The 113,312-nt window shown below is 62.8% G+C and carries 105 protein-coding genes (2 of these 105 running past the window's edge); 42 read left to right on the plus strand and 63 right to left on the minus strand.

Annotated elements, in window-relative coordinates; translation table 11 throughout:
• The 7 genes from AB7Z56_RS28685 to AB7Z56_RS28715 all read left to right on the plus strand — a co-directional run.
• Positions 1–172, plus strand: the final stretch of a protein-coding gene (locus AB7Z56_RS28685; RefSeq protein WP_441256654.1) for a class I SAM-dependent methyltransferase. It extends 665 nt beyond the left edge of the window; only the last 172 of its 837 coding nucleotides appear in the window; its start codon lies off the left edge, out of view; its stop codon occupies positions 170–172.
• 36 nt (positions 173–208) lie between these two features.
• Complete coding sequence (locus tag AB7Z56_RS28690; RefSeq protein WP_441256655.1) at positions 209–1,552, plus strand: LLM class flavin-dependent oxidoreductase; 1,344 nt, start codon at positions 209–211, stop codon at positions 1,550–1,552.
• 45 nt (positions 1,553–1,597) lie between these two features.
• Positions 1,598–2,413: a MetQ/NlpA family ABC transporter substrate-binding protein gene (locus tag AB7Z56_RS28695; RefSeq protein WP_441256656.1), complete on the plus strand. Its 816-nt coding sequence runs from the start codon at positions 1,598–1,600 to the stop codon at positions 2,411–2,413.
• A gap of 9 nt (positions 2,414–2,422) precedes the next feature.
• A complete protein-coding gene (locus AB7Z56_RS28700; protein ID WP_441256657.1) occupies positions 2,423–2,749 on the plus strand; it encodes a hypothetical protein in 327 nt (108 codons plus the stop codon).
• Positions 2,750–2,962: 213 nt separating this feature from the next.
• Entirely contained in the window at positions 2,963–3,115 is a 153-nt protein-coding gene (locus tag AB7Z56_RS28705) for a hypothetical protein (RefSeq protein ID WP_155795282.1), read from the plus strand.
• Between the two features lie 45 nt (positions 3,116–3,160).
• Positions 3,161–3,673 carry an Lrp/AsnC family transcriptional regulator gene (locus tag AB7Z56_RS28710; protein WP_247315002.1) on the plus strand — a complete coding sequence of 171 codons (513 nt, stop codon included), beginning with the start codon at positions 3,161–3,163 and terminating at the stop codon, positions 3,671–3,673.
• 465 nt (positions 3,674–4,138) lie between these two features.
• Entirely contained in the window at positions 4,139–5,053 is a 915-nt protein-coding gene (locus AB7Z56_RS28715; protein ID WP_354177006.1) for a LysR family transcriptional regulator, read from the plus strand.
• Between the two features lie 25 nt (positions 5,054–5,078).
• On the opposite strand, the gene AB7Z56_RS28720 is transcribed toward AB7Z56_RS28715, so the two are convergent.
• From AB7Z56_RS28720 to AB7Z56_RS28780, 13 genes are all read right to left on the minus strand, one after another.
• The gene (locus AB7Z56_RS28720; protein ID WP_354177008.1) at positions 5,079–5,480 is read right to left on the minus strand and encodes a VOC family protein; all 402 of its coding nucleotides are present in this window, start codon (positions 5,478–5,480) and stop codon (positions 5,079–5,081) included.
• A 134-nt stretch (positions 5,481–5,614) separates the two neighbouring features.
• Positions 5,615–6,397 (minus strand): class II aldolase/adducin family protein, encoded by a 783-nt coding sequence (locus AB7Z56_RS28725; protein WP_354177009.1) that lies wholly within the window; start codon positions 6,395–6,397, stop codon positions 5,615–5,617.
• 16 nt (positions 6,398–6,413) lie between these two features.
• Entirely contained in the window at positions 6,414–7,406 is a 993-nt protein-coding gene (locus AB7Z56_RS28730) for an NAD(P)-dependent oxidoreductase (protein ID WP_441256658.1), read from the minus strand.
• 602 nt (positions 7,407–8,008) lie between these two features.
• A complete protein-coding gene (locus AB7Z56_RS28735; protein ID WP_063984192.1) occupies positions 8,009–9,706 on the minus strand; it encodes a GMC family oxidoreductase in 1,698 nt (565 codons plus the stop codon).
• 63 nt (positions 9,707–9,769) lie between these two features.
• Complete coding sequence (locus tag AB7Z56_RS28740; protein ID WP_063984193.1) at positions 9,770–11,101, minus strand: MFS transporter; 1,332 nt, start codon at positions 11,099–11,101, stop codon at positions 9,770–9,772.
• Positions 11,102–11,173: 72 nt separating this feature from the next.
• On the minus strand, positions 11,174–11,980 hold the full coding sequence (locus AB7Z56_RS28745; protein ID WP_063984194.1) for an enoyl-CoA hydratase/isomerase family protein: 807 nt from the start codon (positions 11,978–11,980) through the stop codon (positions 11,174–11,176).
• Positions 11,981–12,016: 36 nt separating this feature from the next.
• Positions 12,017–13,561: an AMP-binding protein gene (locus AB7Z56_RS28750; RefSeq protein ID WP_063984195.1), complete on the minus strand. Its 1,545-nt coding sequence runs from the start codon at positions 13,559–13,561 to the stop codon at positions 12,017–12,019.
• The gene (locus AB7Z56_RS28755) at positions 13,554–14,072 is read right to left on the minus strand and encodes a (2Fe-2S)-binding protein (RefSeq protein WP_063984196.1); all 519 of its coding nucleotides are present in this window, start codon (positions 14,070–14,072) and stop codon (positions 13,554–13,556) included. Before AB7Z56_RS28755 ends, AB7Z56_RS28750 begins: the two co-directional genes overlap by 8 nt.
• Entirely contained in the window at positions 14,069–14,884 is an 816-nt protein-coding gene (locus AB7Z56_RS28760) for an FAD binding domain-containing protein (protein ID WP_063984197.1), read from the minus strand. The genes AB7Z56_RS28755 and AB7Z56_RS28760 overlap by 4 nt, the downstream gene beginning before the upstream one ends.
• Entirely contained in the window at positions 14,881–17,880 is a 3,000-nt protein-coding gene (locus AB7Z56_RS28765; protein ID WP_063984198.1) for a xanthine dehydrogenase family protein molybdopterin-binding subunit, read from the minus strand. The genes AB7Z56_RS28760 and AB7Z56_RS28765 overlap by 4 nt, the downstream gene beginning before the upstream one ends.
• Positions 17,881–18,023: 143 nt before the next feature.
• Positions 18,024–18,863 (minus strand): helix-turn-helix transcriptional regulator, encoded by an 840-nt coding sequence (locus AB7Z56_RS28770; RefSeq protein WP_014496257.1) that lies wholly within the window; start codon positions 18,861–18,863, stop codon positions 18,024–18,026.
• A 127-nt stretch (positions 18,864–18,990) separates the two neighbouring features.
• Positions 18,991–20,412, minus strand: coding sequence for a UbiD family decarboxylase (locus AB7Z56_RS28775; RefSeq protein WP_063984199.1), 1,422 nt, complete (start codon positions 20,410–20,412; stop codon positions 18,991–18,993).
• 25 nt (positions 20,413–20,437) lie between these two features.
• Positions 20,438–21,058 (minus strand): UbiX family flavin prenyltransferase, encoded by a 621-nt coding sequence (locus AB7Z56_RS28780; protein WP_071915243.1) that lies wholly within the window; start codon positions 21,056–21,058, stop codon positions 20,438–20,440.
• 173 nt (positions 21,059–21,231) lie between these two features.
• Between AB7Z56_RS28780 and AB7Z56_RS28785 the strand changes: the two genes are divergently transcribed.
• Entirely contained in the window at positions 21,232–22,203 is a 972-nt protein-coding gene (locus AB7Z56_RS28785; protein WP_063986499.1) for a LysR family transcriptional regulator, read from the plus strand.
• A gap of 212 nt (positions 22,204–22,415) precedes the next feature.
• Complete coding sequence (locus AB7Z56_RS28790) at positions 22,416–23,456, plus strand: Bug family tripartite tricarboxylate transporter substrate binding protein (RefSeq protein WP_354177021.1); 1,041 nt, start codon at positions 22,416–22,418, stop codon at positions 23,454–23,456.
• A 75-nt stretch (positions 23,457–23,531) separates the two neighbouring features.
• Here the strand turns inward: AB7Z56_RS28790 and AB7Z56_RS28795 are convergent, their stop codons facing one another.
• From AB7Z56_RS28795 to AB7Z56_RS28805, 3 genes are all read right to left on the minus strand, one after another.
• On the minus strand, positions 23,532–24,368 hold the full coding sequence (locus AB7Z56_RS28795) for a bifunctional allantoicase/(S)-ureidoglycine aminohydrolase (RefSeq protein ID WP_063986500.1): 837 nt from the start codon (positions 24,366–24,368) through the stop codon (positions 23,532–23,534).
• Positions 24,369–24,430: 62 nt separating this feature from the next.
• Positions 24,431–24,940 carry an ureidoglycolate lyase gene (locus tag AB7Z56_RS28800; protein WP_063986501.1) on the minus strand — a complete coding sequence of 170 codons (510 nt, stop codon included), beginning with the start codon at positions 24,938–24,940 and terminating at the stop codon, positions 24,431–24,433.
• Between the two features lie 27 nt (positions 24,941–24,967).
• Positions 24,968–26,299 carry a C4-dicarboxylate transporter DctA gene (locus AB7Z56_RS28805; RefSeq protein WP_063984202.1) on the minus strand — a complete coding sequence of 444 codons (1,332 nt, stop codon included), beginning with the start codon at positions 26,297–26,299 and terminating at the stop codon, positions 24,968–24,970.
• Between the two features lie 225 nt (positions 26,300–26,524).
• On the opposite strand from AB7Z56_RS28805, the gene AB7Z56_RS28810 reads away from it, so the two are divergent.
• Positions 26,525–27,430: a LysR substrate-binding domain-containing protein gene (locus AB7Z56_RS28810; protein WP_063984203.1), complete on the plus strand. Its 906-nt coding sequence runs from the start codon at positions 26,525–26,527 to the stop codon at positions 27,428–27,430.
• A gap of 178 nt (positions 27,431–27,608) precedes the next feature.
• Here AB7Z56_RS28810 and AB7Z56_RS28815 read toward each other — a convergent pair whose 3' ends face one another.
• Positions 27,609–28,490 (minus strand): LysR substrate-binding domain-containing protein, encoded by an 882-nt coding sequence (locus AB7Z56_RS28815; protein ID WP_063984204.1) that lies wholly within the window; start codon positions 28,488–28,490, stop codon positions 27,609–27,611.
• A gap of 181 nt (positions 28,491–28,671) precedes the next feature.
• Between AB7Z56_RS28815 and AB7Z56_RS28820 the strand changes: the two genes are divergently transcribed.
• Together AB7Z56_RS28820 and AB7Z56_RS28825 are read left to right on the plus strand one after the other, a co-directional pair.
• A complete protein-coding gene (locus AB7Z56_RS28820; protein ID WP_063984205.1) occupies positions 28,672–29,040 on the plus strand; it encodes a nuclear transport factor 2 family protein in 369 nt (122 codons plus the stop codon).
• 51 nt (positions 29,041–29,091) lie between these two features.
• Complete coding sequence (locus AB7Z56_RS28825) at positions 29,092–29,901, plus strand: MBL fold metallo-hydrolase (RefSeq protein WP_441256850.1); 810 nt, start codon at positions 29,092–29,094, stop codon at positions 29,899–29,901.
• 50 nt (positions 29,902–29,951) lie between these two features.
• On the opposite strand, the gene AB7Z56_RS28830 is transcribed toward AB7Z56_RS28825, so the two are convergent.
• From AB7Z56_RS28830 to AB7Z56_RS28840, 3 genes are read right to left on the minus strand one after another with little or no spacing between them, the layout of a single operon-like run.
• Positions 29,952–30,383 (minus strand): RidA family protein, encoded by a 432-nt coding sequence (locus AB7Z56_RS28830; RefSeq protein ID WP_441256659.1) that lies wholly within the window; start codon positions 30,381–30,383, stop codon positions 29,952–29,954.
• An 18-nt stretch (positions 30,384–30,401) separates the two neighbouring features.
• The gene (locus AB7Z56_RS28835; protein ID WP_441256660.1) at positions 30,402–31,580 is read right to left on the minus strand and encodes an acyl-CoA dehydrogenase family protein; all 1,179 of its coding nucleotides are present in this window, start codon (positions 31,578–31,580) and stop codon (positions 30,402–30,404) included.
• A gap of 16 nt (positions 31,581–31,596) precedes the next feature.
• Positions 31,597–33,915 carry a bifunctional salicylyl-CoA 5-hydroxylase/oxidoreductase gene (locus tag AB7Z56_RS28840; protein WP_441256661.1) on the minus strand — a complete coding sequence of 773 codons (2,319 nt, stop codon included), beginning with the start codon at positions 33,913–33,915 and terminating at the stop codon, positions 31,597–31,599.
• A gap of 290 nt (positions 33,916–34,205) precedes the next feature.
• Between AB7Z56_RS28840 and AB7Z56_RS28845 the strand changes: the two genes are divergently transcribed.
• Positions 34,206–34,709 (plus strand): MarR family winged helix-turn-helix transcriptional regulator, encoded by a 504-nt coding sequence (locus AB7Z56_RS28845; RefSeq protein WP_028149405.1) that lies wholly within the window; start codon positions 34,206–34,208, stop codon positions 34,707–34,709.
• Between the two features lie 12 nt (positions 34,710–34,721).
• On the opposite strand, the gene AB7Z56_RS28850 is transcribed toward AB7Z56_RS28845, so the two are convergent.
• The 7 genes from AB7Z56_RS28850 to AB7Z56_RS28880 are packed head-to-tail and all read right to left on the minus strand — an operon-like array spanning position 34,722 to position 42,092.
• A complete protein-coding gene (locus tag AB7Z56_RS28850) occupies positions 34,722–36,383 on the minus strand; it encodes an ATP-dependent acyl-CoA ligase (RefSeq protein ID WP_441256662.1) in 1,662 nt (553 codons plus the stop codon).
• 9 nt (positions 36,384–36,392) lie between these two features.
• Entirely contained in the window at positions 36,393–37,550 is a 1,158-nt protein-coding gene (locus AB7Z56_RS28855; protein WP_441256663.1) for an ABC transporter substrate-binding protein, read from the minus strand.
• Between the two features lie 56 nt (positions 37,551–37,606).
• On the minus strand, positions 37,607–38,389 hold the full coding sequence (locus AB7Z56_RS28860) for a cyclase family protein (RefSeq protein ID WP_441256664.1): 783 nt from the start codon (positions 38,387–38,389) through the stop codon (positions 37,607–37,609).
• Between the two features lie 34 nt (positions 38,390–38,423).
• The gene (locus tag AB7Z56_RS28865; RefSeq protein ID WP_441256665.1) at positions 38,424–39,665 is read right to left on the minus strand and encodes an SDR family NAD(P)-dependent oxidoreductase; all 1,242 of its coding nucleotides are present in this window, start codon (positions 39,663–39,665) and stop codon (positions 38,424–38,426) included.
• A complete protein-coding gene (locus tag AB7Z56_RS28870) occupies positions 39,662–40,840 on the minus strand; it encodes a thiolase family protein (RefSeq protein WP_441256666.1) in 1,179 nt (392 codons plus the stop codon). Before AB7Z56_RS28870 ends, AB7Z56_RS28865 begins: the two co-directional genes overlap by 4 nt.
• A gap of 24 nt (positions 40,841–40,864) precedes the next feature.
• Positions 40,865–41,293: an organic hydroperoxide resistance protein gene (locus AB7Z56_RS28875; RefSeq protein WP_346016140.1), complete on the minus strand. Its 429-nt coding sequence runs from the start codon at positions 41,291–41,293 to the stop codon at positions 40,865–40,867.
• Between the two features lie 16 nt (positions 41,294–41,309).
• Positions 41,310–42,092, minus strand: coding sequence for an aspartate/glutamate racemase family protein (locus AB7Z56_RS28880; RefSeq protein WP_282518390.1), 783 nt, complete (start codon positions 42,090–42,092; stop codon positions 41,310–41,312).
• A 619-nt stretch (positions 42,093–42,711) separates the two neighbouring features.
• Here AB7Z56_RS28880 and AB7Z56_RS28885 point away from each other — a divergent pair.
• The 5 genes from AB7Z56_RS28885 to AB7Z56_RS28905 all read left to right on the plus strand — a co-directional run bounded on the left by AB7Z56_RS28885 (position 42,712) and on the right by AB7Z56_RS28905 (position 51,426).
• Positions 42,712–43,860: an ABC transporter substrate-binding protein gene (locus tag AB7Z56_RS28885; RefSeq protein ID WP_441256667.1), complete on the plus strand. Its 1,149-nt coding sequence runs from the start codon at positions 42,712–42,714 to the stop codon at positions 43,858–43,860.
• 43 nt (positions 43,861–43,903) lie between these two features.
• Entirely contained in the window at positions 43,904–44,947 is a 1,044-nt protein-coding gene (locus tag AB7Z56_RS28890) for a branched-chain amino acid ABC transporter permease (RefSeq protein WP_014496274.1), read from the plus strand.
• Positions 44,944–46,713 carry a branched-chain amino acid ABC transporter ATP-binding protein/permease gene (locus AB7Z56_RS28895; protein WP_441256668.1) on the plus strand — a complete coding sequence of 590 codons (1,770 nt, stop codon included), beginning with the start codon at positions 44,944–44,946 and terminating at the stop codon, positions 46,711–46,713. The genes AB7Z56_RS28890 and AB7Z56_RS28895 overlap by 4 nt, the downstream gene beginning before the upstream one ends.
• A complete protein-coding gene (locus tag AB7Z56_RS28900; RefSeq protein WP_014496276.1) occupies positions 46,710–47,423 on the plus strand; it encodes an ABC transporter ATP-binding protein in 714 nt (237 codons plus the stop codon). Before AB7Z56_RS28895 ends, AB7Z56_RS28900 begins: the two co-directional genes overlap by 4 nt.
• A 643-nt stretch (positions 47,424–48,066) precedes the next feature.
• Entirely contained in the window at positions 48,067–51,426 is a 3,360-nt protein-coding gene (locus AB7Z56_RS28905) for an adenylate/guanylate cyclase domain-containing protein (RefSeq protein ID WP_441256669.1), read from the plus strand.
• Positions 51,427–51,490: 64 nt separating this feature from the next.
• Here the strand turns inward: AB7Z56_RS28905 and AB7Z56_RS28910 are convergent, their stop codons facing one another.
• The 6 genes from AB7Z56_RS28910 to AB7Z56_RS28935 all read right to left on the minus strand — a co-directional run bounded on the left by AB7Z56_RS28910 (position 51,491) and on the right by AB7Z56_RS28935 (position 59,661).
• Positions 51,491–52,753: a patatin-like phospholipase family protein gene (locus AB7Z56_RS28910; RefSeq protein WP_441256670.1), complete on the minus strand. Its 1,263-nt coding sequence runs from the start codon at positions 52,751–52,753 to the stop codon at positions 51,491–51,493.
• Between the two features lie 424 nt (positions 52,754–53,177).
• Positions 53,178–54,254: a hypothetical protein gene (locus tag AB7Z56_RS28915; RefSeq protein WP_441256671.1), complete on the minus strand. Its 1,077-nt coding sequence runs from the start codon at positions 54,252–54,254 to the stop codon at positions 53,178–53,180.
• A gap of 995 nt (positions 54,255–55,249) precedes the next feature.
• A complete protein-coding gene (locus AB7Z56_RS28920) occupies positions 55,250–55,399 on the minus strand; it encodes a DUF1127 domain-containing protein (protein WP_231144533.1) in 150 nt (49 codons plus the stop codon).
• A 1,318-nt stretch (positions 55,400–56,717) separates the two neighbouring features.
• Positions 56,718–57,122 (minus strand): nuclear transport factor 2 family protein, encoded by a 405-nt coding sequence (locus AB7Z56_RS28925; protein ID WP_084795216.1) that lies wholly within the window; start codon positions 57,120–57,122, stop codon positions 56,718–56,720.
• 943 nt (positions 57,123–58,065) lie between these two features.
• On the minus strand, positions 58,066–59,196 hold the full coding sequence (locus AB7Z56_RS28930; RefSeq protein WP_231144531.1) for a L,D-transpeptidase family protein: 1,131 nt from the start codon (positions 59,194–59,196) through the stop codon (positions 58,066–58,068).
• 195 nt (positions 59,197–59,391) lie between these two features.
• Positions 59,392–59,661, minus strand: a complete 270-nt coding sequence (locus tag AB7Z56_RS28935; protein ID WP_063984220.1) for a hypothetical protein — start codon at positions 59,659–59,661, stop codon at positions 59,392–59,394.
• Positions 59,662–59,933: 272 nt separating this feature from the next.
• Here AB7Z56_RS28935 and AB7Z56_RS28940 point away from each other — a divergent pair, with 272 nt between their 5' ends.
• Complete coding sequence (locus AB7Z56_RS28940; protein ID WP_063984221.1) at positions 59,934–61,163, plus strand: cupin domain-containing protein; 1,230 nt, start codon at positions 59,934–59,936, stop codon at positions 61,161–61,163.
• A gap of 210 nt (positions 61,164–61,373) precedes the next feature.
• Here AB7Z56_RS28940 and AB7Z56_RS28945 read toward each other — a convergent pair whose 3' ends face one another.
• The 3 genes from AB7Z56_RS28945 to pdxR form a co-directional block, all read right to left on the minus strand.
• The gene (locus AB7Z56_RS28945) at positions 61,374–61,694 is read right to left on the minus strand and encodes a DMT family transporter (RefSeq protein WP_063984222.1); all 321 of its coding nucleotides are present in this window, start codon (positions 61,692–61,694) and stop codon (positions 61,374–61,376) included.
• A 108-nt stretch (positions 61,695–61,802) separates the two neighbouring features.
• Positions 61,803–62,258: a carboxymuconolactone decarboxylase family protein gene (locus tag AB7Z56_RS28950; protein WP_063984223.1), complete on the minus strand. Its 456-nt coding sequence runs from the start codon at positions 62,256–62,258 to the stop codon at positions 61,803–61,805.
• A gap of 127 nt (positions 62,259–62,385) precedes the next feature.
• The gene (gene pdxR / locus AB7Z56_RS28955) at positions 62,386–63,807 is read right to left on the minus strand and encodes a MocR-like pyridoxine biosynthesis transcription factor PdxR (protein ID WP_063986506.1); all 1,422 of its coding nucleotides are present in this window, start codon (positions 63,805–63,807) and stop codon (positions 62,386–62,388) included.
• Between the two features lie 203 nt (positions 63,808–64,010).
• Between pdxR and AB7Z56_RS28960 the strand changes: the two genes are divergently transcribed.
• Positions 64,011–64,661: an FMN-dependent NADH-azoreductase gene (locus AB7Z56_RS28960; protein ID WP_063986507.1), complete on the plus strand. Its 651-nt coding sequence runs from the start codon at positions 64,011–64,013 to the stop codon at positions 64,659–64,661.
• A 224-nt stretch (positions 64,662–64,885) separates the two neighbouring features.
• On the opposite strand, the gene AB7Z56_RS28965 is transcribed toward AB7Z56_RS28960, so the two are convergent.
• Positions 64,886–67,753 carry an ATP-binding protein gene (locus tag AB7Z56_RS28965; protein WP_063984224.1) on the minus strand — a complete coding sequence of 956 codons (2,868 nt, stop codon included), beginning with the start codon at positions 67,751–67,753 and terminating at the stop codon, positions 64,886–64,888.
• Between the two features lie 317 nt (positions 67,754–68,070).
• Between AB7Z56_RS28965 and AB7Z56_RS28970 the strand changes: the two genes are divergently transcribed.
• Positions 68,071–68,958: a haloalkane dehalogenase gene (locus AB7Z56_RS28970; RefSeq protein WP_441256672.1), complete on the plus strand. Its 888-nt coding sequence runs from the start codon at positions 68,071–68,073 to the stop codon at positions 68,956–68,958.
• 162 nt (positions 68,959–69,120) lie between these two features.
• Here the strand turns inward: AB7Z56_RS28970 and AB7Z56_RS28975 are convergent, their stop codons facing one another.
• Complete coding sequence (locus tag AB7Z56_RS28975; RefSeq protein ID WP_231144530.1) at positions 69,121–69,879, minus strand: ThuA domain-containing protein; 759 nt, start codon at positions 69,877–69,879, stop codon at positions 69,121–69,123.
• Positions 69,880–70,124: 245 nt separating this feature from the next.
• Here AB7Z56_RS28975 and AB7Z56_RS28980 point away from each other — a divergent pair, with 245 nt between their 5' ends.
• Positions 70,125–70,547 (plus strand): DUF805 domain-containing protein, encoded by a 423-nt coding sequence (locus AB7Z56_RS28980; RefSeq protein WP_231144529.1) that lies wholly within the window; start codon positions 70,125–70,127, stop codon positions 70,545–70,547.
• A 200-nt stretch (positions 70,548–70,747) separates the two neighbouring features.
• Here the strand turns inward: AB7Z56_RS28980 and AB7Z56_RS28985 are convergent, their stop codons facing one another.
• The 4 genes from AB7Z56_RS28985 to AB7Z56_RS29000 form a co-directional block, all read right to left on the minus strand.
• Entirely contained in the window at positions 70,748–71,827 is a 1,080-nt protein-coding gene (locus AB7Z56_RS28985; protein WP_441256851.1) for an NAD(P)H-dependent flavin oxidoreductase, read from the minus strand.
• A gap of 10 nt (positions 71,828–71,837) precedes the next feature.
• Positions 71,838–72,551, minus strand: a complete 714-nt coding sequence (locus AB7Z56_RS28990) for an SDR family NAD(P)-dependent oxidoreductase (protein ID WP_441256673.1) — start codon at positions 72,549–72,551, stop codon at positions 71,838–71,840.
• Positions 72,552–72,688: 137 nt separating this feature from the next.
• Positions 72,689–73,648 (minus strand): helix-turn-helix domain-containing protein, encoded by a 960-nt coding sequence (locus tag AB7Z56_RS28995; RefSeq protein ID WP_231144527.1) that lies wholly within the window; start codon positions 73,646–73,648, stop codon positions 72,689–72,691.
• 180 nt (positions 73,649–73,828) lie between these two features.
• Complete coding sequence (locus AB7Z56_RS29000; RefSeq protein WP_063984230.1) at positions 73,829–74,638, minus strand: LytTR family DNA-binding domain-containing protein; 810 nt, start codon at positions 74,636–74,638, stop codon at positions 73,829–73,831.
• 120 nt (positions 74,639–74,758) lie between these two features.
• Between AB7Z56_RS29000 and AB7Z56_RS29005 the strand changes: the two genes are divergently transcribed.
• The 3 genes from AB7Z56_RS29005 (at position 74,759) to AB7Z56_RS29015 (ending at position 76,858) form a co-directional block, all read left to right on the plus strand.
• A complete protein-coding gene (locus AB7Z56_RS29005) occupies positions 74,759–75,730 on the plus strand; it encodes an alpha/beta hydrolase family protein (protein ID WP_063984231.1) in 972 nt (323 codons plus the stop codon).
• Between the two features lie 165 nt (positions 75,731–75,895).
• Positions 75,896–76,264 carry a hypothetical protein gene (locus AB7Z56_RS29010; protein WP_231144526.1) on the plus strand — a complete coding sequence of 123 codons (369 nt, stop codon included), beginning with the start codon at positions 75,896–75,898 and terminating at the stop codon, positions 76,262–76,264.
• Between the two features lie 27 nt (positions 76,265–76,291).
• Entirely contained in the window at positions 76,292–76,858 is a 567-nt protein-coding gene (locus AB7Z56_RS29015) for a hypothetical protein (RefSeq protein WP_441256674.1), read from the plus strand.
• A gap of 403 nt (positions 76,859–77,261) precedes the next feature.
• Here AB7Z56_RS29015 and AB7Z56_RS29020 read toward each other — a convergent pair whose 3' ends face one another.
• From AB7Z56_RS29020 to AB7Z56_RS29050, 7 genes are all read right to left on the minus strand, one after another.
• The gene (locus tag AB7Z56_RS29020; protein WP_245328455.1) at positions 77,262–77,675 is read right to left on the minus strand and encodes a hypothetical protein; all 414 of its coding nucleotides are present in this window, start codon (positions 77,673–77,675) and stop codon (positions 77,262–77,264) included.
• A gap of 307 nt (positions 77,676–77,982) precedes the next feature.
• Positions 77,983–78,429 (minus strand): bleomycin resistance protein, encoded by a 447-nt coding sequence (locus AB7Z56_RS29025; RefSeq protein WP_231144524.1) that lies wholly within the window; start codon positions 78,427–78,429, stop codon positions 77,983–77,985.
• A 313-nt stretch (positions 78,430–78,742) separates the two neighbouring features.
• Positions 78,743–79,072, minus strand: coding sequence for a GcrA family cell cycle regulator (locus tag AB7Z56_RS29030; RefSeq protein ID WP_084795217.1), 330 nt, complete (start codon positions 79,070–79,072; stop codon positions 78,743–78,745).
• An 82-nt stretch (positions 79,073–79,154) separates the two neighbouring features.
• The gene (locus tag AB7Z56_RS29035; protein WP_063984235.1) at positions 79,155–79,796 is read right to left on the minus strand and encodes a glutathione S-transferase family protein; all 642 of its coding nucleotides are present in this window, start codon (positions 79,794–79,796) and stop codon (positions 79,155–79,157) included.
• Positions 79,797–79,947: 151 nt separating this feature from the next.
• Entirely contained in the window at positions 79,948–80,127 is a 180-nt protein-coding gene (locus AB7Z56_RS29040; RefSeq protein WP_063984236.1) for a hypothetical protein, read from the minus strand.
• A gap of 152 nt (positions 80,128–80,279) precedes the next feature.
• Complete coding sequence (locus AB7Z56_RS29045; protein ID WP_063984237.1) at positions 80,280–80,585, minus strand: hypothetical protein; 306 nt, start codon at positions 80,583–80,585, stop codon at positions 80,280–80,282.
• Positions 80,586–80,729: 144 nt separating this feature from the next.
• A complete protein-coding gene (locus AB7Z56_RS29050) occupies positions 80,730–80,945 on the minus strand; it encodes a dodecin family protein (protein ID WP_063986511.1) in 216 nt (71 codons plus the stop codon).
• Positions 80,946–81,217: 272 nt separating this feature from the next.
• On the opposite strand from AB7Z56_RS29050, the gene AB7Z56_RS29055 reads away from it, so the two are divergent.
• Positions 81,218–81,610, plus strand: a complete 393-nt coding sequence (locus tag AB7Z56_RS29055; protein ID WP_063984238.1) for a hypothetical protein — start codon at positions 81,218–81,220, stop codon at positions 81,608–81,610.
• Between the two features lie 886 nt (positions 81,611–82,496).
• Here AB7Z56_RS29055 and AB7Z56_RS29060 read toward each other — a convergent pair.
• From AB7Z56_RS29060 to AB7Z56_RS29080, 5 genes are read right to left on the minus strand one after another with little or no spacing between them, the layout of a single operon-like run.
• Positions 82,497–83,204, minus strand: a complete 708-nt coding sequence (locus tag AB7Z56_RS29060) for a hypothetical protein (protein ID WP_063984239.1) — start codon at positions 83,202–83,204, stop codon at positions 82,497–82,499.
• Complete coding sequence (locus AB7Z56_RS29065) at positions 83,201–83,638, minus strand: acyl-CoA thioesterase (RefSeq protein WP_231144522.1); 438 nt, start codon at positions 83,636–83,638, stop codon at positions 83,201–83,203. The genes AB7Z56_RS29060 and AB7Z56_RS29065 overlap by 4 nt, the downstream gene beginning before the upstream one ends.
• Entirely contained in the window at positions 83,638–84,546 is a 909-nt protein-coding gene (locus AB7Z56_RS29070; RefSeq protein ID WP_063984241.1) for a fumarylacetoacetate hydrolase family protein, read from the minus strand. Before AB7Z56_RS29070 ends, AB7Z56_RS29065 begins: the two co-directional genes overlap by 1 nt.
• Before the next feature lie 43 nt (positions 84,547–84,589).
• On the minus strand, positions 84,590–85,696 hold the full coding sequence (locus tag AB7Z56_RS29075) for a cupin domain-containing protein (RefSeq protein WP_063984242.1): 1,107 nt from the start codon (positions 85,694–85,696) through the stop codon (positions 84,590–84,592).
• A gap of 52 nt (positions 85,697–85,748) precedes the next feature.
• Entirely contained in the window at positions 85,749–86,765 is a 1,017-nt protein-coding gene (locus AB7Z56_RS29080; protein ID WP_441256675.1) for a carbon-nitrogen hydrolase family protein, read from the minus strand.
• A 127-nt stretch (positions 86,766–86,892) separates the two neighbouring features.
• Between AB7Z56_RS29080 and AB7Z56_RS29085 the strand changes: the two genes are divergently transcribed.
• From AB7Z56_RS29085 to AB7Z56_RS29100, 4 genes are all read left to right on the plus strand, one after another.
• Positions 86,893–89,052: a thiamine pyrophosphate-dependent enzyme gene (locus AB7Z56_RS29085; protein ID WP_441256676.1), complete on the plus strand. Its 2,160-nt coding sequence runs from the start codon at positions 86,893–86,895 to the stop codon at positions 89,050–89,052.
• The gene (locus AB7Z56_RS29090; RefSeq protein WP_063984245.1) at positions 89,049–90,614 is read left to right on the plus strand and encodes an indolepyruvate oxidoreductase subunit beta family protein; all 1,566 of its coding nucleotides are present in this window, start codon (positions 89,049–89,051) and stop codon (positions 90,612–90,614) included. Before AB7Z56_RS29085 ends, AB7Z56_RS29090 begins: the two co-directional genes overlap by 4 nt.
• Positions 90,615–90,769: 155 nt before the next feature.
• The gene (locus tag AB7Z56_RS29095; protein ID WP_063984246.1) at positions 90,770–91,264 is read left to right on the plus strand and encodes a MarR family winged helix-turn-helix transcriptional regulator; all 495 of its coding nucleotides are present in this window, start codon (positions 90,770–90,772) and stop codon (positions 91,262–91,264) included.
• Positions 91,264–91,746 carry a MarR family winged helix-turn-helix transcriptional regulator gene (locus AB7Z56_RS29100; RefSeq protein WP_441256677.1) on the plus strand — a complete coding sequence of 161 codons (483 nt, stop codon included), beginning with the start codon at positions 91,264–91,266 and terminating at the stop codon, positions 91,744–91,746. The genes AB7Z56_RS29095 and AB7Z56_RS29100 overlap by 1 nt, the downstream gene beginning before the upstream one ends.
• 81 nt (positions 91,747–91,827) lie before the next feature.
• On the opposite strand, the gene AB7Z56_RS29105 is transcribed toward AB7Z56_RS29100, so the two are convergent.
• From AB7Z56_RS29105 to AB7Z56_RS29125, 5 genes are read right to left on the minus strand one after another with little or no spacing between them, the layout of a single operon-like run.
• Complete coding sequence (locus tag AB7Z56_RS29105; RefSeq protein ID WP_028155855.1) at positions 91,828–92,556, minus strand: SDR family NAD(P)-dependent oxidoreductase; 729 nt, start codon at positions 92,554–92,556, stop codon at positions 91,828–91,830.
• A 2-nt stretch (positions 92,557–92,558) separates the two neighbouring features.
• On the minus strand, positions 92,559–94,175 hold the full coding sequence (locus tag AB7Z56_RS29110; protein ID WP_441256678.1) for an ATP-dependent acyl-CoA ligase: 1,617 nt from the start codon (positions 94,173–94,175) through the stop codon (positions 92,559–92,561).
• Between the two features lie 7 nt (positions 94,176–94,182).
• Entirely contained in the window at positions 94,183–94,659 is a 477-nt protein-coding gene (locus AB7Z56_RS29115; RefSeq protein ID WP_441256679.1) for an aromatic-ring-hydroxylating dioxygenase subunit beta, read from the minus strand.
• Positions 94,656–95,996: a Rieske 2Fe-2S domain-containing protein gene (locus AB7Z56_RS29120; RefSeq protein ID WP_441256680.1), complete on the minus strand. Its 1,341-nt coding sequence runs from the start codon at positions 95,994–95,996 to the stop codon at positions 94,656–94,658. The genes AB7Z56_RS29115 and AB7Z56_RS29120 overlap by 4 nt, the downstream gene beginning before the upstream one ends.
• Positions 95,997–96,013: 17 nt before the next feature.
• On the minus strand, positions 96,014–96,964 hold the full coding sequence (locus AB7Z56_RS29125) for a PDR/VanB family oxidoreductase (RefSeq protein ID WP_441256681.1): 951 nt from the start codon (positions 96,962–96,964) through the stop codon (positions 96,014–96,016).
• A 445-nt stretch (positions 96,965–97,409) separates the two neighbouring features.
• Between AB7Z56_RS29125 and AB7Z56_RS29130 the strand changes: the two genes are divergently transcribed.
• The gene (locus AB7Z56_RS29130; RefSeq protein ID WP_208086017.1) at positions 97,410–98,333 is read left to right on the plus strand and encodes a catalase; all 924 of its coding nucleotides are present in this window, start codon (positions 97,410–97,412) and stop codon (positions 98,331–98,333) included.
• Between the two features lie 8 nt (positions 98,334–98,341).
• Here AB7Z56_RS29130 and AB7Z56_RS29135 read toward each other — a convergent pair whose 3' ends face one another.
• Positions 98,342–99,271: a helix-turn-helix domain-containing protein gene (locus AB7Z56_RS29135; RefSeq protein WP_441256682.1), complete on the minus strand. Its 930-nt coding sequence runs from the start codon at positions 99,269–99,271 to the stop codon at positions 98,342–98,344.
• Positions 99,272–99,718: 447 nt separating this feature from the next.
• Between AB7Z56_RS29135 and AB7Z56_RS29140 the strand changes: the two genes are divergently transcribed.
• The 10 genes from AB7Z56_RS29140 (at position 99,719) to AB7Z56_RS29185 (ending at position 109,952) form a co-directional block, all read left to right on the plus strand.
• Positions 99,719–100,672: a helix-turn-helix domain-containing protein gene (locus tag AB7Z56_RS29140; RefSeq protein WP_225004978.1), complete on the plus strand. Its 954-nt coding sequence runs from the start codon at positions 99,719–99,721 to the stop codon at positions 100,670–100,672.
• A 52-nt stretch (positions 100,673–100,724) separates the two neighbouring features.
• Positions 100,725–101,675 (plus strand): helix-turn-helix transcriptional regulator, encoded by a 951-nt coding sequence (locus AB7Z56_RS29145; RefSeq protein WP_071915289.1) that lies wholly within the window; start codon positions 100,725–100,727, stop codon positions 101,673–101,675.
• Between the two features lie 101 nt (positions 101,676–101,776).
• Positions 101,777–102,070, plus strand: a complete 294-nt coding sequence (locus tag AB7Z56_RS29150) for a hypothetical protein (protein WP_208086015.1) — start codon at positions 101,777–101,779, stop codon at positions 102,068–102,070.
• 116 nt (positions 102,071–102,186) lie between these two features.
• Positions 102,187–103,392 carry an NAD(P)/FAD-dependent oxidoreductase gene (locus tag AB7Z56_RS29155; RefSeq protein WP_208086014.1) on the plus strand — a complete coding sequence of 402 codons (1,206 nt, stop codon included), beginning with the start codon at positions 102,187–102,189 and terminating at the stop codon, positions 103,390–103,392.
• Positions 103,393–103,471: 79 nt separating this feature from the next.
• Complete coding sequence (locus AB7Z56_RS29160) at positions 103,472–104,269, plus strand: acetoacetate decarboxylase (protein ID WP_208089360.1); 798 nt, start codon at positions 103,472–103,474, stop codon at positions 104,267–104,269.
• A 33-nt stretch (positions 104,270–104,302) separates the two neighbouring features.
• The gene (locus AB7Z56_RS29165) at positions 104,303–105,478 is read left to right on the plus strand and encodes a patatin-like phospholipase family protein (RefSeq protein ID WP_354117222.1); all 1,176 of its coding nucleotides are present in this window, start codon (positions 104,303–104,305) and stop codon (positions 105,476–105,478) included.
• Between the two features lie 32 nt (positions 105,479–105,510).
• Positions 105,511–106,659 carry an HlyD family secretion protein gene (locus AB7Z56_RS29170; RefSeq protein ID WP_208086012.1) on the plus strand — a complete coding sequence of 383 codons (1,149 nt, stop codon included), beginning with the start codon at positions 105,511–105,513 and terminating at the stop codon, positions 106,657–106,659.
• A gap of 79 nt (positions 106,660–106,738) precedes the next feature.
• Entirely contained in the window at positions 106,739–108,355 is a 1,617-nt protein-coding gene (locus AB7Z56_RS29175; protein ID WP_354177558.1) for an MDR family MFS transporter, read from the plus strand.
• A 34-nt stretch (positions 108,356–108,389) separates the two neighbouring features.
• Positions 108,390–109,172: a 3-hydroxybutyrate dehydrogenase gene (locus AB7Z56_RS29180; RefSeq protein WP_208086010.1), complete on the plus strand. Its 783-nt coding sequence runs from the start codon at positions 108,390–108,392 to the stop codon at positions 109,170–109,172.
• Positions 109,173–109,220: 48 nt separating this feature from the next.
• The gene (locus tag AB7Z56_RS29185; RefSeq protein ID WP_354177556.1) at positions 109,221–109,952 is read left to right on the plus strand and encodes a YoaK family protein; all 732 of its coding nucleotides are present in this window, start codon (positions 109,221–109,223) and stop codon (positions 109,950–109,952) included.
• Between the two features lie 63 nt (positions 109,953–110,015).
• On the opposite strand, the gene AB7Z56_RS29190 is transcribed toward AB7Z56_RS29185, so the two are convergent.
• The 3 genes from AB7Z56_RS29190 to AB7Z56_RS29200 form a co-directional block, all read right to left on the minus strand.
• The gene (locus AB7Z56_RS29190; protein WP_354177555.1) at positions 110,016–110,882 is read right to left on the minus strand and encodes a PhzF family phenazine biosynthesis protein; all 867 of its coding nucleotides are present in this window, start codon (positions 110,880–110,882) and stop codon (positions 110,016–110,018) included.
• A gap of 69 nt (positions 110,883–110,951) precedes the next feature.
• The gene (locus AB7Z56_RS29195; protein WP_063984263.1) at positions 110,952–111,161 is read right to left on the minus strand and encodes a hypothetical protein; all 210 of its coding nucleotides are present in this window, start codon (positions 111,159–111,161) and stop codon (positions 110,952–110,954) included.
• Positions 111,158–111,997, minus strand: coding sequence for a helix-turn-helix domain-containing protein (locus AB7Z56_RS29200; protein WP_231144518.1), 840 nt, complete (start codon positions 111,995–111,997; stop codon positions 111,158–111,160). Before AB7Z56_RS29200 ends, AB7Z56_RS29195 begins: the two co-directional genes overlap by 4 nt.
• 452 nt (positions 111,998–112,449) lie before the next feature.
• Between AB7Z56_RS29200 and AB7Z56_RS29205 the strand changes: the two genes are divergently transcribed.
• Positions 112,450–113,312 carry the beginning of a PAS domain-containing sensor histidine kinase gene (locus AB7Z56_RS29205; RefSeq protein ID WP_231144517.1) on the plus strand. The gene runs 1,015 nt beyond the window's last position, so 863 of the gene's 1,878 nt are visible here — the first part of the coding sequence; its start codon is at positions 112,450–112,452; its stop codon lies beyond the right edge, outside the window.

The following is a 113,312-nucleotide window of genomic DNA, read 5'->3' on the forward strand; positions in this document are numbered from 1 at the left end:
CTTCGGCAACTTCCTTGGCGGCTTTTCGCCGGCGGAGCGGGCAGCGATCGACGCGGCCTTTGCAGCGCTAGTCGAGGCGAGGCGTACCCCGGAGGGCCTTCGCCTGGAGCGATATCTGCGTTTCGCCTTCGCGCGAAAGCCGGGGTCACACACCGTCACTTCCGTCTCGTAGCCGCTCCGCCTCTTCTCGCATCTGGACATTCGAACCATGGGCAATCAACGGCAGCTTGTTCTCAACCTCTTCATCTATCCCGGCGGCCACCACGAAGCCGCGTGGCGCTACAAGGGATCTGAACCAGATCGCATTCTCGACATCACCCACTATCAAGAGCTCGCGCAGCGCGCCGAAGCCAGCAAGTTCGACGCCATCTTCTTTGCCGACGGACCGGCGCTGGCGGACAATGTCCGTTACGCCCAGCGCTTTCGCTTCGAGCCGATCACCTGGCTGGCTGCGATTGCCGCAGTGACGAAGCGCATCGGCCTCATCGCAACCGCGTCGACCACTTATACCGAGCCTTACAACCTTGCGCGCCTGTTCGCCTCGCTCGACCATCTGAGCCAGGGTCGCGCCGGCTGGAATATCGTGACGACCAGTGCGCCACAAGCAGCGCAGAACTTTGGCCTGCCCGAACACCCCCCGCATCACGAACGCTACGAGCGCGCCCGCGAATATCTCGACGTGATCTCGCGGCTCTGGGACAGCTGGGAGGATGACGCGCTCGTCAACGACCCCATCTCGGGCATTTTTGCCGATACCAACAAGATCCACACGCTCGACCATGTCGGCAAACACTTTCGCGTGCGCGGCCCGCTCAACATTTCGCGCGTGCCGCAAGGCCGGCCGGTCTATGTCCAGGCCGGCGCCTCCGACGACGGCCGTGCCTTCGCCGCCCACTTTGCGGAGGCGATCTTTACCGCGCATCAAACCGTGGACTCGGCGAAGGCGTTCTATACCGACATCAAGCGCCAGGCCCGCGCCTTCGACCGCGGTCCGGACGAGATCAAGATCCTGCCGGGCATTAGCCCTTTCATCGGCAGCACGCAGGCCGAGGCGGACCGGCTCCAGGACGAATTCAACGCGCTGATCCAACCGGAATATTCCCTGACCCAGCTGCGCCAAATGATCGGCGTCGATCTCACCGGATATGATCTCGACGGCCCCGTCCCGCGCCATCTCATCGACACCGCGAGCGCGCGCGGCGTTGCCAGCCGCTTCAAGCTGGTGGTCGACATCGTCGACCGCGAGAAGCCGACCATCCGCCAGCTGGTGCAGCGCCTCGCCGGCGCGCGCGGCCATTGGGTGATTGCGGGCACGCCGGAAAAGATCGCCGACAACATCCAGACCTGGTTCGAGGGCGGTGCGGCGGACGGATTCAACGTGATGCCACCCTGGCTGCCCGGCGGCTTCGACGTCTTCGCCGAGCAGGTCGTCCCGATCCTGCGCAAGCGCGGCCTGTTCCGCGAGGACTACACCGGTACGACGCTCCGCGAGCATTACGGCCTGGCGCGTCCCGCCAGCATCTACTCCAACGCGGTCAAGGCGATCGCCTGACACCGCTTCCGCACTGACATCCCAACTCGAGACCAGTAAGAAGACATGAAGACAGCGTTGTTTCTCCTCTCCGGCCTTTTGGCTCTTTCCCCTTTCGCCGCCGAAGACGCCTTGGCACAGCAGCCCGCGAAGCCGGAGCTCCGGGTCGGCTTCGTGCCGGGGCCGTATATCGACGAGTTCAAGGTCGGCGTCGAGCCAGAGCTGAAGAAGAAAGGCTACAAGATCCGCTATGTCGAGTTCTCGACCGGCCTTGAAGCCAACAATGCGGTATTCAAATCCGAGATCGACGCCAATGTGATGCAACACACGATCTTTCTCGATTCCTACAACGAGCGACAGAAGACCGATCTCGTCGGCATCGTCCACGTCCCCACCCCGCCGATGGGCCTCTATTCGAAGAAGCATCCGCTGGGCACGTCGATCAAGCCGGGCTCGAGTGTCGCCGTGCCGAACGATCCGGTCAATCTCCAGCGCGCCCTGTGGGTGTTGCGCGATCTCGGCCTGATCGAGATCCGCGACAGCAAACCGGTCGACGTCACCGAGCTCGACGTCATCAAAAATCCCGGCGGCATCAAGATCGTGCCGCTCGAGGCCGCACAGGCGCCACGGGCGCTCGACGACGTCGATTTCGCCGCCGTGCAGGGCAATTTCGCGATCTTCAGCGGGCTGAAGCTGACCAACGCCTTCGCGCTGGAGAAGATGACGACACCCTACATCAACGTGCTCGCGGTGAAGAGGGCCAACGCCAGTGCCGAATGGGCCCAGGACATCATCGCCGGTTACAAGTCGCCGACGTTCAAGACGGCACTCCAGGCCGACCGGTTCTATGACGGCTTCACTTTGCCTGACTACATGAAGTGAGCGAAGCGCATGTTCGATTTCACGCTTGAATGGGCCAGCCGCCGCTCCGCCGCCGAGCGCGCGATCGACGCGCGAGCGATGACCGATAAGCTTCGTTTCCAGGAGGCTTTCGTCCTCCCGCTGGTCTTGCTGATCATCTTCCTGTTCGCACTGGGCATCATGACAGGAGCTCATTTGAACGGACGAGCAAACCACGCTTTGCCGTATCTCGTGTCGGGGGGCATGGGTATGCCCATGCTCTATCCCGCATCGGAGTCCTGTCGCAGGCCATCGAACCTCGGTTCCCTGCCGCGGCTCCGGCAGGCTGAAGTGCTTGCGCTACTGACGGCCGACTAGCGGCAAGACTATGCCTTCCATGCTTTCGACGCGGCGATGGACATCAAAATCATCCATCTCAGCCGAGCATCGTGGAATTTTCCAGCCGCGCTCGCGACGACGCCAGCATGATTCAACCAAACTGATTCCGACGAGTGTGTAGCAATGTTCAATTCCACCCCTGCCGTGATAGCTTTTCCGGGTTCTCGTCCTACACCGTCGTCCGGAGTGAACATGAGCTACGTCATCTCGCTGCATTCAGGCTTCGCTCGTTTGATCGAACAGGCACGTGGATGGTTCCGGCGCTCGCTGCGGCCACGGACAGGCGGCTCGGACAACACGCAGGACGATCTCTACGAGATCTTCCTGTTCGGGCCCCACGGCTGACGCCCGGCAACGCGTCCAACTTTTCATCACACTGAGGTTTATGACATGACCGACGCTGCGTTGCAGCTCGCCGAGACTGGCCGCCGCCTCGACGCCATCGACCGCAAGATCCTGACGGTGCTTCAGGAGGATGCTTCGCTCTCGGTGGCCGAAATCGGCGACCGGGTCGGCCTGTCGTCCACGCCCTGCTGGAAGCGCATTCAGAGGTTGGAAGCGGACAGCGTGATCCTGAGACGGGTTGCACTAGTCGACCAGAACAAGATCGGGCTTGGTCTTTCGGTATTCGTCTCCGTCGAAAGCTCCGACCACTCGGATGCCTGGCTGAAACGCTTCGCCGAGGCCGTCAGCGCCATGCCCGAAGTGATGGAATTCTACCGGATGGCCGGCGACGTCGACTACATGCTGCGCGTCGTGATCCCCGACATGCAGAGCTACGACGTGTTCTACAAGAAGCTCATCCACGCCGTGCCGCTGAAGAACGTCACCTCACGCTTTGCGATGGAGAAGATCAAGTCGATCACGGCGCTGCCGATTCCAGCGGCTGTGACGGTGGAATAAATGCTGACGAACCGCGAGCCTATGTCACGCGACGAGTTTACCGATAGCGCACCAAAGCATCCCGACTGACGCTCCCCCCTTAGACTAGAGTTTTTTGGTGAGCCTACCAACGGACAGTTGCCATCGCCTGTCGCCACGCCACATATCCCGCTGCTCTCAGACATCGCGCGGCTTGCTCGAAGAGCGCTTAGTCCACTTTTCAATGTCTGCTCACAGTGGCCTTGATGGGATTTTTCTTGATCTCCCGGTGCACACCAGCCCCCGGCTTTCTGCAGAATGTCTTTTCAATTTGGTGATGCGCCACGCGACATAATGCGCCTGAGAGGACCGTTTCGACGCCGAACTCGGGTTGACGCGCGAATGAAGCGGCAATCGTTGCGCTGTTCGGTCACGGGCAAGCCTAGATCGGGCGCACACCCCGCATCATTCTTGAAATCGATTATTACTATATCTATCATCGTTCAAATGAATTTGGCTTCCGTCGACCTCAACCTCCTGGTCGCCTTCGAGGCGCTGATGGAGGAACGCCATGTGACCCGCGCCGGCCAGCGCATCGGCCTGGCGCAACCGTCCATGAGCAGCACGCTGACGCGGCTGCGTGCGCTGTTTGGCGATGAGCTCTTCGTGCGCTCGGCCTCCGGCATGCAGCCGACGGCCAAGGCGCTGGCGCTGGCGCGGCCGATCAGCGACGCTCTGGGGCAGATCCGGGGCGTGCTCGAACCCACATCAGCCTTCAATCCGGCAACAGCCCGCCATCGCCTGTCTATTGCGGCGACCGACTATGGCGACCTCGTCGTGGTGCCGCGACTGGTCGAGGCGTTGCGACGGGAGGCGCCTGGTATCGATCTCGTGGTGCGCCCCATCATTGATCCGGCCGCGAGTGTCGCGGGCCTGGAACACGGCGATGTAGACGCGCTGATAGGTGGCCATCTTCCCGCTTCCCCGCGCATCATCCGATCCACGCTTTTCGCGGAGAGATTCGTCTGCATTCGCGACGCCAAACGCGCCAAACTGAAAGCCCGTCTCACCAAGGACGATTACACGCGGCTTCCGCATGTGCTGTTCTCCTCCGCCGGCGGCGACGGGCTTCCCGGCGCAATCGACACGATGCTGAGCCGGCACGGACGCAAGCGCCGGACCGCGATCACGCTCGCCCATGTCGTCGCGGTGCCGTTTGCCGTCGCCGGCACCGATCTCGTGGCAACCATGGCCGAGCGCGTCGCGCGCCGCTTCGCGACAGCCGCCGGCGTGTCTGTCGTTCCGATTCCCTACGATGTGGAGCCATTCACCATCGACCTTCTCCACACGCGCCGCGCCATGGCCGATCCGGCGTTGCGCTGGTTCATCGAACTGGTCAATCGCGTCTGCGGGACGCTGTAGCGATCGGCGGGCCGGCAGCCGGCTGCTATTTCCGCTCAATCAGCTGCGCGATCTCCCAGACATGGCCTGAGGGGTCGGAAAAGGACGCAGTTCGTCGCCCCCACGGACGGTCGATCGGGCCATTGAGCAGATCGACGCCAATCTCCCGCATGGCTGAGCAGACCTGATCGACGTCGACGACCCTGATCGTCAGGAGTGCGCGCGCCCCTGCGGAGGACTGCGCGACACGCAACGGCTCGACAAGCGGCGGTGCCTGAGACGCGTCGAGAAGATTGACCAAGAGCCCACCAAATCGAAGCACGGATGAGACCGCATCTTCCCAGACCGTCTCGGACGCGAAAACCTTGGCATAAAACGCTTTCGACGACGCAATGTCATCGACGAACAATGTGATGACTTCAACTTCGCTTGGCAGACCATTGACCATGTCGCCCTGCTCCTCACCGTTGCTGCGGCTGCCTGCACAAGCGTGACAAGCCGCCTGCCGCTATATCTCACGATGTTAGAGCATGGCGCAATTCGGCGAGCCGGGTCATCGGCTCGGCTCGGAAGCCTCGATCCCTAATTGAATAGATCCGGTTCCGCCTCGGTGATCCAGTCCCACAACGGCTGGAAGCTGAAATAGCCGCCCTTGTGCGTTCCGACCTGCCGCGAGGTCCGGCTGGCGATCTCGTGCGGGATCGGCTTTGGCGTTCCGGCGGCTTCCGCAAGCAGCTGGGCGCGCGCAGCATTGTCCATGGCGATGTACCACCAGGCGGCAGCCTCGATGGTCGGTCCGACCGTGAGCAGGCCGTGGTTCTGCAAGATGGCCGCCTTCTTCGATCCCAGCGCCTGCGCGATCTTGCGGCCCTCTTCCGCCTCCAGCACGACGCCGGAGAACGGATCGAACAGCACGTGATCCTCGTAGAAGGCGCAGGAATCCTGCGTCAGCGGATCGAGCAGGCGGCCGAGCGCCGACCAGGCCTTGCCATACGTCGAATGGGTATGGGCGGCCGCGATCACTTCCGGATGCGCCGCATGGATCGCCGAATGAATGACAAAGCCGGCCTGGTTGATCGGCTTGTCGCCGATCAGGATGTTGCCGTCATGGTCGACGAGTTGAAGGTCGGAGACCTTGATCTGACTGAAATGCTTGGACAGCGGATTGATCCAGAACCGCTCGGGGAACTCCGGATCGCGCACGGTGACATGGCCAGCGAGCCCCTGATCGAAGCCGTAGCGCGAGAACAGGCGGAATGTTGCGGCAAGCCGCTGTTTGCGGTGCAGCCGCTCTTCCTCGAACGTCGCGGCCGGCGTGCGCTCGACCAGGGAGTACTTCTTGGGCTTCTCGACGACCTTGTTCATTATTGCCTTTCCTTTTTTAGTATTCGAGATTCTTGTCGAAGACGTCGGCCAGCGCCACGCCATGGGCGTAGGCGTCGAGGTTGACCAGCGTCTTGTCGGCCAGCCGCTTGGCATCCTCGCCACCCGTCCATGACACATGTGGGGTCAGGACGACCTTGGGATGGCGATAGATCGGGTCGCCCTCCGGCGGCGGCTCGGGATCGGTGACGTCGAGCGTCGCGCCGGCAATCCGCCCCTCGTCGAGCGCCTGCAACAGCGCACCCTGATCGACGATCCGCCCTCGCGCGACATTGATTAGGTGCAGCGACGTCTTGGCCCGCGCCAGCACATCGGCGTTGATCAGACGCGCGGTCTTGGTCGTCGCCGGCAGAGCAAGGACGAGATGATCGGAGACCGCGACCAGTTCCTCGATGCTATCAACCGGCTGGATGCCTGGAAGGACATATGGCCACGCCGAGCGCCTGAGAACCCTGATGTTGACACCGAACGGCTTGGCCCGTTCGGCGACTGCGCGGCCGATCGCGCCGAAGCCGGCAATCCCGATCGTCTTGCCGGTGAGCGAGCCCAGCGGGCTGATCTTCCACTGCTCGCGATTGCGCGGCCGGATGTCATGGATACGCTTCTCGAAGCCGAGAATCGCCGCAAGGACATATTCCGCGATCGGATCAGCCGAGATGCCGCGGCCGACCGTGACCACCGGACCGTCGAGCAGCCATGCCGGAAAGAAATCGACTCCCGTCGATGCGGTCTGGATCCAGTGCAGGCCGAACGGCCGGCCGGCCGGCTTCTCCGCAGGCGCCTTGTGCCAGCCCACTAGCGGCCGCGTCAGCAGCACGTCCGCTTCGGGAGCAACCTCCCAGGGCGCGCGATCGGCGGGATGATCGATGATCAGCGGGCGCGACCAGTGATCGACCAGCGCCGCACGAATGTCCGGGCCAAGCTGATTGACGATAATCGGCGATCGCACGCTGGTGGAGGCGCGCTGGCTTTCAATTCGGGGAGTGTTCATGTCACGCAGTCACGATGGCAACGATCCGGATATGCTAGGCGTTTGCGGCAAGATAGTCCTTTCAAAGATGACGGGTGTCTTGCAACAAGAGGACGACGCGCTTCGGCAAGACAAAAGGATTTGTCTCTGGAGCCCTGGCGCCTCTACGGGGGCTCGCGCCCGACGCGGCAAAGGCTCGAACCCGAGCCCCGCTGATTAAGAGCCAGTTGGTCTCATCCCAGGACGTCGCGTCATTGATCGAATAGGTCGCAGTTAGCTGCGTGAGTGCAAAGAAGCTGCGCTTTCCGCGACCAATCCGCCTGCTTCAAAAACGCCTGCTCACGTTGGCCTGCGCAAATTTTTTTCTCGATCTCCCGGTGCATACGTCATGCACACGCCGCCCTTTAACTGATTGAAGCAATCTAACCCTCGCTCCAATCCATCACGGGCCACTTTCGGCTAATAGCAGCGAAGACGATCGAGCCCGGTCTAACGTGAACCGCTCGATGCCGCAGTCGGTCGTCGCGGCGCTTCCTGTTCAGGAGTCGAATCCAACGGAGTGACCTCGTGGAACTCGAATACCTCACGCAGGAGGGCGTTTCCGCGCTGGCGCAGCACAAAGCTTAATTTCGCGACAGCAGGGCATCACTGATCTTCTCGGCCGCCATGATCACGGGAATGTTGGTATTGGCCGTCGGCAGCCGCGGCATGATCGAAGCATCCGCCACGAAGATATTGTCGCTGCCGATCACCAGCCCTTCCGGGGCGACCACCGCTTTCGGGTCGGATGGATCGCCCATGCGGCATGTCCCCACGGGGTGCCAGACGCCGAACACGCTCTGTCGCACGAAGGCTTCCAGCGCGCGGTCGTCCGCCAGCGTCGCCTGGAAGGCCGTGCCGTTGAGCAGCACAAGGCGGATCAAGAGCTGCCTGAGGCCCGCGGGCACGTCGAGCATCGGGCCGAGGATGGAGGCGACGATTCGGTTGGCCGTGCCATACCGGCTCAGCCGCTTGATGCGCGGGGAATAGGAGGCCGGGAAGAAATCGGCCGCCTCGGGGTTGAGCGCGGAATGAACGATAAGCTTCGCGAGCAGCCGGACCGACGCAACCATCCGCTCGAGATCGCGATCGTCGGACAAGAGGTTGAGATCCACGACCGGATAGGTTCTGGGATCGGGCGTCGCCAAGGTGAGCGAGCCGCTCGAATACGGCCGGTTGCACCAGAGGAAGTAGAGCCCGAGCCGCGTGCCCAGCGCGTGCCAGCCGCCACGGGCCGAGGCCGTGATGTACATGTCGGAAGCATCGCAGCCCTGATGTCCCGACGAGAAGCGCATCGCCGCGAAATTGGGACGCCGCCGGGCAAGCGGCAACCGCAACCGCCGCGGCAAATATTGACAGAAGGTCAGCGCGGGATGATCGCGCAGATTGCTGCCGACGCCGGGCAGATCGATCGCCACGGGAATGCCGAGCGCTTGCAGCGCCGCACCCGGGCCGATGCCCGCCCGCATCAGGATCGCCGGCGATTGCAGCGCGCCTGCGGTCAGGATCACGCGGCCGGCGGCGACGGCGAGCTTCTGCCCGCCCCGCGCGACCACGACGCCCGTCGCGCGGCGGCCATCGAGCTGGAGTTGTTCGACCTCGCTGTCCGCCCAAATGATCAGGTTCGGCCGCGCGCGCGTTGCTGCGTCGAGATATCCGGTTGCGGTCGAGACGCGCCGGTCATTGCGATTGGAGAAGGCCGGCGGAAAGATGCCGTCCTCGAACTCGCCATTCTGGTCCTTTCGGAACGGCAGGCCGGTCGCCGACAACGCTTCGCCGACGGCGTGGCCAAACGGCGGCATCGCCTCGCGCGCGATGCGGCGGATCGGGATCGGGCCGTGCTTGCCATGCAGCGGGCCGTCGAAATCCAGATCAGTCTCGAGCTTGAGGAAGTACGGCAACACATCCGCCCAGCCCCAGCCCCGGGCACCGAGATCGCGCCACTCGTCATAGTCGCGCGGCAGGCCGCGATTGGCCGATTGCACGTTGATGCTGGAGCCACCGCCCATCACCCGGCCCTGCTCGTAGGCGCGGACGACCGGCTTGCCCTCGGCATTGCGGCCGGCGGCCGCTGACAGGCCCGGCCAGATGTATTTGTCGCCGAAGAACAGCGTCATCGGATAGCTGTCGAGTATTTCCGGCGGCGTCGCCTCGGGCGGCGTGTCCATCCCGGCTTCGATCAGAAGCACGCGACGGCTTCCGTCTGCGGAAAGCCGATTGGCGAGCACGCAGCCCGCCGACCCGCCGCCGACGATCACGTCGTCGAAATGCAGCCCATCCATTCCCGTCTCATCGCGCAATTCGATGGATCGGCGCGGCCACGAATGCGGCCGCGCCGATTTGGCTCAGCGGAAGTTACCCTTGGTCTCGGGGATCACGACCGCCCCGATCAGGTAGATCACGAACACGCCGACCGCGAAATAAGCCAGCGACATCGGGATCTCCGCAGGGCTGCCGCTCACCAGCGAGACGAAGGTCGGCATCATGCCGCCCAGCGCGAAGCCGATGTTCCAGGACAGGCCCGTTCCGCTCGCGCGCAACGCGGTCGGAAAACGCTCGTTGAGGAAGATCAGCACCGGCGCATAGCCGGCATTGCCGATGAAAGCGATGGCGAGCGCATAGAGCGTGATTTGCGTCGTGTCCTTGGTCGCCGCGAGATTGAGATAGCACAGCGGCAGCAGCACCGCGGCCAAGACACCGATGATGAGGAACGTCTTCTTGCGGCCGATACGATCGCTCAGCGCGCCGACCAGCACCGCGGAGAAGAACGCCGACACGCTCGCACCCATCAGGATCAACGACGAGGTCTGGTTCGGGACCGCATTGATGACTTTCAGGAAGCTCGGCAGGTAGCCCGAGGTCAGGTAGTAGCCGGCGCCGCCACCGAAGGTGATGAGAAGGTTGACCAGCAGCACGCCGCGATATTCGCCGGAGAACACGTCCCTGACCGGCGCCTTCGAGACCTTCGCCTGCTTCTTACCCTGCTGGCGCTTGAGCTCCTTGAAGTAAGGCGACTCCTCGAGGTTGCGGAAGATGAACCAGCCGAGCAGCGAGCTCAGCAACCCCGAGAAGAACATGAAGCGCCAGCCCCATACCGCGAAGGCATCGCCGGGGAAGATCGAGGACGTGATCAGGAAGATGAAGGACGCGAGCAGCGCACCGATGCCGGCGCCACCGCCGCCGACCAGACCCGACATCGCGCCGCGCCATTGCGCCGGCACCGACTCGGTGCCGATGGTGTGGGTGGAGGCCACGACGCCGCCGACGAAGATGCCCTGCACCAGACGCAGGATCAGGAAGAGGATCGGCGCGATCACGCCGACCTGGGCGATGGTCGGCAGCAGGCCGAACGCCGCCGTGCTGATGCCGACGCCGATGATGGCGATCAGCATGGCCTGCTTGCGGCCGTGCACGTCGGCATAATGCCCGAACACCGCCGAGCCCAGCGGCCGCATCAGGAGCGTCACGGCGAAAGAGCCGTAGACCGCAGCCAGCGACAGCGCTGGGTTGCTCGACGGAAAGAACAGCGCGCCGACGACCGGCGCCACGTAGAGCAAAATGAACAAATCGAACAGATCCAGCGCCCATCCGAGCACCGATGCGATGATCGCATTGACCATCTGCTTGTTATCCGCCGACGCCTGTGCGCCCGCGGCCGGCATATCCATCTCAGCCATGCTGTTTTACCTCCCCCGTTTTGATAGAGCCGCGGTTCGCGTCATTGCGACCCGCGGCAGTTTTGTCGCGCATCAGCGCCCGGTGAACTTCGGCGGACGCTTGGCGTTAAAGGCTTCGACGCCTTCCTTGAAGTCTTCCGACTGCCGCAGGCGGCTGTAGCAATGGCCTTCGAGCTCGATGGCGATCGCGAGCGTCGAATCCTCGGTGTCGTTGAGCAGCTTCTTGGCGGTGCGCTGTGCCAGCGGCGAGAAAGTGCGGAGCTCGTCGACCAGCTTGTCGGTCGCCTTCTCCAGCTCGGCATCCGGCACACACTCCGTGGAGATGCCCCAGTCGAACGCCTGCTTGGCCGAGATACGCTTGGAGCGCATCACGATGTCCTTGGTGCGGGTGATGCCGACCATCTTCTGCAAGCGAGCCGAGCCGCCCGAGCCCGGGATCTGGCCGAGCTTCTGCTCCGGCAGCGCGTACTGCGTGGTCTCCGAGGCAATGCGGAAGTCGCAGGCGAGTGACAGCTCGAAGCCGACGCCGAAGCAATAACCGCGGTTGGCAACGATCACGGGCTTGGCGCAGCGCGCCGGCGCGGCGATGTTCCAGGCGAGCTTGGAGACGTGCTCGGGGCTCGCCTCCATGAAGCCGCCGATATTGCCGCCGCTGGAGAAATGCTCGCCCTCGCCGCGCACCACGATCACGCGGACGCGCGGATCCTCGTCCAGCGTCTCGAAGGTCAGGCGCAGCTGGTCACGCTGCGGCATCGCCACGACGTTGTAGGGCGGCCGGCCCAGGATGATATCGGCCCGCTCATGCGCCTCATCGATCTCGACCTTGAACCCGTCGAGTTTTGCGAGTCGAGGATCGGTAAAATTGTAGGCTGACGGCATGTTGGTTTCCTTCTGTTGATTGTAGATGAGTGATGATCAGGCGGCGTCTGATGGCGGCAGGCGCTCGGCTTCGTATTCACCGGCGACGAGCAGTCGCCGCAGCAGTTTGCCGACCGGCGATTTGGGAATGGCGTCGACGAAGACGTAGCGGCGCGGCCGCTTGAAATTGGCAAGGCCCGTGGTCCGGCAGAACTGCTCCAGCTCGACGTCCGACACAGGGCGATTGCGCTTGACGAAGGCGGCTACGACCTTGCCCCATTTCTCGTCGGCGACGCCGACCACTGCGACCTCGTCGACCGCCGGATGCAGCGACAGGCAGCTCTCGATCTCGACCGGCGAGACGTTCTCGCCGCCGGTGATGATCATGTCGTCGACGCGGCCGGTGACGAACAGGTCGCCGTCGGGATCAACGAAGCCGGTATCGCCCGTAAAATACCAGCCCTCGCGCAGCGACTTGGCGTCGGCTTCAGGGCGGCGCCAGTAGCCCTCGAAGGCCTCGTCGCCGGCCAGCGTCGCGATGATCTCGCCCTCCTCGCCGACCGCGGCAAGCTCCGCGACCGACTTCGCTCCGATGCGCACGACCTTGACGTGCTGGTTCAGCCCCGCCTTGCCGGCCGAGCCGGGCTTTGCGGCGGCGTTCTGGTCGATCGTAAAGGTGTAGATCTCGGAGCTGCCGTAGTGATTGACGAACAACTCTGGCTTGAACGCCTCGTTCAGCTTCTTGAGAAGGCCGTCGGTCATCGAGGCACCGGCGAAGCCGAGCTTGCGGACGCTGGAGACGTCGGTCCTGGCAAAGGCCTCGTGATGAACGAGGTCGTGATAGAGCGTCGGCACCAGATAGAGGTTGGTGATCTCCTCCTTCTCGATCAGGGCCAGGGCCTGGTGGCTGTCATAGCGCGGCAGGCAGATGAAAGTGCCGCCGATCAGCGACATCGCCAGCAGCGAGCGGACGCCCATGGTGTGGTAGAGCGGCATGACGCCGAGCGTGCGCTCGCCGCGGCCGTAGAGATTTTGCGCGACATGGGCGATCGCCGCGGCGCGTTCGGCGCGATGCCGCCGCGGCACGCCCTTCGGCCGCGAGGTTGTGCCTGACGTGTAGAGCATGATCGACCAGGCATCGGTGCCGACACGCGGCTCGGCGTCCGGCGCGCTGTCCTTGATCAGATCGGCAAAGCTGGTGGCCTCCCCCGTCCCGGGATCGACGGAAACACGCAGCAGCTTGCCTGCCAACCCCGAGCCCTGCACCGCCTCGGCAGAGATATCCTGATAGACGATCGCGCAGGCTTCGGCGTTCTCGATGCAGTAATCGAGCTCGTCGGCCTTGGCGCGCCAGTTGATCGGCGTGATCACGAGGCCTGCGAACTGGCAGGCCCAGTGCAGCGTCGCCGCTTCCCAGTGGTTTTGCAGCAGCGTGACGACGTGATCGCCGGGCTTGAGGCCAAGGCGGTCGAATGACGCCACGAGCGCAGAGATCTTGCCGTACCATTGGCGGTAGGTCAGGCGGAGATCGCCGTCGACAAGCGCAATCGCATGAGGATCGCGCGCGGCGCTGGCCATGAAGCTGCTGGCGAGATCAAGCATCGGACGTCTCTTTTTTGGATGAAGCGAGTTCGGCGGCGGCTTCGAGCGCCGCCTGGATGATCGGTGTGTAGCCGGTGCAGCGGCAGATATGTCCGCTAAGGAGGTCGCGGATCTCGGCCTCGGTCGGCGCCGGGTTCCTGGCGAGATAGTGGTCGAGCGACATCAAAATGCCGGCGGTGCAGAAGCCGCACTGGAGCGCGTGGTTGCGGCGGAACGCCTGCTGCAGCACGCCGAGCCGGTCCGCCGACGGCGCGAGGCCTTCGACAGTCTTGAGCTCGCAACCATCGACCTGCGCGGCGAGCGTGAGGCACGACCGCGTCAGCATGCCGTCGACGACAACAGTGCAGGCACCGCAGACGCCGTGCTCGCAGCCGACATGGGTGCCGGTCGCGCCCAACTGGTGACGCAGGAAATCGGACAGCAGCATGCGCGGCTCGGCCTCGCCCTCGACCGGCTTGCCGTTGAGCGCGAAACGGACGGCATGGCGCTGATCTGCCTTGAGACGGGTCATTGCAGCACCTCGCCGATCAGATCGCGACCGATCATGCGCACGAGGTCGCGGCGGTAGCGCGCGGTGGCGTGGACGTCGTCGCGGGCGCCAAGCTCGTAGGCAAAGTCATTGAGGGCATCGTCGAGCGCGCTGCCCTCCAGCCGCGGCCAGTCGCGCGCGGTCGGAACGTCGGCGACGCCGCCGACTGTGAGGCGCACGCCCGTCGGTGTCTTCATCGCGGCGCAGGCGACGATGGCGAAATCGCCATGGCGTCGCGCGACCTCGCGGAAGACGAAGCGCGATCCCTTGACGGCGGGCAGCGAGATTCCTTCGATCAGTTCGTCATCGGCGCGCGCGGTCAGCATCATGCCGGCGAAGAAGTCCTTGGCGGCAACGCGCCGCCGCCGCTTGGCGCTGCGCAGCAACACCTCGCCGCCGAGCGCAACCAGCGTCAGCGGCATCTCGGCGCTGGGATCGGCGTGCGCGAGCGAGCCGCAGATGGTGCCGCGGCTGCGGGTCTGCATGTGCCCAACCCATGGCAGCGCCAGCGCGACCAGCGGCAGCGCCTCGGCGAGGTCAGGCCATGCCAGGAGGTCAGCCTGGCGCACGCCGGCGCCGATAGTGACGGCATCGCCCTTCCGCTCGATCTCGCGCAGCTCCCTGATGCGCATGATGTCGATCAGCAGTTTTGGCTTGGCGAGGCGCATGTTGAGCATCGCCATCAGCGACTGCCCGCCCGCGAGCACGCGCGCATCGCCACCCTGCTGCGCGAGTCCTTCGAGGACATCGCCAAGGGTTTCGGCACGGAGATAGTCGAATGCGGACGGTTTCATCGGCGTCCCCCGAACAGGCTCGCCACCTTTGCCAGCAGCGCGAAGAGCGAGAAGCCGCCCTCCGCACCACCACCGCCGGCCTTGCGGGCGAGCGCAGTGAAGAACTGGCCGATGATGACGCGCGTCGCGCCGTCGAGCAGGCGACCGCCGATGCTCGCCACCTTGCCGCCGATCGCGGCGTCGTAGCTGTAGGTCAGCTTCGTTCCGCCATTGCCGTCGGGCGCGAGCGTGATGCGCCCCTCGGCATTGCCGAAACCGAGCGCGCCGGTGGCACCGCCGCGCAGGGTGACCGCGCGCGGCGGATCGAGATCGAACAGCTCGACGTCGGCGCGATAACGCCCGCTGACCGGGCCAATACCGAGCGTGACGTCGGCGCGGAAATGCGTGTCGGTGATCTTGTCGACGCGCTGGCAGCCGGGAATGACCGATTGCAGCGTTGCGGGATCGAGCAGCATCGCCCAGACCTGCTCGGGCGCCCCCTTTACCGAGGCCTGCCCCTCACCGCGCAGCCGCCGGTCGCCTTCGCGCACAGGCGCGGCAGTCGCGCCGCCAGCGGGAGGCGGCGGTTCGGCACCGCGCACCAGCTCTGCAAGCCGCGCCGGCACCAGCGGCAAGGTGATATCGGCAATGCCGAGCGCGTCCGCGACTGCATTGGCGAGGCAGACGGGTGTGGACATGCAATTGCCCTCACCGACGCCTTTTGCGCCGAGCGGCGTGAACGGCGACGGCGTCTCCATGTGGATGATCTGCGGCTCCGGCACCTCTGTCGTGGTCGGCAGCAGATAATCGGCGAGCGTTCCCGTCAGAAAGCTGCCGTCCTCGGCGTAGGCATATTCCTCGTAGAGCGCGGCGCCGAGCGCTTGCGTAAAGCCACCGCGGATCTGGCCGTTGACCATGGCGGGATGCAGGATGGTGCCGCAATCGTGCATGGTGACGTAGCGGTCGATTCGCGTCTCCAGCGTCGTCGGATCGATCTCGACGCCGCAGAAATCGAAGATGAAGCCGTGGCAGAGCGAAGAGTTGATGCGGTCGTCCTCGTCGGGCGGCGTCAGCTCCGGCGGCGTCCAGAACACGGTCTCGCGGATGGTCTGGCCGGCATCATCAGGCAGCGAGCCCGGCGACCAATGGCTGAGCGCCGCGACGCGCGAGAACGCGATCCGGTTCTCCGGATTGTGCCTGGAGGCAACGAAGCCTTTCGCAAACACGATGTCGGCGGCTTCGACGTTCAGCTGGCTGGCGGCGATGCGGGCGAGCCTGCCAGCAACGCGCTCGGCTGCGATCTTCGCGGTACCGGCCACGGCTGCGGCGAAGCGGCTGGCGTAATTCCCTGACGCAATCGACCAGGCATCCTTGGCGGTGTCTATCTCGGTGTTGACCCGGATGTCTTTCGGCTGGAGGCCGAAGACGTCGGCAACCACCTGAGACAGCACCGTGCGATGGCCCTGCCCCTGCGGCACGGAGGCGACGTGAACCGTGACGCTGCCGACCGGGTCGAGCCCGACGGTTGCGGTTGCCTGCGCGCCGTTCTTGGGACCTGCCTTGCGGCGCTCGGCCGCCGTCAGCACGGTGGTGATGTAGCCCATGTTGGAGACGCTGGGCTCGACCACCGCGGTGAAGCCGATCCCGTAGAGCCGCCCCTGCGCTCGCGCCTCGTCCCGCTTCGCCTTGAGCGCAGCGAGCCTGCCCTGCTCGACTGCGAGCGCGACGGCTTCCTGGTAGTTGCCGGAGTCGAGCAAGGCACCAGTCGCTGTGCGATAGGGAAACGCGCCGGCGTCGATCAGATTGCGCTTGATGACATCGAGCGGATCGAGGCCAAGGCCGATCGCGATCCGCTGCACCAGGCGCTCCAGTGCGAAATAGACCTGCGGGCCGCCAAAGCCCCGGTTGAGACCGGTCGGCGTCTTGTTGGTGACGACGACGCGGTTGCGGATCTTGACGTGACGGATGTCGTAGGCGCCGGTCAGATTGCCGTGCATGCGGTAGAGCGTGGCAGGCTCAGGCGCGCGCAGATGCGCGCCGCAATCCTCGACCTGGTCCCAGTCCAGCGCGAGGATCTTTCCGTCGGCTGCGACCGCCGCCGACAAAGTCGTCGCGCGGTTGGTCGCCGACACCGACGCGGTCAGATGCTCGAGCCGGTCCTCGATCCACTTGACGGGCCGGCCCGTGACACGCGCGGCCGCGGCGATCAGCACGATATAGGGAAACACGCCCTGCTTGACACCAAAGCTGCCGCCGGAATCCGGCGGCGTACGCAGCCGCAGCCGGTTGCCCGGCACTTTCAACGCGCGCGCAATCACGGTGTGGATGCTGAACGGGCCCTGGAAATTGGCGAGCACCTCATAGGCATCCTCGCCCGCATCGTGCGAGGCGACGACCCCGTAGGTCTCGATCGGCGTGCAGGAATTGCGGGGATAGCGTATGTCGATCGAGAAGCGATGCGGCGCGTCCGCGAAGGCCTTTTCAGGATCGCCGTACCGGAAATGGCGGTCACTGGCGAGATTGCCGGGAAAGCCTTCGTGCAGTACCGGCGCGCCTGATACGAGCGTCCCGAGCGGATCGACGACAGCAGCCCGCGGGCGATACTCGACGTTGATCAGCTCGGCCGCATCCTCGGCGCGCGCACGGTCAGTTGCGACGACCAAAGCGACCGGTTCGCCGACATAGCGCACGCGGTCCATCGCGATCGGCCAACACTCCACCGGCGCCTTCACGCCGACGACGAGGCTCGTGGTGACGGCCTTGACGTCGCTGCCGGTCAGAACGGCTGCAACGCCCGGCAGACGCTTGGCGGCTTCAACATCGATGGAGAGAATATCGGCATGCGCATGCGGCGAGCGCAGGATCGTCGCGTGCAGCGTGCCGGGCTGGACACCGAGATCGTCGATGAAGCGGCCGCGGCCAGAGAGCAGCGCGGCGTCTTCGACGCGCTCGATCGAACGCCCGACCCACGGCTCATCGCCACTTCCCGGATTTGCGGATTTGACCGCCTGCAACATGTCCCGGCATACCTCCCGACGCGTTCTTTGACGCGACGATGACGTTTGTCAGGACTGGGGGTGCGGGAGCCATACCGCCCGCTCTCACGACTTACCAAATCGTCTCATTCGAGAGCGTGCAGCGCAATATCGGCCCGCAAGACTCAACCCGCAAGACGCGAGACATTGCGAAACTCGCGCGGGCTGACGCCGGCGTGATCGCGGAAGAAGCGCGTGAAATGCGCAGGCTCCGGAAAGCCAAAACGCTCGCTGAGCTCGCCGAGCGGTGTGTCCTCGCGCATGACAGCATCGAGCGCGCGCTCCATGCGGACGACGTTGAGATAGAGCTTTGGCGAGACGCCGAGCGAGGTCTCGAACAGGCGGAAGAACTGCGCGCGCGAGAGGCCTGCGCCCTTCACGAACTGATCGACGTTGGCATAGGAATCATGCACGCGCATCGCGTCCATCGCGCGGCGGATCCGCCAGTCGCAGCTCACCGCGCTCATGCCGCGGATCGAGGTCGGGAAGCTGCGCCAGGGCGTGAAGCGCTCGATCACCGCGATCATGAGATCCGAGAGCGTCTGCTCGTGGGTCCGCACCGCATCCGGATTCGCCATCATTTCGGCCGCCAGATGCAGCGTGAGCTGACGGATGCGCGGCGACACCTCGCCCGACGGCCGCTCGAAAAAGCCCGGCGCACCGCTGGCCGCCCAGCCGGGACGGAACTCCTTCAGCCATTCCGGCTCGATATAGAGCGCCATGATCAGCGTGCGCGGACGGTTGGCGTCGTGCACATAGGCATGCGGCTTCCAACCGTCGACGAGCACGGCGGCGGTGTCTGTCAGCGGCGTGACCTGGTCGCCCACAAGAAACTGCGTGTCGGAGCCCTCGACCTTGAGCAGGACGTGGCAGTGATGATGAGCGTGGCGGACCAGCGAACGGTCCATGTCGAGCAGAGCGACCCTGCCGAAAGCGCCATGAGCGATGCGCAGGGCCGTCGACATCAGTTCCTTCCTCCCGGCAGCGTTGCGCTGCAAAATGATTGCTTCATTGGCGCGGCACTATAAGCAGCACCCGCTTCATATTCCAACGGCGCAAACCGACGCAAGTTGCTTCCGAGCGGTAATCCGCTCATGCGCGCGTCTCCGAAAGAAACCGCGCGACCGCAGCGCCGGGGTCGGCCTGCAAGGCAGTGGCGAGATCGACCTCCTCCTCGCCCTTGACGCGAATGCGCTTGAAAGCGAGCTCGGGCGCGTTGACCGGCGCGGTCGCATCGAGACCCATCTTGGCGCTGATGCCGTTGTCGGTGGTCGGATCGAGCTTCGAGCCGAGCGCGCCGGCGACGACCATGAGGTCGCGGTCGGCCTGGAAGCGCGTCGCCACCGCCCATTCGATTTCCTCGGACGAGGAGATGTCGACGTCCTTGTCCACCACGATCACCTGCTTGATGTCGTAATGGGCGCCGAAGGCGCACATCATGATGTTCTTGGGCTCCCCGTCGTTCGCCTTGTCGATCTTGATCGCGAGGTGGTAGCGGCAGGTGCCGCCGCGCGTGAGGCGGACGTCGATCACGCCCGGAAAACTGCGCCGCAGATGCTGGAGCAGCGTCGCTTCGCGCGGCACGCCGCCGAGGATCAGGTGCTCAAAACCGCCGCCCACGATGGTATGGAAGATCGGTTTCGCACGATGCGTGATCGCATCGACCTCGATCACCTCGCGATTGGCGCGCGGACCATAATATTGGGGGAATTCGCCGAACGGACCTTCCGGTTCGCGCACGCCCTGAAGAATGCGTCCCTCGATGACGATCTCCGCGTGGGCGGGCACGCGGACTGAATTGGTGCGACACTTCACGACGTCGACGGGCGCGCCGAGCAGCGCACCCGCAATCGCCATCTCGTCATCGTCAAGCGCGGCGATCGCCTGGGAGGCCAACATCAAGGCCGGATGCGCGCCGATCACGATCGCGATCTCCAGCGCCTGGCCCAGCTCCTCCGCGAGGCGGTAGTAGGAGAAGGTGTGCCGCGGCAGCAGCAGCACGCCGATGCGGTTCTTGCCAGAGATCTGGCAGCGGTGGATCGAGACGTTCTGTACACCGGTCTTCGGGTTGCGCGCGATCAGCAGGCCGGCCGTGATGTAGGGGCCGCTGTCGCGCTCATTGTGCTTGGGCACCGGGAGTTGGCGCAGCAGATCGACGTCCTCGTGGACGACGTCCTGCACCGGTCCGCTCGCGACCTCATGCGTCGGCAGTGGATGGTTTGCAGCAGCCAGGAACCGTGGCAGCAACTGGTCCTCGGTCACGCCGATGGAATCGGCGACCCAGTCGCGTCCGGCGAAGAGATTGGCGACGACGGGAATTTCATGCCCATCGGGGCGCGGGAAGAGCACCGCGCTGTCGCGCTCCAGCCGCTTCGCGACGGCGGCGAGCTCGTCAGCGAGCCCAATGCCCTCGCGGGCGATCGCGAGCTTGCCGCGCTCGGCGAGAAACGCGAGCCAGGCGCGCAGATCGGCGGGCGCGTTCGCGCCTCTCCTCGCAACATTTTCCATTGGCATACGGGTCATTCCTCAGGTCTTCAGGTCAGGGCGCGATCTTGCGCAGCGGCGGCGAGCGGCGCTTGAGCGCCTCGTCCTCGCCCCAGCGGCGCACAACGCCGATATCGATGTCGAACAGGTCGAGCACACGGCCGACGGTGTGCTCGACCATGTCGTCGAGGTTCTCGGGTTTTGCGTAGAAGGCCGGCACGGGCGGGGCGATGATCGCGCCCATCTCCGACAGGGCCGTCATCGTCCTGAGATGCCCGGTGTGCAGCGGCGTCTCGCGCACCATCAGCACCAGTCGCCGGCGCTCCTTGAGCACGACGTCGGCAGCGCGGGTCAAAAGCGTCGTGGTCACGCCGGAGGCGATCTCGGACATCGAGCGCATCGAGCACGGCGCCACGATCATGCCGGCGGTGCGGAACGAGCCGCTGGAGATCGCCGAGGCCATGTCGTCGATCGCATGGCAGACATTGGCGAGCTCCCTCACCTCCGCGATCTTCAGGTCGGTCTCGTAGGCAAAGGTCAGCTCAGCGGTCTTCGACATCACCAGATGCGTCTCGACGCCGGCATTGCGCAGGAGCTGCAGCAGGCGAACGCCATAGGTGACGCCGGAGGCGCCGGAAATGCCGATGATCATCCGTTTGGGTGTGGCGTCCTGCATATGTCTGATTTCGCTCCCAGACGGCGCGGCCCTCGAGGCCTCGCGGTCCGCCACGAGACTAGGCAATCCCACCCATCACTACAAATAATGATTGATTATATCATCCATCATCTGTGATGATGGCCGCGCACAAGCAACAGCGAACAAAGGACAGCTCCGTGGAACTCAGGCAGATGCAATATTTCCTTTGCCTGGCCGAGGAAAAGAACGTCACCCGCGCCGCGCGCCAGCTCAACATCGTGCAGCCGGCGCTGAGCATGCAGATCGCCAAGCTCGAGGCCGAACTCGGCCAAAAACTGTTCGACCGCAGCGTCCAGGGCATGACTCTGACCAGCGCCGGCGAGGCGCTGGTGCGGCTGACCGCGCCGATCGTGCGTGACGCCGAATATGCGCGGCAGGAGATGGCGCAGCTCGGCGGGCGCATTTCGGGGCGGGTCTCGGTCGGCCTCATCACGTCGGTGGCGCAGAGCACTATGGCCAGTTCGTCGGCGACGGTCGCCAGTCGTTATCCCGAGATCACGCTGTCCGCCTGCGAGGGCTATACCGAGACGCTCGTGGACTGGGTCAACACCGGTCAGCTCGATTTCGCGCTGATCAACGTGCCGCGCCGGAAGACGCCGCTGTCCGCGCATCACATCATGGACGAGGAGATGGTGTTCGCCTGCCGCAAGGACAGCCCGGTCAGGCCACCGGCAAAGCTGCGGTTCGACCACATCGCGAATTTCGACCTCGTGCTGCCGTCCAAGCGCCACGGCCTGCGGCTGATCCTGGATGAGCACGCCGCCGCCATCGGCATCGACCTGCGGCCGCGGCTCGAGCTCGACACCCTCCCCGCGCTCTGCGACGTGATCGCGACCACCGACTTTGCCACAGTGCTGCCGACCATCGCGCTCCGGCAATCGCTCGCGAGCGGCGCCATCCGGGCGCATCGTTTCGACCAGCAACGGATCGTGCGCTCGATTGCCTGGGTGCATCACCCGCGGCGAGCGGTGTCGGTCGCGGCCAAGGCGGTGCTCGACGTCATCAGCCACGATCTTGCGCAAGCGGCCGCCGTGGCGCGAGAGTTTGTGGAGCCTTTCATTGGCAGCACGACCTCATCGCCTCGCAAGGCGCGCAGCAAGACGCGGCGGAAAGCGATCTCTTGAGTGCAGAATTCCTGCTCGGACAAGATGTCGCGCCCACTGCAAAATGAGACGGGTTGGTAAGTTTTGAGACGTGCAGGCATGACGGTCGTAGCGGCCTGCTAACTACGGTCCAGGCGCAGAAAAACGCGACCTGGCGCTCATCCCCGACGACTCCCGTCCCGGACGCTCCCTGGGCTCGCAGAACAAGACACAGTCGGGAGATTCAGTCCGAGATGGCACGGTTCGGTCGCAGCAAGATCACAGATGGCGCTCACCAGGAGAGCGAGGGATTTCGTCCTGACCGGAGGTCGCTGCTCACGCTCGGTGGTGGCGCCCTGCTCGCAGCAACGGGAATGCGGCATGCAAACGCGCAAGACTATCCGACCCGCCCGGTCCAGGTGCTTGTGCCCTTCGCCGGCGGCAGCGCCAGCGACGTCATCACCCGCATCCTGCTCAACCGCATGTCCATGTCGCTAGGGCAGGCCTTCGTGGTTGACAATCGTCCCGGCGCCGGCGGCAATATCGGCACCGCTGCTGCGGCGCATGCAGCACCCGACGGCTACACGCTGCTTATGAGCACCTCCGGTCCGCTGGCCGCGAACAAATCGCTGTACAAGGAGCTGCCCTACGATCCGCAGAAGGATCTCGTCCCCATCGGCCTGTTCGCGACGCTGCCGAATGTCATCGTGATCAATTCGAGGCTGCCACCGAAATCACTGAACGAGCTGATCGACTATGCCAAGGCGCATCCGCGGGAGCTGAACTACGGAACGGTCGGCGTCGGCTCGTCGCAGCATCTGGCGGCCGCCTATTTCGAGCAGCTCACGGGCACCGAGATCACGCACGTTCCCTATCGCAATATCGCCGCCTACACGCCGGACTTCATCGCGGGCCAGGTCCCGCTTGGCTTCCAGCTCTTGCCGAACGTCATCAGCCTGATCAAGAGCGGCGATGCACGCCCGCTCGCGGTGGCCAGCGACAAGCGCATGACCGCGCTGCCGGATGTGCCGACCGCGGCGGAGGCGGGCCTCAAGAATTACGAGAGCGCCGCTTGGCTTGCTCTGCTCGCGCCCGCGAGCACAGGCAAGGCCGTGCTCAACAGGCTCTATGCGGCGATGGCGGAAGCCGTGAACGATCCGAAGGTGCGCGCCCTCTTCGTCGAGCAAGGCGCCGAGCCCATGGTGATGGACCCACAAGGCCTGAAGGATTTCATGACATCGGAAACGACGAAATGGGCTGCGGTCATCAAGAAGATCGGCATCGAGCCGATGTAACCCCGAGCTTTTGTGCAATTATCAGCATCGTCCGGATGATCCGTCCGCGATAGCTCGCCAAAAAGCGCCTCCAACTTACGCTGCCGTGAAGGGCCGCAGATCCATGTGCCGGTTGACATCCTTATAGAGGAGATAACGGAACCGACCTGGGCCCCCGGCGTAGCACGCCTGCGGACAGAACGCCCGCAGCCACATAAAATCTCCTGCCTCGACCTCGACCCAGTCCTGGTTGAGCCGGTAGACGGCCTTGCCCTCCAAAACGTAAAGACCGTGCTCCATGACATGGGTCTCTGTGAAGGGAATAGATGCGCCCGGCTCGAACGTGACAATATTGATGTGCATGTCATATCGGATATCGGCCGGATCGATGAAGCGTGTGGTCCTCCATCTCCCATCCGTATCTGGCATTAGCGTCGGTGCGACCGAGTCCTCGTTGGTCACGATGACGTCGGGGTGAGCAAGCCCCGGTACGCCCTGATATAGCTTGCGGATCCAATGAAAATGAGCGGGGCTCGAGCTGCGATTGCGAATGCTCCAGCCGCGGCCGGGTGGAAGATAGGCAAAGCCCCCGGGTCGCAGCTCCCGCTCCTTGTCCGCCACCTCGAGGCTCAATTTGCCACCCGCGACGAACAGCGCGCCTTCGGCATCCTTGTCCGGCTCCGGCAGCTCACTTCCCCCACCCGGTGCCACCTCCATAAGATAATGGGAAAATGTCTCGGCGAATCCGGAGAGCGGTCGCGCCAGCACCCAGACACGCGTGTTATCCCAATGCGGCAGATGGCTGACGACGATATCGCGCTGCACACCGCCGGGTATGACCGCATATGCGTTCGTGAAGACCGCCCGGCCGCTCAAGAGCTCCGTCTGGGCCGGATGGCCGCCCTGCGGCACGTGATAGGTTTGCGATCGCATGGTCATGGCCTCCGATAGGTTTCCCGTGTGGTATGTCATTGCGCGGCTCTGCTTGCCGCACGTCATTTCCCGAGAATGCTGTCCGGCGCAAAATCGAGCTGCACCATCTCTTCCAGCCAATATTCCTCAAGATTGTCGCCCCCGCCCTTCCGGTCGACGACGAAGAACGGACTGGAGTCTTCCAGAACAAGCAGCGGATGGTGCCAGCAGTTGCGGGCATAGTTTACGCCCTGGTATCCCGTTGCAGCGAAGGCCCGATAGGTCGAGGCGATATGCGGATCCGTGCAGACGACGATCAGCCAGTCCTTGCGGTTCAAGGGCATGAACAATTGACTTCCAAGCGGATGGCGCTCCATCAGCCGGATCGCGATCGGCGCAGGCCGGGTGGAGGCGACAAACCAACTGATGTTGATCTGTCCGCCTTCCGCGGTGACGTCGATCGTGGCGAGATCGTTGAAGCGCCGGGCAAAGCCTTCGTTGATCGGCAGGGGCGTCAACCCATCCGTATCGACGACCTCGCCAAACGGCGCAAATGCCTTCCTCGTTAGACGCTCAATCGAAAGCGTCAGCATCGCCATATTCCAACCAACACTCGCGTTTCACGCCGTCTGTGCACTCGGGACGGGCTCATCTCCGCCGACGGCATCGACCAGCCCCTCACTTGAGGGATCAATCTCGCCGTTCAGGATACGATGCGCCTTTGCCCTGTCGATGTCGCCTTCCCAGGACGCGACGACGACGGTGGCAACGCAGTTTCCGACATAATTGCCGAGGGCGCGGGCAATGCCGATGAACCAGTCGACCGACAGGATGAGCACAAGGCCAATCGCCGGAATGGCCGGGATAGCGGCAAGCGTCGCGGCGAGCACGACGATGGCCGAGCCCGGAACGCCGTGCGCGCCCTTCGAGGTGAGCAACGCGATGCCAAGGATGGCGAGGAGATCGCCTGTCGCAAGCGGCGTGTTGGTCGCCTGTGCGATGAAGACTGCGGCCAGCGTCAAGTAGATGGAGAACGCGTCCAGATTGAACGAGTATCCGGTCGGTATAACGAGACCAACCGTCGACCGCTTGATGCCGAGCTGCTCGAGCTTTCGCATGGTTTGCGGCAGAACGCTGTCACCTGCGGCGGTGCCGAGAACGATCATCAACTCTTCGCGCAAGTAGGCGAGCAACTTGAACAGGCTGAAGCCGGACAGTCGCATGATCGCGCCGAGCACCACGATCACAAACAGGACCACGGCCAGATAGAACAGGCCGACGAGCCCGCCGAGTTGCTTGAGCGAACCAACACCGTACTTCCCGACCGTGAAGGCGATGGCACCGAAGACGCCGATCGGCGCGAGCCGGACGACGAAATTCATCATCTTGAAGATGATCTCGTTCACGCGCTCGATGAACTCGACGACCGGCTTCGCTCGCTCGCCGCACAAGGACACGGCGCAGCCGAACATGATCGAGACGATCAGCACCTGCAGGACGTCGCCGGAGCTGAAGGCCCCCACAATCGTCGAGGGGATGAGCTTCATCAGGAATTCGGAGACGCCGCCTCCCGCGACCTGAGCCGCGGTTTGGCTGAACCCGCTAAGGGCCTTGGCGTCGAGCGTCTTCGGGTCGATGTTCATTCCTGCGCCCGGCTCGAAATAGTAGGCAAGCCCAATGCCGAACACCAGTGCGACGGTGGTGACGATCTCGAAATACAGGAGAGAGCGGATGCCGACCCTTCCAACCTTCGACAGGTCTCCCGCCGCGGCGATACCGTGCACGACGACGCAGAACACGATCACAGGCACCAGCATCTTGATCAGCTTGATGAAGCCGTCGCCGAGCGGCTTCATCTGAAGGGCGAGGTCGGGATTAGCCATGCCGAGGGCGATGCCCAGCATGAGCGCAATGACGACCTGGAAGAAGAGTGACTTGAAGATCTTGGGCACGGCTTTTCCTCGCTTGGCTGGTCTTCGACTGACGCGGCTTGGTGGGCCTTCAGGCCTCCGCCTATCTTGTTGTTTGATGGTGACGTGTCGTCGTACGCACAATGGAGCGCGCTTGCCCGTGATCGCGGACCGCGCCCGGCTCGCAGAGGGCTCCGTCGGGCATTCGTTGACCATCGCGGATCTCAAGTCCAATATATAGAACGACACGATTGATAGGTTTTCCAAATGGATCTCCGCCAGCTCCGATATTTCATCGCCGTCGCCGAAGAGCGCAGCTTCACCCTCGCCGCTCGGCGACTGAACCTTTCCCAACCACCGCTGAGCCAGCACATCCAGACGCTGGAGGCCGAGCTCAAGACGCAGCTTCTCCACAGGACCAGCCGAAGGGTCGAACTGACTAAGGCCGGTGAAGCCCTGCTGGGCAGAGGTCGTGCCATTCTCCAGCAGATCAAGCTCGCGGAAGACGAAGTTCAGTCGATCGGCGCCGGCCTTATCGGCACGCTTGACGTTGGTGCGACCGGCTCCATCTTGCGCGGTCGGCTGGCGGAACTGCTTGCCGCCTACCGAAAGGTTGCTCCATCGGTGAAAACCACGGTGCATGAGCAGGCGCCTGCATTGCAGATCGCAGCACTCCTCAACCGCACGACCAACATTTGTCTTATTCGCAGCGTTCCGACCGAACACGGCCTGACCAGCAAGCTTGCTTGGCGGGAAGAGGTGGTCCTCGCACTGCCGCACGCGCACCCGTTGGCCGGGCGCAAGCGCGTTGCGCTTAGCGAACTAGCATCGGAGGATCACATCGTCCTCGACCCCAATAGCTCGGAGTTCGCACGCTACATCCAGAAATGCTGTGTCGATGCCGGCTTTTTGCCGCGGGTATCCCAGCAGGTCGTCGACGCCCAGTCGATTCCGAGCCTGATCGTGGCGGGCTTCGGCGTGGCACTGGTGCCGCAGTCCATTGCGCGCTTCACGACAGCCGACATTGTATTCCGGCCCATCAGACCCTCACCACCCTCGGCCGATGTGTTTTTGGTGTTCCGAGAGGATGAGACGTCGATGGTCGTGCGCAATTTCATCAAATTGGCCGTTCGGTACCTAAGCCACCGCAAAAGCCCGAGGCAAGCCTCCTGAAAGAGCACGACGGTCGTCGTCGCCATCGGCGGTCGGGTCTGGGTGGCTTCCGGACATCCCGGCGTTGAACGCTCGACGGATTGTCGACTGCTGCATCGCGACCCACGCGGGCCCTGATGGCGTTCGGATTCGATTTCAGCGACGGTGCCACCATACAGTTCGTCGCGTCGAATTGTGGTTAAGAGGCTCGCAGCACGTTCGTCAATGCAGACAGCGCAGCCGGCTGATGCTGACGACTGGGGTAATACATGAAGAAGCCGGGAATTGGCGGCGTCCAATCTTCCAGCACACGGATAAGGCGACGTTTCGCAACATGCTCTGCGACCTGCTCTTCAAATGCGAGCCCCAGGCCGGCGCCAGCGAGTGCCGCCTGAATCACCAGGTGGGTATCATCGATGATGAGCGGGCCATTCACGCCGACCGTGACCGCCTTCCGTCCCTTCTCGAATTCCCACCTGTATGGACCGCCCGGAAGACGCAGGCTTATGCATCGATGGTCATTTAGATCCTTGGGTTTCCGGGGAATGCTTCGTGATGAAAAATAGCCGGGCGATCCGACCACCGCCAATCTCAACTCCTGGGTGACCCGCACCGCGATCATGTCTTTCTGAATGTACTCGCCAAGTTGAATACCGGCGTCGAACTCACCCGCAACGAGGTCGACGGGGCCAGTGACGGTAACAACGTCAAGAACGATGTCGGGGTAAGCTTCCGCGAATGCCGTGAGCCGCGGCAACAATACCATCACGGCAGCCGACCGGGACATGACAATCCGAAGGCGGCCTGCCGGCCGGTGCCGAACGTTTCGGGCCTCGTTGATGGCACGAGCAATCTGCTCAAGTGCCGGAGACAATTCTTTCAAAAGAGCTGCGCCTGCGGCGGTTGGTGCGACGCTCTTGGTCGTTCGAGCAAGAAGCTGCAGCTCGAGCCGTTGCTCAAGTCCCCGGATTGTGTGGCTCAGGGCAGACTGAGACACACCGATCTTTGCCGCAGCCCGCGTAAAGCTCCGTTCTCTGGCGACGATTGCAAACGTAGCGAGTTCGTTCAGTTCGTTTCTCATGGTTTATGAATATTCCTCATAAGCCCAAGTTGTCCAGCACGCCTATCCTCATAAGCTACTTTGTCCTAGGTTCGGTCAGCAAGGAAGACTTGAGGCAACCTTCTGCAGGTTTCGGCCGGAGACCACGCTTTCCAGCCACGCGCAGCTTCTTCCCATTCCCAAGCTGATGGATAACAGGCCTATGGATACCGATGCTCGTGCCTTGCGCTCCCTGGCGCAGACCTATTTCGACAGTGCCTATGAAATGGATGCTGACAAATTCGCGTCTATATTTCATCCCTCGAGTTCCGTGACCAAGGTCGGCGACGATGGCAACGTGAGCGTGACGCCAATTGCGACGTGGCTGGCAGCTGTCCGTAATTTGAAAGCTCCGAAGCAACAGGGCCTGGAGCGCCAGGATCAGATCCTCTCGATTGACGTTGAAGGAGAGCTCGCGCTTCTGAAGCTGAAATTGCAAATTCCGCCGCGCTACTTCACCGACATGCTGTCGTGCTTGAAGGTCGACGGAACCTGGAAGATCGCTCAGAAAGTGATGACTTCGAAACTCTGACGGTTTCGGTACCGTTTTGAGAAAGTGAATCAAACGCTTGTCAGGTTGTCCGTGAAAGCTCTGTCACAAAGCGCCAACACCTTGGGCTGCGCTTCGGGATCATGGAGGATTTGGTCACTCTCTGATGGATATGTCGACCTGCCCGCCGAATCCCTCAAGTATCCAAACGACAAAGTAGGCAGGCAGACCGAACCGCCTCAGCGGGACGCTTCGCTGGTTCGATTATCGGTCAACTGCTTCCTATTCGATCGCTCTGGCATGGATCGCGTCTTGATCGATTGTGGAGCGGGCGCGAGTTGGGACCCGTCCATGGGTCACCTCGCGGAGGCGATGGCGGAGGCAGGCATCGACACGTCATCGATCACGATGATCGCCCTCACTCATGCTCATGGCGACCACGTCAATGGTCTCCTGATGCCTGACGGTCGACGAGCATTTAATGGCCTGAGGAAGATCGTGATAGGGGCAGACGCCATCGAGGAGTTTCTTGCCGAGCCCGTGCTGGAGCAGTTTCGTTCGCTCCTTGCCCCCGTTAACGGTGGAGATCGGCTGGCCGATCATTTACTGGCGGTGGATATACCTGGGCACGCTCGGGGCCATATGGGTTATCTCCTCAACACTGACGAGAACGATGTCTTGTTCTGCGGCGACCTTATCCACGTTCCCGCCGCACAGTTTGCCCGTCCCGAGCTTACCTGGGCCTATGACGATGACGAAGCCGTGGCGAGTGCTACCCGGATCAGGTTGCTCCGGGACGCAGCAAATGCGCAGACGTGGCTGGCCGGCGCTCATTTAGGTCGACCAGGCATCGGCAGAGTGGTCGAAGAAGGGCAAGGATATGCGTTCATTCCGGTCGCGTAGCGGCCCATGAGCCCGCGCGACGGGCGTCAGCACCTTCGCGCACGCCCTCGTCAGCGCGGGACGACGGCAGTCGCTTCGATCTCGACGCGCGCCGATGGCTCGACGAGGCGCACCACCTGCACGAGCGCCATACTGGGGTAGTGGGTGCCGACCACCTCGCGATAGGCCTTGCCGAGCGCCTTCAGATTCGCGGTGTATTCATCCATGTCGACGACATACCATGTCAGGCGCACGAGATGGTCCGGCCGGGCGCCGCCTTCCGCCAGGATCGCAACGATGTTTTCGAGCGTCTGCCGAACCTGCGCGACAAACCCGTCGGCGAACCGACCTGCGATATCCCAGCCGACGACACCACCCGTCACAACGAGACATCCATCGGCCATGATGCCGTTGGCATATCCCTTCGGCTGCGGCCAGCCGCTGGGCTGAAGCACTTGCAGACCGCTCGTCGCGGGGGCCTCTGGCTTTTTCATCGTACTCATGCGGAGTTATCAATCCTCTCAGCGCGGCTTCAGGAGATCGCGCGCGACAATCAGTTTCTGGACCTCGGTCGCGCCCTCGTAGATGCGCAGCGCGCGGATTTCACGGTAGAGGCTTTCGACGATCTCACCCTTGCGCACGCCGCGGCCGCCGAACATCTGGACGGCGCGGTCGATGACGCGCTGCGCGGTCTCGGTTGCCGTCAGCTTCGCCATTGCAGCTTCGCGCGTCGTCGGAAGCTTCTGGACGTCGCGACGCCAGGCCGCGCGGTAGGTCAGCAGCGCGGCGGCGTCAGTCTCCGTCGCCATGTCGCCGAGCGCGGCCTGGGTCAGCTGGAGATCCCCCAGCGTCGCACCGAACATGTGCCGGTTGCGCGCATGCGACAGCGCTTCGTCCAGTGCGCGCCGCGCAAAGCCGAGGGCTGCGGCGGCGACCGATGCACGGAAGATATCGAGGGTCTGCATCGCGAGCTTGAACCCGCCGCCCGGCGCGCCGAGGCGACGGCTCGCCGGAATCCGGCAATTGGTGAAGCGCAGCGTCGCCAGCGGATGCGGCGCGATGACGTCGATGCGGTCGGCGATGCCGAAGCCGGGATCATCCGGGAAGACGACGAAGGCCGAGATGCCGCGGGCGCCCGGCGCCTCGCCCGTTCGCGCAAACAGCGTGTAGACGTCGGCAATACCGCCGTTGGAGATCCAGGTCTTCTCGCCATCGATAACGTAGTCGTTGCCGTCGGCTCGCGCCGTGCAGGACATCGCCGCGACGTCCGATCCTGCCTCCTTCTCGGACAGCGCGAAGGCCGCCAGCCATTCGCCGGCGCGAACTTTCGGCAGCACGGCCTTGCGCAGGTCCGCCGAGCCGCCGAGCGCGATCGCGCCGGAGCCCAGCCCCTGCATGGCGAAGGCGAAATCGGCGAGACCATCGGCATAGGCCAGTGACTCCCGCGACAGGCAGATCGAGCGGGAATCGATCGTCGTCGCATCGCCGTCAGGCGCGGCGACGGCGCAATCGAGCACCCCCGCCTCGCCCATCGCGCGCACCAGCTTGCGGCAGGCGCCATCGACATCATTGTGATCGATTGTGTCGAGAGCCCCCGACCGCACGAAGCTGTCGAGCGCCTCGCCGATCGCATGATGACGCGGCTCGAAAAACGGCCAGTCGAGCCATTCGCGCCGGATCACTTTCGCCGTGGAGTTCATCTGATCCCTCCTCCGCTCATTGCCCGGCCGTAGCCGCGGCGCGCGCCAGATTGGTTTCGTATTGTCCCTTGGCGGACAGATACTGCTTCGGCCACTCGACCTTGGTGATGCCGATGCGCGCGGCTTCGTGCAGCGTCCAGGCCGGGTCGGCAAGGTGCGGCCGCGCGATGGCGCAGAGATCGGCGCGGCCGGCCGCGAGAATCGAATTGGCGTGATCGGCCTCGGAGATCGCACCGACTGCGATGGTCTCAATGCCGACCTCGTTGCGGATCAGGTCGGCGAACGGCGTCTGGAACAGGCGTCCATAGATCGGCCGCTCGTCCTTCCAGACCTGCCCCGACGAACAATCGATCAGGTCCGCCCCGGCCTCCTTGAACATGGCGGCGAAGACCGCTGCATCGGCCGGCATGTTGCCGCCGTCGGTCCAGTCATGGCAGGACAGGCGCACCGACATCGGCCGGTCGGACGGCCACACCGCGCGCATCGCCTTGAACACCTCCAGCGGAAAGCGCGCGCGGTTTTCATGGCTGCCGCCGTATTCGTCCGTGCGCCGGTTGGTCAGCGGCGACAGGAAGCTCGACAGCAGATAACCGTGCGCGCAATGGAGCTCGAGCCACTCGACGCCGGCGGCAGCGGCACGATGTGTCGCGGCGACAAAATCGTCGCGCACGCGGTCCATGCCGCTGCGGTCCATCGCACGCGGCAACTGGCTGTTGGGCAGATAGGGCAGCGCCGAAGCCGAGATCAGCGGCCAGTCCCCCGACTCCAGCGGTTGATCGATCCCTTCCCAGGGTACCCTGGTCGCACCCTTGCGGCCGGCGTGGCCGAGCTGAATCCCCACCTTGGCATGCCCGACGCCATGGACGAGCTCGACCAAGCGGCGCCACTGCGCCGCCTGTGCATCGTTCCAGAGCCCGAGGCAGCCCGGCGTGATCCGCGCATCCGGCGAGACGCAGGTCATCTCGGCGAAGACCAGCGCGGCGCCGCCCATGGCGCGCGCGCCGAGATGGGCGATGTGGAAGTCGTCGATGAGTCCGTCCTGCGCCGAATACATCGCCATCGGCGAGACCATGATCCGGTTCGCAAGCGTCAGTCCCCGCACACGGTGCGGTGTCAGCATCGGTGGCGGCACTCGCTCGCCATCCTTGACCGCAATGCCCGACCGCGCGGCGAACCAGCGCTCGAAGCCTTCGAGCCAGGTACGATCCCGCAGCCGAAGGTTCTCGTGACTGATGCGCTGCGAGCGTGTCAGCATCGAATAGAAGAATTGCGGCGGCTCGAGCGTATCGGCATAGCGGTGGCCGACCACCTCGAACCATTCCATGGCGTTGCGCGCCGCATTCTGGATGCGCGCCACATCGACGCGGCGCACCTCCTCGTACGCGTCCAGCACGGTTTCAATGCCGGCGCGACCGTGACCATGGCGATCGAACTGGTTGGCGAGTTCGATGGCGTCGTCGAGCGCGAGCTTGGTGCCCGATCCGATGGCGAAATGCGCGGTGTGCGCGGCATCCCCCATCAGCACGACATGAGACTTGCCGTTGAACACGCTCCATTTGCCGCAGATCAGGCGGCTGAAATTGAGCCAGGCCGAGCCGCGCAGATGGCGCGCATTGGTCAGGAGCTTCGCGCCATCGAGCGTCTCGGCGAAGATTTTTTCGCAGAACTCGACCGAGGCCTGCTGATCGAGCTCGCCAAGCCCGTGGGCGTTGTAGGCTTCTTCCGTGGTCTCGACGATGAAGGTCGAGGTCTCCGCATCAAACTTGTAGATGTGCGCCTGGAACCAGCCGTGCTCGGTCTTCTGAAAATCAAATGTAAAGGCGTCGAACGCCTTCTTGGTGCCGAGCCAGATGAAGCGGTTGGGCCGGATCACCATGTCGGGCTGGAATTGCTCGGCATAGCGAGCGCGGATCCTGGAATTGACGCCGTCACAGGCGACGATCAGGTCGGCGTCGGGGTATTCGAGATCGGATTCGACCTCGCGCTCGAAGACGAGCTCGACACCCAGCGCTTCACAGCGCCGCTGAAGAATATTGAGCAGATGCTTGCGCCCGATACCGATGAAGCCATGGCCCGTCGTGCGCTGGCGCGTCCCCTTGAAGACGAGCTCGATGTCGTCCCAGTGATTGAAGGCGTCCTCGATCTCGGCCGCGCTCTCGGGGTCGGCAAGGCGCATCGCGGACATCATGGCATCCGAGAACACGACGCCCCAGCCGAACGTGTCGTAGGGCTTGTTGCGCTCGACGACCGTGATGACATGCTCCGGGTGCCGGCGCTTCATCAGCAGGCCCAGATAGAGACCGGCCGGGCCGCCGCCGATACAGACTATGCGCATGATCCCTCGCTTTCGAGCGTCGCGCCGTGTGCCGAGCTTTCACCCAAATTATTTTAAGCATAAAATATTTCCTCGGCGCGCGTCTTGTCAAGGCGGTTCTGCAAAGACCCGGCCCACGGGCTGGTCTCCGCGGCGTCGATCTGGAGATTCAGTGTAAATTGGACACACGACAGCGCCGATTCCGAGCCGTTCGGGCGCAGCCTTGAATTTACTTTTGGCACGAACTATCTTGCCAGTGACCACGACAGCTGCGCCGGCTTTCGTCAGGCCACCAAGCCCGGGAGATTCGATTGGCACTCGCGAAGGAGTCCACGCCTGTTTCAAAGAATGGGGCGGATCAGGACGCCGAGTACAGGGCTCAAACGCGGGTCTGGCTCCGGCTGCTCGCCTGCACGACCCTGATCGAAGGCGAGTTGCGGCGCCGGTTTCGCGAAGAGTTCGATTTCACGATGCCCCGCTTCGATGTTCTGGCCCAGCTCGACCGCGAACCGAGCGGGCTTGTGCTGGGAGAATTGCCCAAGCGCCTGATGGTCTCGGCCGGGAACCTCACGCCGATCGTGGACCGCCTGGTCGAGGACGGATACATCACGCGCACGCCCTCGAACCTCGACCGCCGCGTGCAGATTGTCTGCATGACGGTCGAGGGCCGCAAGACCTTCAGGCGAATGGCCAAGAGCCACGGCGCGTGGCTTGCCGAGCTGCTGGCGGATTTCCCGGCCGACCGGTTCGACGGATTGATCGGCGAGCTCGACGACCTCAAGGGGGCCGTCAGGGACGCCCTGCAAAAACCTTGAGCGGACCGACAGTCAGCGCCGCACCTTCACTCCGGCCGCCTCGCGATCCCAGGTATCCGTGGTGATGCCCGCCTCGCGCAGCACGCCCTTCTTGATCTTGCCGTTCTCAGTCAACGGCATCTGGCTCAGAATGCGCACATAGCGCGGGATGGCGAAATAGGCGATCTGCCCTTCGCAATGCCTGACGATGTCGATGGGCTCCAGCGATTGGCCCGGCTCGAGCAGGATCGCAGCCGCAACCTCGTCCTCGCCCAGCTCCGACGGCAGCGGGTAGATCGCGCAGGCGGCGACCGCGGGATGGGACTGGATGGTCTGCTCGACCTCCCATGAGGATACGTTCTCGCCACGCCTGCGGATCGAATCCTTCATGCGATCGATGAAGCGATAGTGTCCGTCAGCATCCCGAACGACCCGATCGCCCGAATGGAACCACAGATTTCGCCAGGCCTCGACCGTCTTCTCCGGCATGCCGAAATAGCCGGTGGCGAAAGCAAAGGGTTCTCCGGCGCGAAGCACGAGTTCGCCGGCCTGCCCGTCAGGAAGCGCTGAATCGTTTTCATCGACGATCCGCGCCTCGATTCCGTCGGCCAGATAGCCCATCGTTCCCGGACGATCCGACGGGATCGTACCCGCGAACACGAAATTGGTCTCGGTCGACCCGTAGCCGTCGACCAGCGGCACGCCAAACCGCTGAAGGAACGGACCGTGGATTTGCGGCGGCACGCCGCCTCCAAGCGCAACGCGAAGACGATGCGCCTTGTCGTTCGCATTCTTCGGCTGCGCCAGCAGCATCGACGCCATCGCGCCGAGCAGATAGCCGACCGTCGCCTTGTGCCGTTGCGCTGCGGCCCAGAAGCCGGACGCGGAGAATTTCGGCTCCAGGACGTAGGTGCAGCCGTTCAGGAGCGCCTGATAGAACGCATTGAGCGCGTTGGTGTGAAACAGCGGCAGTGTCGTGAACAGCACATCGTCCTCGCGGATGCCAAGCGCCCGCGCCGAATAAATGCCCCACCAGAACAGCTGCGCCTGCGGACAGCACACACCCTTCGCTGGCCCCGTCGTGCCCGAGGTGTAGAGGATCGCAACGGTGTCGCCGGGACGCACGGCACCCGCCGGGGCCGCGGCTCCGAGTGCCGGCAACGGTACCGCGGAAAGCCGGGCATCGACTGCACCGGCGGCAGCTCCGACGATCCAGGTGCGAGGTGGCCGTTCAACACCCGCCTCGATGCTATCGATCGCGTCGAGGAACTGAGCCTCGACGACAAGGAGCGCGGGACGCGAATTGCGGAAGATGTGGGAGAGCTGGAAGCCGCGCAGCGCGGTATTGATCGGGACTGCGATGGCGCCAAGCCATGCGCAGCCGAGATAGACCTGCAGGAACTCCGGACGGTTCGAACACATCAGCGCAACCCGATCGCCCGGCTTGATCCCGGCATCGACAAGCGCCTGGGCCGACGCGGCCGCGATCGCCGCGGTCTGCGCAAAGCTCCAGCGCGTCTCACCGGCGACAAGCAGCACGCGCTCGCCATAGCGCTCGGCCTGCCGCCTGAGGATCGTTGAGAGGATGCGGTCCGACGGCGGAAACGACGTCACTGCACACGCCCAGGCCGGCGTCACGTTCTCCCGGCCGACCGCGTCGCTGACGTTCACCGGCGCGTTCTCTGTCACGGTCATGCTCCCGTCTCAGGGCAACAGCTTGTACTTGCCGTTCTCGATCTGGACCAGGACGCGCGAGCGATCGTCGACGCCATGCCGATCCGCCGGTGTATAGGTGTAGACGCCCTGCGTCCCGACGACCTCCTTGGTCGCGAACAGCGCCTGACGAAGCGCGGTGCGGAATTCCGGCGAACCGGGCTTGGCACCGGTTGCCATCGCGCGCTTGGCGGCATCGGCGAAGACGAGCCAGCCGTCGAAGGAATAGGACGAGAATGAATCCGTCGGCGCCTCGCCGTTCGCCTTCTCGAAGGCAGCGCGGAAATCCAGCGCCACCTTCTGGATCGGATTGCTGGACGGAAGCTGCTCCGCCGCGGTCACGGGTCCGGTCGGGCAGATGATGCCGTTGGCGGCCTTGCCGGCGAGACGCAGGAAATCGGCGCTGATCAGTCCATGATTGCCGTATAGCGGCCCTTTATATCCGCGCTCGGACAAGGCGATGACCGGCAGCGCGCCGGGCGTTCCAGTGCCGCCGAGCATGATGGCGTCGGGACGTGCGGCGAGTGCGCGCAGCACCTGAGCCGTGACCGAAGAATCCGATCTGGCGTAGCGTTCGTTGGCAATGATTTTGATGTCGGTCGTCTTCACACTCTGCTCGAGCGAGTTGTACATGAGGTCGCCGAACGCATCGGAGAATCCGATGAACGCGACGGTCTTCAGGCCCTTCGCCTTCATGTGATCGACGATGCCTTGCACGAGAAGCGGCGTCGGTTGCGGCGTCTGGACGACCCAGGGGCCGCCGTCGCCCGGCGGCACCGGCGCGATCGGCGATACCGCGATCATCGGCACTTTCATCTCGATCGCGGCGGTCGCCATCGCCAGGGTCTGCGGCGCGCCCGACGTTCCGATCAGGATATCGACCTTCTCCTGCTCGACGAGCTTGCGCGCGTTGCGCGCCGAGGCGGTGGCATCGGAAGCATCGTCGAGTTGGATGACGCGGACCTTCTCGCCGCCGATCTCACCGACATAGGCCTCTCCCGCGGCGATGCCCTTCGCATTCGGGATGCCGATCGAGGATACCGGCCCGCTGAGGCCGGTGACGAAGCCGACGAGGGTCTCGGCCTGCGCAAGTTGCGGGACGGCGAGAAGCAATGCGGTGGAAGCCAGCAGGCTCTTGATCAAGTTCATGGCACCTGTCTTTCGTGAGGATGTCTGTTCCGATTGGCAAGCGCCATGGATTGGACTCAGGTTGACGCAGCCAGCGCGATGACGCGAAGCGGACTGCCGGAGCCGTTCTGGATCTTCAGCGGCGAGGCCACGATGACCGCCCCGGTGGGTGGAAGCTGATCCAGGTTGCACAGGCATTGCAGGCCGTAGCGTCCGGCGCCGTGCAGGAAATGATGCGCTGGATAAGGCGGCTCGAAATGACCGGCCTGGCCCGCATCCGTACCGATGGTCTCGGTGCCGAACCCGATGACGCCGCGCTCCTCCACCAGCCACTTCATGACGGCCGCGTTGGGGCCGGGCGTATGTGCGCCGTCATCCCTGAGATTGGAGTAGTCGCGCCAGCCCTTCTTCGACCAGTCGGTCCTGAGCAGCACCCAGTTCCGCTCGGGGATCCGGCCGTGCTTTGCTTCCCAGGCCTCGACGAGCGGGACCGTCAGCAGGAAATCGGAATCCTGCGCCGCCTGCGCGGAGCAGTCGATCACGCAGGCCGGCGCGATCATGTCCTTGGTCGGCATCGTGTCGACGGCATTGTTCGGCAGGTTCTTGCCCGTGAACCAGTGGATCGGTGCGTCGAAATGCGTGCCGGTGTGTTCGCCGAACGTGACGTTGTTCCAGTACCAGGCCGGGCCGCGACCATCGTATCGCGAGATTTCCTGGATACGGACCGGCGCGGCCTGGCCGAACTCGGGCGGCAGCACGATGACCGGAAAATCCGGACTAAGCGTAAATGTCAGATCGACGACGCGCACCGCGCCGGCAGAAACCGCACCCGCCAGCTCCAGGAGATTGTTGCTCTGCATCGTCACGTCCTCCGGCTTGGTTGAAATCCCGATGTCACCTGTCGAGCTCGCGCTCGAGCGCTTTCGGATTAGCCGCGAGACGTTGCCGGATTTCTTCGGCGACATCTCCGACATACATCTCCTCGAGCCCGCCTTTGAGACCCGACACGATCGCCTGCGCGATTGCGCGCGGCGCGACCTTCGGCGGCGGTACGGTCTGGAACCACTCGGTGTCGACCGGCCCGGTGAACAGATTCATCACCCTGACGCCGCCGGGCCTGAGCTCGGCGCGAAGGCAGTGCGAGAGCGACAGGCACGCCGCTTGCGAGGCCGAGTAGGCGCCAAAGGCAGGCCAGTTCGCCAGCGCATGGACCGAGAGAATGTTGACCCACGCGGCACTGTTGTTGAGGCCATCGGCACCCCGCATCCGCATGGCGGGGCCGAAGGCCTGTGCGAGGTTGATGAAGCCGAGATAGGCCTGGTCGATCTCGTCGCGCGCGATGCTCGTGCCCCTGCGGTCGAGCAGGCCGCCTGGCCGCACATATTCCGTCGTGTTGACGAGGATATCGACCTTGCCGCCGATGTCGGCCGCGAGATCGGCCGCAGATTTTTCGTCGGCCGCGTCAAGGGTCACGATCTCGACTCCGTCCTGGCCGCGCAGCAGCTGCTCGCCGGCGAAAGGCCGCCACGGTTCGGCAATCCCGACGAACACCGTCTTGGCGCCTGCGGCCTTCAAGGCGGCAACGGCCTCCTGACCGATCACGCTCCGACCGTTGGTGACCAGCACCCGCCGGAATTTCGGATCGGCCGTCATTTCCCGCCATTGCTTGTCGTCTGCCATGTTGGGAGTCTCCCCCTCAGGATGGGCAAAGGCCACTGCCTGGCCGCTCTTGTCGAGTTGAAACGACATGCGGACGGGCGCGCCCTCCACGCAGTCGGCATGGAGGTGCGTCACAATCGTCGGACCGCAATCCATCTTCACGAGGCCGATGCGCCAGGGCGCTCGCTCGCGGAAATAGACATCGCTCGGCACGCGCGCAGTGGTTTCGGCAAGAAGAATACCTCGTCGTGGCGTATCGACGAATGCAAGGCCGGCCGACAGGCAAGACGGACAGGCCTCCCGCGCCGGATAAGCAAAAGAACCGCAGGCCTCACAGCGTTGCAGCATGAAGCGGCCCTCGGCGGCTGCCCGCGTAAACCCATGCGACGTTCTGCTGCGCGGTCGCGGCGGCGAAGCAGGCAACCGCGTCCGCAACAGCGGGTTCTTGCGCCGGGGCGGCTTGATCGGCTCTATCATCGCGACGGCCCTGCAAAGATCGCGGCGCCCGAGGCGAGACCACGGTCATAGTTGATCATACCGAACCCCGAGGCCAAGGCGAGGCTCGCATTCGTGACCTGGGTGGGGCCTGCAGTCCCCAGAACCTGCCGAAGTCCCTCGACGAGACCGAGATAGGCGCCGGCGGCGCCGGCCTGCCCAGCCGAGAGCTGTCCGCCCGAAGTATTGTGCGGAAAGTCGCCGTCGATGGTGAGATCGTGCTGGCGCACGAACTCGGCCCCCTCCCCCTTGTTGCAGAAGCCGAGATCCTCGAACTGCATCATCGTGATGACGGGGTAATCGTCATAGGTCTGCACGACATCGAGATCGTCGGGCTTCACGCCGGCCATCGCATAGAGCTCGCCGACGTCCATTGCCCAGCCGCCGCGGACCTGCATCGGATCATCAGCAAAGGCGTTGTGCCGCTCGATCGTCGAAAGCAGCCGTGCTGCCGTCAGCCCGAGCGAAGCCGCGGTCTCGTCTCGCATCACCAGGAAGGCCTCGGCGCCGGCGCATGGCATCACGCAGTCGAAGAGATGGATGGGATCGGAGATCGGCCGTGCCGCCAGATACTGCTCCATCGTCAGGGGCGTCTTCATCAGCGCATGCGGGTTGCGCAGGGCATTGGCGCGCTGGGCGACGGCGATCCTGCCGACATCTTCACGCGTGACGCCGAAGCTCCGCATATAGTTGCGCGCAATCAGCGCGAAGCTCGCATTGGCGCCACCGGCGCCGTAGGGATAGACGGCATCCTGGTTGAAGCGCGAGAAGTTCTCCAGCGTCAGCCGGAAGGAATCGACGTGGTTGGTATCGCCGGCGATGCACGCCACGATGTCGGCGTCGCGCGCCTGAACCGCGCGCGCCGCTTTTCGCAAGCCTGCGATGGCGCTGGCGCCACCGAGCGGAATCGTATCCAGCCATCGCACGCAGAGCCCGAAATGCTGCGTCAGCCCGATCCCGCTGTCGGTGCCCATGGTGAAGCTGGAGACGCACAGACCGTCGATGTCGGAAGCCTTGATGCCGGCCTGCGCAACGAGCGTACTCAGTGCCCGGCCGATCCACCACTGTGCACTCTCGATGGAGTAGCGCACATAGGGAATCGTGACGGGCGCCGCAATCACGACCCCGTCGTACGGTGTGCGCAAGGTATTGGTCACCAACCGCCCGCCTCGTTCATTGTCTCAGATGACCGTCAGCTTCACGGCAATATTGCCGCGGGTTGCATTCGAATAGGGACAGCGCTCGTGCGCGCCCGCGACGACCTCCTCGGCCACCGACCTCTCGACACCGGGCAGATTGACCTTCAGTTCGACGGCGAGCGCATATCCGACGGGAACCGGACCCATCGCAACCTTCGCGGTCACTGACGGCTCAGCGGACGGGACGACCTTCCGGGTGCGCGCGACGAGCTTGACCGCACCGAGAAAGCACGCGGCGTAGCCGGCCGCAAAGAGCTGTTCGGGGTTGGTGCCTTCGCCCCCGGGACCGCCCAGCGATTTCGGCACGGACAGCGATACCGACAACAGGCCGTCGGCGCTGGCGGCCTTGCCGTCCCGGCCGCCGATCGCCGTCACCTCGGTCTCGTACAGGATCTTTTCGGGAGTCATCATCATTCACTCTCCAGTCCTAGCGGCTGTTGCGAGCAAGCAGTGCGCGGAAATCGTCGCGCGCCTGGGCGCTGGCCCGCTTGAAGCTCGGCCCGCGGCTGGGCTCGGTGCCATTGAGCTGCCGGAGCTGCACCCACATCTCGGCACTTTTCAGCGCCACCGCCGCGCAATTGACCACCGGCGCGTGCCCGACTTTCAGGCCATGCTCCCTTCCGATCAGAAGGCCCGGCAGTACACCGGCGGGGATCACGACGTCGGCGCCGTGCTCGACCAGAGGGCGTGCGCAGGCGACGAAGTCCTTGATCATGCGGGCTTGCGCGGCCTGATCTCCGTCAAAGGCATCGGCGAAATCCGCCGGCTTGCAGCCAAGGCCGGTCACATGGACCACACGATCGCCAAGGCCATAACGCTCGGCCTGCTCGTAGTGCCAGACCTCGAAGACGGGATCGAGCGTCACAAGGCCGAGCCTCCGGCCGAGCTGAGAGGCCGCCAACAACGTCGCCTCGCCGGTCCCGATCACGGGAATGTCGAGCGTCGAACGCAGCTCGTAGAGTCCGGGATCCTGGAAATGTCCCATCACGAAGGCGTCGAACCCGCCCTCCTCGGCCGCGATGCCGTTGTCGATCGCCTGGACGGCGCAGCGCAATTCCGCGAGCCGTCCGAACTCCCGGTCGGGCGGCGAAATGCCCTCGACGTGAACTGTCGTGCCCGATGCAGCGATGTTGTTGAGGTATTCCGACAGCCGCGCCATGTAGGGCGCGTTCACGCTCGCATCAACGAAGCTCTGCCAGAAGATGCGCATCGTCCTTCTCCTCAGGCGGTGATCGGAGGATCGGTCGTCGACGGCCGATAAATATATTTCAATCATAAACTAATTCACGCGTCAAATGCGCTCGGCGTCGCCGCCGACGGCCACCGCCACCGCAAGGGAAGCCCGGCCTTTTCGTACGCTCGATCGGCATTGAAGCGCCGCACTCTGGCGAAATTGTATGCAACAACATTTTTTCTGACAGAGCCGTGACACGTGTTGACGGCTCCACCAACAATACTTTAGGCTTTAAGTAATTCCTCGCCGGCCAGGGACCGGTGGACGTTGCAGGGCACCGATTTTGAGAGACTCGATCGTGTGGACAGTCGCCGTGCTCGAACAGCCGGCAGCAACAGCGTCGCCGACCGCGCATCGCGGCCGGGCCAACGGCCTTTCGTTGCTTCAGGAAATTCCCGCCCACATCTGCCGATGGGCTTGTCGTTCGAGCGGCAACCAGCGCCATGGCCGCTGAGATCCGGCCGAGCAAACCCTCTTCGGTCGCGCCCGGATTTCGGCGCTGCAGCAATGCTTTCAATCGGTTCATTCGTCGTTCGGGGTCCCCGCACGGCAGCTTCGAGGCATTCCTATCCAGCACCAACGGAGGAGAACGCGTATGCGCAAGACTCTGAGCCTACTCGCACTTGTCGCCGGACTCTTCGCAGCGCCGGCTGCGCAGGCCGACATCACCATCGGCTTCGTCACCTCGCTGAGCGGCAACGGCTCGTCGATCGGCATCCCCTATGGGCGCGGCATCAACGCCGCCTATGAATACAAGAAGACCATCAACGGCGAGACCATTCGCCTGATCCAGCTCGACGACGGCTCCGACCCGTCGGCCGCGACCCGCAATGCGCGCAAGCTGGTGGAAGAAGAGAAGGTGGACCTCCTGATCGGCACGGCCACGGCGCCCTCGACCATAGCCATGGCGGCGGTGGCGAGCGAGCTGAAAGTGCCGATGATCGCGGTCTCGCCGATCGGCAAGCTGCCGGATACGCCGGAGCAGTGGGTGGTGTCGGTGCCGCAGCCGGCCTCTCTCCTCGTCAAGATCGTCGCCGACCGCATGAAGCGCGACGGCATGAAGAACATCGGCTATGTCGGCTTCTCTGACGCCTGGGGCGACCTCGTCTACAACGGCGCCAAGGCCGCCGAAGCCGCCGGCGACATCAAGATTCAGACCAACGAGCGCTATGCCCGCACCGACACCTCGGTCACCGCGCAGATTCTCAAGGTGATGGCCGCGCGTCCCGACGCCGTGCTGGACGGCGGCTCGGGTACGCAAGGCGCGCTGCCGCTCCTCACGCTCGCCGAGCGGGGCTTCAAGGGCAACACCTACGGCACGGTGGCACTCGTCAATCCGGACTTCGTCAACGTCGGCGGCAAGGCGGCCGACGGCATTCAGGTCTCCGCGGGTCCCGTGATCGTCGCCGAGCAGCTTCCCGACGAGCACTTTGCCAAGAAGATCGCGCTGGATTTCCGCAGCGTCTACCAGAAGACCCATAACATCCCGACCACCGACGGCTTCTCCGCCTATTCCTTCGACGCCTGGCTGATTTTCGCCAACGCCGCCGAGCGCGCGCTGAAGACCGCCAAGCCCGGAACGGCGGAATTCCGCACGGCGCTGCGGGACGCGATCCTCGGCACCAAGGAGCTGCCGGGCGTGCATGCCGTCTACAATTTCAAGCCCGGTGCGGTCACCGGCGTCGACGAGCGCTCGCTCGTCGTGGTGCGCCTGACCGGCGGCGCCTGGAAGTACGCGCCATAACCGGATCAATGGCCCCGGCATCACAGGGAGCAACGACGTCTCAATGACGAGCGACATTGCAGCCATTCTCGCGATCGACGGGATCGCCACCGGGGCCGTCTACGCCCTGGTGGCGATCGGGACCGTCCTGATCTTCACGGTGACGCGAGTCATCTTCATTCCCTTCGGTGACATCGCGGCCTTCACCGCGCTGACGCTGGCTGCCCTCGACGCGAAGCGCTTTCCGGGTACGGGAGCGCTGGTCGTGATCCTGGCCTGTCTTGCGACCCTGATCGAGATCATCTCGCTGGTGCGCTCCGGCGAACTCCGGCTGCTGCCCCGCGCGCTGTCCTTCTATCTCCTGCTTCCGCTCGCCGTGGTCGGTGCAGCCTGGCTTGTCATGCGCCTGGACCCGCCGCTTGCCGTCAGGCTCGTGCTGGCGCTGATGCTGATCACGCCGATCTCCCCGCTTCTGGATCGGATCGTCTTCCGTCCAATTGCTGACGGCACCGTGCTGCTGTTGCTGACGGTGTCCGTGGCACTGCATTTCGCGCTGGTCGGCCTTGGCCTGTTGTTCTTCGGGCCCGAAGGGGTTCGAACCGAGCCGCTGACCTCGCTCTCGACCGAGTTCGCGGGCGTGCTGATCTCGGGCCAGACCATGCTGATCGTGATCGCGGCACTCGTTTTCAGCGGCCTCCTCTACCTCTTCTTCGACTTCACGCTGGTCGGAAAATCGCTGCGCGCCACGGCCGTGAACCGGACCGGCTCCCGGCTCATGGGAATACGCCCCGCCCGCGCCGGCACGATCGCCTATCTGCTGGGATCGCTGATGGCCGGCGTATCCGGCATCCTGATCGCGCCGGTGAACACCGTCTTCTACGATTCCGGCTTCCTGATCGGCCTCAAGGCCTTCGTCGGCGCCATCGTCGGCGGCATGACCAGCTATCCCGGTGCGGCGATCGGCGCCGTCGGCGTCGGCATCCTCGAAAGCTTCGCCTCCTTCGAGAGCAGCGCGCTCAAGGACGTCATCGTCTTTTCGCTGCTGATCCCGATCCTGATCTGGCGATCCCTCGCCTCGCTGCATTCCGAGGAGGAGATCGAGGAATGACGCGCCTCCACATCCAGCTTGCCGCCGTCCTCGCCGTGCTGTGTCTCGCGGTGGCTCCCTTCGTGCTCAGTCCGTTCAGCATCACGCTGATGAATTATATCGGCATCTATTCGCTGGTCGCCATTGGTCTTGCACTCCTCACCGGCGTCGGCGGCATCGTGTCGTTCGGACAGGCCGCGTTCGTGGGTGTCGCCGCCTATGCAACCGCGTGGGTCTCCGCGCTGAACGGATACTCCCCGTGGCTCGGCCTCGTGTTCGGCGTGGTGCTGACCTGCGGCGTCGCAACTGTTCTCGGCGTCGTCACCCTGCGGCTTCAAGGCCATTTCCTGTCGCTCTCGACCGTCGCCTGGGGCCTTGCGATCGGCTTCCTGTTCGGCAATGTCGAGGGGCTCGGCCGCTTCAACGGCATCTCGTCGATCCCGCCGATCAGCTTCGGTTCGATTGCGCTGGTCACGAGCGCCCAGATCTATTTCCTGATCTGGGGCATCGTCGCCGCGGTGCTTTTCCTCGGCTACAACCTGCTGGACTCCCGGCTCGGCCGCGCCATGCGCGTGCTCCGCGGCGGCAATACGCTGGTCGAGAGCCTCGGCATCAACGCTTTCCGCATCAAGCTCGTGACCTTCGTGATCGCGGCCTTCCTCGCCTCGCTCTCCGGCTGGCTCTATGCGCATATGAGCCGCTTCATCAGCCCGGGTCCGTTCGATGCCGGCATGGGCATCGAATATCTGATGATGTCGATGGTCGGCGGCGCCGGCAGCCTGCTCGGCGGCGTCGTGGGGGCCGCGGTCGTCACGCTGCTCAAGAACAGCGTGCAGGATTATCTGCCGCTGATCGCCAAGGGTGCCTCCGGCCAGCTCGAGATCGTCGCCTTCTCCGCACTGTTCATCCTGTTCCTGCAATGGGCCCGGCAGGGCATCGTTCCCTTCGTCGCGCGCTATCTGCCCAAGGCCAGGCGCGAGCGACCTCAACCGGCGCCGCCCCTGCCCCGTCGCGCGCAACCGACGCCCGGGGAGCTGCTTCTGAAAGTGGATGGCGCCGAGCGCCGGTTCGGCGGCCTGGTCGCCGTCAACAATGTCAGCTTCGAAGTCCGCGCCGGCGAAATCCTTGCCGTCATCGGCCCCAACGGCGCCGGCAAGAGCACGATGTTCAACTGCCTGACCGGGGCGCTCCGGGTCAACAAGGGTGAGATCGTCTTTGCGGGACGCCCGATCACGCATGACGCGCAGTCCCGCATCGCCAAGGCCGGCGTCGCCAGGACCTTCCAGCATGTGAAGCTGAGGCCGCGCATGAGCCTTTTGGAAAACGTGATGCTCGGCACCTATGCGCGCACAAGCACCGGCCTGTTAGCCGGCGCCTTCCGCCTCAACGGGCGTGAGGAAGCCAGTACCCGGCACGAGGCGCTGATGCAGCTCGAACGTGTCGGGCTCGGCGACAAGCCGTTCGAGCTCGCGGGCAATCTGCCGCTCGGCAACCAGCGCATTCTGGAGATTGCGCGTGCGCTCGCCGCCGACCCTGCGCTGCTGGTGCTGGACGAGCCCGCCGCCGGCCTTCGCCGCCAGGAGAAGCTGCGGCTCGCGGAGCTGCTCAGGTCGCTGCGGGCAGACCATCTGACCATCCTGATCGTCGAGCATGACATGGAGTTCGTGATGTCGCTGGTCGACCGCATCGTGGTGCTCGATTTCGGCTCAAAACTCTGCGAAGGCGAGCCAGCCGCGATCCGCAGCGACGAACGGGTCCAGGAAGCCTATCTCGGAGGCGTCGCGTGAGCGAGATGCTGTCCATGACGGATGTGACGGTCTGCTACGACAATGTCGAAGCGGTCCGCAACGTGTCGCTGTCGGTCGAGGAAGGTCAGATCGTCACCGTCATCGGCCCGAACGGTGCCGGCAAGACCACGCTGCTGATGGCGGCCATCGGCCTGCTGGCCTCGCGTGGCCGCATGGTCTTCCAGGGTCACGACATCGGCAGGATGTCGGTCGAAGATCGCGTCGAGCGCCGGCTGTGCCTGGTGCCGGAGAAGCGCGAGCTGTTCTCCGACATGACGGTCGCGGACAACCTCCTGCTCGGCTCCTACAGCCTGCGCGACCGCTCGGGCGTCCAGAAGACACTGGACGAGGTCTATGATCGCTTCCCCCGGCTGAAGGAACGGCAGCGCCAGGCGGCAGGCACGCTCTCCGGCGGCGAGCGCCAGATGCTCGCGCTCGGCCGCGCGCTGATGGCCAAGCCGAAACTGCTCATGCTGGACGAGCCGAGCCTCGGCCTCGCGCCGCTGATCGTGCGCGAGATCTTTCGCACCATCGCGTCCCTGCGCGATCTCGGCGTGTCGATCCTGCTGGTCGAGCAGAACGCCCGCGCCGCGCTTGAGACAGCCGACTACGGCTATGTGCTCGAGACCGGCGAGGTCGTGCAGTCAGGTCCGGCCAAGGATCTCATCCACGACCCCCGGCTGATCACGGCCTATCTAGGTGGACACTAGCGCCGGCCGGGATCAGGCTCGGCGAGCCGCACAACAAAGATATCGAAAAACAACCCCATGCACAGTAGCTGGCGGCAGCGATATCAATGGCTTGATACCCAGCAACTGCGGATTTCGCGAAATCGACTTGATGCGTCGGGCAAAACAGTGGCACAATGCCATCATCGCTGCCCATGGATAGCCGATGGCTTCCATCGCCAACTCGGACATCCCAGTTACTAGGGGATCAGCAAGCTAAAGCCCGCCCGCGACAATTGGGAACGGTGGAGCATACCATCACCCGATGAAATGGCGCCGCTCGCGCGCCCACATCTTGGGCGACAGCAAAGGCAAATCAATGATGCTCTAATCAGCGCGATAAATCGAACATCAGTTGCGCTCCATCTTGAATCCGCATCTTGGCACAAAGTGCATATTACGTCCGGCCTCGCCGAGGACCGCTGTTGGCTCATGGCAGACCTATCATGGCCGTCTGCTTGATGTCGGCTTTTGACCCAACTGCGACATCGCTTGGCAGCATCCAGTTTTCGCTGGAGCCCTTTCAATTGGGCGAGAGGTCCGGCGATCTGCGCTTCCGGCGATAGATGCGCCTTCGCTGGCTATTCCAATGTGCTATTCTTATCGCATAGGCCATAGGTATCCCATGACAGGTACTGCAGAGTGGCTCGCATCGATCGGTTTGGGGGAGTACGCCCAGCGTTTCGCCGAGAACGCCATCGATTTCTCGGTCGTTAGCGATCTCACGGAGCAAGACCTCAAGGACCTTGGCGTCCTGCTTGGGCACCGGCGCAAACTTCTGCGCGCAATTGCAGAACTCAAGAGTGAAGTCCTCGTATCAGTCCGAACGGCCGCCAAACCGGCGCCGCGGGACAGCGCCGAGCGGCGCCAACTGACGGTCATGTTTTGCGATCTGGTGGACTCGTCGGCACTTGCGGCCCGACTGGATCCAGAGGACTTGCGCTCGGTCATCGGTGCCTATCACGACTGCATCGCGGGTGTTATCGCCCGGAATGAGGGCGTCATCGCGCGGTACATGGGGGATGGCGTGCTTGCCTATTTCGGCTATCCCCAGGCGCACGAGGACGATGCCGAGCAGGCGACACGCGCGGGACTGACACTGGTCGATGCCGTGGCCAACCTCCAGACAGATATCGGTACGAGGCTACAGGTCCGCGTTGGCATCGCCACCGGAATGGTCGTCGTGGGTGATCTGACCGGCGAAGGCGCCGCCAAGGAGCACGCGGTCATTGGTGAGACACCGAACCTGGCCGCTCGCCTGCAGCAGTTCGCCGAGCCCGGCATGGTGCTGATTTCCGAGAGCACACACCAGCTCACCGATGGACATTTCGAGTACCGCGATCTCGGCCCTGTCGCGCTCAAAGGATGGGCGGAACCAATACCTGCCTGGCAGGTGCTCGGGGTCAGTGGAGCGGAAAGCCGCTTCGAGGCGCAGCACAAGACGCGGTTGACATCGCTAATCGGGCGTGACGAGGAGATCGAACTGCTGTTGCGGCGCTGGCGGCATGCCGCGTCAGGCGAAGGCTGCGTCGTGGTTCTAACTGGGGAGCCTGGTATCGGTAAGTCGCATATCGCGCTGGCGCTTCAAGAGCGGCTCCAGGCCGAACCACACATTACGGTACGGCACTTCTGCTCGGCGCACCACGCCAACAGTGCGCTGTATCCATTCATCGTCAACCTCGAACGTGCCGCCCGGTTCGAACGAGGCGAGACGGCGACGGAGAAGTTTGCCAAGCTTGAAGCTCTGCTCTTGCGGTTTGGCGCCGATGCAGACCGCGTGGTGCCGGCCCTGGCCAATCTTCTGTCGCTTCCGCTCTGCGACCGCTATCGCCTTCCCGAAATGACTCCGCAGACCCGCAAGGACATGACGCTGGCGGCGTTCCTGGCCCAACTCGAAGCATTGGCGGCGCGTCAGCCGGTGTTCGTCATATTCGAGGATGCCCATTGGGCGGATCCGACGTCGCTGGAACTGCTCGCGGTTACACTGGAAAAGCTGCCGCGGCTTCGCGTGCTGCTGCTGATCACGGCGAGACCGGAGTTCACGCCGCCCTGGCCTGGTCATGCCCATGTGACGACGATCTCGCTCACGCGGCTCAGTCGGCGCAACGGGGCAGCATTGGTCGAGCGCGTCACCGCCGGCAAGACGCTCCCCGAGGAGGTCATGCACCAAATCCTCGCCCGTACCGATGGCGTGCCCTTGTTCGTCGAGGAACTGACGAAGGCCGTGCTCGAAACCGGGCTGTTGCAGGAGCGGGACGACCATTACACGCTCAGCCGTCCGCTACCATCGATGGCGATTCCGACGACGTTGAGCGCATCGCTGATGGCCAGGCTCGACCGATTGGCTCCGGTGAAATACGTGGCTCAGATCGGCGCCGTCGTGGGGCGCGAGTTCTCCTACGAACTGCTGAGCGCCGTTGCCGAGTTGCCAAGGCAGACGCTGGAGGAGGCGCTTGCCCAGCTTGTCCGGGCGGAGCTGATATTCTGCCGGGGCGAGATCCCCCGGGCTGTCTATACTTTCAAGCATGCGCTCGTACGCGACGCTGCCGAATCCGGACTTCTGAAGAGCCGACGCGCTACGCTGCACGCCACCATCGCGGACGTGTTCGAGCAACAGTTCCCGGAAATCGTAGAGGCTCAACCCGAGACTCTCGCGCTCCACCTCACGGAGGCGGGACTGTTCGAAAAGGCAGGAGAATATTGGCTTCAGGCGGGAAGGAAGGCGGCCATGCGCTCCGCCAACCTCGAAGCTATCGCACACCTGCGGAAGGGCATCGAGGTGTTGACCCATTTGGCCGACGGTGCTCGGAAGGACAGACGAGAGCTTGATTTCCAGTTCGCGCTGGGACCATGCCTGATCGCTACCCAGGGACCGGCATCGCCACATGCGGTGGCGATCTTCGCTCGCGCGCGCGAGCTGTGCCAGCGCCTCGAAGATCCCCCCGAGCAACTACAAATCATGTTCTGGTTGACCACCGCGAGCGTCATTCGTGGTGAGTTGCCGGTCGCCGAGGAAATGATCTCGGCGCTGCTCGAACTCGCGGAGGCGCGCGGCGATCGACCAACGTTGCTCAACGCGATGCGTGGACAAGGCATGATTCGACTTTTCATGGGACATCTCGAAGGAGCCCACGAAGTGATCGTACAGGCCTTCGAAGCGTTCGAGGCAAGCAACGAGCAGGACAGATTGGCGGCGCGTGCCGCCGGCCAGGATGCGGGCGTGGCCGACCTTGCCCTGATGTCATGGGTGCTCTGGCTGCTGGGCCGCCCCGATACCGCGCTCGCACGACTGGATACCGCCATTCGGCGTGCCGACGCCATTGGTCATCCGCATTCGCAGGCCTATGGATGTTACTATGCGTCCATTCTCCACGCTCTTCGGGGCGAGTTCCTGACTGCGCACGGCTATGCGGAACGCTGTCTTGCCTTATCGGAGGAGCACGGATTCCGGCAATGGAGAGGATTGGCGCGCGCCGTTCGGGGGATAAGTGCCACCTTTCTTGATCCTTCGTCCGCCGCGCTCGCGGAAATCCAGGGTGCGATGAACGAATATCGCAACGCGGGCTATCAGCTCGGCATCACGGCCCTATACGTGCTCCTGAGCCCGGCCCTATTGTCGAGCCGTCAGCGCGAAGCCACGCTCGAGCTGATCGAACAGGGTCTTGCCACAACCAGCCGCAATAGCGAGCGGATATTTGAGGCCGAACTGTACCGACTGAAGGCGCGCGCGCTGCTCTTCGATGACGTACCGGGAGCCGGCACCGAGGCGCAATCACTGTTCGAGCGCGCACTGACAACTGCAAGAAGCCAACACGCCAAGGCCCTTGAACTTCGAGTTGCAGTGGACCTCGGCGCCTTGTGGGTCGATCAGGGCAGACGCAAGGACGCGCTCAATCTGCTCGCGCCCATCTACGCCGGCTTCGCCGAGGGTTTTGAAACGCAGGATCTAAAGCAAGCGAAGGCACTGCTCGATCGACTGCAGTAATTTTTGCCTGGATCACAGATATTGGAGTCTGGTTCAGCGGTCGCAGAGCTACTTGCCTTTGGCACTAGGCATCCGCTCGCTCTTGGCATCTACGATACGTATCTTTCACCTTTTGCCATCCCTCCTTGTCGTTCTTCTCTGGATGCTCATTTATGAAGTGTGGCCCTTCATGCGGGTCGAGGTCTGCATGTGCGTGATACCTCTTGATTGCTTGTTCCGCAGCGGCTCTTCCCAACACTCGCCCGTTATAGAGGTTGCTGTGATTCCATTTGAAATTGATGTGCCCCGGCACCTGGATTTCGACGATTATGCCTTCCCATTTGGGTTCGTCGTACTGCACGTGATATTTGAAGATCCTGACGTCGTCTTCGCCAACGGTCGCTGCGAATAATTGGCAAAGATTCGCCAGGGCATCATGAAGGTCTTTCGGTTTGCGGACCTGCTTCGAATCGACGATCCTGCTCACCCATATTTCGTCCAGATCACGGTGCTCCTCGAGCAAGCTCTCGAAGTTGACCGTGTCGATCAGCGCTCCTTCGCAGTACGTAACTCCGTCGATCTCAACTGTTTCTTCGATGAAGGGAAGAGCTGAGCACGCACATAGGCTGGACGCGCTGATTGGCCCTTTGTACTCTTTCTTGTCGACTTGCTGGATCATTGGTCGGTTGGAAAACAACGCGAGCTTATGGTCATCAAGATTCCAGGCGTTGTGAAATATGACGGGCTTTCCAGGCTCTTTGAGCGCTTCGAACTTTATGCTCTTCATGAACTGGCTATTCGGATAGTTGATCTTGGAGAGGCCCGTGACATGGGACAAGTACATCATTGACGTGAGATAGCGAACGAAGGGATTGGGTGCCAGGACCTGATTAAGGATCCATCTGTTGATGTCTCCGTCGTCCGGGATCGTGAACTTCTGTTGAGGGAACCAGAGCGACATAGAATCCCTGAAGGCATTCACCATGGTCGATGGGTCCCATAAATGCAGATAGTTCTTGGGATCCATGACGAAGCTGGTCAGAGCCCTGCTCATGCTTCCTGCCCAATCCGGACCAAACACGGTGTTTATGGGGAAGCGCTTATAGCCTTCGTCGTCTCGAAACACGCCATTCTTGAAGAATTGATAGGTCTTTTCCGCCCTGGCTTTGTTTTCAACTCCATCAAACTGATTGTAGACGATCCCAACCCAAGCGCCGATGCAGGACAAAGCCCACACGTCAAACCTTATATCTTCGTTGGCAAGGGCTTCCAGAACCCCGATGTGCAATCCTGCTGCCGGACCGCCTCCGCCGAGCGCAATCGCTCTCTTTACCATCGGATCCTCCATCTGATTTTTCGTGTGGCTTATTCTCCAATCAACTTTCTGAATTGCGTGAAGAGATTGGTCATTCTTGGGCTCTCGGCCGCACAGAATGCCATCGAACCAAACTTGACAGTTCATAGAGCCAGCATTGCGAAATACGATACGTGCGACGGAGCGGTGGACGTCGATATTCGATCTCGAATCCGCTGATCCCACTGGCGCACGAAGAACCTGCTTAGCCTATCGCGGTCTGAACCGTCCATTTGTGAACCACTTCACGTACGATACTTATTGCCGCCCATGGCCGCGGACCTGTTGTCCAATCGCGACTTCCGTTATTGGCCCAAAGCGGACGCTTTGTAGTCTTTGCTCAGATGTCGGCTTGTGACCCGGAACGGACATATCGAAATCAAAACAGACCGAACGGACGAGAAGCACCGCGACTCAACTACGGGAGTCCTTTTGTCACCGTAAAGGGATTGAACCCACGTTCCGCGAGGGCAGCCCACGAAGCTGCGCCAAGATGTGACAATCGGAAATAGAGCCGCGGTTTGGTCGGATCGGTGTCCAACACGAACCCGGTCGGCAACTCGCGGGCAGTTGTGGCATAGAACCCACCATCCGGCGACCTCTGGGATTCGACTACAGCGATCAACGAGTCTGCTCTCCCAGTCCTGCCGAGCAATTTCATCAAGAGAGCCATTTGGCCCGTTCCTTCGGTCCACACACCGTCTCGGTCTTCACCGTAAGAAAAGCCCTCATCGACACTCATTCGCTGTTCGGCGGTCGTAATTGCCGATGCAAATTTCTCGACCGCTCCGTGGAGCGCTATTAAAGGCCAGACCTGAGCATCGAGAGCCAAAATCGGATTGTGCGTGACACCGTCTTCAGCGGTACCTGCGGCGAAACAGGCGCATGCCGGATCCCACATCGTATTTACGAAGTACTCAGCGACCGTTGCCTTATCGCGCCAGCGCGAATCCCCTGTACGGATCGCAAGAAGGCCAAACGCGGCGGCGAGGTCAGTATTATGTTCAGTCGATTTCCACGTCCGCACTTCCGGCGTCGGTTCGTGCCCAAACGTACCACCCGTGAAACCGCCAGTACCGCGCGTATCGGCCCATTGCGCGACCCAGGCGCCAAGCCGTGCTGCACCATCGCGGAACCGAGAGCCGGCGTTCACACCATCAAGCGACAGCAACGCCAACATGGCCCATGCCATGTTACCAACATCGCTGCCCACCTGATATCGATCCTCTAACCATTTGTTCTGAGTATTGTCCCACCCCCCCGGAAGTTTGACGGGGCCATTCCCCACCACGCCCGCGGCGTAAGCGTTCCGGAGCCGTCCATCATGCCAGGTGCGGTCGTTGTCGATGGCCCAGAGAAGCGCCGAGCCAATCCGATACGCTTTGTCTTGCTCACCGCAACCGACCAACGCGATGGCGGCTACCGCATTGTCATAGAGGTAGGCGGCGCCATGCAGAGGCCCCGATTCGACGGTCGGATAGCTGGGCAGGAACAACGGCCCTGATGGCGGTGCCTTATCAATTAGACCAGCGAGGTATCCGCACGCTGACGTTTTTGGTGCTGTTGAGGCTTGCAGTGGAGCGGAGGCCATCATGATTGCGAAAGTCGCGACGATCCAAGTCTGAAGGCAGAGTCCGCGACAACGGTAGAAGCAACAAGTGATTGGTGCCGGTAGCATTTCGCTGCCTCTCGTGTCTTTTCAAGCAAGATAGACTTTAGGACATCGGGAAGAATGCCGGTCAGGATCGAGAAAAAAATGTGCCTTCGTCTTCAATGGCAGCTTATGGCACTTTTCGGACCTGCGGCGGCAGTGTTCCGATGTCCGCTGTTGAGGGTTGAACGGACCTAAATCAGCCGCGCCCGAAGGTCGCCTTTTGACCCAGACCGGACCACCCGTTCGCCGCGCAGGCATTGGGCTTAGGCTCGACCGGTCCTCGCGCTAGTTTGAAGGACCTCGTGTTGCCAGACAGAGCGGTCGTCCCCATCGTATAGTGATCAGAAATCGCCAGCCACGAAAAGACCAGACTACTGGCGATTGCCGCGCTTGCGCCGCCTGCTTGGGCGGAAGGGCGCGGGTACGGGTGCCAGGGCGAGCCCCTGGTACGGTATGGCAATCATCCCTCGACCATGGCCGATGAGTGCCGGTCATGCCAGTCCCGTGGATTATCGAAGAGCTGATCTATGGCCAAAAGCATTCTTGTCATCGTTGCTATTCTCGCAATTTCTACTTCTGGCGCTTTGGCCGCACAGAGGACCCATCATGGCCGCGCGTCGCCTGCGCCGTCGCCGAGCGAGGGGTCGAGGGGGCTGAGCCCATATGCTGTGGGCCCAGGTAATTCCAACGACCGCGACATGTACATCAAGAACCTGCGCGACTCCGGGTATAATCCGGAGAACAACTTCAACAGGTTCGGGAACGTGCAGGCAGCACCTTATGGGGGCGGCTAAACCTCGAATCCCCTTAACCCGGTACCGGCGCGGCTGCAGTCGCTAGGCCCGCCAAAACGGCTTTTCGAGTTCGTGCGCGATGTCGCTCCGGGAGACGCCGATATCGTGCAGGTCGGGCTCGGTCCAGCGTGCGAGCTCCCGGCGATCGCGATAACGCTGCCGCCAGAGATCAGAGATGAAGGGTCGCGCCAACGCTGGCCCAAACCTCGTAGAGGTTGAGGAGAGCCTTGATATCAGCGGAGATCAGGCGTGTTGAAGCAAACTTCACAGCTTTATCTCCCCCTATAAGTTCGGGAGGACTGTATCGCTGTGCTACTGACAGCATACTGTCAGCAGCAGGTAGCATCTCTGGCCCAAGGAACGGAGATGCCCCGGCTTCGGCTGGCAATCACTTTGCGTCATGTATTCTTGGGAAGTCCGATGTTGGCCCATCAGCGAAGTGACGACACCGCTCAAGGAGGTCCGCTTAGCGAGGCGGTGCGGACTGGATTTGCTCGCTCTGAGTTCTTCGCATTTTGACCCGAAGTCGACCTTAAACTCGTAACCAGCGAGAGGCTGATCGCAGCTTAGCAGAGTCCTTGGTGGGACTTAGCACAAGCGGCACGCTCCCCAGGATCCGCAGCAACCCGCGCAACCACCGAACCCCCAGCCACCATACCCCCAGTCATCGAACCCGATGTCGTCATAGAATCCGATGCTGAACCCGCAGCCGCCGCAACCGCAACCACGGAAGCCACGGCAACCACGGAAGCCACCGCAACCTCGGATGCCAACGAACCCGCTACCACCGCAACCTCGAATGCCAACGAGCCCGCCACCACCGCAACCTCGGATGCCAACAAACCCACCACCACCGCAACCTCGGCCGCCAACAAACCCGCCGCCACCGCAACCTCGGCCGCCAACAAACCCGCCGCCGCAACCTCGGCCGCCGCCGCACCCCCCGCCACCATGGCCGCACCCGCAACCACCGCACCCCCGCGCTAGCTGCACGCCGCCGCCAAAGTTTTCTCTATCGAAAAGATGGAACGTGGCCAGACTGACGTCGGCCATTTCCTCTTCGCCAAGAAAGAAGCGCTGATTTGGCGAGGTGTTGGATTGCGGGATACCGGTAGCGGGCATCGTGGATGCGGATGCGCTACTCGCCAGCGAAAGACCCAGTCCGGCCGCACCTAGCACCTTCACGGTGGCGGCTTTGGCTGTGCGCTTCTGCTTCGAAGCTTGCTTGACCCGTGGCATGATCGCACCCTCCGTAGTTCTTGTGAAAGCGCTCTGCAAGAGTGCGCTCGGCGAAACCGGCGCGCAAGGGTTACCTGTGCCATAAAATGCGAAACATCTCATCGAGCTCCATTCATCTTCAGAACCGAGATCGACACATGACCGCTTTTGGTTGAGCAGAATCACGCCAGCTGACCAGCGCAAGAGGCGTCGCGATGTCGGCTGTCTACGGGAAAGCGGAAGTCACACGATGGTTGGGCTGACCGCAGCTTTTGACCCAAAGCGGAAATCACTAGCTCGGTACCCCGCTTAGGTGAAATGTCGTAGCAAGGATGCGCCAGCCGTCGGGGGAGCGAACAAGGTTGTACGACTGCCGCCATTGCCTTGTGACGCTTCCATCCGGTCGGAGGTTTTTCCACGTTACAGTTCCGAGAGCACTGCGTTCGCCTATAGGAACAGCCACTACATCGTGCAGAGTTCCACTTTCGGCCCCTTCGCGTCGGTAGGTGTCGGCCACTCCTTGGAAAAACCGCGCAATCTCGTCACGTGACTGAAAACAATGTATCGACCCGTCACCCCGCATGGTGATGCAGGGAGCGCAGTAGAGTTTGGCGATTTGATCACCATCCCAGGTGGTGAATGTCTGCATGTATTTGTTGAAGAAGGCAGATATCTCGACTTCAAGCGCTTCCGGCATGATTTGTCTCCAGAGCTTTCATGTTCTGCGACGAGCAAGCCAACCCGAATTGTCTTGGGTTGCGATACAGCGCACGCGGAATTCGGATGGCGACATGCCGTTCAGCCGATCCGCTGCTGGGTCCAACTCCGCGCAACTGGCCTGCTCTACAGTTACGATCTGATCCGCGGCCAACCAAGCTACGATTGGAACTGAAGGGCCAATGATTACAAGATAGGCCAAGCCGAGAGCGGGAGACCAACGTTCAATACCAAGCCCCGTCCGGAAGACCACGGCCATTCCTAAGCCGAAGCACGCGATCCAAACGGCAAGCCAACAAGCAGAGATCATTCGTCTCTCCCCGCTCCAACAGTGTGCGCAATGTTACCGTTGACGCCCATCTCTCGCCAGAAGACAGTTTGCACCGAAGGGGCAATGCACTTGACCGATTCTGGGTGGTTAAGCTCACCTGCCCGTCAGGTGTTGATGGAAACGACGAGGTCATTGAATGCAAAAGGCTGATCGGCGATGTCGCCTATTGGCCCCAAGCAGCGGTTGGTGGATGTGTGCCATTCCGCTGCTGTCAGGGGAGAAGCAGACATCCGGCAAACAGGCCAAAAATGACGCGAATGACCTATAGCAGACCTGCACCCGAGCATTCGCCGAGTGGCCGCCTTAACCTCGCAGTGGCAGCGGGATGGAAAGCAGTTAACGCGCGAGTGCACTTCGTAATCTTAATTTACGCGAAGGCGTCCCACCGAAATTGCTCACCCGCGCCGACGAGTTGATCGAATAACTCGCTCTTAGCTGAGACGCATGGGTCCACACCTAGCCCGAGCCGACTCGCGCAGCGCTTCATCGCACTCCGCTTCCGGGCGTATTCAGACCTTGAGAAAGCATTGGCGAGGTCTGGCAGTGACCCGGCAGCTGACTCTGGATGCAAGCCTGAAGTAGACCGGGCGCTCTAGCACCCGTCGTCTCCTTCCACGACGGTCGACAGGAAGCTGGAACGAGCCAGATCACATGCAATCGGCTTCGAGAACGAGGTGCCAAACCATCTACTCGTCAACGACCCATCGTTGGTGACCCAGGGGATTGGCGGCAGTTGCGGCAGATAAGATGCATACGGCATCACTTTCGCAAGCGTCACTCTGACCAGATACTTTGCTAGAAAAGCCTCGTTCATTCCGCCGTCCAGTCCGCTATAGATCGGGGCTGCCGGCACGTTGTCATTGAGCAATCGCGCGAATTCGAGTTCGTCGGTACGTTGCTTCTCAAGCGCCCGCCGCGCAATTTTGGAATCCACGACAAACGCGGGGCATTTATCGGTGGGACTGAACACGAGAGGATACGGCGAATTTGGTGGAGCTTGCGCATCGAACACATAGCGTCGATTGCACACGTCCACCTTAGGTTCGAGATGCGTCGTCTCGAAGTGATCGTTGCCGACTTTGAGCATTTTCCAGAAGGAGAGGTTCGGGCTATTTCGATGCTGCGCCAGGTTTGCCGGCGTCAGGCGGAATGGATAAGCCTGGACCTGAAAGGACGGTCGGCCGCCGAGGGAGTCCCGCGCTAGCGAATAGATCTCGCTTATCTGTTCGTCGGTCATGGCATAGCAACCGCTCGATGAGCAGTCGCCATGGATCATGAGTAAGCTGCCGTCGCGATTGTTTGCCTTGTCGAAGCTGTTGGGAAAGCCGACGTTGATCGCGAGATGGTAATCGGAGTTGGGATTCATCAGCTCGGGAGTAATCGTATAGAACCCCTCTGGAGCCTGACGGTCACCCTCCTTCAGTTTCGGCCCGAGATCCCCCGACCACCGACAGATCGGGTACACCTTGAGGATTTTGAAGAGGCCGGTGGTGTCCTGTTTCCAGACTTCGAGCTCCGCCTCTTGCTTGAAGACGCGCACAAGGATAGGCGAGTATTTTGGCATCTTCTTTTGTCGGAGCAGCGAGAGCAACTCGGGTGGTAGCTCCTTTGTAGCCTTGGCCGGCAAGCGGTTGCTGTTTTCGCCAAGGCAGGTGGCCGGCGACAACGCCGCGAAAAAAGCTGCAGTCAGCACAAGCGCACGGAGTGCCGTGGCGCCGATCATGACCTTACCTCGGGCGTGGAATCTGCTCATTTGGGTAGCGTGTAGTCAGTGGGTTCGTAAGGCAAGCCCAGATGGACGCAGCCACCGGAGAAGTTCGAGCTTATCGTTGGCCTTGGGGATGCCAAGACGCTCGGTCTCGTCGTCCGCTTCTGGCCCATAGCTGACCTGCCCGATCGGTTCAGCCGAGGACTTCTTTTAACCCAAAGCTGACCTCAAGCAGTTCCGGAGACAATTAGGCAAAAAGCCCGCATTGGTTATGACAGCATTCTTGGCGGCGCTCGCGACATCGGCCAAGTCGGAGTTCATCAATGTGCCGACGGAGTGATCGCCACCGATAGCCAAGACCGGCATCGGCAATTTTCCGGTCTTTGCGAACAGCGTTTTGTTGTCCTCGCCGTCCTTAGTGAAGTCAGCAAACTGTCCGCTAAAGGCATCGTGGATGGCACCCGCACGAGCATAGAGCACCGCATCGTGATCCCGGGTCTTTCGTCGATCGCAGCGGGGGTATGGGTTCACGGCCTGGTTCGAAAACCGATACGGTTATCGAAGCATCGAGGCCGACAGTGCCAATGTTAGCGCTCGCCCTGCCGGAAGCCACTGGAACTCGTGCTAACGAGAAATATCGAAGTGTACTGCTTTGATAGTGTGAATCGCTTCCAACGGACGACGCTCGGAGACGTCAGGCGCAGGTGTCGTGCGCAGAAGCATTGTAGCCTGGAATCATGGGAGAGCCGAGCATGGATTCCATTTCTCGTCGCCATATGTTGGCAGCGACCGCTACCGGAGGTCTTCTAACGAGCGTTGGGCTGGCGCACGCGCAAACCGCGGACGGCGCGATTCCTCAGCCACAGCGACCGGGTCACGGCGGCACCGATCCCGGTCCGCGCAATCTCATGCGGGATCGGCAGAACCCGGATCTGCTGGTTCCGCCGTCGACCGATCATGGTACCTTGCCGAACCTGCGCTTCTCGTTCTCGGACGCCCATATGCGGCTTGAGCCGGGCGGCTGGACCCGCCAGGTCACGCAGCGTGAGCTGGGCATTGCCAAGTCCATGGCCGGCGTGAATATGCGCCTGAACGCGGGCGGTGTGCGTGAGCTGCATTGGCATAAGGCGTCAGAATGGGCCTACATGCTCTATGGCAAGGCTCGCGTGACGGCGGTCGATTCCGAGGGGCGCTATTTCGTCGATGACGTCGGCGTCGGAGATCTCTGGTTCTTCCCGGGCGGAACCCCGCACTCGATCCAGGGCCTCGGCCCCGACGGCTGCGAATTCCTTCTCGTGTTCGACGATGGCGATTTCGACGAAGACAACACCTTCCTGCTCAACGACTGGTTCAAGCACATACCGGCCGATGTGCTGGGCAAGAATTTCGGAGTGCCTGCCTCGCTGTTCGGCCACACCCCCGATGAAAGCGAGCGCTATATTTTCCTGGCTCCGTTGCCGGGGCCGCTCGGATCGGAAGCCATATCGGGCGCAAAGGCGTCGGAGACGAGCTACACGTGGCGGATGATGGAGCAGGTGCCCATCAAGACGAAGGGCGGAACGGTGCGGATCACCGATTCCCGTTTGTTTCCAATCAGCACCACGACCGCAGCGGCCCTGGTTGAACTCGAACCTGGCGGATTGCGCGAGGTGCACTGGCACCCTAACGGAGACGAGTGGCTTTACGTCATCGAGGGACAGGCGCGCATGGGTGTGTTTGCCGGCCAGGGGCAGGCGCGCACATTTGATCTGCAGGCCGGCGACGTTGGTTACGTCCCGGTGGCGATGGGCCACTATCTCGAGAATACCGGCTCGACCAACTTTCGATTTCTCGAGACGTTCAAGAGTGACCGCTTTATCGATTTCTCTCTCGATACCTGGATGGCGGCAACACCGCCGGGACTGGTGCAAGCCCATCTCAAACTCGATCCGAAGGTGATGAGCGCGCTGCGCACGAACAAGGCTCTGGTCGTGCCGGAATAACCGCCCAAGTCGGAGTGAATCGCGGCGCACTCGTCCGGCGCCCGGTGGGCAGGCCGCTGGCGGACCGCCGGCAAGATTGCGCCATCTCCGGCTGCAGAAGGAGAACGCCATGAACGTTCTGACCTGGGCCGCCCTGCGTTGGTGGTCGCCGGATCCGCCTTAGCATCAAACGGTCAGGCCGAAACGGGCACCCGAGCGTCAGTGGCATCCTCAGTTTGCAGAGACAAGCTTTAGTCCAATCACGCCGGCCACAATCAAAGCAATGCAAAGTATCCGCGCAGGCGACGCAGAGTCGCCCAGCACTGCGATACCCAGAACGGCGGTACCCGCGGCACCGATACCGGTCCAGACCGCGTACCCCGTTCCTACGGGAAGTGTGCGGAGCGCCAGCGAGAGAAGAAAGACACTCGACAAACCGGTGGCAGCCGTAAACAGCGCGGGTATCAGCAGCGTGAAGCCTGCGGACCACTTCATACCGAAGGCGAATCCGATCTCGAGAAGGCCGGCGGAGGCCAATATCATCCATGCCATGTGGGTCAATCCATTCGCTGGTCACCGGGCGTTACGGCCGGGCTGCTTGTAAGGGGCTGGACGCGCATGGACCAATTTCCATGCGCGCCGCGTTTGCTGATGAGCGCCTCAAGCCTTACTGGCGGCAGCGGGAATCGAGCGGAACGAAATTCCCAATCGATTGAACGCGCTCATCAGGCCGATGGCATAGGTGAGGTCAGCGAGTTCCTTGTCGCTGAATTCGCCGGCGGCGGCCTCGTAGTCGGCATCGGGAACGCCGGTTTCGGCCACCCTCGTCACGGTTTCGGTCCAGGCCAGCGCAGAGCGTTCGCGCTCACTAAAGACTTCCCCCGCGTCTCGCCACACAGGCACCAGCACGAGCTTGTCCGCGGCGACACCAGACTTGAGCAGGTCGCGGGAGTGCATATCGATGCAGTAGGCACAGCCGTTGATCTGCGAAACCCGCAGATAGACGAGATCGACAAGTTGCTTTGAAAGGCCGCTTTTTTGAAGATAGACGTAGACCCCTCCAAAGGCCTTGAAGCCTTCCGGTGAAGCCTTGGCGTAATCGATGCGCTTGTTCATGATTGAATCCTCATCTGGTTGAAGGATTCCATCGTTTCGCATCTTGGCCTATTCAAGAAGGTCCATGATACGCGTTTGTAGCTGGACCATGATTTCCATAATCCGGCAGATCACGCTCGAGCTTCAGTCACATCAATCCCAAAATGCGCCGTCCGAAATTTTCGGCCGTGCGCCGCGAGGCGATATTCGTGAAGTTTAAAAGAAGGGCGGAAGCCCCATCATTGCGCCTCGTCCAATCCGTAAGTGCCTCCGCGTACAGGCCTTGTTCCCGCATGCTCGCAGCGAGCCGGCGATCTGAACGGTTGCCTCGCAGACGCAAGATCAGGTGCATGCCCCCCGGCTGTAAATCTATTCGCACATTTTTTCCCAGCACGCTTTCCAGCCCCGCCGCGGTTGCCGCGCGGCGCTCGGCATAGAGCCTCCGCATCCGCTGGATATGGCGCGCAAAATGTCCTTCGGCGATGAATGAAGTGACGATAGTTTGCGTAAGCCCCGGAGAGCCAGTTGAAAGGCTTTCGGTGACCTCCTCAAACCGCTCGACCTGCGCTTCCGGCACGACGAGATAGGCCAGCCGCATGCCTGGAAAAAGTACCTTGCTGAAGGTACCCGCATAGAGCACCCGCCCGTCACGATCGAGGCTTTTCAATGCAGGGAGGGGGCGGCTGACATAGCGGTATTCGCCATCGTAGTCGTCTTCGATGATCCATGCCTTGTTTCGCGCGGCCCAGTCCAACAGCGCCAGACGCCGAGGTAACGACAGGGACATGCAGAGCGGGCTCTGATGCGCAGGCGTGACCACCGCTGCGCGCGCCCGGGACGCGAGCTTGATGGCATCAGAAACGACCATGCCTTCCGCATCGACCGGCACCGAGATGCCTTCGATATGCATATATTCGAAAATTTCTCGCGTGGGCGGATATCCCGGGTCTTCGAGCCAGACGCGATCACCCGCCTTCAGCAGGGCATGACCGATTAGCTCCACGGTTTGGCGGTATCCCGAGGTCACGAACACCTGAGATGGGGAGCAGTTTATCCCACGCGAAACCTGGAGATATCTCGCGATTTCAGCACGCAGCGAAGGCAAGCCGGACACAGGGGGATGGATCATATCGGAAGGCTGCATGGCCCGCGCACTGCGCGCGCCAAGGCGTGCCCAGATCTTCCGGGGAAACGCATCCAGGGCGGGCAAACCCATCTGGAATGGCAGGATGGAATCCGGACGAAAACTGACTGCATCCATCCGGGGATCCGCTCGCGGCGTCGGGTTCGCAATGGATATTCGCGGCGTAAGGTCTGGGCTTACAATGGTTCCTGCCTGCCCGCGCGCCTCGACATACCCTTCAGCGGCCAGCAAGGAATAAGCCGTGTCGATGGTACCTCTGGCCAGCCCCAATTCCTTGGTCAACGCCCGTGCCGACGGAATGCGGTCACCAGGCTTCAACATTCCAGTGGCGATAGCGTCGCGAAACCGATCGTAAATCTGCCGGTAGAACGGTGCTGCCGCCTTCGGATCAAGCGGCGGGAGCTTTCGGGGATTCGCGGCAGGCATGGCCCGATCCGATCTTTCGATGAACGAAAAACCCACTATGCCATAACGGTTCGGATTGGTCTCCACTCCTCGCACGCTGCAGCGGTCAAGCCTGCGCCGGCAAATCATGGACCAGTCGCAAAGCTCATTCATGGTCCTTGGATGCAGGCCGAAATTGCTCTTTGCTGATGATCAGAGTTCGGACAGCAGAGATTGGAAAGCAGATGACGAAAATACTGCATTTGACTTGCAGCCCCCGCGGGCAAGCCTCGGAGAGTTACAGGCTATCTCAGAAAATCGTCGGCTACTTGCTGGATAGCGAGCCGACGGCAACCGTCATAATCCGACCGATCAGCGGCGTCCCCGATATCGATGAAAGCTACGCAACTGCTCTTGGCGCGACCGAGCGATCGTACCTGGAAATGTTTGTCGAGGGTTCCATGTCCCGGTCCGAAGAACTGATCCAGGAACTGGAGAGCGCGGACTTCGTCGTCATCGCAACTCCAATGCACAACTTCACCGTGCCTGCCGCTCTCAAAGCGTGGATAGATCACGTCGTTCGAGTCCGTCGAACGTTCGACGTGACTGCCCAAGGAAAACTGGGGGCGTTGCGCGACCGCCCGGTTTTTGTCGCAGTGTCCTCGGGCGGAAGATTTTCCGGCGATCGCGCGCATCAGCCCGATTTTCTCACGCCGTATCTAAAAGCTATCCTCGGCACCATCGGGCTGCATGATTTGACGTTCTTCTCCGTTGAAGGATCGGCGCTTGGTCCTGATGCATTGGTCGCAGCCCGAACCAAGGCGGATCAGGCAATGCAGAGGTTCTTCCTCCGTTTCGCGCCCAATTCAACGGGGGTGTTTCAGCAAGCTGTATGAACGCGCAACGGCCTTCCCGCGCTCAGTTCGGCCACCGATACGTCCGTTCCTGGCCCTGAGCAGACGCTGCCGCTTCGCGCGGAAGCTGGGGGACGCCTGCACCTCGCGGGATTCCCTACCAGCGAGACCAGTACAGCGCCCGGGAAGCTGAGGTACTTGCCTCCTCAATTGAGCAAGCAAAAATTCCCCCAAACATCAGAGCCTCGCTAAGAACGGAGATTGACTTAACCGAGATCACGCAAGAGACCTTTTGCTCGCTTAAGGTCGGCGGTGTTGAGACCTTCGGTAAACCGGTCGTAAATCGGTTGTAGCAGCGCCTTCGCTTCGGCCGGTCGGTCCTGATCGCGAAACAACTGTCCCAAGCTTGTGGCGGCGCGTAGTTCCCAGGACAGAGCGCCCTGCAGGCTCGCCCACTTCATCGCCCGGAAAAACTGATCCTCGGCCGTTGCCGCAGCGCCGGGCGCACCTTGCAACAGCAGCAGTTCGCCCTTGATGCGCAGCAGCTCGGCGATACTCAAGCGTTCTTCGCTCTCCTCTGCGCGCGCGATCGCATCGTGTACCACCGAAAGTCCTTCGCCCACTTGCCCGACGCGCCCCAAGCCTTCCGCCATCTCACCAACGAACAGGAAATAGCGATGCGATGCGTTGACTTCGTCGCCGAGTTCGTCGATGCCTGACCGCAGCAGCGGCAATCCGCCGGCGGTATCTCCGCGCTTGATCGCTAGCAGTCCTTGATGGCTGCGGGCAAAGGCAACATAGCGCATCAGCGAATGCCTGGTCGAAAGGTCGATCAGCCTTGTCACGTAATGGTCTGCGACATCCATATCGCCGCTCCACAGCGCGATCGGGCATGCTGCGTTGGCGACGATGTAGCACACCGAGTTGACGTGTCTGCTGGCAGATGCCTCATGCAGGTATGTTTCGGTGACGTGCATTGCGCGATCCGGAAATCCCTGCAGCCATAGGGTCCGGCCCAGAAAGGCGCCGGCGGTCACCCGCTGGTTGCTCCGGAAACGGCTGATCCGCGACTTTTGGACTGGAGGAACATAGTGCGCGAGCATGCGTTCGAGGTGATACCTCGCGCTCGCTTGATCGCCGAGGCATTGCTGCGAGATGCCGATCAATCGCTCTCCGATCAGCCGATCGTTGGAATTTGACCGGCTTGCCGCAAGAGCGCTGAATCGTTGCGCGGCGGTCAAGGAGGCGCGAAGGCGGCCGGCGACCCGGTGAAAGAACCACAGGCCTAGCAGCGACCGCAATTGGTGCTCGACATCGTCAAGCCTCTCTGCAAGCTCCAGCGCCTTCGTCCAGGCTTCGCCGAGCGCGGGAATTTTCGCGTCGGTGACAAATATCAGGGTCGTGCCGAGCGCGGTATACAGCTTCATCTCGAGGCGCGCGTCGCCATTGACGGCAGCCCCAAGGGCGCCGATCGCCCGCTCCACGCGGCCGCGGCATTCCTCCAGCAACGACGAATGGACGCATAGGGGCACTGCGGCCGCGGTCAGCCCCGCGCCAATCTGCACGTCACCGCTGGGTGAAAAGGCCCAACCCAGCGCCGCGCGCAGGTTGTCGATGTGCCGTCCATAGTCGCCCATCCAGTCGACCGTGGGGCGCATCTCCAGCTCCGCTTCAGCCCGCTCGAACAAGTCCCGGTAATATTCGGCATGGCGACGTGCGAGCCGTTCCCGTTCCCCGCTCTCGCCGAGCTTTTCGAGGGCATACGTATGGGTCGTATCCAATAAGCGGTAGCGCGCCGTGGTGGCATCGATTTCCGCCACAACCAGCGACTTCGAAACCAGGCTGGAAATTCCATCGACCACGTCCGGCAAAGCGATCCCGGCGCCCGTTACCACCGCGCAGATCGCCTCCAGGTCGATGGCGCCGGCGAAGACCGCGAGCCGGCGGAGGAGCACCAACTCAGGCTCAGTCAGTAGCTCGTAGCTCCAATCGAAGGTCGCCCGCAGAGTTTGGTGCCGCGGCAGCGCCGTCCGCCCTCCGGTCAGCAGCTGAAAGCGATCGTCAAGGTGAGCGGCGAGTTCTTCGACACCGAGTGCCGTGACACGTGCCGCCGCCATTTCAATCGCGAGCGGTATGCCATCAAGACGCCGGCAGATCGCCGCGATCGTCTTTGCCTGATAGCCATCCAGAACCGCCCCTGCCTCGGTTGCTCGTGCACGTTCGATGAATAGTCTGACGGCGCCGTATTCCAGGAGATCGTCCGCGCCCTCCGTCGGAATCGAGAGCGGCTGCACCCAGTAGACCTGCTCCCCCTCGGCCCGGAGCGGCTCGCGGCTGGTTGCGATGATCTGAGCCGAGGATCCGGCTCGCAGCACGCCCTCAGCCATCCTCGCCGCGGCGTCGATCACATGCTCGCAGGTGTCCAACACCACCAACAAGCGCCGCGCTGCCAGTGCCAGCGCCACGCGCTGCGTCGAAATTTCACCGCCGCCGAACTTGAGTCCGATCGCGGCAGCGAGCGCTATGGGAACCAGACTGGGATCCGCGAGCGGCGAGAACTCGGCCAGCCACACCCCCTCTGGAAAATGCGGCAGCAGTTCACGGGCGACCGCGAGCGCGAGCCGTGTCTTGCCGATGCCCCCCGCCCCGGTCAGGGTGACGAGCCGGCCGGCACGGACAAGCTTCGAGATTTCCTCGACCTCGGCGGTGCGGCCGATCAACGCTGAAACCGGCTGCGGCAGGTTGGTCGACGCTAATGGCTGCGCCGACGCACTTTCCTTTAGGTAGAGTGGATGTCCCGGTCCGGTTGCTGGCCGCATGGTCCAGATGCCGCGCAGGTGATAGCCGCGGCCGGACACCGTCTTCAACAACTCGCGATCTGCGCCGAGCGCCTTGCGAATGGCGGATATATGAATCTGGAGCGTGTTTTCTTCGACCGTCGCAACCGGCCACACCCGATCTATAAGATCGCGCTTGGTGACAAGCTCGCCGCCCGACTGAACCAAAATCTCCAGAATCTCGAATGCGCGGTTCCCGATCGGAACGGAAACACCTCGGGACCGCAGCTCACGCTGGGTAAGATCGATCTCCCACCCGTTCGACTCATAGACGGCTCGTAGGCCTTGCTCGGCCATCACGGCCTGCCCCGTCGGTTGAGTAATCCTAAGAAAATCTCAGCATCAGATCAGGGAACCGCTCCAGGAAATCAGCTTAAACGTTGATCTGGGCAGTGGGCAAGGGCCGTCGAACTATCCGCTTAACGCGCGGCATATCAATGGCTTGATACCCAGTATCTGCTTGGGTGATCTTCTGAGCAAGATTAGCAAAACAGCATCAATGGCGGGCAAGCGATTGATGCAGGGCCCGAGTAAGATCACTCTCTAACCCAGCGGCGCGCTGTTGCGCAGGCTTCGCGGTGTCGCTGCGCCCAAATGTAAACGGGAGAGCGAACATGATCTCTGCGGCATTTCCCTACAAGAAGCAGCGGCGGCGGGTCCTCGGCCGCGAGATGGCGTATGTCGAGGTGGGAAAGGGCGACCCCATCGTACTGCTGCACGGCAATCCCACTTCGTCGTATCTCTGGCGCAATGTGTTGCCGCACCTGAAGCCGCTGGGTCGCTGCATCGCCCCCGACCTGATCGGCATGGGCGATTCCGACAAGCTGCCTGACAGCGGTCCCAACTCGTATCGCTTCGTCGAGCACCGCCGCTATCTCGACGCCCTGCTCGAGTCCCTGGACGTGCGCGAACGGGTCACCCTCGTCATCCATGACTGGGGTTCGGCGCTCGGCTTCGACTGGGCCAACCGCCACCGCGAGGCCGTGAAGGGTATCGCGTACATGGAGGCGATCATGGGGCCACAATACTGGGACCACTGGGACAAGTTCGAAATGCGTCACGCCTTGCAAGGGCTGCGTTCCGAGCAAGGCGAGGAAATGGTCTTGCGAGACAATTTCTTCATCGAGAAGATCCTGCCGGGAGCCATCCTTCGCAAAATGCCCGACGAAGATATGGCGGAGTACCGACGGCCCTTCGCCGAGCCCGGCGAGGGCCGGCGTCCGACGCTGACGTGGCCAAGGCAAATCCCCATCGAGGGCGAGCCCGCCGACGTGACTGCGATCGTGACCGCCTACGCTGACTGGCTTAAGACGAGCCATATACCCAAGTTGTTCCTGAGGGCGGAGCCCGGTGGGATCCTCGCCCATGGCCCGGTTCTCGATTTGGCCCGCAGCCTCCCGGCACAGACCGAGGTGACGATCTCGGGACTCCATTTTGTTCAGGAAGATTCGCCGGACGAGATCGGACGGGCCGTCGCCGGCTGGATGGAGGCGTTGGGCTGACGGCGGCCATGCAGGGCTGCGATATCAGGATCATCAAGGCTCACTCTGAGTTCTTCGCATTTTGACCCGGAGCGGAAGTCGCAGACCAAGACGGTCCGAACCTCAGGCATGGACACCAGCCAACGAATCCGGCGGTGGCGCAAATGCGAAGTGCCGCGGCGTCTACCAGGGCGACCTCCGCATAGACCACAGGATAGCGTTCGTGAGAATTCGCTGGTAGCGGGCGTCCCGCCAAACTGACGGCTCGTGGCCTAGCGCCGAGTAAAATACTCGTCCCTCGCCATAGAATCGGGTCCAGGTGAGAGGCCAGCCATAGAATCGTTGATGTACGCCGGTCTTGCCAAGGTCCACCGAGCTTGGGTCGAGGCGCAGGAGCACGCGTGAACCACGATAGTCGAAGTCGCCGATTTGGTAGATCTCGTCCTCGACTTGCACCGAATTCCCGAGAAAAGCCACCAGGGGATCGCCGGGATCAACCACCTCGATCTTCACGGCCTGATGCCAAGGATGACCATTAAAGTAGCCGCCGACCAGATCGAGATAGTCCGGCCAAGTGTAGAATGTGTCCGTCGCCGAATGAACGCCGAGGAACCCGCGGCCCGAGCGCACAAAGTTGAGAAGAGCTCTCTTTTGCGCGTCGCTCATCGGAAGTTCTCCTGACGTATAGAACATCACCGCTGCGTAGCGCTCGAGGTTTTCGGTAGAAAATTCAGACGTGTCTTCCGTTGCAGTGACTTCAAAAACACCCGAATGGCTTCCGAGCTGGGTCAGGATAACCTTAGAAAGCGGTATGACATCATGCCGGTAGCCGGCGGAGTATGTGAAATAGAGGATGCGCTCTCGCGGACGCTCCGCATGCGCGCCGAGTGGTCGGATTGCCGCCGCGCCGCCGAGGAGCGCGATGAACTCACGTCGCCTCACAATCGCCTCCGCCAAAACCAACCATGTGTTGAAGAAGCCTAGCACAGATCAGCCCAGCGCCGACCGGGGGGCATCGCCCTCTCGCGTCCTATGCGACGCTGCTGGCCTGATCCTATTGTGACCGTCGGCGATTGTCCGCCCGTGCGCACAATTTTAGGTTATCTATTCGGATAGTGTTGGGCTGAATAGCCTATGCTGCTTAAGCGTTGCACTACAGCTATCGGACAGGATGATCTCGGAGGCGCATGCATTCAGCTTTCATTTGGTATTTTTTATCCATGAAAGGCCGCATCGGTCCGCAGGAATTTCGATTGGGACTTTTGGGACTTGTGCTAGTCGACATGCTCGTCGTGCGCATCGCGAGGAAGCTCACTGATTCAGGACCCCAATACTATAGCGTCAACCCTCCGCTCGACTGGCCCATCGTCCCGGCTGTCCTCTTTATCTCGCTCTGGCCGCTCGCTGCAATCTTTGTGAAGCGACTACATGACTTCAACATCTCGGGTTGGTGGGCGCTCACAATCCTCGCAATTCCTCTCCTCGTCGACGTGCTCAGCATTCCGTATTGGCTTCCTTATCTTTTATTGGCGGCAATCCTGAGTGCATTTCCCGGACGGCCTGGCGACAATCGGTTCGGCTCGACCTCGCTACCGCGCACGCGCGTCTAGCGCGCCCCCAAAGCAGACCGGCCGGGCGTTTGAACGGTGGCGCGAAAGTCAGCCGCAATGTCTGCCGATGGCCCATCCCTGCCGACAGCGCTCCTCAACGACAGGTCAGCTTCGCAGGGTAAACCCGGCGCGCCGATCCGCAGCGAACCACGCCGGACTTCGACCCAATTCGGACTTTGGTTGGTATCCCAGGCCGGACATCAGCTGCCTCCAGACTTGGTGGCTTCCCGCACGAGGACGTCCATCAACATTTTGGCGGGTATCTCGCGGGCAAGCGCCGCCGCCTGACCTGACCAGAGTGGCGTGAAATCGGAGCTTCCATTCTGCTCAGCCGCAGCACGCAGCGGCGACAGTTCGCCGATGGGCAGCGGAAAGTCCGGCGCCGCGTCCGACCAGGGACCGATCTCGGCGGCAAGGCGATTGACCAGAACCCTCGCGGGTCGCCCGGAGAACACGTTGGTCACGACAGTCCGGTTCAACCGCGCGTTTCGCAGGGCCTCGCGATGGAGCGGGGGCGTTGCCGACTCGGCACAAAGCAGAAAGGCGGTTCCAACCTGCACGCCGGCGGCCCCGAGTGCGAACGCCTCTGCGATCCCTCGCCCATCCCCGATCCCGCCGGCTGCGATCACGGGCACGCTGACGGCGTCAGCGACTTGTGGCACAAGGGCGAACGTGCCGGCCTGTGAGGCGATCGCGCGCTCGCTGTTAGAATCGAGGAATGAGCCTCGATGTCCTCCGGCTTCGTACCCCTGAGCGATGATCGCATCGGCACCATGCTTTTCGAGCCAGCATGCTTCGTCGACTGTCGTCGCCGATGAGATCACCTTGCAGCCGGCTGCCTTGACCCGATCGACCAATCCGGGCTCGGGCAAACCGAAATGAAAGCTTACCACCTCCGGCCGGACCTGTTCGACTACGGCGGACGCGGCATCGCCGAACGGAGCGAGATCGAGGCGCGGTGCAGCCGTTGCGGGGGCGATGCCCAGTTCGCGATAATACGACGAAAGCTTCTCATGCCAGGCACGCTCGCGAGCGGCGTCCGCCTTTGCCGCATCGTGGCAGAAGAAGTTGAGATTGATTGGTTTCTTCGTCAGTCGCCGTAGCTCGGCAACGGTCTTTGCAATGAGTTCAGGCGTCAAGACAGCGCAGCCGATCGAGCCCATGCCGCCGGCATTCGAGACCGCGGCTGCAAGGTCTACCGTGCCCAATCCGGCCATCGGTGCCAGCACAATCGGATGCTCGATCTTGAACAATTCAACAAGACGTCGGTTAGACCACATCGCACGCCTCCTACCAGTGGCCGGCGGACGCGCCGCCATCGACATGCATGATCTCGCCGGTGACGAAAGCCGCTCGCTCAAGATACATCACGGCGTCGACGACCTCCTGTATCTCGCCCATGCGGCCCATCGGCTGCAAGCTTGCTAGGAAGCCATGCGCCTCCGGCGCATGCATAGGGGTCGCGATCGCACCAGGCGATATGGCATTCACGCGGATATTCCGGCTTGCGTACTCGATCGCGAGCGAGCGGGTGATCGCGTTGAGACCGCCTTTGGTTAGCGCCGCGAGCGCCGCCGCCAGGGACGCCATCGGCTGCTCGGCGATCGTGGCCGTGATATTGACGATGTGACCCGAGCCCGCGAGCAGCATCCTCGCCGCCACCCGCTGCGTCAGATTGAAAAAGCCCGCGAGATTGCCCCCGACCATCTTGGCGAAGTCGGCCTCAGAATACTCGGTAAAGGGCTTCGCAATGAACAGGCCGGCATTGTTGACGAGCGTATCGATCCGTCCGAAGCGCTCGATGGCCAGTTCCACGATGCGATCGGCCGTCTTTGCGCTGGCGATATCGCCATCGACCGCGGGCATCGACGGATCGTCGTTCCTGCCGATCGAACGAGAACTGGCAACGACGTGATAGCCGATATCCCGGTAGGCCTCGAGCAATCCTGCGCCAATGCCGCGCGATGCTCCGGTGATGATGGCAACCTTCCGTTCGGACGTCATATTCGCTTCTCCTTCACGCAAAGTGCATGGATGGGCGAACAGTTACCCTGATCGAGGCAATGCCGCTTTGCATCGCCTGCTCAGCTATTGTCATTTCCTGCCGTCGGTGGATGCAGATCGTTACATCGGTAACAAAGTCAAGCCAGCCGGTTTCGCCGATATTGCGCCGGTGTCTGGCCCGTGGCTCGCCGGAATGCGCGGGTGAAATTGGCCTGGCACGAAAACCTGAGCCCGAGGGCGATATCGACCAAGGCCCGGTCCGCATCGCAGAGCAGATCCTTGGCGCGTTCGAGGCGCCTTGCACTGACATGCCGATGCGGCGATTTGCCGATGGCGGCCTTGAACGCGCGCGCGAAATAAAACTCGCTCAGGCAGGCAACCGAGGCCAGCCGCGCTACCGTCAGATCGCCCTCCAAATTGGCTTCGATATAGTCGAGCACCCGCGCCAATCTGCGTCGGTCGAGCCCTTCCCCTGCGGCCGGCATGACCAGGCCGGACCGCGGCGCAGCATGATTCTGGATCAATCTTGCCACCAGACTCAATGCCAGGGTTTCGGCGAGCAGCCTGCCCGCGGACGTCTCGTGTTCCAGTTCGAGCATGATGGCAAAGGCCATCTCGGCAAGCAGTGGATCGCGGAAGCCGCCCTTGTGGCGGAGTGAATCGATCGCCGTCGCGTCGAACCCTTCACCCAGATCATGCGACAAGAACAAACCGGTCGGTAGGTAAAGATGCAAAATCGCGGGCACCGGCTCGGACATGTCGATCAGGCCTTGCTGCACGCCGGCCGGACGAAACCAGATGGTTCCACGTTCGGAGATGGTCGAGTCGATGGCCCCGTCCAGCCGACGCGTGACAACGGACCGACTACCGCGCACATCAACGCAGATCTCGGCATCAGGCTGGGGGTTATTCCAGGCAACCGTACCGCGGTGGCTGCGAAGCTCTGCCGTGAGATTTGACCAACCTCGCGTGGCGGATGAGGCCAGCAGCCCGGCGACGCCGTATTTATTGGAGCTGCGTTCGCCTGACGGCGTCGGCCGAGATGTCAATTCCTGATTTCGGCCAAATAAATCCACGCCGGCGTCACCTTTGGACATGCTGCGGGCTCGACGGCGTTAATGTGGTCGGACTCGTGGCTGACCGCAACTCTCGCCCCCGCCCTATCACGCATCTGCGATCAGGCAGTGTAGCCGCTCACTTCCGTTATTGGCCCCCAACCGACGTTGCCACGCTGCTGCCGACCGCCAGCTTTTGACCCACAACGGACATGGCCTCCGTCATAGGGGCAATATTTCTGTTTCAGTGCTGCGGCCCCCCGTCGAGCTCTCGTTCGTCAACCAGCCCGCCTCCCGCACGATGGCGACGGCTGACCGGGCGACCGGGGCCGTGATTCCATTGACGAGCTGCAGTCGCAGATTGCGACCCTCGGTAACGGCCCGCACGACCGCCTTCCTCGCGACCCACCAGGAGCGATGTACCTGCAGGCCATCGGCATTTTCGAGCGCCATCATTGCCTGGTTAAGCGTTGCCAGTACAAGGCGAGAGTTGCCGGCGGTATGGACGCGTACGTAGTGGTCCTCCATCTGCAGGCAAAGCACCGCGGAAGGTGGCGCACCGAGTAGCCCGAAAGCGGTTGGCGGCGCTTCGCCGGCTTCCTTGGCCTGTTGCCGGCGATGTAACCGGGCCTGCATAAGAAGGGTGAAACCGAGCACAATCGGCAAGGCGGTGATCAGCCCCTGCAAGTACCAATCGAGTGGTCGTAAGATTTTCAGGAAGGGCCATATCGATACGGCGATCGACACGACCCAGATCTGGAATGGCGCGTTCAGGATGACGACGCCGAGGAAGATCGACATCCAGGTCATCGCCGGGTTCAGGCGGAGCCGCAGCACCACCCGGATGAGCGATCCGAAAAGGAGGATTCCGGGTAAGAAGCAGGCGAGTTGAAACACCACGCGCTGCCAGGTCGGTCCGTTCAGATAGCTACCAAACGGTCCGATCAGGCCGAAAAAGATGGCGCAGACGCTCGCGATCGCGAGGTCAACGGCCCAATCCCGCAGAAAGTCACTCCGGCGCGCTTCGCTCATAAGGCCATTATAGTGGCGGTTTGCCCGCCGGCGAACCCATTTGCCCGTTGGCGAACAATTGCTGGCGCAGGCCTGTGCCGTTTGCTGGATCCTTGGCGTCCCACTCGCCGAGAGGTTCCCATGCGCTACACGATTGCATATTTTTTCGCCGTACTCATCGCAGTCACCGCCGGCCAGGCCGACGCCGCGGTCGGGTTCCGGCATTTCAGCATCGACGATCCGCAAGGCCCACCTATCGAGGTGGGCGTCTGGTATCCGACCACGATGCCCCCGAAGCTGGAGGCGGTCGAGACCGATCAACAGATGGTCGCCCGCGACGCGCCGCTTGAGGGCACCGGTCTTCCGCTGGTGGTCATATCGCACGGTCACGGAGGCTCCTATGCCGGGCACCTCGACACCGCCACGGCCCTGGCCAATGCAGGATTCGTCGTCGCCGCTCTTACGCATAATGGCGATAGCTGGCGCGACCAAAGCCGTCCGACCGCAATCTGGGAACGGCCACGGCAATTGAAGCTGCTCACGGACTACATGCTGGGCGCATGGGGCGACCACGGGCGCCTCGATGCCAATCGCGTTGGCGCGTTCGGCTTCTCGGCTGGCGGCTTGACGGTGCTAGCGGCCGCCGGCGGCGAGCCGGACCTTCGGACCCTTCCGAGCCACTGCAAGGCGCATCCCGCCTTCGAAGACTGTCAGATCATGGAAGAGCACCCGTTGCTGCCGGATACCGATATCGTCTGGACCCACGATCCGCGACTCAAGGCGGTGGTCTCCGCCGCGCCCGCTCTCGGTTTTACCTTCGGGACCAACGGTCTGGCGGCGGTGCTCCAGCCGGTGCAGCTCTGGCGGGCCGAGGATGATCAAGTGCTACCACACCCCTATTATGCGGAAGCCGTTCGGCTCGCGTTGCCGACGCCACCCGAGACGCACGTCGTGGCTGACGCCGGGCACTACGACTTTCTGAAGCCGTGCTCTGCGGACCTGGCAACCCGCATGCCGGCAATCTGCACAAGCAAGCCGGGCTTCGACCGCGCTGCGTTTCATGAGCGCTTCGACCACGACATCGTCGCCTTCTTCAAGCGGACGCTGCAGTAGCAGGTTTTGAAGTGGGATGTCCGTTCCTGGCCGTTAGTTGACATTCCCGCGCTCAGAGCGAACGTCCCCTCATGACCCGAAGCGGACATTACGGATATTGGTGGCTGTGGAAATCGACGTGACTCAATGCTCACCTCCTGAGTTGCAAGCGGAACGACGCAAAGCATGAAGAGCGGCACAGGGTCACTGCACCCATGTGCCCCGTGCTTCATCCGAACAACAGGAGAATTGCATTTTTCACAGCGCATTCGGTCAGGACAGCTGACGGTGCGCGCTGCGTATTCCGGGCATGACGCTGACGTTCGCCGCGTTCCATGCTATTATGCCAATATTCCAGGTCGTTCGGTCGAGCCTTGTATTGAGGTCAAAACCGATGATTGGAGCCACCATCCCCACATACTTCGTCAGTCCAAGGCGAAGCATCAAGAAAGCATGATCACGTTGACGCTCGGCGCCGGCGTGCAAACTCGATTTGACAGGAGAAAGCATACGCAGGTCGATTTCAACTCGCGGCAGTTCACGGCGGAGACCTGAACCGCCGCTTGATCTAAGGAGGCACTCATGAACTCCATCAACGTGCGCATAGTCCCCACAGTCACCGCAGCGATGAGACTCACCAAAGCAACGGCTTTTGCTGCTGCGCTCGTGTCCTTTGCCCCCGCGGCTGTCGCGGGAGAGCCGATTGAAAAGAAGGGGACTACTCCTTATGTGACGCACTTTATTTTTCGGCCCTTGATGAGCATTGACACCGCCGAACTCGGCAAGGCCACTACGCTGGAGGCGGTCGGCACCACTCAAAACATGAAGGGAGAGAAGATGCTGGACAAGATGTCAGCACGCTGCGTGGCGCTGAACGTCGCGTCCGGAGACAAGAAATACATTGACGGCGCTGGCGTGCTCGCCGACAGCGACGGCGACAAGATTTTCTCGACCTTCGATACTCGAGACCTCGACAAGGCCCAGCCGAAGATGGATTGTGGAACGCATATCATCACCGGCGGCACCGGTAAGTATAAGGGCATCACCGGAAGCGAACCATTTGCGTGCATAGCTATGCCTGCGCTGGCTGGCTCTGGCGATTATTTTGCGATGGACATCCCGCACAACACGTCCTGGGAAATCAAATGATCCTGAACCCGATGTCGCCGTAAAGATGGTTGTTGAGGCGGCCATCAATCGCTGAACGAGAGCCCAGCCACCACAGCTGGGCTCTTCTTCTGTTCGTAATTTGGGTCAGATGGTCCGCTTGTGGCCCCAAGCGGTCGACCCGGCATGTCCGCTAGATGTCCGCTCCTTGGGGGTGAAGCAGACTTGATATGCTCAGCCCGAGTTCTTCCGGGTGTGACCCGAAGGCGAAGTCGCCGCTGTCCGTATGCATGTCCGTTAATGGGGGGCTGAGCCGACTCGTTCTGCTCGCGGCGAGTCTTTCCGTTGATGAGTCGGCCCATCGCCTAGGTTGCTGCATCCAATATGTCGCTGAGCGACGCGACCGATCATACGTCCGACGGCAGTGGATAGCATTGTTGCCTGATCAGTCATTCGCGCCGACGTCCGTAAAAAGGAACCCCGCCGGCGTCTTGGTAAAGACGAAGATGAGCTCGCCGCAGAAGACGAAGTAATTGTCATTGTTCTCTTGATCGCGATCGTAGACGGCCTTGCCGCGCTGGACACACGCGCGATTTTTCGGCGTGAACGAGGTCGGATAGGTCTTGGCGCGAAATTGCGCGGCGTCGCGAATTGCGCTGTCGTTCATGAACGGCAATCGTGTCATACCGGCGACGGCGGCGGAATCGTTTGTCCTCAGCGCCGCGCGAAACTTCTCGATGAAGCCATCGAATTCCTTCTGCAAGGCAGGAGAAGCGACGGCTTTCTTCGGCGCCTGGGCGACGGCTGGAGCAAGGTTCACGAGAGCGGTTACGAGCATAATTCTCAGCAAAAATCCCACGGGTCGGCTCCGTCCATCGTCCAATCAAGGTCTTCCGACCGATCCAAATCCGTGGTGTTCTGTTGCGTCAAGGACTTTCTGGCTCGCCGGCGCAGCGTTAACCCCGCCCAGGCATGGACCAATAGCATTTGCCGGAGCATGCGCTGGCATGTTTTGCCGCGCTCGCTTATGGCCCTCAGCCGAAGGTCAATTGAGCGCGTGTCATGTCGGCTGTCAGGGGCAAACCGGACGCCGATACAGCTTGGCGCCCACTGCTGCTTTTGACCCTTAGCGGACAATCTCCAAGTGGGATTGGTGGGTCGAAAAGCTATCTTTTTCCCAAGTCTTGCGCGAAACGCAGAAGGTAGCCGTCGGGGTCCTGCACCAAAAACTGCCTGTTGCCTCGCTCCTCACCGGCGATCCGATACCAAGCATCGTGACATTCCCCGAAGAGCGGCCATTGTGCCTTTTCCAAAGCATCGAGAAGTGGCGCGACGGAGCCGACAAAGATTTGGAAGTTGATACCGCGCCCCAGTGGTCGTTCTAAAGCACCAGTTTGCCAATGGCCGCTGTGCTGTCTGAGCATGACCTGCGCACCCTGAAACTCCAGGTACACAAATCGACTTTCAGGCCGCTGATAGGCGATACGGAAACCAAGGAGGTCGCACCAAAAGGTCGTGCTCTGTTTGAGGTCGAACACATCCATTTCAGGGACCAAGTGAGCAAAACCGCCAGTCGGTAATCTGTCTTCTGACACAGCCATAGCCTGCAACATCCTCACTCGTGTCGTGCTCGCAAAAGATCGACCCAATTCTGATGATGGGCAATTCTAACATATCTTCCCGTGTTGGGACTGTCTGATAGACAAGCGGCTGTCGAGGCGATGTCTGCTTTTGGCCCGTTTGAGACCTGGCGAGGGGTACTAAAGATGTTCGCTCACTGGGGCTGACCGGAAGTCGTCTCGGGAGAACCAAACCGACGCGATTGACCCGAAGCAGACCTAGGCTTGGGGAATGGTCACGACAGCCGAGCCGTTCGAGCTGGACCAGGGCACGGACGCGGAGCGTAACGCCCGTCGTGGTTAGCGCTTAGCCAGTGTTCCTGACCGCCTCAGCTAGAATGGCGTACAGCTGCTGCTTGCTGAATTCCTTGGGCTGCTGTTTCTCTGCGGTGCTCCGCGACACCTTCTTTTCTACTCGACGTACCAGGGCGGCCGACGACGCCGGCCTTGGCTTCGGGGGCGGCCTTATCTTGGGTCTTGCTGTTGGCGGCTTGTGGCCACGCTTCAAGCCCGAACGGGTTAACATCCCGCAGACCGCGTTACGGCTACACCCGAGACGGCGCGCAATCTGTGCCGCGCTCTGTCCTGCGGACCAGAGCCTTTTGAGCAGCGCTACGTCTTTCGCATCCCAGCCCATAAGAGATTATAGCGCGGACTGGCCGACACTGGCTAGTCCAAGCCGCTCGTGGGAATCCCTTCTATGGATTCACGACTTGGCTCTACAACGCCGGTGATCGCTCCGCCCAAGCCTTGGTGGCTTGGCAGATTTCCATCGCCCGGGCGTAGGCGGGGCGTGCCGTCGTGCGGGCGAGATAGGCACGCTCGACTGAACCCGGGGTATAGTTGCTGGTTCGCAGACCAAGCAGGAGAGCGTAGCTCACTGAAATGTCAGCAGCAGTGAAGCGGTCTCCGGCGAGAAATGGACGATTTGCGAGACGCTGGATGACCAATCCCAGCCGGCTATGAAAGGTCTCCAGTGCCCAGATTGTGACCCGGGCGTTTCGCTCTGCTGCGGGGGCGAATGCGCGACCGACGATGACGGCGTTCATTGGTCCAGCGAGCCCGGCCTCTCCCAAATGGAGGAATTGCAGATAGGCGGCGAAGGCCGGATCATCCGGGGCGACGGCGAGCGGGCTCGGGCCGTGGCGGGCGAGCAGGTATTCGAGGATCGCGATCGACTCGACCATGATCATCTCGCCGTCCTGCAGCGCCGGGATAAAGCCGGCGGGGTTGATCGCAAGAAAATCGGGATCATTCTCGACAGCGAACAGATCGACCGGGCGCAGCCGATAAGCCACCCCCAATTCCTCGAGCAGCCAAACGACACGGAACCCACGACCTTCGCCATAGACAGTGAGCATACTTGAGCGTCCTTACGTTGGCTTAAGTGCCTTAATTCGCAGGAGCGAGATTTCCACACCTGCTGCTATCGCTCCGACACGATATGCACAAGGTTCGTCGAATACACGGCATCATGCAGCGCCGGTCCTCCCTACTTTATGGGTTCACGGCCTAGTCTTCATCCGGCTCGCGTACGACTGCCGGTTCGTCGGCTTCATCCTCCTCTTCGTCGCCCTCTTCGTCCTCCTCGTCTTCATCAGGATCTCGGGGCGGCATCGCGGTGCCCATAGCTACGAGCGGCGTCCAGACGGTCGCCGTGATGAAAAATGCTTCGAAATCGTGTTGCCTCATGTTGTTACTCCTCGAAAAGCATGAGCAGTCGAATATTCCTGACCGACGACATCCGGATGTCCAGGGCGCGATCGCTCCTGCGCGACGGCGACCAGATCGACGGCAGCGGCAGGGGCCGGCACCCCACACAACTGGCGGCGTTTACGAGTACTTCATGCCGAGGACGCATCAGGTTCTATATTTACCAACACTTCGCCGGCAGTGATTTCGGGATCCCCAAGATCGAGGTCGTGCAGACTTGCTTGAATAAACTCCATTATCCTGGCGTTCGCTGCATTGGCGCTTTCGCGGTCCTCGAATATCATCACGGCGACACCAACGCCGTCGCCCCCATCCAGCACGTAGTAAGATCTGAATCCGTGCGATTGCTTCAGGATCTGACCGACGCCGCTCTTGGCGCGGCGGGCAGCGTCCGCGACCGAACGAACCCTGGTGTACTTGCGAATGACGATGTACATGAGGCCACCACGCGTTGCAGTTCCCGTCCCACGCATCAAAGCATACCGGCTCCCGGTCGGACCAGGGCGCTGCTTCCCGAATGGCCGCGCGCCTTTCTCCAGCGAGCCAACCTCGCCCCGCAAGCGGGGGCGAGGTGCCGAGGCTCAGGACCCCTCGAACTTGAACGAGACGTTGAGCTTGGCGCGATAGGACTCGACGTTTCCCTTCTCATCCAGTTGCATATCGAGCTTGACGACCTCTGCAATGCGAAGATCCCGGAGAGTTTTTGCAGCTTGCCCGACCGCATTGGCGGCCGCCTTCTCCCATGAGTCACTGCTGGTACCGATCAGTTCAATGACCTTGTAGACGCTATCAGGCATATCGTCCTCCTGTTCGGTCTGAAGCAGGAAGCAGGTGCTCCCCACCGTTGTGAAATCTAGCATCAGGATGTCGGCGCTGATACGACGCGATACGGTCCCGGACGCCGCCCGGGGGCCCGATAAGGACAAACCGCATTTGGCGGGGATGGCGGCTTTTGGCCCGAAGCAGGCCGTCGCCCGTAGCGGACCATCCCATCAGAGCCGTGATCACCCTCGCCGCGGTCATGGTAGGGTGGTCTTGTTCTTGCTGGCGAGCCAAAAGGTGACAGCCGATGAAGTGTCTTCGGATATACGCAACCCCGGACGGTGAATCTCACTTCGGTGAGGTGGAAATCCCCATGACGGCAAAGCTGACCGTTGCTCCCGGTGCCAAGCCGTTTCAGGTGTCCCAGCGCTATCCCGCGTCAAGCATGGAGGTTACTCAAATTCCTGCCGGTATGCGACAGGTCGATTGGCACACCGTTCCCGCGCGGGTATTGACTGTGAGACTGACTGGCGCGGTCGAATACGAGACGAGCGACGGCGAGGTGCGGCACGTCTCTGCGGGCGAGTTCGTGTTGGTGGAGGACACACACGGAAAGGGCCATCTGTCTCGTCATTCCCCAGACGAGCAAACCGTTCTTTGGATCAGGCTACCCAACGGCCTCGATTTGCCGTCCCCATAGTTTGCAGGGATCGCCATCGCCCACGACGCCGAAAATCTGCAAATGGGCTCATCGCCGACAAGGCGGGCCGCGGCTGTTGTCAGCATCTGCCCCAAAGCGGACGTCAACCGTCGATGCCGGCAAACCCGCTCGGTGACCACGGTCGCTATGCCTCTGTTGGTGACGGCTGCAATCCTAAGGGCTCGCGTGGCGCTGAGCGGGAGGCGATGGCAAGACTCGGAATCGCGCCCCATCGTGTCGAATAGAGGCCGTGCCGAAACCGGCGTCGCTTGCGCCAAGATGTAGGATGGGTAGAGCTCTTGCGAAACCCATCGCCCCCGGCACGCCGATGCAGCGCCCGTGTCATTCTTTAGCTCGATGCCGTTGCGAGGATCAGGTTTGATGGGTTTCGCTTCGCTCTACCCATCCTACGAACTACGTCAGTGTCAGCACGCCTTAAAGGTGGGACGGCACCCCTGCCGCCATGAATAGCGGCCGTCACAACGGTTGCACTTCCATAGAAAGCCGTTGTTACACTTGATCCTGGTGATGCAGTAGTTCTTGTATGCTGCAGGCGATTGCGCTGAGGCAGAGGCGATGCTGAGCGCAAGTGCTCCGACACTCATGGTCGCAACCAGGGCGACGAGAGCAAATGGTTTCGCTATCGTAGTCATGGTCGGTCCCTCCCTGGAGGCATGACAATCCCCGCATCAGAGTCGCCCCACGTTGCGATGATAGCAGAATTCACACGAGCAGGCGCTAAGATTGCTGGGTAATTTCGTCGCAACCTTGGGGTGTTTACAAAGGCTACCGGCATAGCGAGTCCGGCGCGATCTGACGGCCAAAGCGGACATCTGGCGATCCATCTCAATTCACGGCTCACGCCATCGTTTTCACGCTCTCGGCTCTAGCGCTTCGGCCGCACCACCCGCGTCAGCATCGGAAAATGCTTGTTGCGGCCTGCGAATGGCGGGAATTGGACGAAGTCCGCGCGCATGCGCTTGATCACGTCGGAGCCGAGCGCGTGCGCGAGGGCTTGCGGGCTGTCGAACACCAGCTTGTTGCGCTGCATGTGCTCGACGCGCTGCGACGGCAGCCGATCGATCCAATCGATCCGGGTGTAGATCTCGATCTGGCGAACATCAGGGAAGGTTCGCATGATCGATGGATGATGCTCGAGATAGTGCAGGTTCCAGGCGTTCATGTCCTCCGCCGGTCCGGGATAGTGCACGAGGTAGCTGCACGGAGTGGTCGTGCCGGCCGGATGTTCGGCGACGTCGACGGCAAACGCGCGTGTCAGCATGACCTGGTGCGTGACGTCCAAGCCGGTGAGGCTCGCTAGTCCGCCCCCCGTCGCGAGACCGGCAAGGATACCGCCGCGATCCATCGCCGCCTCGCAGGCGAACAGGTCGGGAAACCGGAGTTGAAGCGCAAACACCGGGCCGGAGCCATCGGCCTTGTAGGGATGATCGACCGACTGTTCGAGCGGCGTGAACAGCAAGCCCTCGGTCATGTCAGGGATCGATCCGACCAGCTCCGCCACGGCGTCAACCTCGTCGGGATGAATTCGTCGTTCGCCTGCCGGATCGGAGAATGTCATGAAGAGCGAGATCATGCGGGCGTTGCCTCGGTGCCCTCGCCCACGCTCACATGCGCCATCAGCGCGGCGCGAATGTCATCCGGCCACGGGATCGCATGGTGATCCACCAGCGACGTCGCGGCCAGGATCTGGCGCGCGCGCCAGCGCATGCCGTTCGCGCCGGAGACGACATGCTCCAGATGGAGCGACGATCCGCCGACCCGGCTGATATGCAAGTTGAACGTCAGGCGATCGCCGAACATCGACGGCCGGGAAAAGTCGCAGGACAGATGCACCGTGGGTGTCCCGATCTTCCGGACCGTGATCAGCTCCGGCCATGGAAATCCAATTCTCGCCCAGAAGTCTTCGACGACCCCATTGAGGATGTTCAGGTAAGACGGGAAGTACGCGATCCCAGAAGGATCGCAGTCTCCGAATCTGAGCTCGCGATCGAACGAGAACGTCGTCATCAGATCGCGACGACCGGATGCCTGATGACACCGACCCCGTCGACCCCCGCTTCCACCACGTCACCCGGCCACAGCCATTCCTGGGGAGTCCTGCCGGCGCCGACGCCTTCCGGCGTTCCCGTCGCGATGATGTCGCCCGGTTCGAGTGTCATGCCCGACGAAATGTCGGAAATCAAAACCGGGATGTCGAAGATCATGTATTTGGTATTGGAGTCCTGCTTCATGACCCCGTTCTTGGTCAGCCACAGCCGCAGGTCATGCGGGTCGGGAATTTCGTCCGCGGTCACGATGCAGGGGCCGAACGGCGCGTAGGTGTCCATGCCCTTGGAGAAGATCCACTGGCCGGCGCGGCGATTGTCGCGCGCGGAAATGTCGATCATCACCGAATAGCCGAAGACGTGGTCCATCGCCTTGTCGGTCGCGATGCGGGTTGCGGTCTTGCCGATGATGACGGCGAGCTCGACCTCCCAGTCGAGCTGCTGCGTCATCTTCGCATTGTGCTGGATCGCGCCGCCGGGGCCGATCACCGACGTCGGCGGCTTGGAGAACACGACCGGCTGCTTCGGCAGGTCCTTGTCGGTATCCAGGCTCTTGGCGGACTCCGCCACATGCGCACGGTAGTTCAGCCCGATGCCAAAAATGTTCTTGCGGGGCCGCGGGATCGGGGCCTGCAGCTTCACGTCCTCGAGCGGAACGGCGGAGCCGGCCGGCAAGCGTCCATCCGCATCGTCCAGACGCTCCTTCAGCGCCGGCAGCAGCGTCACGCTGTTGTCGATGAACGACAGCATGTCGCTCGGCCATGCAAAGCCATGCGACGCACCGAGGTGCTCGACGTCCACGACCAATCCGTCAACGAGGACCCCGAGGCGGGCACCACTGGAGCCCAAGGTGTAGGTAACAAGGCGCATGCAGCTTTATCCGGCTCTTTCGGTTGAATTCTGTGCGGGGACGTCAGGCGGCAACTGGCTGATGGCCGGCGTTGTCGCCATAGGCCTCTTCCCGGTAGAAGCCGAGACTCTCGATGACGGGCAGATCGTTGAAGCAGAACAGGCAGGCGTCCTCGCTTCCCGAAGCATTGCCGTGCTCGTGCCAGGCCCAGGAGGGAACGCAGAAGATGTCGCGTTCCTGCCACTCGAAACGCTGGCCGGCGATGATCGAATAACCGCGCCCCTTGGCGACCTGGTAAATGAAGCTGCCGGTGTGCCGATGCGACTTCGTCTTCTCGCCCGGCCGCAGCAGCTGCATGCTCGCGCCGATCGTCTGCATCACGTGTCCGCCGGAGATCGGATTGACGTAGTTCATGAGAATGCCGTCATAGGGCGAACCGTCGGTCGCAGCGGCATATTTGCGCAAGGACTCGTAGGTCGGCTCCCACTCGTATTTGAACATCGGGGAATAGCCCTTCGACCATTTCGAATCCGCCGGCCGAAGCCCGGGATTGCCCCAGGTCTTGGTCATGTCGTCCACGGGATAGCCGGATTCTTCCTGTTGCACCTTGGGATGGACCGCAAAAAAATTCGCCTCCAGCGCGTTGACGAGCGGGATGTCCAAACCGTCCTGCCAGATGCACACCGAGCCGTTGGCTTCGACGCCATGCTCGTGCCAGGTTCCGTTCGGCGTGAGCACGAAATCCCGCGCCCCCAGCGTCATCTTGTGCCCATCGACGATGGTGTAGGCGCCCGAACCTTCCATGATAAAGCGCAGGGCTGAAGCCGAGTGCGCGTGCGCGGTTGCGACCTCGCCGGGATGCATCACCTGCAATCCCGAATAGAGCCAGCCGACCGCTGCCGACACATCGCGGCGGCCGGGATTGTTGAGATAGATCACCCGCCGCCCCGCCTTCTCCGGCGAGACCAGCTCGACCGAGCGCAGCACGTGCTCGCGCAGATCGTTGTAGCGCCAGAGCACGGGAACGGAGGCCGATTGCGGCGCCCACGGCTCGATCTTGTTGGCGACCGTCCACAGCGCGCCGGCTTCGTACTTTTCGAGGTCCTTGTAATAGGCCTTGAGCTCGGGGGTGTCCTCGACATTGGCCCGGCCGATCACGTTCTCGCGCATCCTGTCCTCCAAGTCCTGTCTCGTCGCGCCGCTCTATCGACGCGCCCAACCATTATTCCGATCTCAGCGGGATCGGCGTGAAGCCCTGCCCCGCGTCATCGCCCTCACCGTCTGCGAGGCCCAGCGGCGCCAGAGGACCGCGGTTGACCCGCAAATCGAAAATATCGAACCGGTTGTAGTGCCCGACGATGTCATGCATCTGCTTCGGTTGGATGCAGCGGTCGAGATCGATGTCGGCGTACACGATGCCCTCGTCGTCGATCAGGGGATCGCCGACCACGCGGCCATCGGGTCCGATGATGCCGGAGAACGCGCTCGACTTGCGCTGCAGGCGCGCACGCGCGTCGGGGACGACCGTTTCCATCGCCGTGATGATCTCCTCCGACACGGTCGAGCAGGAGACGATCGTAAAAATCTTGCCCTCAAAGGAATGGGCGATCGCGCGCAACTTGATCGCCTCCGCCATGTCGTAGTCGGGGGGCGCGACCGGAAGCGAGATGTAGCTGGCGACATGCACGAGCTCACCCTGACCCAACAGCGCAAAGCGCGCGAGCGTGTTGGTGTTCTCGCCGCAGGCGAGTCCGCCGAGACGCCCGATCTCGGTATCATAGACGCGCAGGCTCGATCCGTCACCGCCGGTCCAGGTCAGCTTCTCCGCCCAGGTCGGCACCAGCTTGCGGTGCTTGCCAAGCACCGCGCCGTCCGGCCCGATGAAAACCAGGGTATTGTAGATCGCGCCCAGCGACACCGGGCTGCGCTCGTTCACGCCGAGCACGACGTGGCAGCCGGTATCGCGCGCGGCCTTCCTGACGACATCGACCTCCGGACCCGGCACCAGCACCGATGCCTTGGCGAGCTTCTCGAACCATGCGCTGCCCGTGACGGGATCGGTGATCCAGTTCCAGTAGGGATAGCCGGGAACGAACACTTCGGGGAACGCGACGAGCTTCGCGCCATTCGCTGCGGCTTCACGGACCAGTGAAGCCGCCTTGTCGGCTGTCGCGCCCGGGTTGAGATAGACAGGTGAAGCCTGGACGGCGGCGGCTCTAAAGCGAGGCAGCTTCAGCATTGGCCCTACCCTGTCGCTGGCTCATGACCGCCTTGCCGGAGCAGAGGTCCGCAAGCGTGATAGCATGGGGCGGCGTTGATTTACTTCACATGTAAACGTATGCTATCGCATATTTCTGGAGGGTGCAATGGCTGAACGGTCTTTTGCTCGCGAAGTCGAGGATCTCCGGCTCGGCGATGGCAATACGTTCCGCGGCGAAGGCATCCTCGCCATCACCAAGGCGCTGCTGCAATCCGGCGTCGCCTATGTCGGCGGCTACCAGGGCTCGCCGATCTCGCACCTGATGGACGTGCTCGCCGACGCCAAGGACGTGCTCGACGATCTCGGCGTCGTGTTCCAGAGCTCCGCCAACGAAGCGGCCGCGGCGGCGATGCTGTCGGCCTCGGTGATGTATCCCCTGCGCGGCGCGGTGGCGTGGAAGTCGACGGTCGGCACCAACGTCGCCTCCGACGCGCTCGCCAACCTCGCCTCGGGCGGCGTCACCGGCGGCACCATGATCATCGTCGGCGAGGACTATGGCGAAGGCTCCTCCATCATGCAGGAGCGGACGCACGCCTTCGCGATGAAATCGCAGATGTGGCTGCTCGATCCCCGCCCCGATCATGAATGCATCGTCAATCTGATCGAGAAGGGTTTTGAGCTCTCCGAATTCTCGAACACGCCCGTGATGCTCGAGGTCCGCGTCCGCGCCTGTCACATGCACGGCAGCTTCGCCTGCAAGGACAACGTCAAGCCGGCGCACACCATCAAGGACGCGCTCAACAACCCCAGGCGCGACGTCAACCGCATCGTGCTGCCGCCTGCGGCCTATGAGCATGAGCAGGAGAAGATCAAGACGCGGATGCCCGCGGCGATCGGCTTCATCCGGGACCACAAGCTGAACGAATGGATGGGGCCGAAGCAGGGCAAGGTCGGCATCATCATGCAGGGCGGCATGTACAACAACGTGATCCGCGCGCTGCAATATCTCGGGCTGTCGGATGCCTACGGCAACACACAGGTTCCGCTCTACGTCATGAACGTCACCTACCCCGTGATCGACACCGAGGTCGCGGAGTTCTGCGTCGACAAGGACGCCGTCCTGATCGTCGAGGAAGGCCAGCCGGAATATCTGGAGCAGGCGATCAACACCGTGCTGCGCCGCAGGGACATCCAGGCGCGCATCCATGGCAAGGACGTGTTGCCGATGGGCGGCGACTACACCGCGCAGGTTCTGCTCGGCGGCGTCAGGGACTTCCTGGAGAAGACCGAGCCGCGGCTGCTCGGCAACCGGCCGCCGGCGCCGGACGCCGTTCCCGTGCTCAATCACCCCGCGGTCGAGAAGCTGAAGCAGGTTGTGCCGGCACGCCCGCCCGGGCTCTGCACCGGCTGCCCGGAGCGGCCGATCTTCGCCGCCATGAAGCTCGTCGAGGAAGAGCTCGGCCAGCATCATGTCTCGGCCGACATCGGCTGCCATCTGTTCTCGATCCTGCCGCCCTTCAATATCGGCGCGACCACCATGGGCTTCGGCCTCGGCCCGGCCTCGACCTCGGCCTTCAACGTCAAGGCCGACAAACGCTCGATCGCGGTGATGGGCGACGGCGGCTTCTGGCACAACGGACTGACCAGCGGCATCGGCAATGCCGTGTTCAACAAGCACGACGGCGTGTTCGTCATCGTCGACAATTTCTACACGTCGGCGACCGGCGGTCAGGACATCCTGTCGTCGCGCGCGACCAACAAGCGGCGAGACACCAACAATTCGATCGTCAAGGCCGTGAAGGGCATCGGCGGCCAGTGGGTGCGCCAGCTCGACCGCACCTATGACGTCGGCAAGATGCGCGACACGCTGAAGGAAGCGCTGACGACCAAGGAGGAAGGCCCCAAGGTCATCGTCGCGTCCTCCGAGTGCATGCTGAACAAGCAGCGCCGCGTGAAGCCGCAGATCAACCAGGCCATCAAGGACGGGTTGCGCACCGTCAAGGAGCGCTTCGGTGTCGACGAGGACGTCTGCACCGGCGACCATGCCTGCATCCGGCTCTCGGGCTGCCCGTCGCTTTCGGTGAAGCAGCTTGACGATCCCTTGCGCGACGATCCGGTTGCGGCGATCGACAATTCCTGCGTCGGTTGCGGCAATTGCGGCGAGGTCTCCGAGGCCGCCGTGCTCTGCCCCTCGTTCTATCGCGCGGACGTCATTCACAATCCGACCGGCTGGGACAGGTTCAAATCCAAGGTCGCGATGGCCGTGATCGGCTGGTTGCAACGGCGGCGTGATCGCCGGCGTCCGGCGCTCGAGGCATTGGCATGAGAGACGAGACGGTCCGGCTGGCCCTCCCCGCCGCCGGCGAGGCAACCGAGCGGCCGATCTCGATTGCGATCGTCGCGATGGGTGGCCAGGGTGGCGGCGTGCTGACCGACTGGATCGTTCAGTTGGCCGAGAACCATGGCTGGGTCGCGCAATCGACCTCGGTGCCCGGCGTAGCGCAGCGCACCGGCGCCACGATCTACTATATCGAGGCGATGCCGCCGCTCGACGGCCGCAAGCCGATCCTGTCGTTGATGCCGACGCCCGGCGACGTCGACGTGGTGATGGCGGCGGAGTTCATGGAGGCCGGCCGATCGATCCTGCGCGGCCTCGTGACGCCGGATCGCACCACGTTGATCGCATCCAACCACCGGTCGTTTGCGATCGGCGAGAAGATTGCACCGGGCAACGGCATCGCCGACGGCGCCGCCGTCACTGGCGCCATCGGGGTTGCCGCCAAGACCGAGATCATCTTCGATCTGAACGCGCTGGCGATCGCGCATGGCAGCGTCATCTCGGCCGCGATGTTCGGTGCGCTCGCGGCGGCCGCTGTGCTGCCGTTCAGCCGCGACAGCTATCTCGACGTCATCCGTGCCGGCGGCAGAGGTGCGAAGGCCAGCGTCGAGACGTTTGAGGCCGCCTTTGACCGGGTCAAGACCGGCGCACCCGAGGTCGCGGCACCAGCGCCATCAAAGCAGGCCGATCACGTCCCCTCTCCCGCAACGCCCGATCCAGATCTTGCCGGGCTGATCGCAAGACTGAAGCAGGAGCTGCCCGAGCCTGCGCTCACCATGGCGCGCGTTGGCTTGAGGAAGGTCGTCGACTTCCAGGACGTCGCCTATGGCGCCGAGTATCTCGACATTCTCAAGACGTTGCACGCGGCCGACCGAAGCGCCGGCGGTGGTGCGCACGCCTATGCCTTCACGGAGACCGCGGCAAAGTACCTCGCCAACGCCATGAGCTATGACGACGTCATCCGCGTGGCCGACCTGAAGACGCGCGCTGGTCGCCGCGCGCGCATCGAGAGCGAGCTCGAGATGTCCGAGGGACAGGTGCTCCAGACCACCGAGTTCATGCATCCGCGCATGGAGGAGGTCATGGGCGTGCTGCCCGCGGGCTTCAGCCGCTGGCTCGGCGCGCGGCCGCGCCTGCTCGGCTGGCTCGATCGCCGCGTCAACCGGGGACGCCGGGTGCGGACTTACTCGCTGCCCTGGTTCCTGACGCTCTACGTCGTGGCCGGACTACGCGGCCTGCGACGCCGCTCGCTGCGTCACGCCGTCGAGACCGCGCATCGGGACGGATGGCTCAAGGCGGCAACCGATGCGGTCGCCGCCAACTACCAGCTCGGTGTCGAGATCCTGCAATGCCGACGCCTCGTGAAAGGCTATTCCGATACCCACAGCCGCGGGCTGTCGAAATTCGACAGGACGCTGGCGGCGATCAAGCTGGTCGAACGACGCGAGGATGCCGCCGATTGGGCACGCCGCCTGCGCGAGGCCGCGCTGAAGGACAGCGCCGGCAAGGAGCTCGACGGCGTGATCCAGACCATCAAGACTTTTGCATGATTCCATCGGAGGGGAACGCGGGAGTGGATTGCCGTTCGCCCCCCAAGACGTCAGGATCAGGCGACTTGACTACGATTCTCAAATTGTTAATCGGAGCGAAAGACCCGCGATAATCCCTCCAATCGACGAGACATCTTGTACTCGATGGTCATGCAATGCCGGCAGCACTCAAAGAGAACATTGTTCCCGTCCCTGGGCAGATCGAAACCCGGCTCTGGCTTCAATTGCTGTCGCTGCATGGCGAGCTGTTCGCGTCGCTGAATTCGATGCTGAACGCCGAGTTCGGCGTGTCGCTCGCAAAATTCGACGTGCTGGCCCAGCTCGATCGCTACAGCGATGGCCTCGCGCTCGGGCAGCTGTCGCAAAATCTAAAAGTCACCGGCGGCAACGTCTCGGGGCTGGTGCAGCGTCTTCTCGCCGACAACCTCATCAGCAGGGAAATGTCGAGCGAGGACCGGCGCTCCTTCATCGTGCGCCTGACGCCGAAGGGCGAGGCGTTGTTCAGGAAGGCAGCCGACGTCCACAAGAAGCATCTCGGCAAACGGCTCGAGAATGTTTCGGCCCGGGAGCTGGACGGTGCGCTGTCCGTACTGAAATCCCTTTCTTCAAAACTTCATACCGAGAGCAAGAAGCAAAGTCGCAAGAGATAATGGCCAGAGAATCCAAGAGCAGATGGAAGTCGGGTCCGCCGAGGACGCGGGACCAGCTGCAAACCTACATCCCGTATCTGTTCAACCGGCTCGCCAATCGCTGGAATCTCGATCAGAACCGCGACCTGAGCGACCACGGCATCAACAATGTCGTGTTCCGGACGCTATCGGTCCTGTTCATCTACAAGACCCTCACCGTCAACGAGGTCGCCGTTCTCGCGGTAACCGAGCAGTCGACGGCGAGCCGCATGGTCGAGTCCATGGTGTCATCGGGCCTCGTCAAGCGCGAGATCGCAGAGGAAGACCAGCGCCGCCGCGTCGTGGGTCTGACCCCGGACGGCGAGGCGCTGCTGCGCAAGATCTGGCCGATCATGGCGAGCAACTACGACAATCTGATCGAAGGCATCGAGCCCGACGACATCGAGGTCTGCGCGCGCGTGCTGGCCAAGATGGTCGAGAACATCCGCCAGAACCAGATCTGATCTTGTTTATTGGAGCATGATCTTTTCGGAAAACCGCTTCACACTTTGCGCTAACGCGGCCCTCCGGGTCCGGATCATGCTCTACGGGCCAAGGCCGACGAGGCTGGTGCCGCCGCAGACATAGAGCACCTGGCCGGTGACGAAGTCCGAGCGCTCGTCGAGGAAGAAACTGATGGCGTGCGCGACATCCTCGCGCGAGCCGAGCCGCCCGACCGGCACGTTGCGCGCCATCCGCTCCTGCTGCTCGGAGCCCTTGGGAATGATGCCCCAGAAATTGTCGGTCAGGATCGGCCCTGGCGCGACAACATTCACGGTGATGCCGCTCGCGGCGAGCTCCAGCGCCCAGGTGCGCGCCATGCCGTGCACGCCGGCCTTGGTCGCCGAATAGGCCGACCGCGTCGCTGCGCCCATCGCGGCCCGCGAGCTGACGAACACGATGCGGCCGAAGCGGCGCGCACGCATCCCCTCCAGCGCCGCCTGGGTCAGCAGCATCGGCGCGCCCAGATGCAGTTGCGCCAGCATCAAAATGTCTTCCGGCTTAGCATCGGGCAGCAGATTCGGCAGGATCACGCCGGCATTGTGCACGAGGCGATCAACGGCGTGATCGCGGCAGATCTCCTGCGCGATCGCGCGCGTCTCCTCGATATCGGAGAGATCAGCGCGATAGGCCGCGAGCAGATCATGCGTCCAGTCCGGCTTCTCCAGCCCGACCGAGACCACGCGCTGCCCGCTCTCGACGAGCTTTTTCGCCAGCGCCTCGCCGATCCCCGAATTGCCGCCGGTGATGAGTGTGGTGCGGATCTCGCTCATGATCAAACCTGTCGCCGCTTGAGGTCGCGAAGGTCGAAGAACGCACCGTCGCGCATCAGCCTGGCGACGAAATCCTTCAGGCCGCCGCGCTGAATCTTCTCGGTCGCGGTCAACGGCAGGCTGTCGACGAAACAGATCCAGCCCGGCGCCTTGTAATAGGCCATCTGCTCCAGACTCCAGCGCACGATCTCCTCGGCGAGCGCGCGGTCCGCACCGGCCTCCTCGGCGATGATGACCGCCGCAACCTCGTCGCCGCGCACCTGATCGGGCGTCGCGGCAACCGCAGCCTGCCGGATCGCGGGATGGCGATTGAGGACGGACTCGACCTCGACTGCGGCAATGTTCTCGCCGGAACGGCGGATCACGTTCTTCTTGCGGTCGACGAAATGGAGGTCGCCGTCCGCATCGCGCGACACGATATCGCCGGTGTGCAGCCACCCGCCGTCCCACGCCTCGGCGGTGGCGGCCTCGTTCTTCAGGTACTCGCGGAAGAAACCGTAACGCGGGTCCGCACCTGCCCGCCGCACCAGGAGCTCGCCCGGCGTCCCGACCGGCGCGTCGTTGCCGCTGTCGCCGACGATACGAACGTCGACCTCGGGGGCCGGGCGTCCGAAACAGCTCGTGCCGATCTTGCGCGGCTCGACATTGGCGGCGATGACGCCGCCGCTTCCCGTCTCGGTCATCGCCCAGGCCTCCAGCAGCGGAAAGCCGAAGCGCTCCTCGAACGGCGCATGCAGAAGCTTGTCGACGCCGGCGCCGAAGCCGAAGCGTACGCTGTGCGCGCGGTCCTGCTCCGATGGCGGTGCACTCATCAGCATCGAGGGCATCACGCCGAGATAGTGCAGACAGGTCGCGCGGCTGTCGCGGACGGACGCCCACCAGGTACGCGGATGGAAGCGATCGAGCATGGTGAGGCTGCCGCCGACGGACAACATCGCCATCAGCGACACCGCCATCGCGTTCATGTGAAACAGCGGCAGCGGCGTGATCATGCGCTCACAGTCCGGCTTGAGATCGATCAGCCCGCCGACATCGCGATACCAGTTTCCGGAATGCAGGAAATATGTGTTGGTGAGCACGCAGCCCTTGGGCTGTCCCGTGGTTCCAGACGTATAAAGCAGCGCGCATTCGCTCGCGTCGCTTCCGGCGGTCGAAGGCCGCGCATCTCCGAAAGGTACGGGAACGTCGTCCTGATCGGTCACGACCGGGATCGGCCGGCCGGCCTGGCGCGCCGCGGTCTCGACCTCGTCGCGCCGCTCGGCGAGGACGAACGCCGCATTCATCTCGGAATGCGCAATGATGTATTCGAGCTCGCTGATCCGCAAATCGGGATTGATCGGTACGACGGACACGCCGAGCCCGTTCAGCGCGAACCACAGCTCGACGAACGCCGGCCTGTTCTGGAGCAGCAGCCCGACCCTGTGGCCTTCGCCATAGCCCCGGCTTGCAAAAGCCGAGCGCCAGCGCTCGACCCGGTCGAGCATGGCGCGGTAGGAAATCTCGCCTGCCGCGATGCCATAGATATCGGCGGTCTCCGGTAGCACGTTGAGGAAGCTCGCCTCCTCCCGGCGAAGGGCGGTCTCGCGAAAGCGGGCGTAGACTGTGGTCGCAGCGGTCAAGGCGTACTCACATGAAAAGCTGGATGTTGCCGAACGGCGCGTCGAAATTGACGAGATCGACCCGCTTGAGCTTGATCTTCAGGGCATCGCCGACCTCTACTAATTCGTGCGACGCCCATCCCGAATAGCGCTCCAGCAGATCACCGCGGGTCTCGGTGTAGATATAGGATGTCCGCGCCTTGTAGACGCCCGCAGCCGGGTCGCACGCCACGATCCGCGGTGCCTGGAGAAGATGATGGCAACGGCTCTTCGGCTTCTGGCTGAAGGTCCGCTCGCCGGCGAGCCGCTCGACCCGCACCTTCAGGAGCAGCAGATCCTCGTACATCAACGAGGGCTGGAGCACCGGATCCTGCTGCTGCCATTCGAGCGGCATCCAGTAGCGCCCTTCGGGGTGAAACAGATCGAGCCAGGCCTGCCATTGCATCGTGTCGAGCAGCTCGGCTTCCAGATAGATGAAGTCCGTGATGGCCTTCTCGTCGATCATTCCGCGGCCTCGACACGCTTGTCCATGTCCATGGTCATGAATTTCGACCAGGCGTGGAACTGGTTTCGCATCTGTCGCTCGGACGTGCCGTTGATCACGGCCGTGACGTCCTGCTCTTCATGGCTCTCGTAGAGGCGCCGCAGATTGACCCATTGATTGCCGTTCGACTTCAGTCCTTCCTGCGCGCGCTCGTACATTTCGAGATCGTCGTGCCCGACGATCGAGGTCGGCGCGTTGATGAAGCGGTTGTACATCAGCGCCCGCTCGTAGAGCTTGTCCGGCGCGCCGACCAGGCGGTAGACCCAGCTCTCGACCAGCGTCTTGTCGACCGCGATCGGGATGAAATTGCGCAGGATCTGCACCGCGCCCTTGACCATGATGTTCGGGAAATACACCGTATTGTGCCTGACCTCGCCGAGGATCTCGTGCGCCCGCTGCTCGCCATAGGCCGCGACCATCTGGCCGAGATAGCCTTCGATGTCCGAATAGTTCGAATGGATGGAGTTGGCGACGCCGGTATGGCCATGGCCGTTCGGCCAGATCCTGATGCCGCTCTGTTCGTAAAACTCGTACGGGCTCATGAAGGGACCGTAGAGCTGCACCGCCATCGGCGTCTCCGTGGAGGAGCCCTGCTCGCGCTTCCAGACCTTGACCGCGGTGCCGGCCGAGCTCTCATGCGCCACCATCGGATGGCAGGTGTCGGTCTGGTTCTCGACCAGCATCTTCCAATTGCAGGTGTGCATGTAGCGGATCGGCGTCGCCTGGACTGCGAGCTTTCCCTCCGGCGAGCGGTCGACCATGTTGTCGATGGTCGAGAGGCTCTCGCCGAAATAATCCTCGAAGGACACGCCGTCGTCGCTCAGGCGGGCGAAGATGAAATCGCGATAGATCACGACGTTCCTGACCTTCGACAGTCCCTCATTCGCTTGCGTGTCGCCAAAGCCGGTGCCCTCGTAGCCCTTCTTCAAAGGGATCGCGAGCAGCGAACCGTCGGTCTTGAACGACCAGGCGTGATAGGGGCAGCGGAAGAACTTTCCGGTGTTGCCGCAGGGCTCGGAGGCGATCTTCACGCCCTTGTGCGGACAGCGGTTGTAGAAGACGTGGATGGAGCCGTCGGTGTGGCGGCTCGCCAGCACCGGCTGACGACCGATATTGGCGGTGATGAAATCGCCGGGCTTTCCCAACTGGCTCGCGTGCCCGACATAGATCCAGCTGTTCGGGAACAGGTGCTCCATCTCGAGCTCGAAGATCTCGGAGTCGACATAGACGTCGCGATGCACCTCGGCCTCGCGCACCAGCGCCGCGATCGCGTCGGCATTTTGTCCGTATTTCGCCATAGCGTCCCTCGCCTCCCCTAGAGATCCAGCACCAGACGTTCCGACTTCGCGCGTGACACGCAGATCTGCATGACCTTGTTGGACGCCCTCTCGTCGTCGCTGAGGATGACGTCGCGATGGTCGGGCACCCCTTCGATCACGCCGCACTGGCAGATGCCGCAATCGCCGCGCTGGCAGTCGTAGAGCACGTCGAGCCCCGCGGCTTCCAGCGCCTGGATGATGGTCTGACCGGCCGCGACGCTGACGACCTGCCCGGTCGATTTGAGCTCGACCTCGAACGGCAAGTCGGGCGAGGACGATGGCTCGGCCTTGAAGAGCTCGTAGTGGATGCGGTCTGCCGGAATGTCCCTGCCGAGCGCAGCCGCCTTCACCGCTTCAATCATGCCGGCCGGACCGCAGGCGTAAATGTGGGCGTTTGCGGCGACATCGCCGAGCGCTGCTGCAATGTCCAGGCGGGACTCGTCGCTGTCGTAGTGGATGGACAGGCCCTTGGCGCATATCTCCTGCAGGTGCGGCAGGAACGCGAGCAGGCCTTGCGTGCGGCCCGCGTAGTGCAAGCGATACGGGCTTCCTCGGGCCGCGAGATTCGCCGCCATCGACAGGATCGGCGTGACACCGATGCCGCCGGCGAACAGCAGCGCGGGCGCTGCTCCCTCATGCAGATGAAAATTGTTGACCGGCGCCGTTGCCTTCACGACATCGCCGATCTTCAGCGCGTGCATGAACTGCGAGCCGCCGGTCGATGCCTCCTCGCGCAGCACCCCAAGCGCCAGCATACCTTCGGGAAGGCCCGGCAACGCCATCAGCGAGTACGGCCGGTCGCCTCCATTCGGGAGCGCCACGCGGATATGTGCGCCCGCCTGCCATCGCGGCGCGACGCCGTCCTCCACGCCAAACACAAGGCTCCGTATGAACGGCGTCTCCGCGGCATACGATCTGACCTTGAGCTTGAGCGGATGCGTGTCCATTCAGGCATCTCACGAATTATATGAATTTGCATATTTTTAGACATGTAATAATTGGCTGTCAATCGTCGGCGCCAGCTCAGGTTCGGATTGCAGTCCGAGGCACGTCTCGTTGGTGCAGGAGGCTTGGCACTGCCCCCTCCGAGGTTGCCCACGCCTCAGCAGATCACTCCGAAGAACGGCCGGCCGTGCTTTCAATGGACTTTGCTGCCCGTGCACACGCCGCCTTTGAGCGCCCGCCCCGATCCATCATGGGCCGTGGGAAGACTTCAACTCAAGCCGCTCATTTTACTGAGGTATTTTATCGTAAACGATCCACCGACGCCGCGTTGAGTGCCCTGGTGACCGCGCAAGATGACAGCAATCGCGCTGCAACCACAGCAATCGCTCTGGAGCGGGAAAGCAGCCCCACCGCTAAGGGTTGGGGTAGCAAATCCAAGACCAAGCCATGTCCCTGTTCCCGAGCGGCACCGCCACACCCGCCTCCATTGTCGAGGCTCAGAAGGCCGTTCTGGGTCATCCACCCAAGGCACGCGCGAGCTTTGCCAAGGGCCGCTGCGTCCGGGGGACCTACATCCCTTCGGATCGGGCCGACGAGGTCACGAAGTCGCGGAGCTTCACAACACCATCGCGCGTGCTGGCGCGCTTCTCGGTGGACGGCGGTCCCCACGAATCCGAGACCAGGGATCTCGCGCTGCGCGGCTTCAGCTTCAGGCTCGGCAACGACGAGCATCGCTCCGACATCCTCACACAGAGCGCTCCGGTTCATTATGCGAGGACGCTCGATCAAATGCTGGCATTCCTCACCTCGCGCATGCCCGGTCGCGACGGCAGGCCGGACCTGGAGAAGATCAAGGCCTTCTCCACCGCCAATCCCGATACGCTGCGTCAGGCGAACTACATCGCCGCGCATCCGCCTCCCCCGAGTTTTGCCGGCACGACCTACTGGGCCGTCCACGCCTTCCCCGCAACGAATTCGAAGGGCGAGACGCAGTTCATCAAATTCAAGGTCGTCCCGGTCGGTAGCGAGCTTGCGGCGATCGGGGGCAAGGCCAGGGCGACGTCCGCCGACGTCCTGCACGACGATCTCAAAGGAAGGATCGCAACGCGCGATATCCGGTTCAGCCTGATGGCGCTGCTCGGCCGTCCCGACGACCCGACGCAGGACGTCACGATCCGGTGGCCGGATGAGGACAGCCGGGAAGCCGTACGGCTCGGAACGATCGTGATCACCGCGATCGAAGCCGACGAGACGTGCGATACTTCCGGCTTCGATCCGGCAAATCTTGCGGAGGGCATCGGTTATCCGCCGGATGAGATCTTCGTGGCGCGACGCGCCGCCTACGCCAATTCACTGGCGCAGCGCCGCTGATCGGACGATCACGTCTCGCTGTCCCTGATGCCAAGCGCTTCGCGGCGCCATGCCGCCGGGCTGACGCCCACCTGCGCCGAGAACACCTTCGTCAAATGGCTTTGATTGGCGAACCCGACCGAGATCGCAATCTCGGACAGCGGCACGTCGCGCAGGGTCATCAACTGCTTTGCCGCCTTCACACGCTGGCGGAGCAGCCACTGATGAGGCGGGAGGCCGGTCGAGATTCGAAACGCGCGGGAAAAATGGCTAACCGAGAGACCAAACTCGGCCGCGATCTGTTGCAGTGAAAGCGTCCCGCCGAGATCCGAGTCGAGCCTTTCGCAGGCTCGCCTCACCTGCCATGGGGAAAGACCGCCCCGGGCCGCATCCGCGACGCGCTGCCATCCGCCATAGGTCTGGGCAATGTGGGCCGTGAACGCGAGCATCATGTGGTCGATGAAGAGCTGGTTGGCCTCCGCCGGACGACGCAGTCCTTCCAACATCAGGGCGCCGACATGGCGCATGATCTCGTCGTCATGGCCGAAACCATACCGGCACGCGAGGTCGCCAATGGGCGGCGTGCGGGCTTCTCGCGCGATTCCGTCGAGCGTCAGACGTGGAAGATAGAAATGGACGGAATGGAACGGCTTGTCGATGACGAAGCGCGGATCGTGCCGGAGATCGTACAGATAGGTCGTACCGGCCCTGACGTCCGTCCTCGTGAAGCACTTGCCGTGCTCCCAGAGCTCGCAGTCAGGATAATCCTGCAGCTTCAGGCTGACGAGATAGGCGTCGTCGGCAAGCGAGCCGCAAAGACCCTCTACCGGCTCACTGTTCAGGGTTTCGGTGACCGCAACGTCGACGCCTCGCCGCGACCGCGTGATCAGCGAAGGCGGCGCATCCGCCAGGCTCAACTGCCGCTTGACCCTCTGTCCGAAGGTGCCCGCCAGTGCCATTCGATCGACCCATCCGTGGAATTTTGACCAGGCAACCCATCTGACTGCCGTCGCCCTGGAGGTCGGTAGCATTATCCGCTTCGGAGTACGGCGGTCCAGTCGCGTCGCGGCGTGATTTGCGATTGCGACGGGGCGCCGCGGCCGATTGTGGCAAAGCCATTTTCAGAAGCGATTTCAATATCTAATGCGTAAATCATGAGCTTGATTCTCCGCAGTCGTCCAGGGACCGCCGATCACAAGATCTCGCGTCCGAGCGCTTTGAGCAGAATCAGGAAAAGCACCGCGGTTTCAGGAAAGACCCCGTAGTCCCACGTGCCTAGAAAACGACACCGAGCGCTCGCGGCGCGCTGCGGCACCCGTACGGGCGCAAAAGAAGCGATGGCTTCACGCCGGGCGCGCAAATCGCGCTCAGCCGCGAGTGCAAGGCCCCTGAGACGAGCACGTCCAATGAGCAAACCGATCTCGCACAATTCTGCGCGTGAAAATCCTCCGGCCGCATCCGAGCCAAGCCAAGGCCAGTCGTCGACGACCGGGCGGCGTGCCGCTAATGCCGAGATGGCGCGTGTGCTCCACACCGAACCATTTCGCGTGGCATTGGACTCCTCCGGTGCCGGGATCGCCCACTGGAAACACGAACCCTTGCACGACGTCGTCGAGCCCATGAGCCACCACGTCATCATGGCCTACAACGGCGCGGTGCAGCACATGGAGCGGCGCTCAGGACGGTCGGTTGCGATTGGAACGTTTCGTCGCGGGGCTGTGATCATCATTCCCGAAGGATCGAGCTCCCGATGGGATATTCCGAAGCCCGTCGACGTCGTTCAGCTCTATCTCCCCCACGCAACGCTGAAACGCGTCGCCGACGAAGCCGCGAGCGGCACATCGAGCGAACTCCTGGAGCGAACGGCGCATCCTGATCCCATTACGTCCCGTTTGATCCTGAGCGCGGTCAACACGCTGGAGAGCAATGCGGCCCTGGACACGCTGTTCAGGCATCAGTTGATCGACCTCCTGGCGATGCGTCTCCTGGTTGCTCATACCGGCTCGCAAGCCCCATTCCAGCCGACCATCGGTGGGCTTTCGCCCAAGGTCCTGGCCCGTGCCATCGAGCGCTTGCGCTCGGACAGCGATACCGACGTCTCCCTCGATGCCCTCGCCTCCGATGCCGGCCTGTCGCGTTTCCACTTCTGCCGCGCATTCAAGGAAAGCACCGGGCTCTCGCCTCACGCCTGGCTGCGCCAATACCGACTCGAGCAGGCCATGAACCTGCTTCGCGATACCGACGCATCGATCGCCCTGGTTGCGGCAGAGCTTGGTTATGCCTCGCAAACGGCCTTCGCCGCGGCGTTCAAGCGATTGAACGGCGAAACGCCGAGCGATTGGCGACGACGCGTGCGTTAGTAGCAATCGCTCCGCCGGTCCCGAAGTGCCTTCCGAACGCGAGACTAGCTCTATGGACAAGCCAATCCTGCACGATCCTTTGGGGGCTCTGCTTGCCGCACCCGGTGCGCGCCACAGCGACTCGCCGAACGTCGAGCGGCGGCGTGCCGATGTGGAGATGGCGCGCATCCTGAAGACCGCGCCGCTGCAGATGGCTTCAGACCCCTCCAATGGCGGCATCGCGCATTGGAAGCACGGCGCTCTGCACGACGTCGTCGAGCCCATGACCGACCACGTCATCATGACGTACCCCACAGGCGTTCAGCGCCTGGAGCGACGCGCCGGAAAATCGGTTGCGATTGGAACGGCCCGTTCCGGAGTCGTGACGATCATCCCGGCTGGTTCGAGCGCCAGATGGGATATTCCCGGTCCTGTCGATGTCGTCCAGCTGTATCTTCCGCACGCAACGCTCGAACGCGTCGCCCGCGAAGCCGACGCGCCCATTCCCGGTGATCTTCTGGAGCGAACCGGGCATCTCGACCCTGTCACATCCGGACTGCTGATGAGCGGGGCGGATGTGTTGGAGGGCAACGCGGTTCTGGATGCACTCTTCAGGCAGCGACTGACCGATATCATCGCCACGCGCATCCTGGCCGCGCACATCGGCGAGCCGACCGCCATCGAGCCGATCATAGGCGGGCTGGCTCCCCAAGCTCTGCGACGCGCGATCGAACGCTTGCGTTCGGACAGCGATTCCGACGTCTCTCTTGCGGCGCTCGCTTCGGACGCCGGCCTGTCTCGCTTCCACTTCTGTCGTGCTTTCAAGGAAAGCACCGGTCTTTCGCCGCATAGCTGGCTGCGCCAGCACCGGCTCGAGCAGGCCATGAACACGCTGCGCGACACCGAAATCCCGATCGCCACGGTGGCGGCTGAGCTTGGCTATGCCTCTCAAACCGCCTTTGCCGCCGCGTTCAGGCGATTGACGGGAGAAACGCCGAGCGATTGGCGACGTCGCATGCGCTAAGCAGCAATCACTCTGCAGGCAGAGCAATCGCTCTGGCGCAACTGCAGGTCCGCTCCGCTAAATGATCAGGGTGCCCTCGATCCAATAGACGGAGACGAACAATGACCTGGAAGAACTTCGCTAGTCCGGTCAAACTCGTGCCGCGACGAAGGATGGCCGCAAGTGCCGTCATGTACGGACTTTCATTGGCCGTTCGCTTCACCTCGGCAACCGGCGAGGAAGTGGAGATACCGGCGCAGTCCGTACACAACGCAAGTCCGGTAATGCCCATCATCGACAGAGATGGCGGCCAGCTTCCGTACGCCGACTGGCGTCCGAACGCCATCGAGCCAATTTTCTTTCGTCACCGCTGGCCGCCGCCGATGGCTTCGATGCCAGGCTGCCCCTCTCCCTGAGAATTCGCGATCTCACTTCACGTCTTCGCGTCATCGGTCTCGACGAGCCGCCACGAGAGTGGCGGCGGCGATGACGCGCCCATGCCCGGAAAGCTCAATCCACAGGAGATCATCAAATGCGACTCGTCATTATCGGCGCCGGCTTTGCCGGCATGTACGCCGCACTTTCCGCCGCGCGCCTGCGGGACATTCAGGGCGCTTCGCCCGAACAACTCGAGATCGCGCTTGTTGCACCGGAGCCGACGCTCGTGGTCCGGCCCCGCCTCTACGAAAGCAAGCCCGAGACCCTGACGGCACCTCTGCAAGACGTGTTGAAGGCCATCGACGTCGTCTACGTGCAAGGCAGCGCCGGGACCATCGATACCAAGTCTCGTGCGATCGAGCTCGTCACGGCCGAAGGCACGAAGCAGACTCTCTCCTACGATCGGCTGGTCGTTGCCACCGGCAGCCGGCTTTTCCGACCGAACATCCCCGGCATCGCCGAGCACTCTTTCAGCGTCGACAAGCTCGACGATGCGATTGCGCTGGAGCGGCATCTCCATGATCTGGCCGATCGGCCGGCAAGGAACGGACGCGATACGGTCGTCGTGGCCGGCGGCGGGTTCACCGGTATCGAGACGGCGACGGAGATGCCGGCGCGGCTGCGTGCGGTCCTCGGCAAGAACGCCAAGGCGCGTGTCGTCATCGTCGATCGCAACAGCACGATCGCTCACGATATGGGCGCAGATTCCCGCCCCGTCATTGAGGATGCGCTGCGCAAGCTTGGCGTGGAGACCCGCCTCGGCACCGGTGTCACCTCGCTCGACAAGTCTGGCGTCACGCTTTCCAGCGGCGAACACATCGAAGCGGAGACCGTGATCTGGGCCGCGGGCATGCGCGCCGCTCCTTTGACCGCGCAGATCCCGGCCGAGCGCGACAATCTGAGCCGGCTCCTTGTCGACCGCGACTTGCGCGTGCCTGGTGTCGCCGGCGTCTTTGCCACCGGCGATGCCGCCAAAGCAGCGTGTGACGACGTCGGCAACCACGCGCTGATGTCGTGCCAGCATGCCACGCGAATGGGCGCGTTTGCCGGCAACAATGCCGCTGCCGAACTTTTGGGTGTCGCGACCAGGCCTTATCACCAGAAGGCCTACGCCACCTGCCTCGATCTGGGAGAAGCCGGCGCCATCTTCACGCGAGGCTGGGATCGGAAGCTCGAGCTCGTCGGCGACGAGGCGAAGCGGACCAAGCAGCAGATCAATACTGTCTGGATCTATCCGCCCCGACCGGAACGCGCGGCCGCGCTGGCCTCGGCCGATCCGGAGCACGTCGGCGAAGTCTAGCTGCCTCACGCGAAACCGGGCCGCGCCGACCGTGCGCGGGCCCGGCCCGATCACCCCATACCAACCGGAGCCGACCATGATGAAACACGAAACCGTGCGCGCGAGCGCGTTCGCCATGCCGCTGACCAGCCCGGCTTTCCCGCCCGGCCCCTATCGCTTCATCAATCGCGAATACTTCATCATCCAGTACCGGACAGATCCCGAGGCACTGCGCCGGATCGTGCCGGCACCACTCGAAATCACCGAACCTGTGGTGAACTATGAGTTCATCCGAATGCCGGACTCGACCGGATTCGGCGACTACACCGAAAGTGGGCAGGTCATTCCGGTGTCCTATCAGGGCAAGGCCGGCAGCTTCGTCCACCAGATGTTCCTCAACGATCATCCGCCAATTGCGGGCGGGCGCGAGCTCTGGGGCTTTCCCAAGAAGCTGGCGCAGCCGAAGCTTGAGGTCGAGACCGACACCCTGGTTGGCACCTTGAACTACGGCTCGGTCCGCATCGCGACCGGCACGATGGGCTACAAGCACCGGGCCCTGGACGCCGCGGCCGAAGCAAAAAAGCTCGCCGCACCGAATTTCCTGCTCAAGATCATTCCGCATGTCGACGGCACGCCGCGCATCTGCGAGCTGGTGCGCTTCCATCTCGAAGACATCACCGTGAAGGGCGCCTGGACTGGGCCGGCAGCGCTCGACCTGTACTCGCACGCCCTTGCCCCCGTCGCCGAGCTGCCGGTGCTCCAGGTGCTTTCGGCCAAGCATATCGTTGCCGACCTGACACTGGGGCTCGGCACCGTGGTCCACGACTATCTGGCCTCGAGCGAAATTGTGCGGCGGCGCGGATCCTCCGAGACGCTGGTCGACGCGAATGCCGACTGATCGACGTCATCCGTACCATCGGGAGTCCTCAAAATGCTGAACGTGATGCGCGAGCAAACCAATCCTGTGCCGCAGCGGAGCAATTCGCTTCCCTACGATGTCGTCGCCCTGGTGTTGCAAGGCGGCGGCGCACTCGGCGCCTATCAGGCCGGAGTCTATGAAGGCCTGCACGAGGCCGGCATCCGGCCGAACTGGCTGGCCGGCATCTCGATCGGCGCGCTCAACGCCGCGATCATCGCGGGCTCGCCCGAAGGCGAGCGTGTTGCGCGGTTGCGCGAGTTCTGGGAAACCATCTGCGCCTTTTCGATAGAGTGGCCCGCCGGCGAAGGGCTCGCCAACGCCCTGCCCTTTGCGTTCGACATCAACTCGGTACGCAACGCGATGGCGGCGGCGCGGGCCTTGATCCAGGGCCAGCCGGGCTTCTTCAAGCCACGCTTCCCCTCGCCGCTCTGGTCACCGTTCTCGGGCGACTCCGCGACCAGCTTTTACGATACGGCACCCCTGCACCGGACGCTGGAACGGCTCGTCGACTTCGACCGGCTGAACTCGGGCGACGTGCGCGTCAGCGTCGGCGCGGTCAACGTCCGCACCGGCAACCTGACCTATTTTGACACCGCCGAGCGCCGGCTGGGACCGAAGCATTTCATGGCATCGGGTGCGCTGCCGCCGGGCTTCCCCGCCGTCGAGATCGAAGGCGAGCACTATTGGGATGGCGGCGTGGTTTCGAACACGCCTTTATCTCGCGTGCTGTCCGGCGAGCCGTGTGACACGCTGACGTTCCAGATCGATCTCTGGTCGGCCAAGGGCCACGTTCCCCACGACATGATGGAAGTGTCGAGCCGGCAGAAGGACATCCAGTATTCGAGCCGCACACGCGCCGTAACCGACCAGGTGCTGCGGATGCAGAAGATGCGTCAGGCCTTGCAGCGCACGATCGCGAAATTGCCGGACGCCGCCAGGCACGATCCCGAGATCCGCGCCATCGCGGAGATGGCGCGCCATCGTTGCTACAACATCGTGCACCTGATCTATCAGACCAAGATCCACGAGGGCCACTCGAGGGATTACGAGTTCGGGCTGAGCGCGATGCGCGCTCACTGGCAGAGCGGACTGGACGATATCCGCCGCACGCTGGCCGATCCGCGACGCCTGGACCCGCCGGCTCCCGAGCTCGGCATCGTCACCCACGACGTCCATCGCCGCGACTGAATCTCACCGCCCACCTCGTTTCGGAGAATACCATGTCTTCCATTCCCTATGCTCCCGAGCAGGGCGCCAAAACCAGCCTTCGGCCATCCGGGCAGGCGATCAAGCGGGCCGCCCTCGCCTTGGCACTGGCCCTGGGCGTCGCCGCCGCAGCCGAGTTCGGCCACCACTATCTCACCATCGGCCGCTATCTGGAGACCACGGACGACGCCTACGTGAAGGCGGATTCCACGATCATCTCGCCGAAGGTGTCGGGCTATATCGCGCAGGTCCTGGTCGGCGACAACGAGACGGTGAAGGCCGGCCAGTTGCTGGCAAAGATCGACGATCGCGATTTCCGCGCCGCGCTCGACCAGGCCGGCGCCGACGTCGCCGCATCCGACGCCACTGTCCGCAATCTCGATGCACAGCTTGCCCTGCAGCAGCCGATCATCGAGCAAGGCACGGCCGATGTCGCTGCCGCCACGGCCAATCTGAAGTTCGCGCAGGAAGAGCAGGTCCGATACGACGGGCTGATGAAGACGGGCTCCGGCACGGTGCAGCGCGCGCAGCAGACCGATGCGGCGCTGCGCGCCGCCGCCGCGCAATTGCAGCACGCCAAGTCGGGCCTGCTCGCGGCCGAGCGCAAGGTCGACGTGCTCTCCACCGAACGCGCCAGGGCAGTCGCGCAGCGCGACCGCGCCCGTGCGGTCGAGCAGCAGGCGGCGTTGAACCTGTCCTACACCGGCATCATCGCGCCGGTCGACGGCACCGTCGGTGCGCGCTCACTCCGGGTCGGGCAGTTCGTCCAGGCCGGTACGTTGTTGATGGCCGTCGTTCCGCTCGATGCCGTGTACATCGTCGCCAATTTCAAGGAAACCCAGCTCACCCATGTGCGCGGCGGCCAGCCCGTCGAGCTGACCATCGACAGCTTCCGCGGCACCAGACTGCACGGCCATGTCGACAGCCTGTCCCCGGCAAGCGGCCTGGAGTTCGCGCTGCTGCCGCCCGACAACGCGACCGGCAACTTCACCAAGATCGTGCAGCGCATGCCGGTGAAAATCGTCCTCGACGACCGCAGCCTGACCGGCCTGCTCCGTCCCGGCATGTCGACCGAGCCGACCATCAATACCAAATCGGCGGCGATCGCCGAACGCGAAAGCAAGAAGCGCCTCGCATCGCGCCGCCCCGAGCCTCGCAGTTGAATACGCGTCCCTGGCGGTCGTCTCCTCCCGGACAATCCGTTCAGGCAATGCTTCTCTCGCAAGCGACGAGCAGACAACCATGACCACACTGCAACCGGCCATCGATGCCGTGCCCGCCGGCGAAGGCGAGCGGTCCGTCACCACACCGGCCCCGGCGGTCTCCGCCAAGACCTGGATCGCCATCGCCGGCGCCACGCTCGGCGCCTTCATGGCGGTGCTCAACATCCAGATCGTCAACGCTTCGCTGGCTGACATCCAGGGCGCGATCGGGGCCGGTATCGATGATGGCGGCTGGATCTCGACCTCCTACCTGATTGCCGAGATTGTGGTGATTCCGCTGTCCGGCTGGCTGGCGCAGGCGTTCTCGATCCGCATCTATCTCCTGACCAATGCGACGTTGTTCCTGGTGTTCTCGGCGGCCTGCGCGCTGGCGCAAAACCTGTCGCAGATGATCGTGTTGCGCGCCGTGCAGGGCTTTACCGGTGGCGTGCTGATCCCGATGGCGTTCACGCTCATCATCACGCTGCTGCCAAAGGCGAAGCAGCCGATCGGGCTGGCGCTGTTTGCGATCTCCGCGACCTTTGCGCCCGCGATCGGGCCGACCATCGGCGGCTATCTCACCGAGAACTGGGGCTGGCAGTACATCTTCTACGTCAACCTGGTGCCGGGCGCGGTCATGATCGGCTTGCTGTTCGTCTCGCTCGAGTCGCAACCGATGAAGCTGTCGCTGCTGCGCGAGGGCGATTGGGCCGGGATCGCCACCATGGCGATCGGCCTCGCCGCGCTGCAGACCGTGCTCGAGGAAGGCAACAAGGACGACTGGTTCGGCTCGCCGTTCATCGTCAAGCTGTCGATCGTCGCGGCGATCGCGCTGTCGGCCTTCCTGTGGATCGAGCTGGCGGCAAGGAAGCCGCTGCTGAACCTCCGCCTCCTGGCGCGTCGCAATTTCGGCTTCGGTATCCTCGCCAATTTCCTGCTCGGCATCGCGCTCTACGGCTCGGTCTTCATCCTGCCGGTCTATCTATCGCGCATCCAGGGCTACAACGCCGAGCAGATCGGCATGGTGCTGGCTTGGACCGGGCTGCCGCAGCTGTTGCTGATCCCGCTGGTGCCGCAGCTGTTACGGCGCTTCGACGCGCGGCTCATCATCGGCGTCGGCTTTGCGCTGTTCGCAGCATCCAACTTCATGAACATCTCGATGACCAACGACTACGCCACCGACCAGCTCTTCTGGCCGAACGTCGTCCGCGCCTTCGGTCAGGCGCTGGTGTTCGCCCCGCTGTCGGCTGTCGCGACATCGGGCATCGAGGCGGAGAACGCGGGTTCGGCCTCGGGCCTGTTCAACATGATGCGTAACCTCGGCGGCGCCGTCGGCATCGCGCTGCTGCAGACGCTGCTCACCAAGCGCGAGCAATATCACTCCAACGTGCTGACGCAGTCGGTCTCGCTGCTGGAGCAGGCCACGCAAGCCAGGCTCGAGAAGCTGACGCAGTATTTCATGAACCACGGCGTGACCGATCGCATCGACGCCGCTCACCGCGCCTATGTCGCGATCGGCAAGATCGTGCAGAAGCAGGCCTTCATCCTGGCTTTCGGCGACATGTTCTACCTGCTCGGTGTCGCACTGATCGTCGCACTCGCCGCCTCGATGATGCTGAAGAAACCCGGCCAGATCGAGGCCGGCGGCACCCACTAGTCCCCCACCCCACCTGACGTCGAAAGGAACTGCCATGTTGAAGGATAAGGTCGCTATCGTCACCGGATCGACCAGCGGTATCGGGCTCGGAATCGCCAGAGAGTTGGCCAGGCTCCGCGTCAACCTCGTGTTGAACGGCTTCGGCGACCCCGGCGAGATCGAAGCCATCCGCAGCGGGATCGAACGCGAGCACGGCGTGCGCGTGGTCTACGACGGCGCCGATATGTCGAAGGGCGATGCCGTGCGCCGATTGATCGCCGCGACAATCGAGACGTTCGGACGCCTCGACATCCTCGTGAACAATGCCGGCATCCAGTTCACCGCGCCGGTGGAAGAATTTCTGTCGGCCAAGTGGCATGCGATCCTGGACATCAATCTGTCGGCCGCGTTTCACGGCATCGCGGCGGCGGTGCCCCAGATGAAGAAGCAGCGCTGGGGCCGGATCGTCAACATCGCCTCGACCCACGGCCTCGTCGCATCGACGCACAAGGCGGCCTACGTCGCCGCCAAGCACGGGTTGATCGGCCTGACCAAGGTGGTTGGCCTGGAGACCGCCGGCAGCGGCGTGACCTGCAACGCAGTCTGTCCCGGCTGGGTGCGGACGCCCTTGGTCGAAAAGCAGATCAGCGACATCGCCGCACAGAAGAACATCAGCCAAAAGGACGCCGCCGCGACACTCCTGGGCGAGAAACAACCGTCGTCCGAGTTCGTCTCTCCGGAGCAGCTTGGAGGCACCGTGGCCTTCCTGTGTTCGCCCGCGGCGGACCAGATCACGGGCACCGCGATCGCGGTCGATGGCGGATGGACGGCACAGTAGCCCACAGTGAGAGGCCCATGCAGACGGCCAGCATTGGAGTAGCCAAAGATGTCCCTGCTCGCCAGAGACCTCCTCGTGCTGCAAAGGTCCGCGGACTCAGCGGATGACGCTGCGGAGCTGTCGCGCCTGGAGGCGCGGCTGCCACCGCTGCTCAGCATCATCGCCGGAATGGTCGACTTCACCGGCTTCTTCACGCTGGGTCATATCTTCACGGCTCACGTGACCGGCAACATCGTGCTGGCCGCCGTCGTTGCCGTCGATGGTGGCCCGTTTCATTGGGCACAATTGTTGGCGATTCCCGTTTTCATGCTGACCTTGGCGACCGTCTGGCTGATCGCCCAAGCTTCCGGCCGGCACGGTTCGAGCCTGGCGCGACTGTTGCTTCGGGTTCAGTTCCTCGTGCTGGCCGCGCTGTTGATCTTCAGCGTCATCACAAGGCCATCTGCCGATGCGGCTGGATCCCGGGCCGGCGCGGCCGCGATGATCGCCGTGTCGGCCATGGCCTGCCAGTACGCGCTCCTTCGCCTCGCTCTGCCGGGCGCGATCTCGACGGCGGTGATGACCGGCAATCTGGCCAATGCCGTCTTGTCGACGATGGACCTGCTCGCTCCACGCACCCCTCTGCTGCCGCATGATTCAACGCCGCTGGGTCGCTCGCTCCATCGCTTGCTCGGCTTCATCTTCGGCTGTGTCGCCGCCGCGGCGGCCGTTTCAGTGCTGGGAGACTGGGCCTGGTCCCTTCCAGCAGCCTTGTCTGCCGTTGCGATCGCAGTGCGTTAGCGGGTCTGATTCAATATGAGTACCGCAGCCGAAGCGCGGCATGATCGACCAGCAACCTATGGCTTAACCGGCAATCTTGCCTTCCACGCACGTAACGCAAGCGCCGCCAACGCTGATCTCGCCGTCCGCTTCGATCGCCAAGGCGATGCGGCCATCGCGCCCGACGCAGCGCCCCTGCGCCGCCGTGTAGCTCGTCCCGGCCTTGAGGAGACCGCGGTCGCGATGGAACACGGCGATGGCGCCGTTTCCACTGCCGCATACCGGGTCCTCCTCGACGCCGCATGATGGTGCAAAAGAACGCACCTCGATAGCCGCCTCGCCATCAGCGTGACGGCCAAAAAGCGAGAGCCCGGTCACACCGAGCCGCTTCTCGAAGGCAGCCGAGCGCCGGAAGTCTGGGGTCAGCGCGAGCACACTGTCCGCGTCGGCAAGTTGCGCGACGACCCAGACGGCCCCGACATCCACGATCGCTGGAGCCACCTCGCGAACGATCCGATGCCCGATGACTGCCTCCAATTCGTCGACGTCTGCGGCTGAAAGAGCCGTGACCTTCGCCGGCGGCAACGCAAGCGTCAGACGCCGCTCCGCGCCGTCGCCCTCCACGGCAATCCGCACCAGCCCGACACCGCATTCCTGGACGAGACGACCGCCCCGGGGCATCACGCGGCCCGCCTCCAACACCGCATGGGCGCTGCCGAGCGTCGGATGCCCGGCAAACGGCAGTTCGCTGCGGGGGGTAAAAATGCGCAGGCGGTAGTCCGCCTCGGAACTCGTGGGCGGCAAGAGAAATGTCGTTTCCGACAGGTTCGTCCAGCGGGCAATTGCCTGCATTTCGGCCGTCGCCAGCCCCTCAGCATCAAGGACGACTGCGACGGGGTTTCCCAGGAAGGGTTTGGAGGAGAAGGCGTCGACGACTTTGTAGGCTCTCATGACTCTCGCTCTGCGGTTTGCCATCGCAGTGTTAACGCTTGACCTGCCCCGCTTGTAAAGGGCTCGAGGCTATCGCGCGATAACCGTGACGATGGTTCGGCAGAAATCGAAAATGAACCGGCCATAGAGAGCGCCGGATCCCGGATCTGACGATGCCAGGCGATAGGAGTTGCCGAGAGCACGGGCGATCTCCAGCACGCCCGTGACTTCATGCTGCGTCATCGCCAGGTGAATGCCGGCCAGCGGCAGCATCAGGGCCTCAATGCCAACACTGCTCATGACGGCCCAACTTCGGCGCGAGGCAGCGGCAGGAATTGCGCAAGGTAGGCGCTCCTCCATTGATAAGGCGTATCGCCGGCGAAACGCTTGAATACCGTCGTGAAATGCGCCTGGGTCTGGAATCCGACGGTCAAGGCAACGTCGACCAGCGAGACGTCGGCGCGCCTCAGCAGTTCCTGGGCGCGTTCGATCCGCCGCTTCAGCAGAAAGTCGTGTGGCCGCATGCCGACGGCCGCGCGGAACTGCGCGGCAAAGTGCATGCGGCTGAGGCCGGCGACCGCCGCCAGATGCTGCAAGGTGATCTTGCCAGCCAAATTCTCGTCGACATATTGCAGCACGCGCTTGAGGCGCCATTTCTGTAACGACCGCACAGACCGGCACCGCTCGTCGGCCTGATCGGTCTCGTTGCGCGCGACGGCCGTCGGCCGGCTGGCTCTGCGGGTCAGGATGGCAAGACGCAAGGCGTCCGCAAGGATGGCGGAGTGAGGATGATGGGCCGCTTCGGTTGCCGCGAGCGCATCGGAGAGGCTTCGCATCACCGGGTCCGGGAACTCGCCTGCACCGGCCTCCCGATCGGTCTCGACCGAGGCACGCGCGAGGCGTTTCGCCGATACCCTGAAGCTGGGCCCGTCGCCGGCGCATCTCCGCACGCCCGGCGGGGGCGTCTCGATGGCCAGGGCAACATCGAGGTGAACGAGGGACAGCGTCATCGCCTTTTCGCCGGCGCGATCCGGACGTTCCGCAAGCCCGGACTGGCAACCATCGATGGCGGAGACGCCGATCGAGCCGACGACATGATCCTTCGCGCCTAGCGGGTGTGACATCTGTAGCGACATCGTCGAACTCCTTGTCCCATTTTCGATCCGGCGAGACCCAATGGCTCGTCCGAATGTGGGAGCAGAGTAGTTCGGCGGTCCCCGCGCTCCATTCTACGCGCGGGTGCACCGGATAGGTTCTCGGGTTGATCGCGTCATACCTAGGTATGACCGCGGCGTCGCCGGCCGCACGGGCGTCCCGTTCGCCGCGATGGCGGAACTGATCTCGCCCTGCGGTAAGTTGACGCGCTCGCCAATGGTCGGAAACTCACGCAAAACCCCGTTTTTGCCGGGGAATGTGCCTCATCGGCACGCGCGCGGGATCAAACCGCGGCAACGTCTTTCAAGAGAGCACGAAAATCATGTTGCCGCATGTTGTCGGCCCGATCAAATCGCGGCATCAACGTGACCGAAAATGAGCAGAGCGACCACCAGCGACGATGACCAGTCTTGATCGGGCCACGGGTTCATCGATGAGCCGCGCCGGCTTGCGCTTCTGGTCTGCCGTCCTCGCTTTCGCGGTTTTCCTGGTCGATGTGCTGACGCCGCTCGAGGGCGCGGTCGCGGTTCTCTACGTGGTTGCGATCCTGCTCGCGGCGAGGACGCACCGGCTTAACGACATCATCGCCGCCGCTGTCGGCTGCAGCGTCCTGACCATAACCGCCTATCTACTGTCGCACGATCTGGAGGCGATCGCCTCGCCTGCCCTTCGTGCGCTGGTGAGCCTCGCAGCCATCGGAATCACGACCTTGCTGGCGCTCCAGAATCAGGCGGCGACGAAGCGCCTCGCGGCGCAGGCGCGCCTGCTCAATCTCTCGCATGACATGATCTTCGTCAGGGATCGCGGCGGCGTGATCAGTTTCTGGAACAGGGCCGCGGAACAGGCCTACGGCTGGTCGGCCGACGAGGCGGTCGGGCAACTCGCCGACGCGCTGCTGAGAACCAAATATCCCGACCGGCGAGAGGCCATCGAGGCCGGCCTGCTCGACATCGGCCGATGGGAAGGCAGGCTGGAGCAGCGGACGAAGGCCGGCGGCGCACTCACCGTCGATGCAAGATGGGCGCTCCAGCACGACCATCTCGGCAAACCCGTTGGAGTCCTTGAAACCCACACCGACGTCACGGACCGCGTCGCGGCACATAACGCGCTGGTGCAGAGCGAGCAGCGATACCGCCGGATGTTCGACGCAAGCCGGGTCGGCGTCGTCGAGGAGGATTGGAGCGCAGTGCGGACCGCGCTGAATTCGCTGGAGACCGGAGGCGCCACGTTGCGGGACTACCTTGCACGAAATCCTGAATTCGTGCGGCATGCCCGCCAGCTCACCAGAATCTCCGA

The organism is Bradyrhizobium sp. 482_C4_N1_8 (assembly GCF_052075965.1).
In the GTDB taxonomy this organism is placed as follows: Bacteria; Pseudomonadota; Alphaproteobacteria; order Rhizobiales; family Xanthobacteraceae; genus Bradyrhizobium; species Bradyrhizobium barranii.

What these genes read in the sequence shown, in the direction of transcription:
- AB7Z56_RS29200 (WP_231144518.1), bottom strand. Translation starts at nt 111,997, where the DNA reads ATGTCGCTACAGATGTCACACCCGCTAGGCGCGAAGGATCATGTCGTC.
- AB7Z56_RS29075 (WP_063984242.1), bottom strand. Translation starts at nt 85,696, where the DNA reads ATGCGCGAGAACGTGATCGGCCGGGCCAATGTCGAGGACACCCCCGAG.
- AB7Z56_RS29085 (WP_441256676.1), top strand. Translation starts at nt 86,893, where the DNA reads ATGGCTGAACGGTCTTTTGCTCGCGAAGTCGAGGATCTCCGGCTCGGC.
- AB7Z56_RS29000 (WP_063984230.1), bottom strand. Translation starts at nt 74,638, where the DNA reads ATGAGCGAAGCGCGCCGGAGTGACTTTCTGCGGGATTGGGCCGTTGAC.
- AB7Z56_RS28740 (WP_063984193.1), bottom strand. Translation starts at nt 11,101, where the DNA reads ATGGCTGAGATGGATATGCCGGCCGCGGGCGCACAGGCGTCGGCGGAT.
- AB7Z56_RS28810 (WP_063984203.1), top strand. Translation starts at nt 26,525, where the DNA reads ATGGATCTCCGCCAGCTCCGATATTTCATCGCCGTCGCCGAAGAGCGC.
- AB7Z56_RS29115 (WP_441256679.1), bottom strand. Translation starts at nt 94,659, where the DNA reads ATGATCGACGAGAAGGCCATCACGGACTTCATCTATCTGGAAGCCGAG.
- AB7Z56_RS28985 (WP_441256851.1), bottom strand. Translation starts at nt 71,827, where the DNA reads ATGTGGTCTAACCGACGTCTTGTTGAATTGTTCAAGATCGAGCATCCG.
- AB7Z56_RS28795 (WP_063986500.1), bottom strand. Translation starts at nt 24,368, where the DNA reads ATGCGATCGCAAACCTATCACGTGCCGCAGGGCGGCCATCCGGCCCAG.
- AB7Z56_RS28820 (WP_063984205.1), top strand. Translation starts at nt 28,672, where the DNA reads ATGGATACCGATGCTCGTGCCTTGCGCTCCCTGGCGCAGACCTATTTC.
- AB7Z56_RS28765 (WP_063984198.1), bottom strand. Translation starts at nt 17,880, where the DNA reads ATGTTGCAGGCGGTCAAATCCGCAAATCCGGGAAGTGGCGATGAGCCG.
- AB7Z56_RS28790 (WP_354177021.1), top strand. Translation starts at nt 22,416, where the DNA reads ATGGCACGGTTCGGTCGCAGCAAGATCACAGATGGCGCTCACCAGGAG.
- AB7Z56_RS28730 (WP_441256658.1), bottom strand. Translation starts at nt 7,406, where the DNA reads ATGAACACTCCCCGAATTGAAAGCCAGCGCGCCTCCACCAGCGTGCGA.
- AB7Z56_RS29015 (WP_441256674.1), top strand. Translation starts at nt 76,292, where the DNA reads ATGAACTCCATCAACGTGCGCATAGTCCCCACAGTCACCGCAGCGATG.
- AB7Z56_RS29065 (WP_231144522.1), bottom strand. Translation starts at nt 83,638, where the DNA reads ATGACGACGTTCTCGTTCGATCGCGAGCTCAGATTCGGAGACTGCGAT.
- AB7Z56_RS29190 (WP_354177555.1), bottom strand. Translation starts at nt 110,882, where the DNA reads ATGAGAGCCTACAAAGTCGTCGACGCCTTCTCCTCCAAACCCTTCCTG.
- AB7Z56_RS29060 (WP_063984239.1), bottom strand. Translation starts at nt 83,204, where the DNA reads ATGATCTCGCTCTTCATGACATTCTCCGATCCGGCAGGCGAACGACGA.
- AB7Z56_RS29175 (WP_354177558.1), top strand. Translation starts at nt 106,739, where the DNA reads ATGACCACACTGCAACCGGCCATCGATGCCGTGCCCGCCGGCGAAGGC.
- AB7Z56_RS28815 (WP_063984204.1), bottom strand. Translation starts at nt 28,490, where the DNA reads ATGAGAAACGAACTGAACGAACTCGCTACGTTTGCAATCGTCGCCAGA.
- AB7Z56_RS29170 (WP_208086012.1), top strand. Translation starts at nt 105,511, where the DNA reads ATGTCTTCCATTCCCTATGCTCCCGAGCAGGGCGCCAAAACCAGCCTT.
- AB7Z56_RS29180 (WP_208086010.1), top strand. Translation starts at nt 108,390, where the DNA reads ATGTTGAAGGATAAGGTCGCTATCGTCACCGGATCGACCAGCGGTATC.
- AB7Z56_RS28880 (WP_282518390.1), bottom strand. Translation starts at nt 42,092, where the DNA reads ATGCGCATCTTCTGGCAGAGCTTCGTTGATGCGAGCGTGAACGCGCCC.
- AB7Z56_RS29030 (WP_084795217.1), bottom strand. Translation starts at nt 79,072, where the DNA reads ATGGGCTGGGATGCGAAAGACGTAGCGCTGCTCAAAAGGCTCTGGTCC.
- AB7Z56_RS29055 (WP_063984238.1), top strand. Translation starts at nt 81,218, where the DNA reads ATGAAGTGTCTTCGGATATACGCAACCCCGGACGGTGAATCTCACTTC.
- AB7Z56_RS28725 (WP_354177009.1), bottom strand. Translation starts at nt 6,397, where the DNA reads ATGAACAAGGTCGTCGAGAAGCCCAAGAAGTACTCCCTGGTCGAGCGC.
- AB7Z56_RS28910 (WP_441256670.1), bottom strand. Translation starts at nt 52,753, where the DNA reads ATGGAGGATCCGATGGTAAAGAGAGCGATTGCGCTCGGCGGAGGCGGT.
- AB7Z56_RS28710 (WP_247315002.1), top strand. Translation starts at nt 3,161, where the DNA reads ATGACCGACGCTGCGTTGCAGCTCGCCGAGACTGGCCGCCGCCTCGAC.
- AB7Z56_RS29160 (WP_208089360.1), top strand. Translation starts at nt 103,472, where the DNA reads ATGAAACACGAAACCGTGCGCGCGAGCGCGTTCGCCATGCCGCTGACC.
- AB7Z56_RS28715 (WP_354177006.1), top strand. Translation starts at nt 4,139, where the DNA reads ATGAATTTGGCTTCCGTCGACCTCAACCTCCTGGTCGCCTTCGAGGCG.
- AB7Z56_RS28745 (WP_063984194.1), bottom strand. Translation starts at nt 11,980, where the DNA reads ATGCCGTCAGCCTACAATTTTACCGATCCTCGACTCGCAAAACTCGAC.
- AB7Z56_RS28750 (WP_063984195.1), bottom strand. Translation starts at nt 13,561, where the DNA reads ATGCTTGATCTCGCCAGCAGCTTCATGGCCAGCGCCGCGCGCGATCCT.
- AB7Z56_RS29010 (WP_231144526.1), top strand. Translation starts at nt 75,896, where the DNA reads ATGAAGAGCGGCACAGGGTCACTGCACCCATGTGCCCCGTGCTTCATC.
- AB7Z56_RS28850 (WP_441256662.1), bottom strand. Translation starts at nt 36,383, where the DNA reads ATGACCGTGACAGAGAACGCGCCGGTGAACGTCAGCGACGCGGTCGGC.
- AB7Z56_RS28950 (WP_063984223.1), bottom strand. Translation starts at nt 62,258, where the DNA reads ATGAACAAGCGCATCGATTACGCCAAGGCTTCACCGGAAGGCTTCAAG.
- AB7Z56_RS28760 (WP_063984197.1), bottom strand. Translation starts at nt 14,884, where the DNA reads ATGAAACCGTCCGCATTCGACTATCTCCGTGCCGAAACCCTTGGCGAT.
- AB7Z56_RS29090 (WP_063984245.1), top strand. Translation starts at nt 89,049, where the DNA reads ATGAGAGACGAGACGGTCCGGCTGGCCCTCCCCGCCGCCGGCGAGGCA.
- AB7Z56_RS28785 (WP_063986499.1), top strand. Translation starts at nt 21,232, where the DNA reads ATGCAATATTTCCTTTGCCTGGCCGAGGAAAAGAACGTCACCCGCGCC.
- AB7Z56_RS29150 (WP_208086015.1), top strand. Translation starts at nt 101,777, where the DNA reads ATGACCTGGAAGAACTTCGCTAGTCCGGTCAAACTCGTGCCGCGACGA.
- AB7Z56_RS28770 (WP_014496257.1), bottom strand. Translation starts at nt 18,863, where the DNA reads ATGTCGACGGCCCTGCGCATCGCTCATGGCGCTTTCGGCAGGGTCGCT.
- AB7Z56_RS28965 (WP_063984224.1), bottom strand. Translation starts at nt 67,753, where the DNA reads ATGGCCGAGCAAGGCCTACGAGCCGTCTATGAGTCGAACGGGTGGGAG.
- pdxR (WP_063986506.1), bottom strand. Translation starts at nt 63,807, where the DNA reads ATGCCTGCCGCGAATCCCCGAAAGCTCCCGCCGCTTGATCCGAAGGCG.
- AB7Z56_RS29025 (WP_231144524.1), bottom strand. Translation starts at nt 78,429, where the DNA reads ATGTTGCAGGCTATGGCTGTGTCAGAAGACAGATTACCGACTGGCGGT.
- AB7Z56_RS29195 (WP_063984263.1), bottom strand. Translation starts at nt 111,161, where the DNA reads ATGAGCAGTGTTGGCATTGAGGCCCTGATGCTGCCGCTGGCCGGCATT.
- AB7Z56_RS29120 (WP_441256680.1), bottom strand. Translation starts at nt 95,996, where the DNA reads ATGGCGAAATACGGACAAAATGCCGACGCGATCGCGGCGCTGGTGCGC.
- AB7Z56_RS28905 (WP_441256669.1), top strand. Translation starts at nt 48,067, where the DNA reads ATGACAGGTACTGCAGAGTGGCTCGCATCGATCGGTTTGGGGGAGTAC.
- AB7Z56_RS28855 (WP_441256663.1), bottom strand. Translation starts at nt 37,550, where the DNA reads ATGAACTTGATCAAGAGCCTGCTGGCTTCCACCGCATTGCTTCTCGCC.
- AB7Z56_RS29005 (WP_063984231.1), top strand. Translation starts at nt 74,759, where the DNA reads ATGCGCTACACGATTGCATATTTTTTCGCCGTACTCATCGCAGTCACC.
- AB7Z56_RS28865 (WP_441256665.1), bottom strand. Translation starts at nt 39,665, where the DNA reads ATGATAGAGCCGATCAAGCCGCCCCGGCGCAAGAACCCGCTGTTGCGG.
- AB7Z56_RS28735 (WP_063984192.1), bottom strand. Translation starts at nt 9,706, where the DNA reads ATGGATGGGCTGCATTTCGACGACGTGATCGTCGGCGGCGGGTCGGCG.
- AB7Z56_RS28840 (WP_441256661.1), bottom strand. Translation starts at nt 33,915, where the DNA reads ATGCGCATAGTCTGTATCGGCGGCGGCCCGGCCGGTCTCTATCTGGGC.
- AB7Z56_RS28895 (WP_441256668.1), top strand. Translation starts at nt 44,944, where the DNA reads ATGACGCGCCTCCACATCCAGCTTGCCGCCGTCCTCGCCGTGCTGTGT.
- AB7Z56_RS29100 (WP_441256677.1), top strand. Translation starts at nt 91,264, where the DNA reads ATGGCCAGAGAATCCAAGAGCAGATGGAAGTCGGGTCCGCCGAGGACG.
- AB7Z56_RS29185 (WP_354177556.1), top strand. Translation starts at nt 109,221, where the DNA reads ATGTCCCTGCTCGCCAGAGACCTCCTCGTGCTGCAAAGGTCCGCGGAC.
- AB7Z56_RS28945 (WP_063984222.1), bottom strand. Translation starts at nt 61,694, where the DNA reads ATGGCATGGATGATATTGGCCTCCGCCGGCCTTCTCGAGATCGGATTC.
- AB7Z56_RS28925 (WP_084795216.1), bottom strand. Translation starts at nt 57,122, where the DNA reads ATGCCGGAAGCGCTTGAAGTCGAGATATCTGCCTTCTTCAACAAATAC.
- AB7Z56_RS28990 (WP_441256673.1), bottom strand. Translation starts at nt 72,551, where the DNA reads ATGACGTCCGAACGGAAGGTTGCCATCATCACCGGAGCATCGCGCGGC.
- AB7Z56_RS28705 (WP_155795282.1), top strand. Translation starts at nt 2,963, where the DNA reads ATGAGCTACGTCATCTCGCTGCATTCAGGCTTCGCTCGTTTGATCGAA.
- AB7Z56_RS28885 (WP_441256667.1), top strand. Translation starts at nt 42,712, where the DNA reads ATGCGCAAGACTCTGAGCCTACTCGCACTTGTCGCCGGACTCTTCGCA.
- AB7Z56_RS29125 (WP_441256681.1), bottom strand. Translation starts at nt 96,964, where the DNA reads ATGGACACGCATCCGCTCAAGCTCAAGGTCAGATCGTATGCCGCGGAG.
- AB7Z56_RS28835 (WP_441256660.1), bottom strand. Translation starts at nt 31,580, where the DNA reads ATGAACTCCACGGCGAAAGTGATCCGGCGCGAATGGCTCGACTGGCCG.
- AB7Z56_RS29155 (WP_208086014.1), top strand. Translation starts at nt 102,187, where the DNA reads ATGCGACTCGTCATTATCGGCGCCGGCTTTGCCGGCATGTACGCCGCA.
- AB7Z56_RS29080 (WP_441256675.1), bottom strand. Translation starts at nt 86,765, where the DNA reads ATGCTGAAGCTGCCTCGCTTTAGAGCCGCCGCCGTCCAGGCTTCACCT.
- AB7Z56_RS28875 (WP_346016140.1), bottom strand. Translation starts at nt 41,293, where the DNA reads ATGATGACTCCCGAAAAGATCCTGTACGAGACCGAGGTGACGGCGATC.
- AB7Z56_RS28960 (WP_063986507.1), top strand. Translation starts at nt 64,011, where the DNA reads ATGACGAAAATACTGCATTTGACTTGCAGCCCCCGCGGGCAAGCCTCG.
- AB7Z56_RS28690 (WP_441256655.1), top strand. Translation starts at nt 209, where the DNA reads ATGGGCAATCAACGGCAGCTTGTTCTCAACCTCTTCATCTATCCCGGC.
- AB7Z56_RS29135 (WP_441256682.1), bottom strand. Translation starts at nt 99,271, where the DNA reads ATGGCACTGGCGGGCACCTTCGGACAGAGGGTCAAGCGGCAGTTGAGC.
- AB7Z56_RS28755 (WP_063984196.1), bottom strand. Translation starts at nt 14,072, where the DNA reads ATGACCCGTCTCAAGGCAGATCAGCGCCATGCCGTCCGTTTCGCGCTC.
- AB7Z56_RS29165 (WP_354117222.1), top strand. Translation starts at nt 104,303, where the DNA reads ATGCTGAACGTGATGCGCGAGCAAACCAATCCTGTGCCGCAGCGGAGC.
- AB7Z56_RS28995 (WP_231144527.1), bottom strand. Translation starts at nt 73,648, where the DNA reads ATGTCCAAAGGTGACGCCGGCGTGGATTTATTTGGCCGAAATCAGGAA.
- AB7Z56_RS28830 (WP_441256659.1), bottom strand. Translation starts at nt 30,383, where the DNA reads ATGAGTACGATGAAAAAGCCAGAGGCCCCCGCGACGAGCGGTCTGCAA.
- AB7Z56_RS29035 (WP_063984235.1), bottom strand. Translation starts at nt 79,796, where the DNA reads ATGCTCACTGTCTATGGCGAAGGTCGTGGGTTCCGTGTCGTTTGGCTG.
- AB7Z56_RS29130 (WP_208086017.1), top strand. Translation starts at nt 97,410, where the DNA reads ATGTCCCTGTTCCCGAGCGGCACCGCCACACCCGCCTCCATTGTCGAG.
- AB7Z56_RS28980 (WP_231144529.1), top strand. Translation starts at nt 70,125, where the DNA reads ATGCATTCAGCTTTCATTTGGTATTTTTTATCCATGAAAGGCCGCATC.
- AB7Z56_RS28695 (WP_441256656.1), top strand. Translation starts at nt 1,598, where the DNA reads ATGAAGACAGCGTTGTTTCTCCTCTCCGGCCTTTTGGCTCTTTCCCCT.
- AB7Z56_RS29095 (WP_063984246.1), top strand. Translation starts at nt 90,770, where the DNA reads ATGCCGGCAGCACTCAAAGAGAACATTGTTCCCGTCCCTGGGCAGATC.
- AB7Z56_RS28700 (WP_441256657.1), top strand. Translation starts at nt 2,423, where the DNA reads ATGTTCGATTTCACGCTTGAATGGGCCAGCCGCCGCTCCGCCGCCGAG.
- AB7Z56_RS29045 (WP_063984237.1), bottom strand. Translation starts at nt 80,585, where the DNA reads ATGTACATCGTCATTCGCAAGTACACCAGGGTTCGTTCGGTCGCGGAC.
- AB7Z56_RS28930 (WP_231144531.1), bottom strand. Translation starts at nt 59,196, where the DNA reads ATGATCGGCGCCACGGCACTCCGTGCGCTTGTGCTGACTGCAGCTTTT.
- AB7Z56_RS28890 (WP_014496274.1), top strand. Translation starts at nt 43,904, where the DNA reads ATGACGAGCGACATTGCAGCCATTCTCGCGATCGACGGGATCGCCACC.
- AB7Z56_RS28720 (WP_354177008.1), bottom strand. Translation starts at nt 5,480, where the DNA reads ATGGTCAATGGTCTGCCAAGCGAAGTTGAAGTCATCACATTGTTCGTC.
- AB7Z56_RS29140 (WP_225004978.1), top strand. Translation starts at nt 99,719, where the DNA reads ATGAGCAAACCGATCTCGCACAATTCTGCGCGTGAAAATCCTCCGGCC.
- AB7Z56_RS29145 (WP_071915289.1), top strand. Translation starts at nt 100,725, where the DNA reads ATGGACAAGCCAATCCTGCACGATCCTTTGGGGGCTCTGCTTGCCGCA.
- AB7Z56_RS28860 (WP_441256664.1), bottom strand. Translation starts at nt 38,389, where the DNA reads ATGCAGAGCAACAATCTCCTGGAGCTGGCGGGTGCGGTTTCTGCCGGC.
- AB7Z56_RS28970 (WP_441256672.1), top strand. Translation starts at nt 68,071, where the DNA reads ATGATCTCTGCGGCATTTCCCTACAAGAAGCAGCGGCGGCGGGTCCTC.
- AB7Z56_RS28800 (WP_063986501.1), bottom strand. Translation starts at nt 24,940, where the DNA reads ATGCTGACGCTTTCGATTGAGCGTCTAACGAGGAAGGCATTTGCGCCG.
- AB7Z56_RS28775 (WP_063984199.1), bottom strand. Translation starts at nt 20,412, where the DNA reads ATGCCAATGGAAAATGTTGCGAGGAGAGGCGCGAACGCGCCCGCCGAT.
- AB7Z56_RS29105 (WP_028155855.1), bottom strand. Translation starts at nt 92,556, where the DNA reads ATGAGCGAGATCCGCACCACACTCATCACCGGCGGCAATTCGGGGATC.
- AB7Z56_RS29040 (WP_063984236.1), bottom strand. Translation starts at nt 80,127, where the DNA reads ATGAGGCAACACGATTTCGAAGCATTTTTCATCACGGCGACCGTCTGG.
- AB7Z56_RS28780 (WP_071915243.1), bottom strand. Translation starts at nt 21,058, where the DNA reads ATGCAGGACGCCACACCCAAACGGATGATCATCGGCATTTCCGGCGCC.
- AB7Z56_RS29050 (WP_063986511.1), bottom strand. Translation starts at nt 80,945, where the DNA reads ATGCCTGATAGCGTCTACAAGGTCATTGAACTGATCGGTACCAGCAGT.
- AB7Z56_RS29070 (WP_063984241.1), bottom strand. Translation starts at nt 84,546, where the DNA reads ATGCGCCTTGTTACCTACACCTTGGGCTCCAGTGGTGCCCGCCTCGGG.
- AB7Z56_RS28940 (WP_063984221.1), top strand. Translation starts at nt 59,934, where the DNA reads ATGGATTCCATTTCTCGTCGCCATATGTTGGCAGCGACCGCTACCGGA.